The sequence below is a fragment of the Burkholderia anthinoferrum genome, from assembly GCF_002925705.1.
In the GTDB taxonomy this organism is placed as follows: Bacteria; Pseudomonadota; Gammaproteobacteria; order Burkholderiales; family Burkholderiaceae; genus Burkholderia; species Burkholderia semiarida.
In genome coordinates this window covers 1-113,714 of the sequence record NZ_LFZP01000044.1, presented here as the reverse complement: position 1 = coordinate 113,714, position 113,714 = coordinate 1, and the positions used below count along the sequence as shown (strand labels likewise).

Here is a 113,714-nt window from a genome sequence, read left to right as displayed (position 1 = left end):
TCGCCGCGCGCATGGCCGAACTCGGCCGCACCGGCGAGTGGCGGTGCCCGTCGCTGTCGGTGTCGCCGCTCGACGCGATCGCGATCGCGGAAGCCGAGGTCGCGGGCGCGCGCGACGTGACCGTGATCGGCAGCTCGCTCGGCGGGTATTACGCGACGTGGCTCGCCGAAAAGCATGGCTGGAAAGCCGTGCTGCTGAATCCGGCGATCGTGCCGCAGCGCGATCTCGAACAGCATCTGGGCGAGCAGCCGCTGTGGCACGGCGGCGGCACGATCGTCGTCGAGCGCCGCCACCTGCACGAACTCGACGCGCTGCGCGTGCCGGCGATCACGCGCGCCGACCGCTACTATCTGTTCGCGGCGACCGGCGACGAAGTGCTCGATTATCGCGAGATGCTCGCCCATTACCCGGGCGCGAAAACCCGCGTGATCGACGGCAGCGATCACGGGATCAGCGAATTTGCCGACTATGTCGACGACGTTCTCGCGTTTTGCGACGGAAAGACGACTTGAACCGGCCGCGTGCCGATCGAATCCCCAACATCATGCGGCGCCGCCGACGCGGCGCCCGGCAGTCTGAACGAGAGTACTGAGTGAACGTTTTCTTCGAGGAATCGGGCAGTTTCAAGGCGGGCAGCGTGCTGTCGCGCCAGGGCGACGCATTTCAGGTCGAGTTGCCCGGCGGGCGGCGCGCGAAGGTGCGCGCGAAAGACGTGCTGATCGAATTCGACAAGCCGGCCGCAAGCGAACTGATGCAGGAGGCCGACACGGCCGCGCAGCAGATCGATCTGGATTTTCTGTGGGAATGCGCGCCGGCCGACGAGTTCGCGTACACGGCGCTGGCCGCCGAATACTTCGGCGCGACGTACGGCCCGGTCGAGCGCGCCGCGCTGGTGCTGCGGCTGCACGGCTCGCCCGTCTATTTTCGCCGCAAGGGGCGCGGCCAGTACCAGCGCGCGCCGGAAGAGCAGCTCAAGATGGCGCTCGCGTCGCTCGAGCGCAAGCGCCAGCAGGCGCTCGTGCAGGCGCAGTATGAAGAGGAACTGAAGGCCGGCAAGCTGCCGGAAGCGTTCGCGGGCAAGGTGCTCGGGCTGCTGACGCGGCCGGACAAGAATTCGATCGAATACAAGGCGATGGAAGCGGCGGCCGGCGCGCGCGGCGTGTCGCCGGCGCGGCTGATGCTCGACTGCGGCGGCATCGAGTCGCCGCGTGCGCTGCACGAAGCGCGCTTTCTCGCGGAATTCTTCCCGCACGGCACGGGCTTTCCGCCCGTCACGGTCGGCCCGCTGCCGGACGACCTGCCGCGCGCGAACGTCGAGGCGTTCTCGATCGACGACATCACGACCACCGAAATCGACGACGCGTTTTCGGTCGAGCACCTGTCCGACGGCCGGGTGCGAATCGGCGTGCACATCGCGGCGCCGGCGCTCGGCATCGTGCGCGGCGACCCGGTCGACGCGATCGCGCGTGCGCGCCTGTCGACCGTCTACATGCCGGGCGACAAGATCACGATGTTGCCGGACGACGTCGTCGACGTGTTCACGCTGAAAGAGGGCGACTATCGCCCGGCGCTGTCGCTGTACATCATCGTCAACCGCGAGACGCAGGAGATCGTCGCGAACGAGACGCGCGCCGAGCTCGTGTTCGTGAAGAGCAACCTGCGCCACAACACGCTCGACGAGCTCGTCAACGAAGAGACGCTCGCGGCCGGCACCGGCGACTATCCGCACAAGGACGACATCGCCGTGCTGTGGCCGCTCGCGCAGGCGCTGTTCGAGAAGCGCCAGGTCGCGCGCGCGGGCTACGGGCTGAAGCGCGAGGTGCAGCGCAACACCGACTACAACTTCTACGTCGAAGGCGAGCACGTGACGATCACGCCGCGCCGCCGCGGCTCGCCGCTCGACCTGATCGTGTCGGAGCTCGCGATCCTCGCGAACTCGACCTGGGGCGCGTTCCTGCACGACCATACGGTGCCGGGCATCTACCGGTCGCAGCGCGGCTTCGGCGCGCCGGGCCCGAAGCGCACGCGGATGCAGACGACGGCCGCGCCGCACGAAGGCCTCGGCGTCGCGCAATACGCATGGAGCACGTCGCCGCTGCGCCGCTACGTCGACCTCGTGAACCAGTGGCAGCTGCTCGCGTGCGTGCAGCACGGCGTCACCGCGAAGCTCGCCGCGCCGTTCAAGCCGAAGGACGCCGATCTCTACGCGGTCGTGCAGGGCTTCGACGATACGTATACGGCCTACGCCGACTACCAGCGCCGGATGGAGTACTTCTGGTGCCTGCGCTGGCTCGCGCAGGAGCAGAAGAAGCAGGTGGTCGCGAGCGTCGTGAAGGGTGATCTCGTGCGCCTCGAGGAAATCCCGCTGCTGCTGCACGTGCCGGGGCTCGGCGTGCATGCGCGCGGCACGCGCGTGCTGCTCGACGTGATGTCGCTCGACGAGCTGACGATCGAGGCGTCGGTGCGGCTGTTGAACGTGCTCGACGCGCCGACCGTGACGAGCGGCGACGCGGCCGACGACGAGGATGACGCCGAAGGCGGCGACGACACGCTGGTCGACGCGCAAGACGCGTCGGCGCAAGCCGAGGCCGAAGCGCTGGCCGAATCGGGCGATGCGGCGGCAGAGGGCGGCGAGGCCGCGGGCGGCAACGACGGCGAAGCGGGGCGCGCATCATGAACGCAACTGCGTCGACGAGCGGCGCCGACCGCTATGTCGTGTTCGGCAACCCGGTGGCGCACAGCAAGTCGCCGTTCATCCACGCGCAGTTCGCCGCGCAGACCGGCGAGCCGATCGAGTACACGCACCGGCTCGCGCCGGTCGACGGGTTCGAGGCCGCCGTGCGCGCGTTCGTCGCCGAAGGCGGACGCGGCGCGAACGTGACGGTGCCGTTCAAGCTCGACGCGCATGCGCTCGCCGATACGCTGTCGCCGCGCGCGGCGGCGGCCGGTGCGGTGAACACGCTGCGCATCGACGCCGACGGCCGCCTCCACGGCGACAACACCGACGGCGTCGGCCTCGTGCGCGACATCGAGGCGAATCTCGGCGTGTCGCTCGCCGGTGCGCGCATCCTGCTGCTCGGCGCGGGCGGCGCCGCGCGCGGCGTCGTGCTGCCGCTGCTCGACCGCGCGCCGCTGTCGATCGAAATCGTGAATCGCACCGCGAGCAAGGCCGAAGCGCTCGTCGGCCAGTTCATGCAGGCCGCGCACGATGCGGGCTGCACGCTCGCGGGCGGCGGCCCCGGCGTCGTGCGCGCCGAGCCGTACGACGTGGTGATCAATGCGACGGCCGGCAGCCTCGATGCCGCGCTGCCGGAATGCGACGCGGCCGCGTTCGGCACGGGCACGCTCGCGTACGACATGATGTACGGCGCGCAGCCGACCGTGTTCATGCAGCACGCGGCGTCGCTCGGCGCGCGCACGGCCGACGGGCTCGGGATGCTCGTCGAGCAGGCCGCCGAATCGTTCTTCATCTGGCGCGGCGTGCGGCCGGACGGTGCGCCGGTGCTGGCCGCGCTGCGCCAGGCGCTCGCGGCGAGCTGAACGGAGCGGCACGTGGTGGCGGTGAGCGGCATGCAGCGCACGCGTACGGTGAGCGTCGCTCGCTGGCTCGTCTACGCAGGGTCGGTGTTCGCGGGCGCGTGGCTCGCGACGCAACTGTTCTATCTCGCGCAGATCGCGCTGTGGTCGTTCGTGAATCCGGGCTCGACCGCATTCATGCGCACCGACGCGTGGTGGCTGTCGCGCGACACGCCGCCCGCGCAGATCCGGCACCAGTGGGTGCCGTACGACCAGATCTCGCGCAACCTGAAGCGGGCGCTGATCGCCTCCGAGGATTCGACGTTCGCGACCAACAACGGCTACGACGTCGACGCGATCCTGCAGGCGTGGGAGAAGAACAAGGCGCGCGGCAGGATCGTCGCGGGCGGCTCGACGATCACGCAGCAGCTCGCCCGCAACCTGTTCCTGTCGCGCGAGAAGAGCTACATCCGCAAGGGGCAGGAGCTCATCATCACGTGGATGCTCGAAACGGTGCTCGACAAGGAACGCATCTTCGAGATCTACCTGAATTCGGTCGAATGGGGCCGCGGCGTGTACGGCGCCGAGGCGGCCGCACGCTATTACTACAGGATTCCCGCGAGCCGGCTCGGCGCGTGGCAGTCGGCGCGTCTCGCGGTGATGCTGCCGAAGCCGCGCTGGTTCGACGCGCATCGCGGCTCGGCCTACCAGGCGCAGCGTGCGGCGGTCATCGCGCGCCGGATGGGGGCGGCCGAGCTGCCGCAATCCGAGTAAGCGGCGGCGCGCCGCTGCATTGTCCGTTCTGCCGTTGGCGCACGGTTGCTGCACCGCAGCGCATTCATGTCGCGATCATGTCGGGCCGGATCCTTTAGACGAATCCGTCTATTTCGATTTGCTGAGCAATATCGGCGACTACCTGCTTTTGTTGGTCGGCATTGCACGAAACGGGTGCTTTTTTAGTCGTTTCCGGTCACCGCGAAAGTCGGCGAAAGCGACGTGAAATGCAACGTTTCGCGAATCGAAGCATTCCTGAAAGGTGTGCGCCGCACCGGCCGCACGCCAAATATTTCCAAATTTTTCAAAGCCGGCGGGCTCGCGTATATTGGCCGGCGCCTCGGCTCATCGGCCGCAATCGAGGCGGGGGGCGGCTTATCCGGCTGCTCGACACGAAAAACATCCGAGAGAAGGAACGCAACGATGCCAGCGAGCAAAGCGAAGCTGTTGTTGGGGGTGGTGTGTTCTTCGCTGATTCTGACGGCCTGCAACGACGACGTGACGTCGTCCGCTGCGGCGAGCGCCGCGAATTCAGCCGATCCCGCCGGTCAGGTCGACCGCGCGTACAACGATCCGAACAGTTATTCGTCGAGCGCGAACGCGTCGCTCGACGCGGCCGCCGCGGTCGAAAAGGCGGCCGTCACGCACCACCAGATCACGCTGAACGGCAAGACGATCCGGTACACGGCCACCGCCGGCCACCTCGTCGCGCGCAATCCGCAGACGGGCGCGCCTGAAGCGTCGTTCTTCTACGTCGCCTACACGGCCGACAACCAGCCCGCGGCGAAGCGGCCCGTCACGTTCCTGTACAACGGCGGCCCCGGTTCGGCCTCGGTGTGGCTGCATCTCGGCTCGTTCGGCCCGCGTCGTATCCAGACCGGCGACCCGAACGCGAACACGTCGACGTTCCCGTTCGTCGACAACCAGGACACGCTGCTCGACACGACCGACCTCGTGTTCGTCGATGCGATCGGCACCGGCTTTTCGGAGGCGATCGCGCCGAACACGAACCAGACGTTCTGGGGCGTCGACCAGGACGCCGGCGCATTCCGCGATTTCGTGACGCGCTACCTGAACGTGAACCAGCGCGGCGCTTCGCCGAAATACCTGTTCGGCGAATCGTACGGCACGCCGCGCACCGACGTGCTCGCGAACCTGCTCGAGACGGCCGGCGTGAAGCTCGACGGCATCGTGCTGCAGTCGTCGATCCTGAACTACAACACCAACTGCGACATGGCGAGCGACTATGTCGGCAACTCGAACAACGGCGCGAGCCCGGTGAGCTGCGCGGGCTTCGTGCCGTCGTACGGCACGGTCGGCGCGTACTACCAGCTCGACAACCCGAACCCGTCGAACCTGCCGCAGTATGCGGACCAGATGCGCCTGCTGACGGCCGGCAGCTACGCGCCCGCCGTGAACGCGTACCTCGCGAGCCACACGCCGCCGCCGCCGAACCTGGTCACGACGATGGTGAATTCGACCGGCGTGAAGCAAGCGCTGTGGAATGCGGACTTCAACGTGGTCCCGACCTTCTTCGACAACAGCTTCCAGTTGTCGCTCGTTCCGGGCACGCTGATCGGCCGCTACGACGCACGCGTGAACGTGCCCCTGTCGAGCCCGCTCGCGGCCGACGGCGATCCGTCCAGCTCGTTCATCACGAAGCCGTTCACCGACACGATCGGCAGCTACCTGCCGAACGAACTCAAGTACACCGCGCAGTCGGCCTACTCGGTGAGCAGCAATGCGATCAACACGTGGGACTGGACGCACGACGGCCTCGCGATGCCCGACACGATCCCCGATCTGGCCGCGGCGCTGACGCTGAACCCGCAGTTGAAGGTGCTGTCGCTGAACGGGTATCACGACATCGCGACGCCGTTCTACCAGACCGAGCTCGACCTCGCGCGGCTCGGCACGCAACCGAACCTGACGATCAAGGACTATCAGGGCGGGCACATGGTCTATCTCGACGATACGTCGCGTCCGCAGGAGAAAGCCGACCTCGTGACCTTCTACAACGCGGCCGCGCACTGATGCGCGAGGCCGGCGACAGGTGCCCTCGGCGGCGCCGCTCGCCGGCAGTCGACCTCATTCCAGACTGGAGCCTGACATGAAGAATCGTTTCATCGTCGTTGCCGCGGCGCTCGCATGCGTCGGCGCCGCCACATCCGTTTCCGCGTTCGCACAGGCGAGCGACGCCGTCGCGCCGGCGCGTGCGCGCCAGGCGCAGCTCGGCGATCCGTACGTGCCGCCGGCCGCGCGCCACGCGAGCGCCGGCACGCAGACGACCGGCGCCGCACTGCATGCGCAGGTGGTGCGCAAGCTCGCGCGGCAGTTCAGCGCGGCCGATACGCAGAACACGGGTTCGATCACCGAGTCGCAGGCGCGCGCGGCCGGCCTCGGCTACGTCGCGAACCACTTCCGGCAGATCGATGCGGGCGGCAGCGGCCGCGTGTCGTTCGCCGACGTACAGCGCTACATGCAGGCGCGCGGCACGAGCCAGCAGTAAGCGCGGGACGCGGTGAGCAAACGGGGGCGGAACCTGCGGCACGGCGGGTTCCGCCCCCGTGCGCATCGCCCGGCGGTTGCGCGAGCCCCCGAGTCGATCTCGCCTGAATTCTCATTATCTGGACAACGCATTCAAATATTGGAGCCGAGTGCGTGCGCTCCTACAATCCGAAGCACATCGACAGCTTCGGACCCACGCATCGCGCGGCGCCCGTCGCACACGGAGACACCTTCCATGAAGTTCGCCGGGCGCTTTACTCGGTGCATCGACCGCCGCCACGCCGCAGCACGGGACGCAGTTCCGGCGCCGCGCGAGCGGCTTCACCGATTCCGTTGAAGAAGCCCCGCCCCATGACCAAGATGCCAGACTCCCTTGCCCTCGACGCCCGGCGCGCGATGCCGGCCGAACCGTCGCTGACCGACAGCATCGGCGCGACCAGCACGCCGCTCGACCTCGCCGCGCAGCAGGCCGGCACGCAGACGCTGCTGCGCGGCCTCGCGATCCTCGAGGCGATCGCGAACGGCGCGCGCGACATGCGTGCGATCGGCGCCGCGCTCGGCACGACGCGCAGCACGACGCATCGCCTCGTCAGCAGCCTCGTGCAGGCGCGCTATCTGCGCCAGGTGCAGGGCGGCTACCTGCTCGGCCCGAAGCTGATCGAGCTCGGCACGATCGCGCTCGAACAGATGCCGCTCACCGCGGTGGCGCGTCCGCATCTGGAGGCGCTCGCGGAAGCGACGCTCGATACGATCCATCTCGGCGTGCGCGACGGCGACGACGTGCTGTACATCGACAAGATTCCCGGCACGCGCGGCCTCGAGATGCGCTCGCGCGTCGGCCACCGGATGCCGCTCGCATCGACCGGCATCGGCAAGGCGATGATGCTCGACCTCGATCCCGAGCTGTGGCGCTCGCTGTTCGAAGCCGCGCGGCGCGCGCTGGCCGGCGTCAACTTCAAGCCCGACAACCGGCCCGAGACGAATGCGTTCCTGCAGCGCATGGCCCATTACGCGGCCGGCGGCTATACGTTCGACCTCGAGGAAAACGAGGCGTCGATCCGCTGCGTGGCCGCGCCGATCCGCGACGCGTCGGGCGCGATCGTCGCGGCGGTGTCGGTCGCGAGCACGATTCCGTACATGCCGCACGACCGGATGGACGAACTGATTCCGCTCGTGCAGCGCGAAGCGCGAGCCATTTCCGCGGAACTGGGCTGGAGCCCGCCGCAGGGTACCCGCAGGATCAAACGATGACGACTTCGACCCGGCCCGTTCCGGATGCCTGTTCCGCCGCCCCGTCGCTGATCGCGCTCGACTGGGGCACCACGTCGCTGCGCGCCTATCTGTACGACGCGCACGGTGTGCCGATCGACACGCGCAGCCGGGCGGCCGGCGTGATGCACGTGCCGGGTGGCGGCGCGCGTGCGTTCGACGCGGTGTTCGAGGAAGCGTGCGGCGACTGGCTCGACCGCACGCCCGGCCTGCCGGTGCTCGCCGCCGGGATGGTCGGCAGCGCGCAGGGCTGGCGCGAAGCGCCGTACGTCGCGGTGCCGGCCGGCGCCGACGCGCTCGTCGCGGGCCTCATCACGGTGACGACGGCGCGCGGCGCGACAGTCTCGATCGTGCCGGGCGTGATCGCGACGGGCGACTTGCCCGACGTGATGCGCGGCGAAGAAACGCAGATCGTCGGCGCGCTCGCGAGCGATCCCACGCTTGGCGCCGATCGTTCAGGCGTACTGATCGGCTTGCCGGGAACGCATGCGAAATGGGCGTGGGTGAAGGACGGGCTGATCGAACGCTTCCAGACCTTCATGACCGGCGAGCTGTTCGCGGTGCTGCGCGATCACACGATCCTCGGCCGCACGATGCGCGCGGGTGCGTCGCCCGACCGTGGCGCGTTCGTGCGCGGCGTGGCGGTCGCGCGCGGCGCGCGGCACACGGGGCTGCTCGCGACGATTTTCAGCACGCGCACGCTCGGCCTGACCGACCGGCTCGCGCCCGATGCGCAGGGCGACTACCTGTCCGGCCTGCTGATCGGCCATGAGCTCAATGCGCTCGACGCGATGCTCGCGGAGCGCGGCATCGCGCTCGCGGACCAGCCGCTGCTGCTGATCGGCGACGGCGGCCTGTGTTCGCGCTACGTCGATGCGCTGCAGGTATTCGGCCATGCGCATGCGCGTGTCGCCGCGCAGGCGACCGAGCGCGGCCTGTGGCGGATCGCGTCGCGCGCCGGGCTCGTGCGCGCGGACGGCGAGCCCGTCTGCGCCGACCAATGAACTGCTTGCAGAGGAATCCTCGATGCCGTCCGACCTGACATTGCCCGCGCCGTACACGCCCCACGCCGCCCTGATGCGCGCGTTCGATGCGTGCCCGCTGATCGCGATCATGCGTGGCATCACGCCCGCGGAAGCGGCCGACCACGGCCGCGCGCTCTACGAAGCCGGCTTCCGGATCGTCGAGGTGCCGCTGAACTCGCCGGAGCCGTTCGACAGCATCGCGGCGCTGCGGCGCGCGTTGCCCGACGACATGATCGTCGGCGCGGGCACGGTGTTGCGCGCCGAGTACGTCGACCGCGTGCAGGACGCGGGCGGCGCGCTGATCGTGATGCCGCACAGCGACGCGGCCGTGATCCGCCGCGCCCGCGAGCGCGGGCTGGCGAGCGCGCCGGGCGTCGCAACGCCGACCGAAGCATTCGCGGCGCTGACGAACGGCGCCGACGTGCTGAAGATGTTCCCGGCCGAGCAGCTCGGCGTGACGGTCGTGAAGGCGTGGCGCGCGGTGATCGACCGTGCGGTGCCGCTGGTTCCGGTCGGAGGGATCGCACCGGACAACATGCGGCCGTTCCTCGACGCCGGCGCGAACGGTTTCGGGCTCGGCTCGGCGCTGTACCGTCCCGGCCAGTCGGCGGATACGACCGCGGTGAATGCGCGCGCGTTCCAGGCCGGCTTGCGCGCGGCGCGCGGCGGAGCCGCATGATGGGCCGCCTCACGGGCAAGGTCGCGATGGTGACGGGCGCGGGCCGCGGCATCGGCGCCGCGATCGCGCGTGCGTTCGTGCGCGAAGGCGCGGCCGTCGCGCTCGTCGATCTCGACTTCCCGCAGGCGCAGCACACGGCCGCCGCGATCGCACACGAATGCGACGGCGCGCGCGTGCTGCCGCTGCAGGCGGACGTCGCGCGGCAACAGGCGGTGCGCGATGCGCTCGCGCGGACGGAAGCGGCGTTCGGCCCGCTCGACGTGCTCGTGAACAACGCGGGCATCAACGTGTTCGCCGATCCGCTGACGATGACCGACGACGACTGGCGCCGCTGCTTCGCGGTCGATCTCGACGGCGTGTGGCACGGCTGCCGCGCGGCGCTGGAGGGCATGGTCGAGCGCGGCCGCGGCAGCATCGTGAACATCGCGTCGACGCATGCATTCAGGATCATTCCGGGCTGCTTTCCATACCCGGTCGCGAAGCACGGCGTGCTCGGTCTCACGCGTGCGCTCGGCATCGAATACGCGGCGCGCAACGTGCGCGTGAACGCGATCGCGCCGGGCTACATCGAGACGCAACTGACGCGCGACTGGTGGGACGCGCAGCCCGATCCGGCCGCCGCGCGCGCCGAGACGCTCGCGCTGCAGCCGATGAAGCGGATCGGGAAACCGGAGGAGGTCGCGATGACGGCCGTGTTCCTGGCGTCCGACGAGGCGCCGTTCATCAACGCCGCGTGCATCACCGTCGATGGCGGGCGCGCGGCGCTGTATCACGACTGACACGACTGACGTAACGATTCGAAAGACCGCACGTGCGACGGCCGCGCGCACGCTGCGTCGAAACCAACAAGCGGCTGCATCCTGTTCGATGAAAACAAGGAGACACTGGAGATGAAACGCAGAACGTTCGTAACGCTGGCCGCCGCGGCCGCGGTGGTGATGGGCAGCCCGGTCGCGCACGCGGCCGACCCGGTCAAGATCGGCTTCCTGGTGAAGCAGCCGGAAGAGCCGTGGTTCCAGGACGAGTGGAAATTCGCCGAGATCGCCGCGAAGCAGAAGGGCTTCACGCTCGTGAAGATCGGCGCGCCGTCCGGCGAGAAGGTGATGAGCGCGATCGACAACCTGTCCGCGCAGAAGGCGCAGGGCTTCATCATCTGCACGCCCGACGTGAAGCTCGGGCCGGGCATCGTCGCGAAGGCGAAGTCGCACAACCTGAAGATGATGACGGTCGACGACCGCCTCGTCGACGGCGCGGGCAAGCCGATCGAGTCGGTGCCGCACATGGGGATTTCCGCATACAACATCGGCAAGCAGGTCGGCGACGGCATCGCGGCCGAGATCAAGAAGCGCGGCTGGGACATGAAGGACGTCGGTGCGATCGACATCACCTACGAGCAGTTGCCGACCGCGCACGACCGCACGAGCGGCGCGACCGACGCGCTGGTGGCCGCCGGCTTCCCGAAGGCGAACGTGATCGCGGCGCCGCAGGCGAAGACCGATACCGAGAACGCGTTCAACGCGGCGAACATCGCGCTCACGAAGAACCCGCAGTTCAAGCACTGGGTCGCGTACGGCCTGAACGACGAGGCCGTGCTCGGCGCGGTGCGCGCGGCCGAAGGGCGCGGCTTCAAGGCCGACAACATGATCGGCATCGGCATCGGCGGTTCCGATTCGGCGTTGAACGAGTTCAAGAAGCCGCAGCCGACGGGCTTCTACGGCACCGTGATCATCAGCCCGAAGCGCCACGGCGAGGAAACCTCGGACCTGATGTACGCGTGGATCACGCAGGGCAAGGCGCCGCCGCCGCTGACGCTGACGACGGGCATGCTCGCGACGCGCGAGAACGTGTCGAAGGTGCGCGAGGAGATGGGGCTCGCATCGAAGTAAGCGGCCCGCCGGCTGCCGCGGCGACGCGGCGGCCGGCGGTCGATGGATCCGGAAGTGGGGAGACGACGTGTCAGCGGCACTGCGTTTTGACAATATCGGCAAGGTATTTCCCGGCGTGCGCGCACTCGACGGCATTTCGTTCGACGTGCATGCGGGCGAGGTGCATGGCCTGATGGGCGAGAACGGCGCGGGCAAGTCGACGCTGTTGAAGATTCTCGGCGGCGAATACCAGCCCGACGCGGGCAGCGTGCTGGTCGACGGCCAGCCCGTGCAGTTCGCGAATGCGGCCGCGTCGATCGCGGCCGGCATCGCGGTGATTCACCAGGAATTGCAGTACGTGCCCGATTTGACGGTCGCGGAAAACCTGCTGCTCGGCCGCTTGCCGAATGCGTTCGGCTGGGTCAGGAAGCGCGAGGCGAAGCGTTACGTGCGCGAGCGGCTCGCCGAGATGGGCGTCGATCTGGACCCCGACGCGCGGCTCGGGCGGCTGTCGATCGCGCAGCGGCAGATGGTCGAGATCTGCAAGGCGCTGATGCGCAATGCACGCGTGATCGCGCTCGACGAACCGACGAGCTCGCTGTCGCATCGCGAGACGGAAGTGCTGTTCAAGCTGGTCGACGATCTGCGCGCGCAGGGCCGTGCGCTGATCTACATCTCGCACCGGATGGACGAGATCTACCGGCTGTGCGACGCGTGCACGATCTTCCGCGACGGGCGCAAGATCGCGTCGCACGAGGCGCTGGCCGACGTGCCGCGCGAGCGGCTCGTCGCCGAGATGGTCGGGCGCGAGATCGCCGACATCTACCATTACGCGCCGCGCGCGCTCGGCGACGTGCGGTTTTCCGCCGAAGGCGTCGACGGCCCGGCATTGCGCGAACCGGCGAGCTTCTCGGTGCGCGCGGGCGAGATCGTCGGCTTCTTCGGGCTCGTCGGCGCCGGCCGCAGCGAGCTGATGCGGCTCGTGTACGGCGCGGACCGCCGGCGCGCCGGCGTGCTGACGCTCGACGGCCAGCGCATCGACGTGAAGCGCACCGGCGACGCGATCCGCCACGGCATCGTGCTGTGCCCGGAGGACCGCAAGGAAGAAGGAATCATCGCGATCGCGTCGGTCGCGGAGAACATCAACATCAGTTGCCGCCGCCATTCGCTGCGTGCGGGGCTCTTCATCAACGGCAAGACCGAAAGCGAAACGGCCGACCGCTTCATCCAGCGGCTGAAGATCAAGACGCCGAACCGGCGCCAGAAGATCCGCTTCCTGTCGGGCGGCAACCAGCAGAAGGCGATCCTGTCGCGCTGGCTCGCGGAGCCCGACCTGAAGGTCGTGATCCTCGACGAGCCGACGCGCGGGATCGACGTCGGCGCGAAGCACGAGATCTACGACGTGATCTACCGGCTCGCGGAGCGCGGCTGCGCGATCGTGATGGTGTCGTCGGAGCTGCCGGAAGTGCTCGGCGTGTCCGACCGCATCGTCGTGATGCGCGAAGGGCGGATCGCCGGCGAGCTGGCGCGCGCCGACGCGAACGAGCACGCGGTGCTGAACCTCGCGCTGCCGCAGACGAGCGCGGCCGAGGCGGCCTGACGCGGCCGGCTACGTCCGGACAAGCCCGGGACAATCGAATCGAACACGCGCGGCGCGGGCCGCGCGATGCAGGAGCAGGAGACACACCATGCAAGCCAACGAAAACCTTGCCAGCGCCGCCGTGAAGCCGTCGGCCGACGCGCTGGTTCCGCAGCAGAGCGACCGCCAGAAGTGGTGGCAGCATCTGACCGAATACAGCCTGATCGCGATCTTCGCGGTGATGTTCATCACGATGTCGCTGACCGTCGATCACTTCTTCTCGATCGACAACATGCTGGGCCTCGCGCTGTCGATCTCGCAGATCGGCATGGTCGCGTGCACGATGATGTTCTGTCTCGCGTCGCGCGACTTCGACCTGTCGATCGGCTCGACCGTCGCGTTCTCCGGCGTGCTGTGCGCGATGGTGCTGAACGCGACCGACAACACGTTCGTCGCGATCGTCGCCGCGGTCGCGGCCGGCGCCGCGATCGGCTTCGTGAACGGCGCGGTGATCGCGTACCTGCGCATCAACGCGCTGATCACGACGCTCGCGACGATGGAGATCGTGCGCGGGCTCGGCTTCATCGTGTCGAAGGGGCAGGCGGTCGGCGTGTCGTCGGACACCTTCATCGCGCTCGGCGGGCTGTCGATGTTCGGCGTGTCGCTGCCGATCTGGGTCACGCTGCTGTGCTTCATCGGGTTCGGCGTGCTGCTGAACCAGACCATCTATGGCCGCAACACGCTCGCGATCGGCGGCAATCCGGAGGCGTCGCGGCTCGCGGGGATCAACGTCGAACGCACGCGCGTGTACATCTTCCTGATCCAGGGCGCGGTGACGGCGCTCGCGGGCGTGATCCTCGCGTCGCGCATCACGTCGGGCCAGCCGAACGCCGCGCAGGGCTTCGAGCTGAACGTGATTTCCGCGTGCGTGCTCGGCGGCGTGTCGCTGATGGGCGGCCGCGCGACGATCTCGGGCGTCGTGATCGGCGTGCTGATCATGGGCACCGTCGAGAACGTGATGAACCTGCTGAACATCGACGCGTTCTACCAGTACCTCGTGCGCGGCGCGATCCTGCTCGCGGCCGTGCTGCTCGACCAGTTGAAGAACCGCGGCGTACGCGACTGACCGAATCCACGGAGACGACACGCATGACCATCGACCCATCAGCGCAGGGCACGCACGCGGCGGCGAGCGACGCGCGCTATGCGCGCTACCCGAGCCTCGAGGATCGCGCGGTGCTGATCACGGGCGGCGCGACCGGCATCGGCGCGTCGTTCGTCGAGCACTTCGCCGAACAGGGCGCGCGCGTCGCGTTCGTCGACCTCGACGCGGCGGCCGGCGCCGCGCTGGCCGAACGCCTCGCGCACGTGCGCCATGCGCCGCTGTTCCTGTCCTGCGACCTGACCGACATCGACGCGCTGCGCCGGGCGATCGACGCGATCCGCGCGCGCATCGGCGCGATCGCGGTGCTCGTGAACAATGCGGCGAACGACACGCGCCATGCGATCGGCGACGTGACGCCGGCGTCGTTCGATGCCGGCATCGCGGTGAACCTGCGTCACCAGTTCTTCGCCGCGCAGGCGGTGATCGACGACATGAAGCGGCAGCGCGGCGGCTCGATCGTCAATCTCGGCTCGATCAGCTGGATGCTGAAGAACGGCGGCTATCCCGTCTACGTGATGGCGAAGGCGGCCGTGCAGGGCCTGACGCGCGGCCTCGCACGCGATCTCGGCCCGTTCGGCATCCGCGTGAATTCGCTGGTGCCCGGCTGGGTGATGACCGACAAGCAGCGCCGGCTGTGGCTCGACGACGCAGGCCGCGCGGCGATCAAGGCCGGCCAGTGCATCGACGCCGAACTGCTGCCGGCCGACCTCGCACGGATGGCGCTGTTTCTCGCGGCCGACGACAGCCGGATGATCACCGCGCAGGACGTGATCGTCGACGGCGGCTGGGCCTGATCGTTCGCACGACCTGCATCGTTTCTTCGACGAAGGAAAGGAGCTCACCATGACCGCCACGTCCTCGCGCGCATCGTCGTCCGCCAGCCAGTCGCGCCGCGCGCGCCTGGCCGCCGCCGCCCAGCCGGTCAGCCCCGGCCCGCAGACGGCCGTGTTCGCGCAGGGCGTCGGCGCCGCGCATGCGGCGGCCGTCACGCTGTCGAACGCGTCGCTGCGGCTCGACGTGCTGCCGCACCTCGGCGGCGGCATCGCGCGCTTCGACTGGCGCGGCGACAACGGCGCGCTGATGCCGGTGTTCCGCCGTTGCGAGCACCCAGAGACGGTGACGGACCCGAACGAGCTCGCGTGCTACCCGCTGCTGCCGTACTCGAACCGGATCGGCGGCGGGCGCTTCGAATGCGACGGGCGCAAGGTCGCGGTGCCGCGCAACCGCCGCGACGAGCCGCTGCCGATCCACGGCGACGGCTGGCTCGCGCCGTGGCAGGTGGACGATGCGACCGACACGTCGCTGCAACTGTCGCTCGATCGTGCGGCCGGCGCGCCGTATGCGTTCCGCGCGATCCAGTCGTTCGAACTCGACGACGCGACGCTGTCGATCGCGCTGACGATCGAGAACGCGGGCCGCGCGCGGCTGCCGTTCGGGCTCGGCGTGCATCCGTTCCTCGTGCGCGATACGGAGACCGAGCTGGCCGCGGCGGCGGGCGGCCTGTGGCTGTCGGGCGCCGATTTCCTGCCGGTGCGGCACGTCAGCGTGCCGCCGGCCTGGCAGTTCGGCGTCGCGTATCCGCTGCCGGCCACGCTCGTCAATCACGCGTTCACCGGCTGGGGCGGCCACGCGACGGTGAGCTGGCCGCGCCGCCGGCTGTCGCTGACCGTCGCGGCCGACGCCGACGCGTACGTGCTCTATACGCCGCCGGGCGAGGATTTCTTCTGCTTCGAGCCGGTCGATCATCCGATCAATGCGGTGAACCTGCCGGGCGGCGCGGCCGCGCACGGGATGACGCTGCTCGCGCCCGGCGAGCGGCTCACGCGGCGCTTCGCGTTCACCGTCGAGCGCGCCGATGCGCGCGGCAATGGCGCGACACGCGAGGCAGCGCGGCGACGCGGGTAAAATACGCGGTCTACCAACGGTTTGCCGCGAGTATCCGCCATGTCTTCCCCGCTTACTTTCATCGAATCGCTGCGCGCCGCGTGGCAGCGCACGAATTCGCTGCTGTGCGTCGGCCTCGATCCCGAGCCGTCGCGCTTTCCCGTGCAGTTCGACGGCCAGCCCGACGCGATCTTCGAATTCTGCCGGCAGATCGTCGACGCGACCGCGCCGTATGCGAGCGCGTTCAAGCCGCAGATCGCGTACTTCGCCGCGCATCGCGCGGAAGACCAGCTCGAGCGGCTGATCGCGCACATCCATCTCCAGCATCCGGGCCTGCCGGTGATCCTCGACGCGAAGCGCGGCGACATCGGCAGCACGGCCGAGCAGTACGCGCGCGAGGCGTTCGAGCGCTATCGCGCGGACGCCGTCACGGTGAACCCGTACATGGGCTACGACTCGGTCGAGCCGTACTTCGAGCATGAAGGCAAGGGCGTGATCGTGCTGTGCCGCACGTCGAACCCGGGCGGCTCGGACCTGCAGTTCCTCGATACGAACGGGCGGCCGCTGTATCAGGTCGTGGCCGATCTCGCGGCGAACAAGTGGAACGCGAGGAACGGCCAGCTCGGCCTCGTGGTCGGCGCGACGTTCCCGAAGGAAATCGAGATCGTGCGCGGGATCGTCGGCGACATGCCGCTCCTGATCCCCGGCATCGGCGCGCAGGGCGGCGACGTGCAGGCGACCGTCAACGCGGGCCGCACGGCCGACGGCACCGGGATGATGATCAACTCGTCGCGCGCGATCCTGTATGCGAGCAAGGGCGAGGATTTCGCCGAAGCCGCGGCGCTCGCCGCGCAGAAGACGCGCGACACGATCAACGCGCATCGCTGAAATACCGGCCGCCCGCTCGGGCGGCCTTCGACCGCCGCGCCCGCGTTCGCGGGCCGCGCGCCTTCATCGTGTATTCGCCGTCCTGGCGCACGCGAACAATTTTCCGTCGCTTCCGTATCGCATACGCGCAGTTTATTCGCGCGATGCTGCCGCTTGTCATCGATCCGTCACAAAAATGTCAAAGAAGGGAGCGACGCCATGCCCAAGCTGTCCCGCCGTCTTCTGAGCGCGTTCGCCGCGTCGCTGTGCATGACGTTCGCCCATGCGGCGGACCTGTCGCACTGGCCGGCCGACAGCGCGAAAGCGCTGAACGCGATGATCGCCGCGCACGCGAACCGCGGCGACTACGCGGTGTTCGACGCCGACAACACGACCTACCGCTACGACCTCGAGGAATCGCTGCTGCCGTATCTCGAGAACCACGGCGTGCTGACGCGCGACTCGCTCGACCCGTCGCTGAAGCTGATCCCGTTCAAGGATTCCGCCGACTACAAGGAATCGCTGACGAGCTACTACTACCGGTTGTGCGAGATCGACGATCTGGTCTGCTATCCGTGGATCGCGCAGGCGTTCGCCGGGCAGTCGCTCGCCAGCCTGAAGCGCCACGTCGACGCGATGCTCGCCGACGGCAAGCCGATCCCGATCCGCTACTGGCAGGGCGACAAGGTGGTCGACGGCACGGTGAATCCGCCGCGCTTCTTCCGCGGGATGCAGGAGCTGTACAACGCGCTGCGCGAGAACGGCATCGACGTCTACGTGATGACGGCCGCGCACGAGGAACTCGCGCGGCTCGTGCTGTCCGACCCGAAGTACGGCTACAACGTGAAGCCGCAGAACGTGATCGGCGTGACGACGCTGCTGCGCGACCCGGCCACCGGCGCGCTGACCACGTCGCGGCTGCAGATCAAGGCCGGCAAGTACGACGAGGCCGCGAACCGCAACCTCGTGATCACGCCGTTCCTGATGAACCCGATGACGTGGTACGAAGGCAAGCTCGGTTCGATCGTCGGCTGGATCGACCAGTGGAAGAAGCCGGTGCTCGTCGCGGGCGACACGCCGAGCTCCGACGGCTACATGCTGCTGAACGCGACCGACGTCGCGCGCGGCGGCGTGCGCGTGTGGGTCAACAAGAAGGACAAGCAGATGACGCAGATCCGCGCGTGGTCGGACGAATCGGCCGCGAAGCAGAAGGCGCTCGGCCTGCCGGTGACGGCGGACAAGAACTGGATCGTCGTGAAGCCCGACGCGATCCAATAAGCGGGCGCGGCGCGCCACGCGCGCCCGGGCCGCTCAGCCTTCGTGTTCGTCGAGCAGCTTCAGCAGCCCGCGCAGCGCATGCGCGGCCGCCTGCGTGCGGATCTGTTCGCGGTCGCCCTTGAACACGCGCGTCTCGACGTCGGTATGCAGCCGGTTGCTCCAGCCGAACGACACGGTGCCGACCGGCTTCTTCTCGCTGCCGCCGGCCGGGCCCGCGATGCCGGTGACGGACAGCGCGACCTGCGCGCGGCTGTTGCGCAGCGCGCCTTCGGCCATCGCGCGCGCGACGGGCTCGCTGACGGCGCCGTGCTTGTCGATCAGGTCGGGCGGCACGCCGATCATCTCGATCTTGGCCTGGTTCGAGTACGTGACGAAGCCGCGCTCGAACCACTGGCTGCTGCCGGAAATGTCGGTGATCGCCGTGGCGATCATCCCGCCGGTGCAGGATTCGGCGGTGGCGAGCGTGAGGTGCTCGTCACGCAGCTTGTTGCCTGCGCGGATCGCAAGCTGATGGACGACGGAATCGGTTGGCATGCGCGTCGGGAAACGGGAGTCGGGAAATCGGTCAGCCGGCGACGGAGCGCCACAGCGCGATCACGAGCAGCGTCATGAACGCGGCGACGAGGTCGTCGACCATGATGCCGAGCCCGCCTTTCAGGCGGCGGTCGAAGTAGCGGATCGGCGGCGGCTTGAGCATGTCGAAGAAGCGGAACGCGACGAACGCCCATAGCTGGCCGACGAAGGTCGCCGGCGTGACGAACAGCATCACGAGCCAGATCGCGACGATCTCGTCCCAGACGACGGCGCCCGGATCGGACACGCCGGCCTGCTTCGCGGTGAAACCGGTGATCCACGTGCCGGCCGCGAAGCCGACGGCGATCAGCGCCCACCATTCGGGCACCGTCAGGTAGCGGTTGAGCACGACGAACGTGAGCCAGCCGAACAGCGAGCCGAACGTGCCGGGCATGATCGGCGCGAGCCCGCTGCCGAAGCCGAGCGACACGATATGCGCGGGGTGCGACAGCATGAAGCGGGCCGTCACGCGTGTCGGCGCGGGCCGCGCGGCGCCGGAATCGGCCGCGGCGTGCGCGGGCGTCGGATCAGTCTGCATGGAAGTGGTCGAAGCCGTGCAACGTGAGAGCGAGGGGCGCGCCGGCGGCGTCGCGCCACGCGATGGCGGGTTGGGCCGACGGCGCGGACAACGCGCGTATTGTACCGATTCGCGTGACCGGCACGCCGGCCGCGGCGCCGGCCGCTTCGACCGCCGCGCGGGCCGCGACGGGCGCCGTGAAGCACAGTTCGTAATCGTCGCCGCCCGCCAGCGTGCAGCGGCGCTGCACGTCGGCCGGCAGCGTCGCGAGCGCGACCGAGCGCGGCACCGCGTCGGCGTCGATCTCGGCGCGCACGTTCGAGCGCGTCAGGATGTGCTGGAGGTCGCCGGCGAGGCCGTCCGACAGGTCGAGCGCCGCGTGCGCGACGCCCGCGAGCGCCAGGCCGAGCGCGACGCGCGGTTCGGGCCGCTCGAGCGCGCGCCGGAACGCGGCGGCTTCATGCGCGCCGGCGGTCCATTCGCCGCGGGCGACGCCGAGCCCCGCGCGCGCATCGCCGAGCGTGCCGGACACCCATACGTCGTCGCCGTCGCGCGCGGCATCGCGCCGCAGCGCCGCGTCGGGCGCGACTTCGCCGAACACGGTCACGCACAGGTTCAGTGGCCCGCTCGTCGTGTCGCCGCCGATCAGCTCGCAGCCGTATCGGTCGGCCAGCGCGAACAGCCCGTTGCTGAACGCTTCGAGCCACGCCGCGTCGGCGCGCGGCAGCGCGCACGCGAGCGTGAACGCGCGCGGCTCGGCGCCCATCGCCGCGAGATCCGACAAATTGACCGCGAGCGTCTTGTGGCCCAGCGCGTCGGGCGCGACATCGGGAAAGAAGTGGCGGCCTTCCACCAGCATGTCCGTCGAAATGGCCAGCAATTTCCCGGATCGGGGCGCAATCAGTGCGCAATCGTCGCCGATGCCGAGCGTCGACGCGCGGGCGCCCCGGGCGGCGCGGCGCGTGAAGAAGCGTTCGATCAGCGAAAACTCGGAGAGGGCGGCTGGCACGGCGGGCGGTCCGAAACGGTTGAAGGAACGGCATTGTACGAGGCGGGCGGCGGCGCGCCTGTACCATCCAGTTCATTTTTGTCGCGACTGTCGCACCCGAATCGCCGGTCTGGCGGCCGGTGATTGGCGCTACAATGCCGTCGAACAGTTATTCTAATCCGCCCGTCACGAGACACATGTCTACCCAAGCCTCCTCCAAAGCCAAGCTCCGCGAAGCCGCGCTCGACTATCACGAATTTCCGACCCCCGGCAAAATCGCGATCGCCCCGACCAAGCAGATGATCAACCAGCGCGACCTCGCGCTCGCGTATTCGCCGGGCGTGGCGTTCGCGTGCGAGGAGATCGTCGAGAATCCGCTGAACGCCGCGCGCTTCACCGCGCGCAGCAACCTGGTCGGCGTCGTCACGAACGGCACGGCGGTGCTCGGTCTCGGCAACATCGGCCCGCTCGCGTCGAAGCCGGTGATGGAAGGCAAGGCCGTGCTGTTCAAGAAGTTCGCGGGCATCGACGTGTTCGACATCGAGCTGAACGAGTCGGACCCGCACAAGCTCGTCGACGTGATCGCCGCGCTGGAGCCGACCTTCGGCGGGATCAACCTCGAGGACATCAAGGCGCCGGACTGCTTCATCGTCGAGCGCGAAGCGCGCAAGCGGATGAAGATTCCGGTGTTCCACGACGACCAGCACGGCACCGCGATCGTTGTGGCCGCGGCCGTCACGAACGGCCTGAAGGTCGTCAACAAGGACATCAAGAAGGTCAAGCTCGTCGCGTCCGGCGCGGGCGCGGCCGCGCTCGCGTGCCTGGACCTGCTGGTCGACATCGGGCTGCCGCTCGAGAACATCACGGTGACCGACCTGGCCGGCGTGGTCTACAAGGGCCGCACCGAGCTGATGGATCCGGACAAGGAGCGTTTCGCGCGCGAAACCGACGCCCGCACGCTCGCCGAGGTGATCGACGGCGCGGACATCTTCCTCGGCCTGTCGGCCGCCGGCGTGCTGAAGCAGGAGATGGTGAAGGGCATGGCCGAGCGCCCGCTGATCCTCGCGCTCGCGAACCCGACGCCGGAAATCCTGCCGGAACTCGCGCTCGAGGTGCGCCCGGACGCCGTGCTGGCCACCGGCCGCACCGATTACCCGAACCAGGTCAACAACGTCCTGTGCTTCCCGTTCATCTTCCGCGGCGCGCTCGACGTCGGCGCGACGACGATCACGCGCGAAATGGAGATCGCCGCCGTGAACGCGATCGCCGAGCTCGCGCAGCACGAGCAGAGCGACATCGTCGCGACCGCGTACGGCATCCAGGATCTGTCGTTCGGGCCCGAATACCTGATTCCGAAGCCGTTCGATCCGCGCCTGATCGTGAAGATCGCACCGGCCGTCGCGCAGGCCGCGATGGACGGCGGCGTCGCGACGCGCCCGATCGAGGACATGGACGCGTACAAGCAGCACCTGCAGCAGTTCGTGTACCACAGCGGCACGACGATGAAGCCGATCTTCCAGATCGCGCGCGCCGCGCCGGAAGAGAAGAAGCGCGTGGTGTTCGCGGAAGGCGAGGAAGAGCGCGTGTTGCGCGCCGTTCAGATCATCGTCGACGAAAAACTCGCGAAGCCGATCCTGATCGGCCGCCCGTCGGTGATCGAGCACCGTATCCAGCGCTACGGCCTGCGCCTGACGCCGGGCACCGATTTCACGGTCGTCAACACCGAGCACGACGAGCGCTACCGCGACTTCTGGCAGACGTACTACAAGATGATGGCGCGCAAGGGCATCAGCGAGCAGCTCGCGCGTGTCGAAATGCGCCGTCGGACGACGCTGATCGGCTCGATGCTGGTGAAGAAGGGCGAAGCGGACGGGATGATCTGCGGCACGATCAGCACCACGCACCGCCACCTGCACTTCATCGACCAGGTGATCGGCAAGCGCCCGGGCTGCAGCGTGTACGCGGCGATGAACGGCCTCGTGCTGCCGGGCCGCCAGATTTTCCTCGTCGATACGCACGTGAACGTCGATCCGACCCCGGAGGAGCTGGCCGAGATCACGATCATGGCCGCCGAAGAAGTGCGCCGCTTCGGCATCGAACCGAAGGTCGCGCTGGTGTCGCACTCGAATTTCGGCACGAGCAACGCACCTTCGGCGAAGAAGATGCGCGATACGCTCGCGATCCTGCAGGAAACCGCGCCGGAGCTGAAGGTGGACGGCGAAATGCACGGCGACGTGGCGCTCGACGCGGCGCTGCGCAAGGAGATCCTGCCGGAATCGACGCTGGAAGGCGAAGCGAACCTGCTGATCCTGCCGAACATCGACGCCGCGAACATCGCGTACAACCTGCTGAAGACGGCCGCCGGCAACAACATCGCGATCGGGCCGATCCTGCTGGGCGCCGCGCAGCCGGTGCACGTGCTGACCGAATCGGCGACCGTTCGTCGCATCGTCAACATGGCGGCGCTGCTGGTGGCCGACGTCAACGCCGCGCGCTGAGCCGACACGAACGCGCGGCGCCGGTCGAACCGGGGCCGCGCGCGGGGCGAAATTGTAAACAAAGGCAAAAAGAGGCGTGCCCGCAAGGGGCACGCCGCGGGCAGGGCGCAACCGCGCTTCCCATAAGCAACAGCAGCATCTTTCCACTCCGGGTAGCGAGTGTGGCAAGGAGGCAGGTCTTGCCATACGAAAGATGCCGCACGCATTTTATCCTATGTAAGATAAATGTAGTGCAATTTCGGTAAAAAATGCGGAATTCGGGGCGTCGCGTGGCTTTCGATTCCCAAACGGACATTGATTCGCGCGGCCAATAACGCTACGCTAACGCCTTTGTTGGTCGTCAACTACTTGATTTAACAGCGGGAACCCTGGTTCATGGCACGCAAGTGGCTCCGCAACGGCGCGCTCGCGTCCGTCTTCGCGATGTTCGCGATGGGTATCGTCGGCACGCCGACGGGCAGTCTGGTTTCCGCCGCTTACGCACGGGAGGCCGTTCCGGCCGACGTGGCCGCCAGCGGGCTCGATACGATCCCGACTGCCAGTCTTCCGCGCGAGGCCGTGACCACGCTGGGCCTGATCAGCGCCGGCGGCCCCTATCCGTACGAGAAAGACGGCGTCGTGTTCGGCAACCGCGAGCGGATCCTGCCGAAGGCGAAGCGCGGCTACTACCATGAGTACACGGTGCCGACGCCGCGTGCGCGCAATCGCGGCGCGCGCCGGATCGTCTGTGGCGGGCCGTTGCGCCGGATCGACAACTGTTATTACACGGGCGACCACTACAACAGTTTTAAACGTATTGTTGAATGACTTCGGGACGAATGGCATGAGCGACTCCATCTACGCGCACGATACGGCGGCGGCGGATCTGTTCGCGGCCGGCGACGGCAATCTGTTTCAGCGTGTGATTCAGCTGCACGCGGCGGCGCAGGCCGGTGGCACGCCGGAGCAACAGGAAGCCGAGCCCGGGCTTTCATCGAACGAGGAGCCTATGAGCCTTTTCACGACCGTGCGACCCAATCTCGTGCAGTCGATCCGCGCGTTCCGCGTGCAGGATCTCGCCGACGAAGCCGGTCGGCTCGGCCAGCATTTCCTGTATGCGTATTGCGGCGCCGCGCAGTCGAAGCAGGAAGTGATGGAAACGATCGCGACCTCGTTCCTGTTTCCGAAGCATTTCGGGAAGAACTACGACGCGCTGTACGATTGCCTCACCGATCTCGTCGCGAAGGCCGGCGCGCAGCCTGGTTTCGTGATCGTCCTCGAAGGGTTGCCGATCGCGCAGAAATTCGACAAGGAAGGGCGCGAAACGCTGCTCGACGTGTTCCGCGAGGCGGCCGAGTTCTGGGCCGAGCGCAAGGTCGCGTTCCGCGTGTTCTACTCGTTCGCGTAAGCGCGTCGGCGGGCCGGCACGCCGCGTTGTCGCAGCTTCCGGTCGTTGTTCGCCGCCGGCACCGGAATCCGGTGCGCAGCGTCTCGAAAACCCGCCATTGCGCGGGTTTTTGTGCATCTGGCGACTGAATCGGCGAGTGCGCCGTACGCCCGATGGGCGTACTTCACGTCATTGCAGCGATGCCGGCGACGAGCATGCGCTTGCACGGATCGTCTCGTACACGACAACGCAATTCATCGCCGCGGAATGAACCTGAGACGATCCGCGCGTTGAAGTCGAGCCGGAGCGAATCGCTCGCGGTCGCCGATCACCACCCGCCCCAGCGTGCCGCCAGCGCCGCGAGCACGGCCGCGCCGGCCGTCTCGGTACGCAGCACGCGCGGCCCGAGCGACAACGCGGTGAACCCGCGTGCGCGGGCCGCATTTTCCTCGTCCGGCGACAGCCCGCCCTCCGGGCCGATCAGCAGCGTGACGGCGCCCGCGGGCGGCGCGTCGGGCAGCGACGCGAACGGGATGCTCGCGCGCGGCGACAGCAGCAGCCGCAGTTCGCCGTCGGCCGGCGCGGCCGGCAGCGCGTCGAGCCATGCGTGGAAGCCGGCCACCGGCGCGACGTCGGGCACGCGGTTGCGTCCGCACTGTTCGCACGACGCGCGCACGACGCCGCGCCAGTGCGCGACGCGCTTGTCCGCCCGTTCGCCGGCGAGCTTCACGACGCCGCGCGCGGTCGACAGCGGCACGACCGCCGCGACGCCGAGCTCGACGGCTTTCTCGATCACCCAGTCCATCTTGTCGCCGCCGGCGATGCCCTGCGCGAGCGTCACGCGATACGGCGGCTCGGCCTCGGCGGGCTCGAACGTATCGACCTGCACGAGCGCGCCGCGCTTGTCGACCTCGACGAGCCGCGCGCGGTACTGGCCGCCCGTGCCGTCGAACAGCGCGAGCGCGTCGCCGGGCTGCAGGCGCAGCACCTGCACGTGGCGCGCGACGTCGGCCGGCAATGCGAGCGGGGCATCGGCGCGCGGCGCGGCGTCGACGAAAAAGCGCGGCACGGCCGCGGTGGTGGTGGCTTCATTCATGCGTGTGGCGGTTTCGGTCATGCGTCGAGACGGCACCCGAGCGCCCAGCGGTAGCCGTCGAGATCCTCGATCTGCGCGAACCGGTCGCCCCAGAACTGATCCTGCGGCGCGCTCAGCGATTTCGCGCCCGCGTCGAGCGCGCGCTGCCAGGTGGCGTCGACGTCGTCGACATACAGATAGAACGATTGCGGCGCGGTGGCGTTCGCGCGCTTCGGCGTGAGCGCGGGCGAGCCGAACGCGCCCTCGGGCGCGAACATCACGATCAACTGGCCGCGATAGGCCATCTCGACGTGCATGATCGCGCCGTCCTCGTCGTGCACGTCGCGTACCGTGAAGCCGAATGCGGCCTGGAAGAACTCGATGGCCGCGCGCGCGTTGCGCACGGTCAGGTAGGGCGTCAACCAAGGCACGTTGGCCGGACGTGGATCGGTCATGAAGATCTCCTGTTGCACGGTATCGGCGCCGCGGCGCCTGCGCCGGTCTCATGCTGGAACGACGGAACGTTGCGCGGCGTGCCGAGGTTCAGCGGCGAACGCCCAGTGTATCGCGCAGCGCGCGGGGCAGGGCAAAGAGGGACGCATGCAGCCGCGCATCGTAGTAGCGCAAGCCGTCGACGCGGCGGGCCGCGAGCCGTTCGTCCACGTCGTGCGCGAACAGCGCGGCCGCATCGAGCGTGTCGCTCGCGATCGCCATCAGCCACTGCGAGCCGTACAGCGGCACGTGCGCCGACAGTGGGTCGACGACCGCGAAGCTCGCGCGCAGATCGTCGAGCAGCGCGGCGATGCGCGCGGCATGGAACACCGGCGAGCCGAGATGCATCGAGATCGCGCCGCAGCGCGTGAGGATTCGCTTGAGCCGCGCGTAGAACGCACGCGTATAGAGGCCGGCCGCCGGCGAATCGGGCGGCGTGAGGTCGAACACCACGAGATCGAAATGTTCGACCGTCGCATCGACGAAGTGCGCGGCGTCGCCGATCACGACCTCGACGCGCGGGTCGTCGAGCGCGCCCTGGTGCACGTCGTCGAGATAGCGGCGCGCCATCCCGACCACCTCGTGGTCGAGCTCGGCGATCACGATCCGTTCGATGCACGCGTGCTTGAGCAACTGGCGCGCCGCGCCGCCGTCGCCGCCGCCGAGCACGAGCGCCTTCTTCGGCGCCGGATGCGCGAGCGCGGCCGGGTGCGTCATGCACTCGTGATACACGTACTCGTCGCCGACCGACGTCATCGGCCGGCCGTCCAGCGTGAACAGGCGGCCGAGCTGCGGCGTTTCCCACACTTCGATGCGCTGGTGCGGCGACGCCACGTGCGCGAGCCGGCGCGCGTTCGGGAAGCCGTAGGCGGCGTTGGGCGTGGGATGGAAGAGAAGGGTCGTGCTCACGGGTGGGGCCGCGGGAGGCGGGCAGTTCCGACGCCTGAATTATAGGAGGCGGGCGGTTTGGCGGAAAACCGTGCCGGAACACGACGCGCCGACAAGGGAAATGCCGGCCCATCTGTTAAAATGACGAGCTTTGCAGCCCCGTCCGTTGGCTCCGTCCGCTTCGCGTCCGTCAGGCGCCGCACCGCGCGCCGGGAACGATTGACGCTCGAGCTTCCGGATGCCGCCGTGCCCCCGTTTCCTCGACTCGTTCTCCGGACTCGACATGACGACTTCGTCTCCCGCCTCCACCACCTTGATGGCCAACGCGATCCGTGCGCTCGCGATGGACGCCGTCCAGCAAGCGAACTCCGGTCACCCGGGCATGCCGATGGGCATGGCCGAAATCGGCGTCGCGCTCTGGTCGCGCCATCTGAAGCACAACCCGGCGAACCCGCACTGGGCCGACCGCGACCGTTTCGTGCTGTCGAACGGCCATGGCTCGATGCTGCTGTACTCGCTGCTGCACCTGACCGGCTACGACCTGCCGATCGAAGAGCTGAAGAACTTCCGCCAACTGCACTCGAAGACGCCGGGCCACCCCGAATACGGGATCACGCCGGGCGTCGAGACGACCACCGGCCCGCTCGGCCAGGGTCTCGCGAACGCGGTCGGCATGGCGCTCGGCGAAGCGCTGATGGCCGACGAGTTCAACCGTGACGGCGCGAAGATCGTCGATCACCACACGTACGTGTTCCTCGGCGACGGTTGCCTGATGGAAGGCATCTCGCACGAAGCCTGCTCGCTCGCGGGCACGCTGAAGCTGAACAAGCTGATCGCGCTGTACGACGACAACGGCATCTCGATCGACGGCGACGTCGTGAACTGGTTCCACGACGACACGCCGAAGCGCTTCGAAGCGTACGGCTGGAACGTGATTCCGAACGTGAACGGCCACGACGTCGACGCGGTCGACGCGGCCATCGCGAAGGCGAAGTTGTCGGACAAACCGACGCTGATCTGCTGCAAGACGGTGATCGGCAAGGGCGCGGCGACCAAGGCCGGCGGCCACGACGTGCACGGCGCGGCGCTCGGCGCGGAGGAAATCGCGAAGACGCGCGAAGCGCTCGGCTGGAAGTGGGAGCCGTTCGTGATTCCTCAGGAAGTCTATGCGGCCTGGGACGCGAAGGAAGCCGGCAAGCGCGCCGAGTCCGAATGGGACGCGACGTTCGCGGCCTATCGCGCGAAGTTCCCGGCGGAAGCGGCCGAATTCGAGCGCCGGATGGCGAACAAGCTGCCGGCCGACTGGGCCGAGAAGGCCGCGGCGATCATCGCCGGCGCGAACGAGCGCGCCGAGACGGTCGCGACCCGCAAGGCGTCGCAGCAGGCGATCGAAGGCCTCGCCGCCGCGCTGCCCGAGCTGCTCGGCGGCTCGGCCGATCTGACCGGCTCGAACCTGACCAACTGGAAGGCGTCGAAGGCGGTGCGCGCGAATCCGGAAGGCGCGGGCGTGCTGCTCGGCAACCACATCAACTACGGCGTGCGCGAATTCGGCATGAGCGCCGCGATCAACGGCCTCGCGCTGCACGGCGGCCACAAGCCGTTCGGCGGCACGTTCCTGACGTTCTCCGACTACAGCCGCAATGCGCTGCGCGTGGCCGCGCTGATGAAGGTGCCGTCGATCTTCGTGTTCACGCACGATTCGATCGGCCTCGGCGAAGACGGCCCGACGCACCAGTCGATCGAGCACGTGTCGAGTCTGCGCCTGATCCCGAACCACGACGTGTGGCGTCCGGCCGACACGGTCGAGACGGCCGTCGCGTGGACCCACGCGGTCGCCGCCGATCGTCCGTCGAGCCTGATCTTCAGCCGTCAGAACCTTGCGTTCAACCCGCGTACCGATGCGCAGATCGCGAACATCGAGAAGGGCGGCTACGTGCTGAAGGACTGGGACGAGGAAATCGTCGCGCGCAAGATCATCCTGATCGCGACGGGCTCGGAAGTCGAACTCGCGATGAAGGCCGTCGAGCCGCTCGCGCAACAGGGCATCGCGGCCCGCGTCGTGTCGATGCCGTCGACCAACGTGTTCGATCGCCAGGACGCCGAATACCGCGAACGCGTGCTGCCGCACGGCGTGCGCCGCGTCGCGATCGAAGCGGGCGTGACGAGCTTCTGGCACAAGTACGTCGGCCTCGAGGGCGGCGTCGTCGGGATCGACACGTTCGGCGAATCGGCGCCGGCCGGCGTGCTGTTCAAGTACTTCGGTTTCACCGTCGAGCACGTCGTCGAGACCGTGAAGGCCGTGCTGGCCTGAAAGCATACGCGACGCGCGCCACCCGTTGCGCGCGTCGCACCGTGAAGCTGCACGAAACGAATTTTTTCAGCCATCAGGAGATAGACCATGACGATTCGCGTCGCAATCAACGGCTACGGCCGTATCGGCCGCAACACGCTGCGCGCGTTCTATGAAAACGGCAAGAAGCACGATCTCGAGATCGTCGCGATCAACGACCTGGGCGATGCGAAGACCAACGCGCACCTGACCCAGTACGACACCGCGCACGGCAAGTTCCCGGGCGACGTGTCGGTCGACGGCGACTACCTCGTCGTGAACGGCGACAAGATCCGCGTGCTCGCGAACCGCAACCCGGCCGAACTGCCGTGGGGCGAGCTGGGCGTCGACGTCGTGATGGAATGCACGGGCTTCTTCACGACGAAGGAAAAGGCGAGCGCGCACCTGAAGGGCGGCGCGAAGAAGGTGATCATCTCGGCGCCGGGCGGCAAGGACGTCGACGCGACGATCGTCTACGGCGTGAACCACGACGTGCTGAAGGCCGAGCACACGGTCATCTCGAACGCGTCGTGCACGACGAACTGCCTCGCGCCGCTCGTCAAGCCGCTGAACGACAAGATCGGCCTCGAAACCGGCCTGATGACGACGATCCACGCGTACACGAACGACCAGGTGCTGACGGACGTCTATCACGAAGACCTGCGCCGCGCGCGTTCGGCCACGCACAGCCAGATCCCGACGAAGACGGGCGCCGCATCGGCCGTCGGCCTCGTGCTGCCGGAGCTGAACGGCAAGCTCGACGGCTACGCGATCCGCGTCCCGACGATCAACGTGTCGATCGTCGATCTGTCGTTCATTGCGAAGCGCGACACGACGGTCGAGGAAGTCAACGCGATCATGAAGGAAGCATCGGAAGGCGCGCTGAAGGGCATCCTCGGCTACAACGACGCACCGCTGGTGTCGATCGACTTCAACCACAACCCGGCTTCGTCGACGTTCGACGCGACGCTGACCAAGGTGTCGGGCCGTCTCGTGAAGGTGTCGAGCTGGTACGACAACGAGTGGGGTTTCTCGAACCGCATGCTCGATACGGCAATCGCATTCGCGAACGCGAAGTAATCCAGCACGTTGCGCGGCCGCCGCAAGGCGGCCGGCGTGGCGAACGAGCCCGGCCCGGGGTTTCCCGGCCGGGTTTTTTATTGCCCGGCGTTCGCCGTCACCTGCCCGATCGCATCGACGAACGCGCGTTTCAGCGGGCTGTCGAGATCGGTCCACGCGAGGCCGACGCCGCTGCGGTGACCGGCCAGATCGAGCGGCCGCGCGAGCACGTTCGGCGGCAGCGCGCTGGCCGCTTCCGCCGGGATCAGCCCGATCCCCATGCCGGCCGCGACGAGCGCGAGCATCGTCGTGAATTCGCCGAACTCCTGCGCAATGTCGAGCGTCGTGCCCGCGCGGCTCAATGCGAGCAGCATGTCGTCGTGAAAGCCGGGCGCGTAGCGGCGCGCGAGCACGAACGTGGGCTGGCCGCGCAGCGCGGCCGGTGAAATCGCGTCGTGCGCGGCCAGCGGATGGTCCAGCGGCAGCGCCACGACGAACCCTTCCTCGAGCACCACGCGCGTGTCGATGCCCGCGTAGGCGGCCGGCAGCCGGATCATCCCGAAATCGATCCGGCGCTCGCGCAGCGCGGCGATCTGGTCGGGCGTCGGCATGTCCTTCAGCTCGAGCGCGATCAACGGATAGCGCTCGCGCATCGTGCGCAGCACGGCCGGCAACAGCGCCGGCAAGACCGACGACACGAACGCGATCCGCAGCGTGCCGATTTCGCCGCGGCTCGACCGCCGCGCGATCTGTTCCGCGCGCGCGGCCTGCTGCAGCGTCGCCCGCGCTTCGGGCAGGAACACGCGCCCGGTGTCGCTCAATTCGACCTTGTGCCGGTCGCGCTCGAACAGGCGCGCGCCGAGTTCCGCCTCGAGCGCCTTGATCTGCATGCTCAGCGCGGGCTGCACGATGCACAGGCGCTGCGCGGCGCGCCCGAAATGCAGCTCTTCCGCGAGCGTGACGAAGGCGCGCAATTGCTTGAGTTCCATTGGGGCGGCGGGTGCGAGAAGGCGGTAATCAGTTTTCATGATAACCGGATCAAAAAAGACCATTGGCGCGGACCCGGCCGGCGGCCGAAGATACCGTCGATGCGAGACCGGCCGCGATGGGCAGCCGGCTCGACCGGCACGAGGAGACATCCATGACCCATGCGCTTGACCGGTTCCGCCTCGACGGCCGCCGCGCGCTGATTACCGGTTCCGGTCGCGGAATCGGGCTGACGCTCGCCCGCGGGCTCGCGGAAGCCGGCGCGGCGATCGTCATCAACGATCGCAATGAAGAGAAGGCCGCGACGCTCGCGCGCCAGTTCCGCGACGAAGGCTTCGCGGCCGACCATGCGGTGTTCGACGTGGCCGAGCACGCGCAGGTACGCGCGGCGATCGACCACTTCGAGGCGCGCGTCGGCGCGATCGACATCCTCGTGAACAACGCGGGCATCCAGCGTCGCGCGCCGCTCGACGCATTCGACCCGGACGACTGGCATGCACTGATGCGCGTGAATCTCGACGGCGTGTTCAACGTCGCGCAGGCGGTCGCGCGGCACATGATCGCGCGCGGCCACGGGAAGATCATCAACATCTGCTCGGTGCAGAGCGAGCTCGCGCGGCCGACGATCGCGCCGTATGCGGCGACCAAGGGCGCGGTGCGAATGCTGACCAAAGGAATGTGCGCCGACTGGGCGCGCCACGGCATCCAGGCGAACGGCCTCGCGCCCGGCTATTTCGAAACCGAGCTGAATCGCGCGCTGGTCGACGACGCGGCGTTTTCCGACTGGCTGTGCAAGCGCACGCCGGCCGGCCGCTGGGGGCAGGTCGACGAGCTGTGCGGCGCGGCGATCTTCCTCGCGTCGGCCGCGTCCGATTTCGTGAACGGCCAGACGCTGTTCGTCGACGGCGGCCTGACCAGCGCCGTCTAACGAGGAGAGCGTGTCATGCGTATGCGTTGCATGTGTGTCGTGATTCACGGGCCGAACGACCTGCGGGTCGAGGAGCAGGATGCCGGCGAGATCGGCCCGGGCCAGGTGCGCGTCGACGTCGCGATGGGCGGCATCTGCGGCTCCGACCTGCATTACTTCCGACATGGCGGCTTCGGCGCGATCCGGCTCCAGCAGCCGATGGTGCTCGGCCACGAAGTCGCCGGCACCGTCGCTGAAGTGGCGCCGGACGTGACGTCGGTGAAAGCCGGCGATCGCGTCGCGGTCAACCCGAGCCGGCCGTGCGGCGCCTGCCGCTACTGTCTCGAAGGGCTGCCGAACCAGTGTCTCGACATGCGCTTCTACGGCAGCGCGATGCGGATGCCGCACGTGCAGGGTGCGTTCCGCAATGCGCTCGTGTGCGACGCGGTGCAGTGCGTGAAGGTCGCCGATCACGTGCCGCTGTCGCTCGCGGCGCTCGCCGAGCCGTTCGCGGTCGGCCTGCATGCGGTGTCGCGCGCGGGCCCGCTGATCGGCAAGCGCGTGCTCGTGTCGGGTTGCGGGCCGATCGGCGTGCTGGCGGTCGCGGCGGCGCGCGTGCACGGCGCCGCGGAGATCGTCGCGACCGATGTCGTCGACGCGCCGCTCGCGGTGGCGAGCGCGCTCGGCGCGGACCGCACGATCAACGCGGCGGCCGATGCCGGTTGGGTCGAGCGCTACGGCGCCGACAAGGGCACGTTCGACGTGATGATCGAATGTTCGGGCAATGCGCGCGCGCTGCGCGACGGGCTGGACGTGATGCGGCCGCGCGGCGTCGTCGTGCAGCTCGGGCTCGGCGGCGACGTGAGCCTGCCGCAGAACGTGGTGGTCGCGAAGGAGCTGTCGATCTGCGGCTCGTTCCGCTTTCACGCGGAATTCGCGCTGGCGGTGCAACTGATCAACGCGGGGCGCGTCGACCTGCGGCCGGCCGTCACGCGCGTGTTCCCGATGCGCGATGCGAACCTCGCATTCGAACTGGCCGGCGATCGCCAGCGTGCGATGAAGGTGCTGATCGATTTCGCGAACCAGGCCGCGTGACGGGGCAGCGTTAGCGCGCGACGGCAGCAGCGCCCTTGGCAAAAAGGCACGCCCGCGATGCGCGGTGCGTGCCTTTTTGTCGTGCGGTGGAAACGGACTGCCGGATTGCCGGCCCGCCGCATCACTGCGTGACCCGCCGCGTGCCGCAGCGTCGCGGCGCGCGCGTTCATCGACCGCATGCTGGCGCATCGCGATCGGTCAGAGCGGTGACCGGTACGGCCGCGCGGCGGCGCGGAAGGGTTACGCGCCGGGTGTCGGGAAGAAGACGCCCGCGCGCTGTGCGGCGTTCGCGATGTGCGTTTCGATCGCGGTGCCGGCGGCGGCCGCGTCGCGCGCGATCAGCGCGTCGACGATCGCGCGGTGCTCGTGCCACGTCGACAGCAGCAGCTCGCGCCGGTAGAACGGCATGCGCTGGCTTTCCTTCATGATGTCCGCGCTGCTGCGCAGGATCGACTCGATCGCCGCGTTGCCGGCCAGATGGATGATCCGCATGTGGAAGTCGAAGTCGAGCCGCGATGCCTCGTCGAGCGCGCTGTCGGTCAGCGCGACGTGCAGGTCCGCGAGGTTGTCCTCGAACCATGCGATGTCTGCGTCGCTGACGACGTGCGCGGCCATCCGCGCGGCGAAGCCTTCGAGCGCATAGCGCATCTGGTAGGTGTCGGGCGGCGACGACTGCTCGGCGAATTGCCACGGATGCGCGGCCGACGCCTGCGCGCTTTCGACGTACACGCCCTTGCCCGCGCGGATGCGCAGCATCCCGAGCGCCTCGAGCGTCGACAGCGCCTCGCGTAGCGACGCGCGGCTGATCTCCAGCTCCTCGGAGAGCTGGCGCTGGGCCGGCAGCAGGCTGCCGACCGGATACACGCCTGCCTCGATCCGGTCGCGGATCGTCGCGATGGCGGCGTCGGTCACGGTATGCGGAACATTTCTCATGATGTGAACGATGGCCGGTCTGACCGGCATTGTAATCCGCACGCAGGCGGTGCACGCGGCCGTACGGGAAAGCCACGATCTGCCCCCTTTCGGGCCCCGGAAACACGGGCGCGGGGGCGGGAAATCCCTATTTTGTCCGTCCTTGACGCCACTATATCGGCTTCCTACTATCCACCATAACATCACTGGTCTTACCAGTATGAACAGACGAAACTGCAACCGTTGGATCGGGAGAGCGCCGTGTCAAAATTCCTTAATTCGCTGTTTGGCCGGGTAGTCGTCGCCTTGATACTGGGGGTCGCGCTCGGCGCGTTCTTCCCGCACTTCGCCGAGTCGCTGCGTCCGCTCGGCGACGGCTTCCTGAAGCTCATCAAGATGGTGATCGGCCCGATCGTCTTCTGCGTCGTGGTGAGCGGGATGGCCAACGCGGGCGACCTGAAGAAGGTCGGCCGGGTCGGCCTGAAGGCCGTCGTCTACTTCGAGGTGATGACGACGCTCGCGCTCGGCATCGGGCTCGTGCTCGCGTGGTTCACGCGCCCGGGCGTCGGGATGAACATCGACCTGCGCTCGCTCGACGCGGCGTCGCTGTCGACGTACGCGAAGAACGCCGAAAGCCTGAAGGACACGGCCGGCTACCTGATGAAGATCATCCCCGACACCGCGATCGACGCGTTCGCGAAGGGCGACATCCTGCAGATCCTCGTGTTCGCGGTGCTGTTCGGCTCCGCGCTGTCGCTGCTCGGCGACAAGGCGCAGCGCGTCAATTCGCTGATCGAGGAGCTGTCGCACGTGTTCTTCCGGATCATCGGCTTCATCATCAAGCTCGCACCGCTCGGCGTGCTCGGCGCGATCGCGTTCACGACCGGCAAGTACGGCGTCGCGTCGCTCAAGCAGCTCGGCTATCTGGTCGCGGTGTTCTACCTGAGCTGCTTCGTGTTCGTCACCGTCGTGCTCGGCGTCGTGATGCGGCTCGCGGGTTTCTCCGTGTTCAAGCTGATCCGCTACCTGCGCGAGGAACTGTCGATCGTGCTCGGCACGGCGTCGTCGGACGCGGTGCTGCCGCAGGTGATGAGCAAGCTCGAATACATGGGCATCAAGGATTCGACCGTCGGCCTCGTGATCCCGACCGGCTATTCGTTCAACCTCGACGGCTTCTCGATCTACCTGACGCTCGCCGTGCTGTTCATCGCGCAGGCCACCAACACGCCGCTGTCCACGCACGATCTGATCGTCGTGCTGCTCGTGTCGCTCGTCACGTCGAAGGGCGCGCACGGCATCCCCGGCTCCGCGATCGTGATTCTCGCGGCGACGCTGTCGGCGATTCCCGCGATTCCCGTGCTCGGCCTCGTGCTGATCCTGCCGGTCGACTGGTTCGTCGGCATCGCCCGCGCGCTGACCAACCTGATCGGCAACTGCGTCGCGACGGTGGTGGTCGCGGTGTGGGAGAACGACATCGACCGCGCACGCGCGACGCGCGTGCTGAATCGCGAACTGCGCTACGTGGCCGACGCGCCCGGCAGCGCCGCCCCCGTCGCAGGCGACCAGGCCCACGCGCTCTGACCCCGACGCTCGCGCGGCGCGGCTTCCCTGGCCGGGCGCGCTTGGCCGGCCGCCCCCCGCCACACCGCGCGACCGACCTTCACGCGACCGGCGCGCCGACGCGCCGGCGCTTCTCGAAACAATGGAGACGACATGGCAGCCCCCATCCTCGATCCGAACGCGCCGGCTTTCACGCGGCGCTACATGAACCTCGCCGACCCGCGCCTGGGCGCGCAGGCGCTCTTTGCCAGCGACGAATTCTTCGCGCCCAAGGAGCGCATGCTCAATCCCGAGCCGGCCGTGTTCATTCCCGGCAAGTACGACGACCACGGCAAGTGGATGGACGGCTGGGAAACGCGCCGCAAGCGCACGACCGGCCATGACTTCTGCGTGGTGCGCCTCGCGCGGCCGGGCGTGATTTACGGCGTCGACCTCGATACGAGCCACTTCACCGGCAACTTTCCGCCGGCCGCGTCGATCGAGGCCTGCGCGGTGGACGGCGACACGCCGCCCGACGACGCCGAATGGCGCACGATCGTGCCCGCGACGACGCTGCAGGGCAATTCGCACCATTACGTGAGCGTCGACGATGCGCGGCCGGTCACCCACCTGCGCGTGAACCTGTACCCGGACGGCGGGCTCGCGCGGCTGCGCGTGTACGGCCAGCCGCAGCGCGACTGGCGCCACGTGCCGGCCGGCGAGCTCGTCGATCTCGCGGCGATCGAGAACGGCGGCTACCTGGTGGCCGCGAACAACCAGCACTTCGGCCCGGCCTCGCAGATGCTGATGCCGGGGCGCGGCGTGAACATGGGCGACGGCTGGGAAACGCGGCGCCGCCGCGAGCCCGGCAACGACTGGGCGATCGTCGCGCTCGCGCGGCCGGGCATCATCCGGCGCGTCGAGGTCGATACGGCGTTCTTCAAGGGCAATTTCCCCGACCGCTGCTCGCTGCAGGCCGCGCACGTCACGGGCGGCACCGACGATTCGCTCGTCACGCAGGCGATGTTCTGGGCCGAACTGCTCGGCGAGCAGAAGCTGCAGATGGACCACGTGCACACGTTCGACGCGCTCGCGGCGCTCGGCCCCGTCACGCACGTGCGGTTCAACATCTTCCCGGACGGCGGCGTGTCGCGCCTGCGTCTGTGGGGCGAGCCGGCTTGAGGGAGGTGGGCGGCATGAGCGGAACTCCGATCCTGCGCGTCGAGCGCCTGACCCGCGAAGCGTTCGCGCCGTTCGGCGACGTGATCGCGCTCGAAGGCGCGCGGCATTTCCCGATCAACGGCGGCACGACCGAGCGCTTTCACGATCTCGCGACGATCGACGTGTGCGCGGACGGCGGCCGGCCGCTCGTCAGCGTGTTTCGCGCGCAGCCGCGCGCGCTGCCGGTGGCGATCACGCTGATGGAGCGCCATCCGCACGGCAGCCAGGCGTTCATCCCGCTCGCGGCGGTGTCGCGTTATGCGATCGTCGTCGCGCCGGCCGGCGAGTTCCGGCCCGATGCGATGCGCGCGTTCCTGGCCGAGGGCTGGCAGGGCGTCAATTATGCGAAGGGCGTCTGGCATCATCCGCTGCTCGCGCTCGACGCGGTCAGCGATTTCGTGATCGTCGATCGCGGCGGGCCGCAGCCGAACTGCGACGAGATCCCGCTGGAGCACGCGTGGACGCTGGCGTTCGAGCCGGTCTGCGAGGGAGTAGAAGGGCTTTCGTAAGCATTCCCGGCGCGCGGCAGGCGCGCCGAAAAAGCACACGGCCCGGGCGGCGAGATGCCGGCCGGGCCGTGCCGCGTGCGCGGGTGGCGCGATTCAGTGCTTGCGGTGCGGGCAGTTCTCGGTCGTGCACGAACCGTACATCGCGAGCGAGTGCTCCTGGAGCCGGAAGCCGCGCTCCTTCGCGATCGCCTGCTGGCGGCTCTCGATCTCGGCGTCGAAGAATTCCTCGACGCGGCCGCAATCGAGGCACACGAGGTGGTCGTGGTGCGAGCCTTCGTTCAGTTCGAACACCGCCTTGCCGGATTCGAAGTTGCTGCGCGACAGCAGGCCGGCCTGCTCGAACTGCGTGAGCACGCGATAGACGGTGGCGAGCCCGATGTCGAGCTGTTCGTTGAGCAGGTTGCGGTAGACGTCTTCGGCCGTCAGGTGGCGCACGGGGCTCTGCTGGAAGATCTCGAGAATCTTGAGGCGCGGTAGGGTGGCCTTTAGCCCGATATTCTTGAGATCCGTCGGATTGGTCATGGCTAGGCATCCCTAGAGTACAATGCAGGGCTTCAATGTTACCGGCTTTTCGCCGTTCCAGATATACGCGCGGCCTGTACGCGGGCCAGCACGGTGAAGGAAATGATCCCAGAATCGCTTTCGCACTTTCAGAGGAGTCGCATGCGGAGTGCCATCATCGCTGCCGCCGCCGTTGTCGCGCTGGCGGGTTGTTCGTCGTACGACAGCGTGACGCAGCGCATCGCGCAGAGCATCACGCCGTATCGGATCACCGTCGTGCAAGGCAACTTCGTGTCGCAGGAGAAGGCCGCCCAGCTGCAGGTCGGCATGACGCGCGAGCAGGTCCGCGCGCTGCTCGGCACGCCGCTGCTGGCGGACATGTTCCACGCGGATCGCTGGGATTACCTCTTCTACTTCAAGCGCGGCTCGACGTCGATCGTCCAGCAGCGCGACCTCGTCATCAACTTCTCGGGCGATCGCGTCGCGAGCTGGAGCGGCGCCGACAACCTGCCGTCCGAGCTCGACCTGCTGGCCGACATCGACGGCGACCGCGGCGGCAAGAAGGCGAAGGCCGCTGCCGCGGCGAAGAAGGCGTCCGAAGCCGCTGCGGCCGCGAGCGCCGCGCAGGCTGCCGCCGCCGCGAGCCCGGCCACCGAGCCGGCGCCGGGCGCGGTGGTCGACCAGGATGCGAACGCCCAGGCGGCGCGCGCGGCGAACCGCGCGACCAACCAGGTGTCGGGGCAGGGTGCGGCGTCGCGCCGGTTCACGCCGGCCGCGCAGGCCTCGGGCGGCGCGCCGGTGCCGGGCGGCCAGCCGCCGGGCGCCGCGCCGGCGATCCAGCCGCAGTTCCAGTTCCATCGTCCGCCGCAGCCGAACGTGTCGAACGAGGCGTCGCCGCCGGTCGGCCCGCAAGGCTCGGACAACCTGCAGAACCAGCCGCTCACCGCACCGGCGCAGTAAGCGGCCGGCGTGCGGAAACGGGGCGGCATGCGCCGCCCGCCTTTAGACCTGTCGTGTAGAAAGCCATGAAGATTGCGATTGCCGGCGCATCGGGCCGAATGGGCCGGATGCTGATCGAAGCCGTTCTCAACGATGCCGACGTGCAGCTCGTCGGCGCGCTCGACCGCGCCGGTTCGCCGTTCCTCGGCCAGGACGCCGGTGCGTTTCTCGGCAAGGACACCGGGATCAAGCTGACCGACGATCTCGACGCCGTGTTCGCGCAGGCCGACTATCTGATCGATTTCACGCGTCCGGAAGGCACGATGGCCCACATCGAGGCCGCGCTGCGCCACGACGTGAAGCTCGTGATCGGCACGACCGGCTTCACGGCCGAGCAGAAGGCCGAGTTGCAGGCCGCCGCGGGCAAGATCGGCATCGTGTTCGCGGCGAACATGAGCGTCGGCGTGAACGTCACGCTGAAGCTGCTCGAATTCGCGGCGAAGCATTTCTCGCACGGCTACGACATCGAGATCATCGAGGCGCATCACCGCCACAAGGTCGACGCACCGTCGGGCACCGCGCTGATGATGGGCGAAGCCGTCGCCGGCGCGCTCGGCCGCTCGCTCGACGACTGCGCGGTGTACGGCCGCCACGGCGTGACGGGCGAGCGCGATCCGTCGTCGATCGGCTTTGCGGCGGTGCGCGGCGGCGATATCGTCGGCGATCACACCGTGCTGTTCGCCGGGATCGGCGAGCGCATCGAGATCACGCACAAGTCGTCGAGCCGCGTGTCGTACGCGCAGGGCGCGTTGCGTGCGGTGCGCTTCCTGTCGGCGCGCGGCGCCGGCCTGTTCGACATGCAGGACGTGCTCGGCCTGCGCTGACACCCGCGAGGAAACTCCGATGGCGATTCCCACCGGCGTTGTCCACTACCTCGAAAGCGGCGATGCGATCACGCACGCCGTCGCCTATGTGCTGCTGGCGATGTCCGTCGCCAGCTGGTGCTTCCTCTTCATGAAAGCCTGGCTGCTGGTCCGCGCGAAGCGGCAGGGGCCGCGCGCGCTCGCCGCGTTCTGGCGCGCGCCGTCGCTCGACGCGGGCATCGCCGCGCTGGCCGGCGCCGATCGCGAGCGCGTGTTCGTGCCGCTCGCCGAAGCCGCGCGCGACGCGGCCGACGACCACGACCCGGCCGCGCTGGCCGCGCGCGTCGAGCGCGGCGAACGCGTGCTGCGCGCGTTGCGGCACGCGATGCTGCGCTCGCAGCGGCGCCTCGAATTCGGCCAGGTGCTGCTCGCGTCGATCGGCAGCACCGCGCCGTTCGTCGGGCTGCTCGGCACCGTGTGGGGTATCTACCACGCGCTCGGCAGCATCGCCGCGAGCGGGCAGGCGCAGATCGAGAACGTCGCGGGCCCGGTGGGCGAGGCGCTGATCATGACCGCGTTCGGGCTGGTCGTCGCGATTCCCGCGGTGCTCGCGTACAACATCCTCGGCCGGCTCGTCCGGCAGCTTGCCGAGGAACTCGACGGCTTCGCGCGCGATCTGCACGTATTCGTGTGCGCGCAGGGCGCCTGACGCGCCGGCCCCGGAGGAACGACCATGGCATTCGGCGGGCTCGAGCACCACAAGACGTCCGCGCCGATGGCGGAGATCAACATGACGCCGCTGATCGACGTGATGCTCGTGCTGCTCGTCATCTTCATCATCACCGCGCCGCTGATGACGCACGCGATCCGGCTCGACCTGCCGAAGGTGGCGGCGAGCGTCGCGCGCGACACGCCGCAATCCGTCACGCTGTCGATCGACGACGCGGGCAAGCTTTACTGGGACGACGCGCCCGTGGCGCTCGACGCGCTGCCCGCGCGCTTCCGGGCCGCCGCCGCGGGCGCCGCGCCGCCCGAGTTGCGGCTGCGCGCGTCGCGCGCGACGCGCTACGACGTGATCGCGCAGGTGATGGGCGCCGCGCAGGCCGCGGGCCTCACGCGGATCGGCTTCGTGACCGACGTGCCGCCGGCCGGCGGCGCCGTGCCGCCCGCCGCCGGCGCGAAACCCTGATACGCCGTCGTTGCGGGCCCCGGCCCGCGAGAGACCGGCCGTGCGGGCCCGCACGGGCGGTATAATCGACGTTTTTCCCGGCCCGGAACCGCTCAGCCCGTTCCCGCGCCGGGCACGCACGATTTCGATCCAATCCTGCGCGCGAGCCGTCGCGCCGCTTAAAGCCTAGCCCGAACCACACCATGCACGAGAGATACGTACCCGCCGACGTCGAAGCCGCCGCCCAGGGCGACTGGCGCGCAGCCGATGCCTACAAGACGAAGGAAGATGCGCAGAAGCCGAAGTTCTACTGCGTGTCGATGCTGCCGTACCCGTCCGGCAAGCTGCACATGGGTCACGTGCGCAACTACACGATCAACGACGTGATGTACCGCTATCTGCGGATGAACGGCTACAACACGCTGATGCCGATGGGCTGGGACGCGTTCGGGATGCCGGCCGAGAACGCCGCGATGGCGAACGGCGTGCCGCCCGCGAAGTGGACCTACGACAACATCGACTACATGAAGGGCCAGATGCAGTCGATGGGCCTCGCGATCGACTGGTCGCGCGAGATCGCGACGTGCAAGCCCGACTACTACAAGTGGAACCAGTGGCTGTTCCTGAAGATGCTCGAGAAGGGCATCGCGTACAAGAAGACGGGCACCGTGAACTGGGACCCGGTCGACCAGACCGTGCTCGCGAACGAGCAGGTGATCGACGGCCGCGGCTGGCGCTCCGGCGCGCTCGTCGAGAAGCGCGAGATCCCGATGTACTACCTGCGCATCACGCAGTACGCGGATGAGCTGCTGAACGACCTCGACGGCCTCGGCTGGCCCGAGCGCGTGAAGATCATGCAGCAGAACTGGATCGGCAAGAGCTTCGGCGTGAACTTCGGCTTCCCGTACGAACTCGACGGCGAGCAGAAGCTGCTGCGCGTGTTCACGACGCGCGCCGACACGATCATGGGCGTCACGTTCTGCGCGATCGCGGCCGAGCACCCGCTCGCCACGCGTCTCGCGCAGGACAAGCCGGAGCTGCTCGCGTTCATCGACGAATGCAAGCGCGGCGGCGTCGCCGAGGCCGACGTCGCGACGATGGAGAAGAAGGGCGTCGCGACCGGCTTCTCGGTCAAGCACCCGCTGACCGGCGAGCCGGTCGAGGTGTGGATCGGCAACTACGTGCTGATGAGCTATGGCGAAGGCGCGGTGATGGGCGTGCCGGGCCACGACGAGCGCGATTTCGCGTTCGCGAAGAAATACGGCCTGCCGATCAAGCAGGTGATCGCGAGCGAAGGGCAGACGTACTCGCTCGACGCATGGCAGGAGTGGTACGGCGACAAGGAAACCGCGGTCTGCGTGAACAGCGGCAAGTACGACGGCCTGCGCTACACGGAAGCGGTGGACGCGGTCGCGGCCGACCTGAAGGCCGGCGGCTTCGGCGACAAGCAGGTCACGTGGCGCCTGCGCGACTGGGGCGTGTCGCGCCAGCGCTACTGGGGCACGCCGATCCCGATCATCCACTGCCCGTCGTGCGGCGACGTGCCGGTGCCGGAGGCCGACCTGCCGGTCGTGCTGCCGGAAGACCTCGTGCCGGACGGCACGGGCAACCCGCTCGCGAAGTCCGAAGCGTTCCTGAACTGCACGTGTCCCAAGTGCGGCGCGGCGGCGAAGCGCGAAACCGACACGATGGACACCTTCGTCGATTCGTCGTGGTACTTCTCGCGCTACACGGCGCCGGACGCCGAGACCATGGTCGACGCGCGCACCGATTACTGGATGCCGATGGATCAATACATCGGCGGCATCGAGCACGCGATCCTGCACCTGCTGTATTCGCGCTTCTGGACCAAGGTGATGCGCGACCTCGGCCTCGTGAAGTTCGGCGAGCCGGCGAAGAACCTGCTCACGCAGGGGATGGTGCTGAACGAGACGTACTACCGCGAGGACGCGGCCGGCAAGAAGACCTGGTACAACCCGCTCGACGTGACGGTCACGCACGACGACAAGGGCCGCCCGGTCGGCGCGACGCTGAATGCGGACGGCCAGCCGGTCGTGCTCGGCGGCATCGAGAAGATGTCGAAGTCGAAGAACAACGGCGTCGATCCGCAACTGCTGATCGACCAGTACGGCGCCGATACCGCGCGCCTGTTCACGATGTTCGCGGCGCCGCCGGAGCAGCAGCTCGAGTGGTCGGGCGCGGGCGTCGAGGGTGCGAGCCGCTTCCTGCGCCGCGTGTGGAGCTTCGGCTTCGGCAACCGCGAAGCGCTCGCGGCCCGCGCGGGCTTCGATGCCGCCGCGCTGGGCGACGCCGACAAGGCGCTGCGCCGCGAGATCTACAGCGTGCTGAAGCAGGCCGATTTCGACTACCAGCGCCTGCAGTACAACACGGTCGTGTCGGCCGCGATGAAGATGCTGAACGCGATCGACGGCGCGAAGGGCGCGACGCCCGCCGTGCTGCGCGAAACCTACGGCGTGCTGCTGCGCGTGCTGTACCCGGTCGTGCCGCACATCACGTTCGAGCTGTGGAAGGCGCTCGGCTACGCGGACGAATTCGGCCCGCTGCTCGATGCGCCGTGGCCGAAGGTCGACGAGGCCGCGCTCGAGCAGGCCGAGATCGAACTCGTGCTGCAGGTGAACGGCAAGGTGCGCGGCGCGCTGAAGGTCGCGAAGGACGCGAGCCGCGACGCGATCGAAGCGGCGGCGGTGGCCGACGAGGCATTCGCGAAATTCAGCGACGGCAAGCCGGCGAAGAAGATCGTCGTCGTGCCGGGCCGCCTCGTGAACATCGTCGTCTGACGGCCGCGGGCCGTCGGGTGCACACAGAAGGAGCGAAGGTGATCCGCAGATCGTTTTTGATGCTCGTCGGCAGCGCGGTCGCGCTGTCGGCATGCGGCTTCCAGTTGCGCGGCCAGCAGGACTACGCGTTCAAGCACCTGTTCGTGGCCGGTGCGCCGGCGCCCGTCGAGGCGCGGCTCACGCGCCTCGTCCAGGCCGGCAGCGACACGAAGATCGTCAAGTCGGCGGACGATGCCGACGCCGTGCTGCGCATGTGGGAGTCGCGTGGCCAGAACACGCTGACGCTCAACAAGTACGGCTCCGCGCAGGAATACGCGCTGTTCTACACGCTGAACTACACGCTGACGAGCAAGGACGGCACCGTGCTGATCCCGCCGAGCGCGATCGCGCTGAACCGCGCGATGACCTACAGCGACCAGTACACGAACGCGAAGGCGCAGGAAGCCGACATCCTGTACGGCGACATGCAGAACGACGCGGTCGATCAACTGATGCGGCGTCTCGCGATCGTCCATTCGCTGACGCCGGCGCCGGAGGACGTGGTGCCGGGCGTGGCGCCGCGCGCGCCGCTGCCGCCGCCGCCGCTCTGATCGCGGGCGCACGCAGCGATGCAATTGCGACTTGATGCGCTGGAGCCGCACCTCGCGAAGGGGGTGGCCGGGCTCTACACCGTCTACGGCGACGAGCCGCTGCTCGCGCAGGAAGCGTGCGACCGCATTCGTGCGGCCGCGCGCGCGGCCGGTTTTACCGAGCGTTCGGTGCATACGGTCGAACGCGGCTTCGACTGGAGCGTGCTGCTCGGCGCGACCCAGGCGATGTCGCTGTTCGGCGAGCGCCAGCTGATCGAGCTGCGCATTCCGTCGGGCAAGCCCGGCAAGGAAGGCGCCGACGCGCTGAAGACGCTCGCGGCCACGCCGAACCCCGACGCGCTGATGCTCGTCACGTTGCCGCGTCTCGACGCGGCCACGCAGAAATCCGCATGGTTTACCGCGCTGCAGAACGGCGGCGTCGCGCTGAAGATCGATCCGGTCGATCGCGCGCAACTGCCGAACTGGATCGGGCAGCGCCTGTCGATGCAGGGCCAGCGCGTCGCATCCGGCGACGACGGGCGCCGCGCGCTGCAGTTCATCGCGGAGCGCGTCGAGGGCAACCTGCTCGCCGCGCACCAGGAAATCCAGAAGCTCGGGCTGCTGTATCCGCAGGGCGCACTGTCGTTCGAGCAGGTGCACGACGCGGTGCTGAACGTCGCGCGCTACGACGTGTTCAAGCTGAACGAGGCGATGCTCGCCGGCGATGCCGCGCGGCTCGCGCGGATGATCGACGGCCTGAAGGGCGAGGGCGAGGCGATCGTGCTCGTGATGTGGGCCGTCGTCGAGGAATTGCGCACGCTGCTGCGGATCAAGCGCGGCACGACGGCCGGCAAGCCGCTCGCGACGCTGCTGCGCGAGAACCGCGTGTGGGGGCCGCGCGAGCGGTTGATCGCGCCCGCGCTGAACCGCGTGTCGGAAGCGGTGCTCGAAAAGGCGCTCGCGTTCGCCGCGAAGCTCGACAGGCAGGTCAAGGGGCTGACGGCCGTCGCGCCGGGCCGCCGCACGCAGGACGAACCGCCGCCCGACCCGTGGGACGGGCTGTTCCAGCTTGCGATGACGGTCGCGGGCGAGCGCGGCGAGCGACCGCCGACCGCGGGTCGCGTGCGACGCTAAGTCCCGTTCGGGCCTTCAGCGCGCGCTGCGCAACCCGCTTACAATGTTTCGATGACCGGGCGCCGCTGCGCGGCGCCGTCTGGCGGCCGCCACCGCGCACGGATGGCCGCCCACGCTTCCCCACGAATTCATGCCGCTCCGCGCGGCTCGCTTCTCGAGTCACACGATGGATATCGATCAGTACATGACCGACCTGGGCCGTCGCGCCCGGCACGCTTCCCGCGCGATGGCGCGCGCCAGCACGGCCGCGAAGAACGCGGCGCTCGACGCCGTGGCCCGCGCGATCGAACGCGACGCGCAGGCGCTGAAGGACGCGAATGCGCGCGACGTCGCCCGCGCCCGCGAAAAGGGGCTCGATGCGGCGTTCGTCGACCGCCTGACGCTGTCGGACAAGGCGCTGAACACGATGGTCGAAGGGCTGCGCCAGGTCGCGTCGCTGGCCGATCCGATCGGCGAGATCGGCAACCTCAAGTTCCGGCCGAGCGGGATCCAGGTCGGCCAGATGCGCGTGCCGCTCGGCGTGATCGGCATCATCTACGAGTCGCGCCCGAACGTGACGATCGACGCGGCCGCGCTGTGCCTGAAGTCCGGCAACGCGACGATCCTGCGCGGCGGTTCCGAAGCGCTCGAATCGAATGCGGCGCTCGCGAAGCTCATCGGCGAAGGGCTCGAGGCGGCAGGCCTCCCGCAGGATGCGGTGCAGGTCGTCGCGACGGCCGATCGCGCGGCGGTCGGCAAGCTGATCACGATGACCGAATACGTCGACGTGATCGTGCCGCGCGGCGGCAAGAGCCTGATCGAACGGCTGATCAACGAGGCGCGCGTGCCCATGATCAAGCATCTCGACGGCATCTGCCACGTGTACGTCGACGACCGCGCCGATCTCGCGAAGGCGCTGACCGTCTGCGACAACGCGAAGACGCACCGCTACGGCACCTGCAACACGATGGAGACGCTGCTCGTCGCGAGCGATATCGCCGCGAAGCTGCTGCCGCCGCTCGGCAGGCTGTATCGCGACAAGCAGGTCGAACTGCGCGTCGATGCAGCCGCGCGCGCGGTGCTCGCCGATGCGGGCGTCGGCCCGCTCGTCGACGCGACCGAAGAAGACTGGCACACCGAATATCTCGCGCCGGTGCTTGCGATCAAGGTCGTCGACGGCCTCGAAGCCGCGATCGAGCACATCAACCATTACGGCTCGCATCACACCGATGCGATCGTCACCGAGGATCACGACCGCGCGATGCGCTTCCTGCGCGAAGTCGATTCGGCGAGCGTGATGGTCAACGCGTCGACGCGCTTCGCGGACGGTTTCGAATTCGGTTTGGGCGCGGAAATCGGCATCTCGAACGACAAGCTGCACGCACGCGGCCCGGTCGGCCTGGAAGGGCTCACGTCGCTGAAGTACGTCGTGCTCGGGCACGGCGAAGGCCGTCAGTAAGTCAACCGCGAGGCGCACAACCGATGGCAATGCTCTGGGTCAAGACGTTCCATATCGTTCTGATCGCCGCGTGGTTCGCGGGGCTGTTCTACCTGCCGCGCATCTACGTGAACCTGGCCATGGAGACCGATCCGGCCGCGGTGCGGCGCCTGCTGCTGATGGCGCGCAAGCTGTTCCGCTTCATGACGATGATCGCGGTGCCGGCACTGGCCTGCGGGTTGTGGCTCTGGCTCGTGATCGGCATCGGGCAGGGGCAGGGCTGGATCCACGCAAAGGTGACGGTGGTACTGCTGCTAATCGTCTATCACGCGTATTGCGGGCACCTGCTGCGGGTGTTCGAGCGCGGCGAGAACCGCCGCACCGACAAGTGGTATCGCGTGTTCAACGAGCTGCCGGTGCTCGGCATGCTCGCCGCGGTCGCGCTGGTGGTGATCAAGCCGTTCTGAGTTCGCCGCAACGCGCGGCCGGCGATCGATGTGCAACGGCGCCCGTCGGGGCGCCGTTGTTCGTTTACGCGCGGCGTCCCGCTCCGGCTCAATCCTTCACCGGATCGTCGATCCGGCGCCGCGTGATCGCTTCCTTCGCGCGGCCGACGCGTTCCATCAGCGCCGGCCCGCGCGACAGCGCGACGCCGACCGCGAGGATGTCGCCGATCGCGAGATGCGACATCCGCGACGTCATCGGCGAGAACACGTCCGTTTCCTCGGCGACGTTCGACGCGAGGCTGACCGTCGCGAGCTTCGCGAGCGGCGAATGGCTCTGCGTGATCGCGACGACTTTCGCGCCGCACGCGAGCGCGGAGCGCGCGGCGTCGACGATATCGCGCGTGCGGCCGGTGTTCGAGATCGCGACGACGACGTCGTGCGGCCCGAGCAGCGCCGACGACATCGAGAACGTGTGCGGATCCGAATACGCGACGCTCGGCACGCCGAGCCGGAAGAACTTGTGCTGGATGTCCTGCGCGGCGATGCCCGAGCCGCCGGCGCCGTAGAACTCGATGCGCGACGCGTTCGACAGCAGCGCGATCGCGTCGGCGACGCTGCCCGCGGACAGGCTGTTGCGCACCTCGATCAGCGCGCCGATCGTGCGGTCGAACACCTTGCCGATGATGCCGGGCGCCGGTTCGTCGGGCTCGACGTCGCGATACACCGACGACACGCCGGGCGCGACGCTCTGCGCGAGCCGGATCTTGAATTCGCGAAAGCCGCTGCAGCCGAGCGCCTGGCAGAAGCGCGCGATCGTCGGCTGGCTGACGCCCGCGCGGGCCGACAGCTCGGTCATCGCGAGGTCGAGCACCTCGCGCGGCGCGGCGAGAATGTAGTCGGCGAGCTTGCGCTCGGACGGGCGCAGCTCGGCGCGGATCGCTTCAATGCGGGGCAGCATGGGACGGCATGTGGAAATCGGGTTCGGATGAGGGAGTGTATCGCAATCGAATTGTAGAAAATCTACATGAAAATACTAGCGAAATTGCGGGCGTTGCCATGCGGGTCTGGCGAGTCGAATTAGGGTTTTCACTAATTAAAGCCTTGCTGGTGGCGGGAATAAGGGTTGCACACGCGTCGATCCACATTGCGTGCATGTAGTTTTTCTACTAGACTTGCGTCGTTCGGTCGACGAAGCGCGACCGTCCCCACGATTCCAACCGCCGGTGTCGGCCGGCATACAGGAGCGCCCAGCATGACGTCGCTGCACCCCACCCTGGCGAAGGTCACCGAACGCGTGATCGCCCGCAGCCAATCGACCCGTTCCGCCTATCTGCAGCGCATCGACGGCGCGCAAGGCAAGTTCCCGGCCCGCGGCGCGCTGTCGTGCGCGAACCTCGCGCACGGCTTCGCAGGCCTCGAGGGCAACGACAAGTTCCAGATCAAGGCGATTCGCGAACCGAACATCGGCATCGTGTCCTCGTACAACGAGATGTTGTCCGCGCACGCGCCGTACAAGAATTTCCCCGACATCATCAAGGCGGCCGCGCGCGAGAACGGCGGCGTCGCGCAGTTCGCCGGCGGCGTGCCGGCGATGTGCGACGGCGTCACGCAGGGCAACCCGGGCATGGAGCTGTCGCTGTTCTCGCGCGAGGCGATCGCGATGGGCACGGCGATCGCGCTCACGCACAACATGTTCGATGCGGCGCTCTGCCTCGGCATCTGCGACAAGATCGTGCCGGGCCTCTTGATCGGCGCGCTGCAGTTCGGCCACCTGCCGACCATCTTCGTGCCGGCCGGCCCGATGACGAGCGGGCTGTCCAACGACGACAAGGCGAAGATCCGCCAGCAGTTCGCGACCGGCCAGGTCGGCCGCGACGCGTTGCTCGAAGCCGAATCGGCCGCCTATCACGGCCACGGCACCTGCACGTTCTACGGCACCGCGAACAGCAACCAGATGCTGATGGAGCTGATGGGCCTGCACCTGCCGGGCTCGGCGTTCATCCATCCGCACACGCCGCTGCGCGACGCGCTGACGGCCGAGGCCGCGCGCCGCGTGCTCGACCTGACCGTCGAGCGCGGCCAGTACACGCCGATCGGCCATGTGATCGACGAGAAGGCGATCGTCAACGGGATCGTCGCGCTGCTCGCGACGGGCGGCTCGACCAACCACACGCTGCACCTGGTCGCGATCGCGCGCGCGGCCGGCATCCTGATCGACTGGAACGATTTCGACGAACTGTCGGCCGTCGTGCCGCTGCTCGCGAAGATCTACCCGAACGGCAAGGCCGACGTGAACCATTTCCACGCGGCGGGCGGTGTCGCGTTCCTGGTGCGCAACCTGCTCGAAGGCGGGCTGCTGCACGAGGACGTGACGACGGTCGCGGGCAAGGGCCTGTCGCACTACACGAAGGAGCCGAAGCTGATCGACGGCAAGCTGACGTGGGTCGACGGTACGGCCGAGAGCCACGATACGAAGGTGCTGCGCGGCATTCGCGACCCGTTCCAGCCGGACGGCGGCCTGCGCCTGATGCAGGGCCGGCTCGGCCGCGGCGTGATCAAGATTTCGGCGGTCGCGCCGGAGCACCGCAAGGTGACGGCGCCCGCGATCGTGTTCGACTCGCAGGAAGCCGTGCAGGAAGCGTTCGATCGCGGCGAGCTGAAGCGCGATTTCGTCGCGGTGGTGCGCTTTCAGGGCGCGCGCGCGAACGGCATGCCCGAGCTGCACCGTTTGACGCCGCTGCTCGGCGTGCTGCAGGATCAGGGCTTTCACGTCGCGCTGGTGACCGACGGCCGCATGTCGGGCGCGTCGGGCAAGGTGCCGGCCGTGATCCACGTGTCGCCGGAAGCGCTGCTGGCCGGCCCGATCGGCAAGGTGAAGACGGGCGACATGCTCGTGATCGACGCGGAAGCCGGCGTGCTCGACATCGAGGTCGACGACGCCGAATGGCTCGCGCGCCCGGTCGCGCAGCCGCAGCATCAGGCCGAGAACGAAGTCGGCTTCGGGCGCGAACTGTTCGGCGTGTTCCGCGCGGCCGCGGCGCCGGCCGAGCAGGGCGCATCGGTTTTCGGGACGCTGGTCGGCGAAACGGCCGTCGGCGTCGCCGCATGAATTTCAAGGAGCCAATTCAATGAAGACGATTGCTGAAATCGTGAAGCTAGGCCCGGTCATTCCGGTGCTCGCATTCGACTCGGTCGAGCAGGGCGAAAACGTGTCGCGTGCATTGCACGCGGGTGGCGTGAAGGTGCTCGAGATCACGCTGCGCACGCCGGCCGGCCTGGAGGCGATCCAGCGCGCAAGTCAGCTCGCGGACGACATCGTCGTCGGCGTCGGCACGATCACGAAGCCCGAGCACTGCGCGCAGGCGAAGCGCGCGGGCGCCACGTTCGGCGTGTCGCCGGGCCTGACGAAGGACCTGCACCTCGCGTCGCTCGACGCGGGCCTGCCGCTGCTGCCGGGCGTGATGACGCCGAGCGACATCATCCAGGCGCTCGAATTCGGCTACGACATCGTGAAGTTCTTCCCCGCGCAGCAGGCGGGCGGCGTGCCGATGCTGCAGGCGTTCCACGGCCCGTTCCCGGCGTTGAAGTTCTGCCCGACGGGCGGCATCACGGTCGACACCGCGCCGAACTTCCTGAAACTGCCGAACGTCGTGTGCGTCGGCGGCTCGTGGCTCACGCCGAAGGCCGCACTCGCCGCGCAGGACTGGGCCGAAGTCACGCGCCTCGCGCAAGCGGCGAGCCAGTTGCCGCGCTAATACTTGTATCAAACGACGATTCAGCCCTCGGAAAACAAGCGTTAGTGCTTGTTTTACCGAGGGTTTTTGCTGATGGAACCGGTTCTATCCGCGGATCGCAAAGATAAGTAAAATTCAGCGTCCTGACGGGGGGGTACCCCCGTGTTTCGGAGACCTGCATAGCCGGGCATACTCGCAACGCGCCCGGTTCGAACAATTCTAGGAGGAGTGCCACATGGCGGCCGTCCAAGGCAGCATGCTGCTCGTATTCACGCTGATCGCGATTGCCGCGCTGATCCTGATGATCGCGCGCTACAAGATCTACCCGTTCCTGGTGCTGATCATCGTTTCGCTCGGCCTCGGCCTCGTCGTCGGCATGCCGATGGACAAGATCGTCAAGTCGTTCGAGACGGGCACCGGCGGCACGCTCGGCCACATCGCGATCGTCGTCGGCCTCGGCACGATGCTCGGCAAGATGATGGCCGAATCGGGCGGCGCCGAACGGATCGCGACCACGCTGATCGACTGGTTCGGTGAAAAGAACATCCACTGGGCGATGATGTTCGTCGCGATCATCGTCGGCCTGCCGGTGTTCTTCGAAGTCGGCTTCGTGCTGCTGATCCCGATCGCGTTCAACGTCGCGAAGCGCACCGGCAAGTCGCTGCTCGTCGTCGGCCTCCCGATGGTGGCCGGCCTGTCGGTCGTGCACGGGCTGATCCCGCCGCACCCGGCCGCGCTGCTGGCCGTCCAGCAATACGGCGCCGATATCGGCAAGACGATCGCGTTCGGCCTGATCGTCGGCGTGCCGACCGCGATCATCGCCGGTCCGCTGTTCGCGCTGGTGATCTCGAAGTTCGTGAAGCTGCCGGAAAACAACCCGCTCGCCGCGCAATTCGTCGATTCGCGCGCGGATGGCGGCAAGCGCGAACTGCCGAGCTTCGGCATCACGCTGTTCACGATCCTGCTGCCCGTCGTGCTGATGCTCGTCGGCAGCTGGGCCGACCTGGTGTTCACGCCGAAGTCGCTGCCGAACAACCTGCTGCGCTTTGCGGGCAACTCGGACGTCGCGCTGCTGATCGCCGTGCTCGTGAGCTTCTGGACCTTCGGCGCGAAGCAGGGCTTCAACCGCGACCAGATCCAGAAATTCTGCGGCGAGTGCCTGGCGCCGATCGCCGGCATCACGCTGATCGTCGGCGCGGGCGGCGGCTTCGGCGGCGTCCTGCGCGACAGCGGGATCTCGCAGCAGATCGTCGAGACCGCGAAGCACGCGCACCTGTCCCCGCTGCTGCTCGGCTGGTTCGTCGCGGCGCTGATGCGTCTGGCCACGGGCTCGGCGACGGTCGCGATGACGACGGCCTGCGGCATCGTCGCGCCGATCGCGGCGGCGTCGGGCGCGGCGGTTCGTCCGGAACTGCTCGTGCTCGCGACGGGCTCGGGCTCGCTGATCTTCTCGCACGTGAACGACGGCGGCTTCTGGCTGATCAAGGAATATTTCGGGATGACGGTCGGGCAGACGTTCAAGACCTGGTCGCTGCTTGAAACCATCATCTCGGTGCTCGGTCTGAGCTTTACGCTGCTGCTGAGCCTGGTTCTGTAACAAGGGGTAGTCAATGATTCTGATCGCAATGGGCGTGTCGGGCGCGGGCAAGTCGCGAATCGGCGAAATGCTGGCGGAACGCCTGTCGTGCAGCTATACCGACGGCGACGCATTTCACAGCGCGGCGAACAAGGAAAAGATGCACCACGGCATTCCGCTGACCGATGAAGACCGCTGGCCGTGGCTGCGCACGATTCGCGCGGCCATCGAGGAAAAGCAGCGCGCCGGCGAGACGGCCGTGTTCACGTGCTCGTCGCTGAAACGGTCGTACCGCGACGTGCTGCGCGGCACCGACACCGACGTGCGGTTCGTGTATCTGAAGGGTTCGTTCGAGGTGTTGCAAGAGCGCCTGAAGAGCCGCACCGGCCATTTCTTCGATCCGTCGCTGCTGAAGAGCCAGCTCGATACGCTCGAGGAGCCGGGCCCGGATGAAGCGATCGAGGTCAGCATCGAGCTGACGCCCGAACAGATCGTCGATCAGGTCATGCTGAAGATCGGCCTCGCGCATCAGCACTGAGCGCGGTTCGCGGCCATCGTCATGGAAAAGGCGCCTTCATTCGGGCGCCTTTTTCGTTGGCGGCGCGTATGCCGATGTCAGGCCGCGCGCGCGCGTTGCGCGATGCCGTCGAGCAGCACGTCGAGCATCGTGTCGTGCACGACGGCCGGATCGAGCTGCGCATAGAGCGGGGCGGCCGACTTGACAAGCGGATGCGCGGTGTCGGACAGCGCGTGCATTTCCGCGAGCTCGACGTCGTTCGCGGCGCGCGTGAGGCCGCCCGCTTCGGCGGCGGCGAGGCCGATCACGGCTGCGTACCAGCCGACGCATACCGACGGCAGCGCCGCGCGCGGGATGCCGGCGTCGGTCAGCGCGCGATGCACGGCCTCGATGTGCGCGAGATCGGCCGGCCCCGTGCTCATGTGCCGCTGCAGCAGCGCGAAGGCGGCCGGGTAGCGCAGCGCGAGTGCGCGGTACTGGCGCGCGAGGTCGCGCAGCCGTTCGCGCCACGGCTGCGACGGATCGACCGGCACGAGCGAGCGCGACAGCGCATTCGCGATCGCGCGGCTCAGGCCGTCCTTCGACTTGAAGTGATACAGCACGCTCATCGGGTCGCAGCCGACCGATTGCGCGAGCTTGCGCACGCTGAACGCGGCCTCGCCGACGTCTTCGAGCAGCGCGAGCGCGGCCGCGACGATCGCGTCCTTGTCGAGGCCGCGCGGCCCCTGGGTGGGTGTGTCTTTCATCGAGGCGGCTGGCAGGCGCGGCATCGCGCCGGCTGTAAACTTGACGAAAGCTTATTCTACACTGTAGAATTATTTCTGCGGTGTAGAAATTGGGTGTCCCGGCACCTCTCAATACGTGCTTTCGCACAGTCCGGGATTCAGGCAGACGCGAGCGTGTCTGCCGTCAACACGGGCCATCGCGCCCTTATCTCGTTGACACCCAAGTGGAACCGGCTGCCCCACCCGCGAAGCCCCGAAGCAACGGGGCGCTTCGACAGGCGGCCAAGACCATGCAAGTGCAATCATGACTTCCAATCACAAGCCCCTGATCCAGGGCGAATCGCGTTTCGAGCAAACGCAACTGAATATCGAGAAAGACAACTGGAACTGGTGCGATCCGGCCCGCTACGACGGCGAGCGCCCGGCGAACTGGTACGAGGCGTCGCTGTCGCGCCATGAAAACAGCGCGCCGCTCGCGCAAGACGCCGTCTGCGACGTGCTCGTGATCGGCGCGGGGCTGCTCGGCGCATCGGCCGCGCTGCATCTCGCGGAAGCGGGCGTCGACACGATCCTCGTCGACAAGCATCACGTCGGCTCGGCCGCGTCGGGCCGCAACGGCGGCCAATTGACGCCCGGCCTCGCGCGCTGGGAAGCGGCCGACATGATCGAGAACCTGTCGCACGACGATGCGAAGCGGTTGTGGCGTTTCGCGTCGGCCGAGTCGATGGACCTGATCGACGGGATCGGCGCGCGTTACGCGCTCGATCTCGACCGCAAGCGCGGCCACGTCACCGCGGCGGTTCACCCCGGCCACATGAGCGCGCTGCTCGACGGCGCGGATGCGCGCCGCCATCTGGGCGATGCGGGCGTGACGCTCGTCGGCCGCCATCAGCTGCACGACGAATACGTGCGCTCGGGGCTGTATCACGGCGCGGCGATCGACGCGATCGGCGGGCAGATCCATCCGCTCGCGCTCGTGCGCGGCCTCGTGCACGGCTTCCGGCTGAACGGCGGCGCGCTGTTCGAGGGCACCGAGGTGCTGGAGCTCGACGAGACGCCCGCGGGCGTCGTCGCGACGACGCCGGGCGGCACGATCACCGCGCGCCGCGGCGTCGTGCTCGCGCTGCACAACACGACGTTCCGCCTGCTCGACGACGGCGCGGCGACCACGGTGCCGTTCTTCACGTACGTGAGCGTGACGGCGCCGCTCGACGTCGACGTCGCGACGCTGATGCCGGCCGGCATGCCGGTGTACGACACGCAGTTCCAGATCGACTACTACCGGCCGGTGCGCGGCAATCGCCTGCTGTTCGGCGGGCAGGGCACCGGCAGCTGCTGGGCGCAGTCGGACGTGAACGCGTACTTGCTGACGCGGCTGAACACGGTGTTTCCGCAGCACGACGGCCGCTTCGCGCTCGACTACTGCTGGAGCGGCGTCAGCGACTTCACGCTGAACGGCGCCACCGACAGCCGCAAGACCGACGGCCGCGTGCCGATGTACATGGTGCAGGGCTGGAGCGGCCACGGCGTCGCGCAGACGGTGCGGATCGGCAAGGCGATCTGCGACGATTTCGTGGGCCGCAACGACGATTTCTCGATGCTCACGGGCATCGACCATCGCGCGATTCCGCTCGGCCGGCAGCTGTCGCCGATCGCGATTCCCGCCGCGAAGGCCGCGATGAGCGTGATGAGCGCGCTGAACCCGGGGCGGATGATCTCGTTCTGACCGACTGCGGCAGGCAACAAAAAGCCCGATGCGAATCGCTTCGCATCGGGCTTTTTTTCGTCCGGCGACGCGGCGCTTACGCGATCCGCTTCGCGAGTTCGACGGCCTTGCCGATGTACGACGCCGGCGTCATCGCCAGCAGGCGATCCTTCGCATCCTGCGGGATCGCGAGCGTGCCGACGAATTCCTGCAGCGCTTCGCGCGTGATGCCCTTGCCGCGCGTCAGTTCCTTCAGTTGCTCGTACGGGTTCTCGATGCCGTAGCGGCGCATCACCGTCTGCACCGGCTCGGCAAGCACTTCCCAGCAGTTGTCGAGATCTTCGTTCAGGCGCTGCGGGTTCACTTCGAGCTTGTCGAGGCCGCGGATCAGCGAGTCGTACGCGAGCAGCGAGTAGCCGAGCGCGACGCCCATGTTGCGCAGCACCGTCGAGTCGGTCAGGTCGCGCTGCCAGCGCGACACCGGCAGCTTGTCGGCGAGGTGGCGCAGCGTCGCGTTCGCGAGGCCGAGGTTGCCTTCCGAGTTCTCGAAGTCGATCGGGTTGACCTTGTGCGGCATCGTCGACGAGCCGATCTCGCCGGCCTTCGTCTTCTGCTTGAAGTAGCCGACCGAGATGTAGCCCCACACGTCGCGGTCGAGGTCGAGCAGGATCGTGTTCGCGCGTGCGACCGCGTCGAACAGCTCGGCCATGTAGTCGTGCGGCTCGATCTGGATCGTGTACGGGTTGAACGTGAGCTTCAGGCGGTTTTCGATCACGTCGCGCGAGAACGCTTCCCAGTCGAATTCCGGATACGCGGACAGGTGCGCGTTGAAGTTGCCGACCGCGCCGTTCATCTTGCCGAGGATCTCGATCTTCTCGATGCGCGCGATCGCGCGGGCGAGGCGCGCGGCGACGTTCGCGAGTTCCTTGCCGAGCGTCGTCGGGCTGGCCGGCTGGCCGTGCGTGCGCGACAGCATCGGCTGCTCGGCGTGCGCGTGCGCGAGCGCGACGAGGCGCTGGTGGACCGTGCGCAGCGCCGGCAGGATCACGTGTTCGCGCGCGCCGGCGAGCATCATCCCGTGCGACGTGTTGTTGATGTCCTCGGACGTGCACGCGAAGTGGATGAACTCGCTCGCCTTCTCGAGTTCGACCTGGCCCTTCACCGATTCCTTCAGCCAGTATTCGACGGCCTTCACGTCGTGGTTCGTCACGCGCTCGATTTCCTTGATGCGCGCGGCGTCGTGCGCGGTGAAGCGCTCGGCGAGCTGCAGCAGGAATTGCTCGGAGGCTTCCGAGAAGCGCGGGACTTCCGCGAAGCCGGCGCGCGACAGCGCGATCAGCCAGTGCACCTCGACGGTGACGCGGTGGCGCATGAAGGCGGCTTCGGAGAGCCAGTCGCGCAGCGCTTCGGTCTTGCTGGCGTAGCGGCCGTCGATGGGCGAGAGCGCGGTGAGGGCGAAAAGCGTATCGGGACGAGTGTCGGACATGATCGGGCAGGGCCTTTTGGGGCCGGGGCGAACGAGGGGAGGAGAATCCGGCATTTTACCATCGGCGCGCGTCGCTCCCGACCGAATCGGTCCGGTCGCGGGCGCCACGGTCGAGCGATGCTCGGCGGCGCGCGAATGGCGTGCCGGCGCGCGCCCGCGCAGGCGCGCCGGGCCGCGCGCCAAGCCGCCGGCCGGGCCCGCCCGCCGGTAGAATGCAGGCTTCTTCCCGACCGCCGCCCGCCGCGCCCGCCTGCATGGAACTGAAATGGCTCGAAGACTTCGTCTCGCTCGCGGAAACGCGCAGCTTTAGCCGGTCCGCCGAGCTGCGGCACGTGTCGCAGCCGGCGTTTTCGCGGCGCATCCAGGCGCTCGAGGCATGGCTCGCGACCGAGCTGATCGATCGTTCGGTGTATCCGACGCGGCTCACGCAGGCCGGGCAGATCTTCTACGAGCAGGCGCTGACGATGCTGTCGCAGGCGCACGAGGCAAGGACGCTGCTGCGCGGCCACGTCGGCGCGCCGGTGCCGACGATCGAGTTCGCGGTGCCGCACACGCTGTCGCTCACGTATTTCCCGCGCTGGCTCGAGCGGATCGAGGCGAAGATGGGCCAGGTCCACACGCGGCTGCGCGCGCTGAACGTGCACGACGCGGTGCTGTCGCTCGTCGAGGGCGGCTGCGACCTCGTGATGGGCTACCACCACCCGAGTCACCCGGTCGCGCTCGACCCGGCCCGCTACGACATGCTGGTCCTCGGCAGCGAGCCGATCAGCCCGTTTTCCGCGCCCGGCCGCGCGGGCCGGCCGCGCCATACGCTGCCGGGCGCGGCCGACGCGCGCGTGCCGTACCTGTCGTATACGCCGAACGCGTATCTCGGCCGGATGACCGAAGTCATCATCGCGAACGCGCCCACCCGGCTGTTTCTCGATCGCGTGTACGAAACCGACATGGCCGAAGGGCTGAAGGCGATGGCGCTCGCCGGCCACGGCGTCGCGTTCCTGCCGCACAGCGCGGCCGACGATGCGGTCGCGGGCGGCCGGCTGATCCGCCTCGACCGGTCGGCGCGCGGCGGCGCGCATCCGTTCACGCTGACGATGGAGATCCGGCTGTACTGCGACAAGCTCGCGCTGCAGGGCGACGATCCGCGGCAGAAGCTCGTGCGTGCGCTGTGGGACGTCGTGCGCGACGAACTGCGCGAGACTGCCGGCGACACCGCCGGTTGACCGACGATTAACCGCCGACGGTTAATCCGGCCGGCCGCCCGGCCGCCCGGCGGCCCGGCTGACGGCGGCCTTGCGGCGCCTGTCGGACGGCCGTCCGCGGGCCCGCCCGTGCCTGGCCGATCCGGTTTTCCCCGAACGCGATGCCCGGCCGATCGCCGGCGTTCTTGCGCAGATCGACCGCGGATTTGCGGAAAATCGCGATCATGCAAGAAACGCATAATCGAATAAACAAACGGCATTGGATAAAAAAAACGGCTTTTTCGACAATGGGCGCAATCCGTTGAACGTTGGAGCTTCCATGTCTTCGCAACAGCAGTCCATCCCGTCCTACCTGCACGCCGACGATCTCGGCCCGTGGGGCAACTACCTTCAGCAGGTCGATCGCGTCGCGCCGTACCTCGGTTCGCTGTCGCGCTGGCTCGAAACGCTGAAGCGTCCGAAGCGCATCCTGGTCGTCGACTGCCCCATCGAGCTCGACAACGGCACCGTCGCGCACTTCGAGGGCTATCGCGTGCAGCACAACGTGTCGCGCGGCCCGGGCAAGGGCGGCGTGCGCTACCACCAGGACGTGACGCTGTCGGAAGTGATGGCGCTGTCGGCATGGATGTCGGTGAAGAACGCGGCCGTGAACGTGCCGTACGGCGGCGCGAAGGGCGGCATCCGCGTCGACCCGCGCAAGCTGTCGCGCGGTGAGCTCGAGCGCGTGACGCGCCGCTACACCAGCGAAATCGGCATCATCATCGGCCCGAACACCGACATTCCGGCGCCGGACGTCAACACCAACGAACAGGTGATGGCGTGGATGATGGACACGTACTCGATGAACCAGGGCCAGACGTCGACCGGCGTCGTGACCGGCAAGCCGATCGCGCTCGGCGGTTCGCTCGGCCGCAAGGAAGCGACGGGCCGCGGCGTGTTCGTCGTCGGCTCGGAAGCGGCGAAGAAGAAGGGCCTCGAGATCGAAGGCGCGCGCATCGCGGTGCAGGGCTTCGGCAACGTCGGCGGCATCGCGGCGAAGCTGTTCCAGGAAGCGGGCGCGAAGGTGATCGCGGTGCAGGATCACACGGGCACGATCTACCAGCCGGCCGGCCTCGATTCGAACAAGCTGCTCGACCACGTCGCCCGCACGGGCGGCGTCGCGGGCTTCGAAGGCGCGGAGCCGATGCCGAACGACGAGTTCTGGACGGTCGAGACCGACATCCTGATCCCGGCGGCGCTGGAGAACCAGATCACCGAGAAGAACGCGGGGAAGATCCGCACGAAGATCATCGTCGAAGGCGCGAACGGCCCGACGACGACGGCGGCCGACGACATCCTGAGCGCGAACGGCGTGCTCGTGATCCCCGACGTGATCGCGAACGCGGGCGGCGTGACCGTGTCGTACTTCGAGTGGGTGCAGGATTTCTCGAGCTTCTTCTGGACGGAAGACGAGATCAACCATCGTCTCGAGCGCGTGATGCGCGAAGCGTTCGCCGGCGTGTGGGCGGTCGCGGAAGAGCACAAGGTGACGGTGCGTACGGCGGCGTTCATCGTCGCGTGCAAGCGCATCCTGATGGCGCGCGAAATGCGCGGCCTCTACCCCTGATCGGGCGTCCCTGACCGGGCGTCCCTGATCAACGACCATGATCGATTCATGATGCAATCCACCCGATTGCGGAAATGAACCCTCGCGGGCGATGCCGAATCCGGCATCGCCCGCGCGCGCATTCGGGGCGCCCGAAGCCGGGAGGACGGCTTCTCGCAGGGCGATTCGTAGTGCGGTTAACAACCAGTACTTTCAAAAATATTACTTTGATACACTGGCGCGGGTTTTAGCCAAGGAGATGACCAAAATGAAATACCACAAGGCAGTCCTGATGGTCGCGGCGCTTTGCGCGTTCGCAAGCGGCGCGCATGCTCAGGAGACGGGCACGCTGAAGAAGATCAAGGACACCGGCGTGATCGCGCTGGGCCACCGCGAATCGTCGATTCCGTTCTCCTATTACGATCAGAACCAGCAGGTGGTCGGCTATTCTCGCGAATTCCAGATGAAGATCGTGGACGCGGTGAAGAAGAAGCTGAACCTGCCGAACCTGCAGGTGAAGAACATCCCCGTCACGTCGCAGAACCGCATTCCGCTCGTGCAGAACGGCACGGTCGACATCGAGTGCGGCTCGACGACCAACAACCTCGAGCGCCAGCAGCAGGCCGCATTCTCCGACACGATCTTCGTGATCGGCACGCGCCTGATGACGAAGAAGGATTCGGGCGTCAAGGATTTCGCCGACCTGAAGGGCAAGACGGTCGTGACGACGGCCGGCACGACGTCGGAGCGCCTGCTGCGCAAGATGAACAACGACAAGCAGCTCGGCATGAACATCATCAGCGCGAAGGATCACGGCGATTCGTTCAACACGCTGGAATCGGGCCGCGCGGTCGCGTTCATGATGGATGACGCGCTGCTCGCGGGCGAGCGCGCGAAGGCGAAGCAGCCGGGCGAGTGGGTGATCGTCGGCACGCCGCAATCGGAAGAGGCTTACGGCTGCATGATGCGCAAGGGCGACGCCGACTTCAAGAAGGTCGTCGACGACGCGATCTCGCAAGTCGAGAAGTCGGGCGAAGCCGCGAAGATCTACGCGAAGTGGTTCGAGAACCCGATCCCGCCGAAGGGGCTGAACCTGAACTTCCCGCTGTCCGATTCGATGAAGAAGCTGTACGCGAACCCGAACGACAAGGCGCTCGACTGACCACGCGGCCGTTGACGCAGAAATGACGCTACTGAAACGGAAGAGGCCATGCTTCTTCCGTTTCTTTTTGCTGGAGTCTTGCCCATGTCTTACCACTGGAACTGGGGCATCTTTCTGAGCCCCGTGTCGACCGGCGAGCCGACGACCTATTTCGGCTGGCTGCTGTCCGGCTTCTGGGTGACGATCGAGGTGTCGCTCGTCGCCTGGGTCATCGCGCTGATCGTCGGATCGCTGTTCGGCGTGCTGCGCACCGTGCCGAACAAATGGCTCGCCGCGATCGGCACCGTGTACGTGTCGATCTTCCGGAACATCCCGCTGATCGTGCAGTTCTTCGTCTGGTATCTCGTGATACCCGAGTTGCTGCCCGCGTCGATCGGCACGTGGATCAAGCAGTTGCCGCCCGGCACGCAGTTCTTTACCGCGTCGATCGTCTGTCTCGGCCTGTTTACGGGTGCCCGCGTATGCGAACAGGTGCGCTCGGGCATCAACGCGCTGCCGAAGGGCCAGCGCGCGGCCGGCCTCGCGATGGGCTTCACGCAATGGCAGACGTATCGCTACGTGCTGCTGCCCGTGGCGTACCGGATCATCGTGCCGCCGCTCACGTCGGAATTCCTGAACATCTTCAAGAACTCCGCCGTCGCGTCGACGATCGGCCTGCTCGATCTGTCCGCGCAGGCACGCCAGCTCGTCGACTACACCGCGCAGACCTACGAGTCGTTCATCGCGGTCACGCTCGCGTACGTGCTGATCAACCTCGTCGTGATGGCGTTCATGCGCTGGATCGAAGGCCGTACGCGGCTGCCCGGCTATATCGGAGGCAAGTGATGCATCAGTTCGACTGGAGTAGTATTCCCGGCGCGCTGCCGACGCTGTGGTCGGGCGCGATCGTCACGTTCAAGATCACGCTGATCGCGATCGTGGTCGGGATCGTCTGGGGCACGCTGCTGGCGCTGCTGCGGCTGTCCGGCGTGAAGCCGCTCGCGTGGTTCGCGAAAGCGTACGTGACGGTGTTCCGCTCGATCCCGCTCGTGATGGTGCTGCTGTGGTTCTTCCTGATCGTGCCGCAGGTGCTGCAGGGCGTGCTCGGGCTGTCGCCGACGATCGACATCCGCCTCGCGTCGGCGATGGTCGCGTTCTCGTTGTTCGAAGCCGCGTATTATTCCGAGATCATCCGCGCCGGCATCCAGGCGGTGCCGCGCGGGCAGGTGAATGCCGCGTTCGCGCTCGGCATGAACTACGCGCAGGCGATGCGCCTCGTGATCCTGCCGCAGGCGTTCCGCGCGATGGTGCCGCTGCTGCTCACGCAGGCGATCGTCCTGTTCCAGGATACGTCGCTCGTGTACGTGATCAGTCTCGCGGACTTCTTCCGCACGGCCGCCAACATCGGCGATCGCGACGGCACGACCGTCGAGATGGTCCTGTTCGCCGGCGCATGCTATTTCGTGATTTGCTCGTTGGCGTCTGCTCTCGTCAAGGGTCTCCAGAAAAAGGTCACAAGATGATTTCCATCAAGAACGTTTCGAAGTGGTACGGCCAGTTTCAGGTCCTTACCGAATGCACGACCGAGGTCAAGAAAGGCGAAGTGGTCGTCGTGTGCGGCCCGTCGGGCTCCGGCAAGTCGACGCTGATCAAGACCGTGAACGGCCTCGAGCCGTTCCAGCAGGGCGAGATCCTCGTGAACGGCCAGTCGGTCGGCGACAAGAAGACGAACCTGTCGAAGCTGCGCTCGAAGGTCGGGATGGTGTTCCAGCATTTCGAGCTGTTCCCGCATCTGTCGATCACCGAGAACCTGACGCTCGCGCAGATCAAGGTGCTCGGCCGCGGCAAGGACGAAGCGGCGGAGAAGGGCATGAAGCTGCTCGATCGCGTCGGCCTGAAGGCGCATGCGCACAAGTTTCCGGGCCAGTTGTCGGGCGGCCAGCAGCAGCGTGTCGCGATCGCGCGCGCGCTGTCGATGGACCCGATCGCGATGCTGTTCGACGAGCCGACGTCCGCGCTCGATCCCGAGATGATCAACGAAGTGCTCGACGTGATGGTCGAACTCGCGCAGGAAGGGATGACGATGATGGTCGTCACGCACGAGATGGGCTTCGCGAAGAAGGTCGCGCATCGCGTGATCTTCATGGACAAGGGCGCGATCGTCGAGGACGACCGCAAGGACGATTTCTTCTCGAATCCGAAATCGGACCGCGCGAAGGACTTCCTCGCGAAGATCCTGCACTGAGCGTTCGCGCGTTTTTGCGCGCACCCATGCGAAAACCGCCCGGCACGTATCCGGGCGGTTTTTTTTCGTCCGCCGGCGGGCGTTACCAGCTGTACCGGTAGCCGACCTGCCCGACGATGCCGCGCCGGTAATCGCCGCCGATGTTACGCGCGATCTTCGCATTCGCGTACAGCTCGCCCGACTTGCCGAAGCCGGCGGTCACGCCGACGCCGAGCTCGTACCAGGTGCGCCCGAGATGCGTCGCGAACGGCGTGCCGCCGACCACGGTTTGCCCCGGCGACAGGAAGTCGTGCAGCACGTCGGCCGTGAAGTACGGCGTCGCGGCGCCGCCGCCCGCGTCCGACGGGAGGTTCGGCCGGAAGATGCGCACGCCGACGCGGCCGCGCAGCGCATTCGACGTCGTGCCCGATACGGCCGACACGTTGTCGTTGAACCCGTTCAGCTTCAGGTACTGAACCATGACCTGCGCCTGCGGCTCGACCGCGACCGGCAGCGTACCGATCGCGAACGGTTTGCCGACTTCCTGCGACAGCGCGACGCCGAAGCCGTTCTGCGACGCTTCGTTGCCGTAGCTGTCGCGATAGCGGTTGCCGTAGTGCGTGACCTGGCCGACGCTGTCGAAGTAGGTGCCGTCGGACAGGTAGCGCGTCCAGTAGCCGCCGACGCTCTGCGCGTGCATCTCGACCGAGCCCGTCGACGTCGACAGGGTGGGCGAGCCGGCGCGCGCCATGTCGCCGAAGCTCGCGTTCGACACGCCGATGCTGGCCGTCACGCCCGCATGCGTGCTACCGGCGCCGTCCGGCGCCTGGTCGAGGGTCCAGTCCTTGCCGAACTGCGCGAAGAACGTGCGCTCGTCGGCGGAGAAGCGGCCCGCGTTCGCATCGAGGCTCTGGCCGCCGATGCGCCCCCACACGCCGTCGCGATTGCCCGGCGCCTGCTTCTCGACGTTGTAGATGTCGCCGACGCGCTCGTGCAGCCTGCCGAGCGTCGAAAAGCCGTAGTCGGCGTTCAGCAGCGGTGTCATCGCGTAGCCGGAGACGCCCGGACGATACGCGAGCGCGCCGCCGTTGCCATTCCCGTTTCCGTTGGTGCCGCCGTCGCCGCCGCCGGACGGGTGGATCGGGTCGCCGGGGTCGGTCGGGTCGAGCTGCGAACGCAGGTACCAGCCGTTCGCATCGCCTTGCCCGCCGCGATAGAGCCGGTATTCGTACGCGCCGGCCTGTACCGGGCCGGCGAGATGGAACGCGGACGCGGCGGTCGTGCCGCCGTTGGCCGTGACGACCACGGGAATCCCGTCGCCGGTCGTCTGCGCGCCGGTGCCGGCCGTGTTGGCGATCTTCAGGCCGGTCGTGCCGCTCGCCGTGCCGCCGTTCACGATCAGTCGGTCGGTCGGCGACGCGTCGGCGCCGAGATACGTGTTCAGCGCGATCGTGCCGCCGTTGCCGACGTAGCCGCCGGTCGTCAGCGTCTTGTAGCTGCCCGTCAGCGTCGGCGAGCCGGTCGGCGCGGCGAACGCGACGAGGCCCGCGTTGTTCAGGCGGCTCAGCACCGAACTGCCCGTCATGCGCCACGTGCTGGTGCCGTCGACGGTCAGCGCGACCGGGTCGATCTTCCCGGTCAGCGTCGTGCCGTTCGCGAGGAACACGTTGCCGGTGCTCGACGCGTCGGAGACGATGTCGCCCGCGAGGTTCACCGCCGATGCGTCGAACGTCACGTTGCTGCCGTTCGCGAGGTTCAGCAGCGTGCCGTTGCCGGCCGTCACGACCGTGCCGTTGCGCACCGCGATGTCGGCCGTGCCGCCGTGCGCGGCGAAGGCCGGCCCGGTGGCGGACGTCACGCTGCCGCCGTCGACGAGCACCGAGCTGGTCGCGCCGTTCGCGAGCGTGTCCGACGTCAGTACGCCGGCCGTCGCGCCCGTGAGCGTCGTGCCGGTCAACGCGAGCACGCCGCCGCTGTTCGCCGTTGCGCCGTTGCCGGCCGCGCTGGCAAGCGACGAACCCGTATCGGCGATGCGGCCGCCGTTTTGCGCGACGACGCCGTCGGCCGCATTGCCCGACGCGGCGACTTTCGCACCCGACAGCAGGGCCGTCGCGCCGCCGTCCATGACGATCGCATGGGCGTTCGCGCCGGTCGTCGCGACGGTCGTCCCGTTGGCTGCGAGCGTGGAATCGGCGCCTGTCACGGACAGGCCGCGCGCGTCGGCGCCGGTCGTGCGGACGACCGTGGCCGCATCGGTCGCGATGCGCGCGCCGGCACCGGTCGACGTGAGGCCGGCGGCGCCGTTGCCGGTCGTGGCGACCTGCGTGCCGGACAGCGCGATCGTTGCATTCGCACCGAGGTTGCGGATCGCGCTGCCGGATCCGCTAACCGCGATCGACGTCGCGCCGGCCGCGATGCCGCCGCCCGTGACGGTCGAGTCGATCAGCACGCCGTCGGCGCTGCCGTTCGCGGTGACGGTGCCGGCGCCGGACAGCGCGACCGATGCACCGGCCCCCGTCAGGCGCACACCCGCGACGCCGTCGTCGGCTTCGATCGAGCCTGCGTTGGCGAGCGTGGCCGATGCGCCTTGCACGAGCGCGCCGGTGCCGTTGGCGACGCGGATCGTCGACGCGTTGTTTACCGTGCCGAGCGTGCCGGCCACGACGCCCGTCGAGCCCGCGCCGGTCAGCAATATCGTGCCGCGATTCTCGAGCGTGCCGAGGTTCTGCGCGATGAAACCGGTCACGCCGGCGGTCGACGACGTGACGGCGGCGTGGTTGGTGAGCGTCGTCGTGACCGGCGCGCCGGCATTCGCGCCGGCGAGGTCGTGCGCCTGGCCGTCCACCACGCCCGCGGTCGCGCCGGCCGCGTTCAGGTCGATCGTCGCGCCGGCGTCGATCGTGCCCTTCGCGCCGCCTTCGACCGCGATCGCGATGCCGTTCGCGCCGTTGACGTGGTAGACCGCGTTGCCGGTCGACAGCGTGGTGCCGGCGTCGGTCGCGAGTACGCCGCGCGCCCGCTGGCCGTTGACGTCGGTCGTCAGCGCGCCGGCCGCCGACGCGCCCGTGTAGGCCGCGCCGCCCGCGACGCGGAACAGCGTCGAATCGTCGGTGTCGACGCCCAGATGCTGCGCGGCGACGTTGATTTTCGAGCCTGCACCGTATGCATAAAAGCCGATCTGGTTCGTGCCGGACATGAAGGCCGGCACGGCGTTCGCACCGACGTCGATCGTCGCGCCCGAACGCGCATGCACGCCGATCGCGCCGGTGCCCGTCAGGTCGAGCGCGCCGTCGAGCGTGGCCGTGGCGCGCGGCCCTTCGGCCCAGACGCCGTAGTTGCGCGTGCCCGACGCGGGATCGAGGCCGCCGGCGACGTCGATCGTGCCGGTCGACGTCGCGGCCGTCGCGTTCGCGCCGGTCCCGACGACCATGATGCCGATGCCGTTCACGCCATTCAGCGTGATCGTACCCGTGTTGGTCACGGTCGCGGCGGTGTCGACGGCGAGCATGCCGACGTTGGCGAGCGGCGTGCCGGGCGCGGCGCCGTTGACGACGATCGCGCCCGCGTTGGTCAGCGTGCCGGAGCTCGAGCCGATGCTCGCCAGCGCGGCGCCGTTTTGCGTCTGCGTGCCGATCACGATCGTGCCGAGATTGCTCGCGGTGCCCGACGCGCCGAGCAGGATGCCGTACGCGTGCGCGGCGAGCGCGACGTCGTTTGCCGTCTGGCCGGGCGCGTACTGCGCGGCGCGGCCCAGATAGATCGTGCCGCCGGCTTCGTTCGTGAAGCGGCCGCCGGCGACGAGGCCGCCGATCACCTGGCTGTCGAGCGTCGTCGCGTTGACGCCGGCATTGATCGTGCCGGCGTTCGACGCCGTTGCGCCGTCCGTCACGGCGACCGCGTAGTTCTGCAGGTCGGGCCGGTTGCCGTCCAGCGTCCACGCGCCGACGTTCATCGCGCCGTTGTTGACGAACGACGTGCCTGCGCCGTTCGCGAACACGCCGGCGCCTTCGGTGTACGCGTTGTAGTTGAAGTTGTTCGGCGGCGCGCTGCCGCTCGTGTCGAAGTCGTTGCCGGACGCGTACCCGGACGAGATCACGCCGTTGTTGACGCCGCTTGCGCCGCTCAGCAGGCGCACCAGCGTGAAGTCGCCCGACAGGCGGCCGTCGTTGATGAAGTGCGCGCCGTTTTCCGCGAGGACGGCCGAGCTCGACACGATCGTGTTGGTGCCGCGAAAGTCGATCTGGCCGTCCTTGCCGATCTGCAGCGTCGCGTTCGCGCCCGTGCCGTGCATCACCGACAGGAAATCGATCGGCAGCGTGTTCTTGTCGCCCGCGGACACGTCGTTCCGATACTGGAAGGCTTGCTGCGAGAACGTGACGGCCTGGCCGAACGCGCTGTCGTAGGCGGCCTGCGAGCCGAGCGCGCCGCTTTGCACCGAGCGCACGAGAAAATCGTTGTACGCGGCGAGCGACGCGGCGTCGGTCACCTGCCACGTGCTGCCGTCGAATGCGGTGAAGGTGCCCGCGTAGGCCGGCACGTCGAGCTGGCGGGTGCCGACCGCGCCGCCGTCCGCCAGGTAGTCGCCGGTGGTGAACCGGATCTGGTTGCGCGAATTCCAGTTGACGGTGCTTGCCGCGGCACCCGTGCCGTCCGCGACGGTAAGGTCGGTCGCCTTCGCGGCCATCGAGATCGCGTTGCCCGGTGCATCGGGGGCATTCGCCGCATTGCCGATCGACACGTTGAGCGTACCGCCGGTGGCGGCGACGGTGCCGATGCGCGTGTTCACATACTGATCGCCGTTCACGTCGTGGTAGACGGGCACCTCGGTCGCGCCGGCCGTCGACGCGGAGAACGCGGACGAATCGTAGGTCGCGACCGACGTGTGGGTGCGGGTGATCGAGTCGGGCGTGCTGACGCTGTGCGTCTTGCCGCCGAGCGACAGCAGCGGCTGGTTCGGGTTGCCCGACACGAGGGTCGTGCTGCCGATCGGCGTGAGCGCGTAGCCCGGGTCGCCGGCGGCGGCGCTCCATGCGCCCGACACGCCGACGGTATCGCCGCCGGACACGGTGGCGGAGCCGGCCAGGTTGTCGTTGACGGTCGGGCTGAAACCGTCGAGCGCGCAGGTGCCGCCGTTCGCGATGGCCGTACCGCCGCCGCACGTCGATGCATGCGCGGCGCCGACCGACAGCGCGGCCAGCAACGCGCCGAGTGCCGCTGCGCGACGGCCCGTGCCCGATTCGGCGCCCGAGCGCTTGCCGCGCGCGCGAGTCGTTTCCGCCACCGCGACCCAGCAGCCGGCGGCTTCGCTCCATATCGATCGAAATGAGTGATTCACGACATACCCCTCTTTCTTCTTTTTGACGTGGTATTCGCCGCCATTCGGCGAATTCGCATTCCGCGGTGGAGAAATGATCCGAAGGGGGCGTGCGGCGGCTATGGCTGCGTGTCGCGCCAATCGTGTTTCGTTGACACCGAGGATGGGCGGAGTCTACTGATTCGAGTGGCCGTCGATTATCGATAAGCCGGAAACTGTAATGATGCGAACCGTAATGCGTGGTATTTTTGATTTGTGTGGTTAATCGAACCGAAAGCCGTGGTAGGGGCGGCGGTTGGGCCGGTGCGTGAAAATCCGGAAGGGTTGCAGGAGTAGGTGGGATAGCGCACGGTTCCCGCAGGGGCGATACGCTAAAATGCCGGTGCGGGATCCTGTTTTAATTGAGGGTTGTTTATTTGATTCCCTCTGCTATTTTACTTTCGCTCGTCAATTAATAAAATCAAGCGAATGTCGTGCGGCATCGGGCGATTGCGCCGGTCGGCGGCCGAAATGAAACCGTATTGGCTGGAGCGGGCGATTTGCGCCGATGGCGGGCGTGGCCGGTTGCGCGGCATGAACTCCGCGCAGCAGGCAGGAAACGAGCAGAAAGCAGGCGCGGCCGGTACCGCGCCGGGTTTCAGAAATCGATCGCGTCGTCGGAGTCGCCGTCGGCCGCGGTGGCGAGCGCTTCGCGAACCGCCGTGCGCGGCGCCGATGCCGACGCGTCGAGCGACGGGTTGCGCAGCTTCTCGAGCACGCGCTCGGGCACCGGAATCCGCATCCGCGCGGCGACGTCGCCGCACTGGAACATGATCAGCTCGCCCGGCTCGAATGCGGTCCAGACCTCGTTGTCGGTGAGCGGCTGCGTCGCGATCACCGCGACGCGATCCTCGGGCGTCGTGTATTTCGCGAAATCGATCGACAGGTCTTCGTCGACGAGATGCGCGGTCGAGAACGGCCAGCGCCGCACGAGGTAGTGCAGCCGCGTCGAGCAGTGCGCGAAGAGCGCCTGGCCGTTCGACATCAGGAAGTTGAACACGCCGTGATCGGTGATGCCGCGCGTCAGTTCGCCGAGCCGCTCGAACAGCTCGGGCAGCGGCGGCTGCGCGCCGGGAAAGGCCTCGCGCAACCCCTGCATCAGCACGCAGAACGCCTGTTCGCTGTCGGTCGTGCCGACCGGATGATAGACGCTGCCGTCCATGTCCGGCGCGTAGTCCTGCAGGTCTCCGTTATGCGCGAAGATCCAGTGCCGGCCCCACAGCTCGCGCATGAACGGATGGCTGTTCTCGAGCAGGATGTGCCCTTGCGTCGCCTTGCGGATGTGCGCGATCGTGTTCTTGGACTTGATCGGGTAGCGTTTCACCATTTCGGCGATCGGCGACGTGGCCGATGCCTGGTGATCGATGAAGAGGCGACAGGCCTTGTCCTCGAAGAACGCGATGCCCCAGCCGTCGGCATGGTGATCGGTGAGCCCGCCCCGGGCCGCGAAACCTGTGAAGGAGAATGTGACGTCCGTCGGCGCGGCGCAGTTCATTCCAAGGAGTTGGCACATTTTACGTGGGGCGGCAGGCTGAAGCGGGGGTAACGAACCGGGCGAACCCCGGTACAATGCGGCTTCTAGCATATCACCGAGCCCTGAGCGGTAAAAAGCGGATTCCGCTGGCCAAAGGCCCCGTGTTGCGGTTTGCCGTCAGTCGGCCCGCGCACGCGCGTTCCGGCCCCGCCGATGGCAAGCCCGTTCCTCACGACGCCTCCTATGACTGCCTCGAACGCTTCTTCCCCGGCGACGCTTTCGCTCGCCCGTCCCGACGACTGGCACCTGCACCTGCGAGACGGCGACATGCTCGCCGCCGTGCTGCCGCACACCGCCCGCCAGTTCGGCCGCGCCATCGTCATGCCGAACCTGAAGCCGCCCGTCACGACCACCGCGCAGGCGCAGGCCTATCGCGAGCGCATCCTCGCCGCGCTGCCGGCCGGGATGACGTTCGAACCGCTGATGACGCTGTACCTGACCGACAACACGCCGCCCGACGAAATCCGCCGCGCGCGCGAAAGCGGCTTCGTGCACGGCGTGAAGCTGTACCCGGCAGGCGCCACGACGAATTCCGACCACGGCGTCACCGATCTCGCGAAATGCGCGAAGACGCTCGAGGCGATGCAGGAAGCCGGCATGCCGCTGCTCGTGCACGGCGAGGTGACCGATGCGTCGATCGACCTGTTCGACCGCGAGAAGGTGTTCATCGACCGCGTGATGACGCCGCTGCGCCGCGATTTCCCGGGCCTGAAGGTCGTGTTCGAGCACATCACGACGAAGGACGCGGCCGATTACGTGCGCGATGCCGACGCGGCGCCCGGCCTGCTCGGCGCGACGATCACCGCGCATCACCTGCTGTACAACCGCAACGCGCTGTTCGTCGGCGGGATTCGCCCGCATTACTACTGCCTGCCGGTGCTGAAGCGCGAGACGCATCGCGTGGCGCTGGTCGAGGCCGCGACGTCGGGCAACCCGCGCTTCTTCCTCGGCACCGACAGCGCGCCGCACGCGCGCGGCGCGAAGGAAACCGCGTGCGGCTGCGCGGGCTGCTATACGGCGCTGCACGCGCTCGAACTGTACGCGGAAGCGTTCGACACGGCCGGCGCGCTCGACAAGCTGGAAGGCTTCGCGAGCTTCTTCGGCGCCGATTTCTACGGGCTGCCGCGCAGCGCGGAGACGGTCACGCTGCGCCGCGAGGCATGGGAGCTGCCGCGCGAGATCTTCGCGGGCGACACGCCGGTCGTGCCGCTGCGCGGCGGCGAGACGATCGGCTGGAAGCTCGTGTGAGCGGCGCGCCGCCGCGCGGATCCGGCCCCGCGGCCGGGCGCCCGGCGGCGGATTTCGCGCGGATCGACTGGTCCGCGCCGTGGCTCGCGCCATACGCGGAGCCCGGACGCGTGTGGCAGGCGGCCGCCCGTGCGGGCGAGGCCGCGCTGCTCGATGCGTTGAACGGCGCGTTGGCCGGCGTGTCGCGAGGCGGCGATCGCGTCACCGGTCGCGGCAGGCCGCTGCGCTTCGTGCCGCAGGCCGGGCTGCCGCCCGGCGTCGCGTACGAGACCCATATCGCGGGCACCGGCGGCGTGCCGACCCGCCACAATCTTCACGACTTCTTCAACGCGCTCGTCTGGTTCGCGTACCCGCGCACCAAGGCCGCGCTGAACGCACGCCAGGCCGCCGCGATCGACGCGGCGGGCGGCGTCGGCCCCGTACGCGGCACGTTGCGCGATGCACTCACGCTGTTCGACGAGAATGGCGCGCTGTTCGTCACCGCCGAGCGCACGCTCGCCGATGCGCTGCGCGGCTTCGACTGGGCGCGGCTGCTGGTGGCCGCGCGCGATGCGTGGGGCACGCGCTGCGAGGCGCGGCTCGTCGGCCACGCGCTGCTCGAACAGCTCGTCGCGCCTTACAAGTCCTGCACCGCGCATGCATGGATCATCGAAGTGAGCGCCCACTATTTTTCATGGCCCGACGCGCAACGGATCGCGCACGTCGACGCGCGAATCGCCGCCGAACTCGCGACGCACGCGCTGACGCCCCGCGATTTCGCGCCGCTGCCGGTGCTCGGCGTGCCGGGCTGGTGCGCGGCGAACGCCGACCCTGCGTTCTACGACGATCCGGCCGTGTTTCGCCGCGGCCGCCGCTCGCGCGCTGCCGACGGCGGCGCGCAGTGCTAAAATGCGCGTCGCAAAGCAGGCTAGGCAGTCGCGGCCTCGACGTCTTCGGGCGCGCGGGGGCGAGGAAAGTCCGGACTCCACAGGGCAGGGTGATGGCTAACGGCCATCCGTGGCGACACGCGGAACAGGGCAACAGAAAGCAAACCGCCGATGGCCCGGCGCAAGCCGGGATCAGGTAAGGGTGAAACGGTGCGGTAAGAGCGCACCGCGGCGACGGCGACGTTCGCCGGCACGGTAACCTCCACCCGGAGCAATTCCAAGTAGGCAGGCGCGCATCTTCGGATGCAGGACGGGGCCCCCGTCTCGTCTGCGGGTAGGAAGCTTGAGCGCGTCAGCAATGGCGCGCCTAGAGGAATGACTGCCACGCGTTGCGCGCTCCGGTGCGCAGCGTGCACAGAATCCGGCTTATCGGCCTGCTTTGCCGTTCGAATGCGAAAGGGCCGGCGCTCCCACGGGGCGCCGGCCCTTTTTTCATGCGCGCGCCCTGTGCTCAGGCGGCGACGATGTCGAACGAATGCGTGAGTTCGGCCGTCTTCGCGATCATGATCGACGCCGAGCAGTACTTGTCGTGCGACAGGTTGATCGCGCGCTCGACCGTGGCCGGGTTCAGGTTGCGGCCCGTGACCGTGAAGTGGAAATGCACCTTCGTGAACACCTTCGGATCCTCGCTCGCGCGCTCGGCCTTCAGCGTGACCGAGCAGCCGGTCACTTCCTGGCGGCTCTTCTTCAGGATCAGCACGACGTCATAGGCCGTGCAGCCGCCGGTGCCGAGCAGCACCATTTCCATCGGACGCGGCGCGAGGTTGTGGCCGCCACCTTCGGGCGCGCCGTCCATCGTGACGAGATGGCCGCTGCCGGTCTCGGCGGAAAACGCCATGCCGTCCTGACCCATCCAGCTTACTTTGCATTCCATGCTTGCACTCCAGCGTTGCCTGATTCGGATTCGATCCGGCATTGTAGCCCGTGGCGCAACGGTCGGCTGATGCGCTGCACGACGTGCAATGCCCGTGCCTCGCGAGCGGAGCGACGCGTGGCGATTTCCCTGTCGGATTTAGGGGTTTTGCTCTAGGTGCGGGCGATTTTGAATCATGTCTGACGTATTTATGCCTTTGATTTGCAACAGGAATTTGTTTTTATGAACGCGTCGGTCGATATCTCGTATCGTGAGATCCTATTTCGCAATGCAAATTTTCTTGCGAAGTCGGCGGGGCATTCGTATAATGAGATCCATTGGTTGTCGCGCTGCGGCAACCTCCGAATGTCTCCTCCACCCTCCTCCTAAGGTGGATTAAGCCCGAACCAGCCGTTCGGGCTTTTTTTCGTCCCATGCAAACGTCGGCGCACGGTTTGTGTGCGCCGCGATCGTCACGCCGGCTGTCGCGCGGCCGGCTGCGACGTCGCGTCGGGCGGCGTGCCGCGCGAGCCGGCATCGGTCGCCGGCGCATGGGCAGCCGATGCGTCGCCGTGGCCGCGTGCGCAGAAGTGGCGCACGCGTTCGCGCACCGCGCGCAGGCGCGCGATGCGGTCTTCGGCATGGGCGGTTCGGGCTTCGGCGATGCGTGCATCGAGCGCCTCGAGCTTGGCTTCGCAGCCGGAGCCGGCGGCGACGGCGGGCGCCGCCGCGGCCACCAGGGCGGCCGCGAGGAAGGGCGTGAGTCGTTGTTTCATCATGCTGGTTTGTTGTTTTTCGGGTTCGGCCGGTCTGGCGCGGCAAGGTCATGTGCCGCGCGTCGATGGGTGCCGCCTCAGGCGCTCGGTTCGCCTGGCTTGTCGGGGCACGATCGAATTTTGGCCCATTTCGGCCGCCGCGAACACGGGGCGTGGATTCTCTTTGACCACGCAGCCGTATTTCCTTTATAATTCAGGGCTTTTCCGCATTCATGCCCACGGAAAAAGAACAGGGAGAGCCTGCACCGCGCCTCGAAGCGCACACAGACAAGCAGGAAGAACACATCGGGCAAAGCATTTTTTTTGGATCGATCATGAAGACGTTTTCCGCAAAAGCCCATGAGGTGACGCGCGAATGGTACGTGATTGACGCGACGGATAAGGTTCTCGGCCGTGTTGCCAGCGAAGTGGCACGCCGTCTGCGCGGCAAGCACAAGCCTGAGTTCACCCCGCACGTCGACACTGGTGATTTCATCATCATCATCAACGCGAGCAAGTTGAAGGTCACGGGCAACAAGACGCTGGACAAGAAGTACTACCGTCACTCGGGCTACCCGGGCGGTATCTATGAAACGACGTTCGGCAAGATGCAGGAACGCTTCCCGGGCCGCGCGCTCGAGAAGGCGGTCAAGGGCATGCTGCCGAAGGGCCCGCTCGGCTACGCGATGATCAAGAAGCTGAAGGTCTACGCAGAAGCGACGCATCCGCATTCGGCTCAACAGCCGAAGGCGCTCGAGATCTAAGGGGAGCCCACATGATCGGTAACTGGAACTACGGCACGGGCCGCCGCAAGAGCGCAGTCGCACGTGTCTTCATCAAGGCTGGCAAGGGCGACATCATCGTCAACGGCAAGCCCATCGCTGACTACTTCTCGCGCGAAACGTCGCTGATGATCGTGCGCCAGCCGCTGGAACTCACGAACCACGGCCAGACGTTCGACATCAAGGTCAACGTCAACGGCGGCGGCGAAACGGGTCAGGCAGGCGCAGTGCGCCACGGCATCACCCGTGCACTGATCGACTACGATGCGACGCTGAAGCCGTCGCTGTCGAACGCAGGCTTCGTCACGCGCGATGCACGTGAAGTCGAGCGTAAGAAGGTCGGTCTGCGCAAGGCACGCCGCGCGAAGCAGTTCTCGAAGCGTTAATTCCGCTTCATGGCCTCGCCGCTTCCGGGCGGCGTCCGCCGGAAAAACCGCCAGCTTTCACGCTGGCGGTTTTTTTATGCCCGCTGGTTTACCCGCGCCCGGGCCGCCGTGGCGGCCGCGCGCGTGGGCACGCTTGACGAAATCGACAAGAACCTATTGATTTCATGGACATCAGCACGATCTTCTGATCGGCCCTACAATAGCGGCTAAAGCTTTTTGGAGAGTTCGAATGAACGCTGTTACCGAATCCGCAGCAACGACGACCGATATGCCGCTGCCGTTCGTCTTCACCGACGCCGCGGCCGACAAGGTCAAGCAATTGATCGACGAAGAGGGCAATCCCGACCTGAAGCTGCGCGTGTTCGTGCAGGGTGGCGGCTGCTCGGGCTTCCAGTATGGCTTCACGTTCGACGAGGAAGTCAACGAGGACGACACCGTGATGGACAAGAACGGCGTCCAGCTCCTGATCGACTCGATGAGCTACCAGTACCTGGTCGGCGCCGAGATCGACTACAAGGACGACCTCAACGGTGCCCAGTTCGTGATCAAGAACCCGAACGCGACCACCACCTGCGGGTGCGGTTCGTCGTTCTCGGTCTGAGCGCACGACAGATCCGCGCCGGTTCGCCGGAATGAAAAACGGGGCTTCATGCCCCGTTTTTTAATGCGTGCTCGTCCTGCAGCGCCCGCGACAGGCCGGGTACCGCATCAGCGCGGATAGAGCGCGCCGAGCACGCGGTTGGCGGCCGCGCCGGTGACCGTCGCGAGATTGCCGGGCTGGCGCGCGGTGAAGCGGTACGCAAGCCACGCGAACGCGAGCGCTTCGACCTGCTGCGGCGGCACGCCGAGCGCGGCCGTCGTATCGACGGTGGCCGGCACGCCGGCCTCGCCTAGCGCGTGCCGAAGCGCGTCGAGCAGCACCGGATTGCGTGCGCCGCCGCCGCAGACGAAAACGGCCTTGCAGCCCGGTGCGTGCTGCGCGATTTCGCGCGCCACCGAGACGGCGGTGAGCGCGGTGAGCGTGGCCTGTACGTCCTCCGGCGCCACCTGCGGGAACGCGGCGAGCTTCGCATCGAGCCACGCGGGATTGAACAGGTCGCGCCCGGTGCTCTTCGGCGGCGGCGCGGTGAAATACGGTTCGTCGAGCAGCGCATCGAGCAGCGCCGCGTGGATGGCGCCGCGTGCGGCGAACTTTCCGCCGTCGTCGTACGGCTTGCCCAGATGGCGGGTCGCCCATGCGTCGATCAGCGCATTCGCGGGGCCGCAGTCGAAGCCGCGCACGTCGCCGCCCGCGCCGGGCAGGATCGTGATGTTGCTGATCCCGCCGAGATTGCACACGACCCGCGTTTCGCCCGGCGCGCCGAACACCGTCGCGTGGAAGGCCGGCGCGAGCGGCGCGCCGTGGCCGCCGGCCGCCACATCGCGGCTGCGGAAATCGGCGATCACGTCGACCTGGGTCAGCTCGGCCAGCAGCGCCGGATTGTTGAGCTGGCGCGTGTAGCCGCGCTCGGGGCGGTGGCGCACCGTCTGGCCGTGCACGCCGATCGCGCGGATCTCGTCGCGCGACAGCCCGGCCGTGCGCTGCAATTCATGGCAGCACACCGCATAGCGCGCGACGAGCGCATTCGCCGCGAGCGATTCGCGGTCGATCTCGTTGTCGCCCGGCTGCTGCAGCGCGAACAGTGCGTCGCGCAGCGATTGCGCGAAGCCGACGAACGCTTCGGCGAGCACGACCGGCGCGCGGCCGGCCTCGAAACGCACGGCGACACCGTCGACGCCGTCCATGCTGGTTCCCGACATCAGCCCGAAGTAGATGCCGTCTGCCGGATCGGCATGCTGCGGCTGTCGTTGCGGCACGTTGGATTCTCCTGAATCGTGCGGCGCGGGCCGGTGCCGCGCGCCTTGCGCCCGATTATCCGCGCAACGCGACGCGTCGTTAAGCGATGCGCGCGCAAGTTATGGGAAAATCCCTGTTTTTGCGACATTCTTCCTGGCACCGATGAGCACCGAACCCAGTTCCAAGCCCGTTTTCCCGATCACCGACGAAGTCCGGCATGCGCTCGCCGTCACGAAGCGCGGCGTCGACGAGCTGCTGATCGAGGAAGAGTTCGCGCAGAAGCTCGCGCGCAGCGCCGCCACCGGCACGCCGCTGCGCATCAAGCTCGGCCTCGACCCGACCGCACCGGACATCCACATCGGCCATACGGTCGTGCTGAACAAGATGCGGCAGCTGCAGGACCTCGGTCACACGGTGATCTTCCTGATCGGCGATTTCACGTCGCTGATCGGCGATCCGTCGGGCCGCAACGCGACGCGCCCGCCGCTCACGCGCGAGCAGATCGAATCGAACGCGAAGACCTACTTCGAGCAGGCCGCGCTCGTGCTCGATCGCGACAAGACCGAGATCCGCTACAACAGCGAATGGTCGATGCCGCTCGGCGCGGACGGGATGATCAAGCTCGCGTCGCGCTACACGGTCGCGCGGATCCTCGAACGCGAGGATTTCACGAAGCGCTTCCAGGGCGGCGTGCCGATCTCGATCCACGAATTCCTGTACCCGCTGATGCAGGGCTACGATTCGGTCGCGCTGAACGCCGATCTCGAGCTCGGCGGCACCGACCAGAAGTTCAACCTGCTGGTCGGCCGCGAACTGCAGAAGCAGTACGGCCAGGAACAGCAGTGCATTTTGACGATGCCGCTGCTCGAAGGCCTCGACGGCGTCGAGAAGATGTCGAAGTCGAAGGGCAACTACGTCGGCATCAGCGAGAAGCCGACCGACATGTTCGGCAAGCTGATGAGCATCTCGGACACGCTGATGTGGCGTTACTTCGAGCTGCTGTCGTTCCGCAGCCTCGACGAGATCGCCGGCTTCAAGCGCGAGGCCGAAGGCGGCCGCAACCCGCGCGATTTCAAGGTGCTGCTCGCGCAGGAAATCGTCGCGCGGTTCCACTCGCAAGCCGACGCCGAGCGTGCGCTGGAAGACTTCAACCACCGCGCGAAGGGCGGCGTGCCGGACGACATTCCGTCGGTCACGCTGGCCGGCGCGCCGCTGGCGATCGGCCAGTTGCTGAAGCAGGCCGGCCTCGTGCCGTCGACGAGCGAAGCGCTGCGCAACATCGAGCAGGGCGGCGTGAAGATCGACGGCGCGACCGTGTCGGACAAGGGCCTGAAGGTCGAGGCCGGCGAGTTCGTCGTGCAGGTTGGCAAGCGCCGCTTCGCACGCGTCACGCTGACCGCATGATCGCGCTGATCCAGCGCGTGACGCGCGCCGACGTCCGCGTCGGCGGCCGCACGACGGGCGAGATCGGCGCGGGCCTGCTCGCGCTGGTCTGCGCGGAGCGCGGCGATACCGAGGCCGCGGCCGACAAGCTGCTCGCGAAGCTGCTCGGCTACCGCGTGTTCAGCGACGCAGCCGGCAAGATGAACCTGCCGGTGTCGAACATCGACGGCGAAGGCCGCGCGGGCGGGCTGCTGCTCGTGTCGCAGTTCACGCTGGCGGCCGATACCAACAGCGGGCTGCGTCCGAGCTTCACGCCGGCCGCGCCGCCCGACGAAGGCGCGCGGCTGTTCGACTATTTCGTCGCGGCCGCGCGGGCGCGCCATCCCGTCGTTGAGACGGGCGAGTTCGGCGCCGACATGCAGGTGTCGCTCGTCAACGACGGCCCCGTGACGTTCTGGCTGCAAGTGCGGCCCTGATTCTTTCCCGGAGGCGCGCCGCGATGGCCACCACGCAGATTCTTTTCATCCGCCATGGCGAGACGGCCTGGAACCGCATCAAACGCATCCAGGGGCATATCGACATCCCGCTGGCCGACACGGGCCTCGCGCAGGCGCAGCGGCTGGCGGCGCGGCTCGGACGGGAGGCGCGCGACGGCGCCCGGATCGATGCGGTGTATTCGAGCGACCTGATGCGCGCGCAACAGACCGCCCAACCGTTCGCCGATGCGCTCGGGCTGCCGCTGCTGCTGCGCGAAGGGTTGCGCGAACGCTCGTACGGCGCGTTCCAGGGGCACGACAGTACCGAGATCGAGGCGCTGTTTCCGGACGCGTATGCGGTGTGGCAGACGCGCGATCCAGGTTTCGCGCCGGAGGGCGGCGAGTCGCAGCGTGAGTTCTATCACCGCGTGCTGCATGCGCTCGAACCGATCGTCGCCGCGCATCCGGGCGGCCGGATCGCGTGCGTCGCGCACGGTGGCGTGCTCGATTGCGTGTATCGCTTCGCGAACGGGATCGAGCTGTCGGCGCCGCGCAACTATCAACTGCTCAACACCAGCATCAACGTCGTCGATTACGTCGATGGTCGCGCGCAGGTCGTGCGGTGGGCCGACGTGTCGCATCTCGAAGCCGCGAGCGACGATGACGACGGGTACCGCAAGGTGCTCTGAGCACGCCAATCGCGTCCGGCCTGGCCGGCTCCCGGGGTCGTGCTTTCTTCCGGCGTGACCCTTACTGCGGCAGCCCGTGACGCGTCTTGTAGTCGAGCGCGTACGCGATCTTGCCGGGCTTGTCGGCCGTGATCGGCTGGCGCAGCTTGTCGAATTCCCCCTTGCTGTATTTCTTCCCGCCGTTGATCGCATCGGCGCGCCCGAGCTCGGCGCCCGTCTTGCCGTCGATCACCGGGTCCGTGGCCGCGACCATCCGCGCAGACGCATTCCAGACCGCATTCAGGTAGCCCGTGTCGGCCTTCGCCGGATCGGGATCGGTCGTGCCGCCGCGCGTCAGGTCGTAGCTCGCCAGCGCGAACGTGCCCGGCTGCGTACGCAGCCAGTCGGCCCAGTACAACTCGAGGTAGTCGGTTGCTTGCGCGGGTTTGCTATAGCCGATGTCGCGCGTGAAATAGACGAGCGACCGGTAGCGGTCGTTCGTCATCCCGCGCGTCAGGCCGAGGCCGCTCGGCAGTTGCGCGGTCGCGATCGGCTTGCCTTCGCCGTCCTTCAGGCGCAGATAGCCGCGGCTTTGCATCTGCTGCCAGAACGCGTCGCCCGAGTAGTCGCCGAGGTTGTCCTTGACGACGACGTGCACGTGCAGCGCCGGGCCGCCGTCGGGCGTCTCGTAGTAAGTCGACAGGCCGTGGTGGCCGTCGGTCAGGTACAGCGTATCGCCGTTCGGGCCGATCACGACGGGGTTCAGCACCGAGCGGTCGCGGGCGGTCGCGTCGGTCGTCGCGCACGTGTAGCTGGCCGGATCGCGCAGCGACGATCGGGTCGTGTAACCGCCCGATGCGATGCCGCCGAGGCCCTCGTCCGCGCAGAAGTCGTCGAACTTCTTGTCGGGCTGCAGTTCGTAGCGGCCGAGCTTGTAGTAGATCTGGTCGTAGCCGATCGCACCCTGCGTCGGATGGAGATCGCCTAGCGTCACGTCGAGCAGATCGCCGGCGCGGGCGGCTTTCCATTTGCCCGGTTGCGGCGTGGCGGTTGCGGGCGGCGTGGGAGCCGACGTCGTCGTGCTGCCGGACGGCAGTTGCGCGTCCGTGCGTGCGACGGCGGCGACATCGTCGCCTCCGCACGCGGCGAGGGCGAGGACGCCGGACAGGCTGGCGGCAAGGGCGAAACGGATCGGCAGGCGTGGCATCACGGGCATCGGGTGTCGTAGCGGGTAGGCGGAACTCCGCGCGGGCCACGGGCGTGCGTGACGAGCCCGACGTGCGACCGTGCGCGGGTGCGAGCGTGTCAGCTTGCCACAGGTATTTGACGGTAAATTGAAATGATCCGAAGAAACGGATCGTCAGCCAGGCGGGGCGCCGTCGGACGGGGCGGCCGTCGCGCGGCGGCGCGCACGCTTCGACGCGCCGTTGACGAGCGCCCAGCGCAGCACGGGCGCGACCGCGCGTATGCCGGGCCGGACCAGCGCGCGCCGCACCGGCGCGAACGCCGACACGCCGAGCATGCGCTGCGCCCACGGCGGCAGCAGGTCGATTCCGGCATGCATCACCAGCGACGCGGCAGGCCGCAGCGCCGGCTTCGCGACCGGCACATTCAGCAGGATGGACATCACGTCGAACGTGCGCGGCCCGGCTTCGAGTTCGGGCAGCATGCGCGCGAGATAGGCCGCCACCTCGGCGCGCGAACGCGGCACCGCTTGGGCGCCCAGCAGCTCGGCGATCAGCGCCGTCTCCGCGTAATAGCGGTCCTGCAGTTCGCCCGGCAGCTCCGGATTCACGTAACGCAGATGCGCGGCGAGGAAGCTCGACACTTCCGCGACATGCACCCAGGTCAGCAGCGCGGGATCGTCGGCGCGGTACGGCCGGCCGTCCGGCGCGTTGCCCGAGATGTGCGCGTGGATCGCCTTCACGCGCTCGATCAGCGCGAGCGCGTCCGCGCGGCTGCCGAACGTCGTCCCCGTGATGAACGTGGCGGTGCGCCGCAGACGGCCGAGGATATCGGTGCGGAACGACGAATGATCCCAGACGCCCGCGAGCGCGAGCGGGTGGAGCGCCTGCAGCAGCAGCGCGGCGATGCCGCCTGTCATCATCGACGTGAAATCGGCATGCACGCGCCAGCAGACGGCGTCGGGGCCGAACAGCCCGGGGTCGCCGGGCGGTGAAGAGAGATCGATCGACGGGCCGCCGCCACCCACCGTCAGGTGCGTGATGCCGGCCACGAGCCGCTTGCGGATCGGCTCGGCCCAGCGCGGGCCCGGCGCGGGTGCGGTGGGGTGGTGGCTGGGCGGCGTCGTCATGGCGGGTGCGACTCGGGCGACGGACTACTTCCCGTCCGGAGTATCCCACTCGTCGCGTTCGGTGCGGCGGGCCTCGGGCACCGACAGCCCGAAGTGGCGATACGTGAGCAGCGTCGCGACGCGCCCGCGCGGCGTGCGCTGCAGGAAGCCCTGCTGGATCAGGTACGGTTCGAGCACGTCCTCGATCGTGTCGCGCTCCTCGCCGATTGCCGCCGCGAGATTGTCGATGCCGACCGGGCCGCCGTCGAACTTGTACAGGATCGCTTCGAGCAGCTTGCGGTCCATCAGGTCGAAGCCGACCGGATCGACGTCGAGCATCGCAAGTGCGGCATCGGCGACGGCCGCGGTGATCTGGCCGTCGGCCTTCACTTCCGCGAAGTCGCGCACGCGGCGCAGGAGCCGGTTCGCGATCCGCGGCGTGCCGCGCGAGCGCTTCGCGATTTCCAGCGCGCCGTTCGGATCGATCTGCGCATTGAGCAGCGACGCCGAGCGCCGCACGATGCGCGACAGTTGATCGGCGTCGTAGAACTCGAGGCGCGCGACGATCCCGAAACGATCGCGCAGCGGGTTGGTCAGCATCCCCGCGCGAGTGGTCGCGCCGACCAGCGTGAACGGCTGCAGGTCGAGCTTCACGCTGCGCGCGGCCGGGCCTTCGCCGATCATGATGTCGATCTGGTAATCCTCGAGCGCCGGATACAGGATTTCCTCGACGACCGGCGACAGCCGGTGGATTTCGTCGATGAACAGCACGTCGTTCGCCTCGAGGTTCGTCAGCAACGCGGCGAGATCGCCCGCGCGCTCGAGCACGGGCCCCGACGTCTGGCGCAGGTTCACGCCCATCTCGCGCGCGATGATGTGGGCGAGCGTCGTCTTGCCGAGACCCGGCGGCCCGAACAGCAGCACGTGGTCGAGCGGCTCGGAGCGGCGCTTCGCGGCTTCGATGAAGATCTCGAGCTGGCCGCGGACCTTTTCCTGGCCGACGTAGTCGTCGAGCTGGCGCGGCCGCAGCGCCCGTTCGAACACCTCCTCGTGCGACGAGGCGGGCGTGGCGGCGATGATCCGCTGCTCGGTGGCGAGTTTGTCGGTTTCAATCATGCGGCCATTGTACCGCGCGACGGAGCCCGGGCCACCTGGCCGAACGGCCGACTGGCGCGCGCCGCGCGGCGGCGCGACACTGGCTTCGACGGCCGGATCGACCGCGTGTTACGCCTTCGACAACGCCTTCAGCGCGAGCTTGATGCCTTCGGACACGCCGGTGCCGGCCGGCACGTTCTTGATCGCGGCAAGGCCCTCCTTCTCGGAGTAGCCGAGCGCCAGCAGCGCGTTGAGGATGTCGGTCGCGTGGTCGGACGGCGAAGCCGCGCCGGCGAGCGCGCCGAGGTCGGCGCCGAGCTTGCCCTTCAGCTCGAGCAGCAGGCGCTCGGCCGTCTTCTTGCCGATGCCGGGCAGGCGCGTGAGGCGTGCGGCGTCCTGCATCGTCACGGCCTGGGCGAGCTCCTGCACGCTCATGCCGGACAGCACGGCGAGCGCCATGCGCGCGCCGATGCCGGTGATCTTCAGCAACTCGCGGAAGGTCGTGCGTTCCTGCGGCGTCAGGAAGCCGTACAGCAGGTGCGCGTCTTCGCGGACGATCTGCTGCGTGAGCAGCACGATGCGTTCGCCCGTTTGCGGCAGGTTGTAGAAGGTGCTCATCGGCACGTCGATTTCATAGCCGACGCCGTTGCAGTCGACGAGCAGATGAGGCGGGTTCTTTTCGAGCAGGATGCCGGCGATGCGACCGATCATGGAGGACGGGATGCGAGGAAGAAAGCGCGAGTGTAGCGCACGCGCGGCGCGATGCCGATGGGCGCGGCCGTCAGGCCGAAGCGGCGCGTGTCGCGGGCATGTCGGGCGTGGGTGAAACGACCGAGGCGGCCAACGCAGCCCGCGCAGTCGAGCCGACGCGCGCGGCCGCGGTGCGCGGCAGCGTCAGCCGATCAGCCTGCCGCGCCGCACGCGCAGCCCTTTCTGCGCGAGCGCCGGCGCGAGCCCGCCCAGCGTGCTGAGCGTGTTGCCGCCGTGCGCGTGGCAGATCGCCATGCCGAGCGCGTCGGCGGCGTCCGAGCCCGGCTGGCCGGACAGGTTGAGCAGCCGCGTGACCATGTCCTGCATCTGCGTCTTGGTCGCGCGGCCGTAGCCGACCACGGCCTGCTTGAGCTGCAGCGCCGTGTATTCGGCGACCGGCAGCCCGCCCGCGACGAGCCCGCAGATCGCGGCGCCACGTGCCTGGCCGAGCAGCAGCGTCGACTGCGGGTTCACGTTGACGAACACCTTTTCGATCGCGGCCTGGTCGGGCGCGTGTTCGCGCACGATCGTCGAGATGCCCTGGAAGATCGTGCCGAGCCGGGTGGCCAGGTCGGCCGTCGGCGTGCGGATCACGCCGCTCGTGACATAGGCGAGCCGATGGCCGCTGACGTCGATGACGCCGAAGCCGGTGACGCGCAGACCGGGGTCGATGCCGAGAATTCGCATGAGTGAGGAGAGTGGCGTGATGCAGCGATACTACAACGAATGGGGCGGCAAGCCGGTCGCGCGGTCGCGCGCGAAGGCGCCGCGCAATAAAAAACCCGGCGGAGGTGATGCCGCCGGGTTCCGGTGCAGCGGCCGCGCGGGGGCCGCATGCGGCGATCAGTGACGGAAGTGGCGCACGCCCGTCAGGATCATCGCGATGTTGTGCTCGTCGGCTGCCGCGATCACTTCGTCGTCGCGCATCGAGCCGCCCGGCTGGATCACGCAGGTCGCGCCGGCCGCCACGACCACGTCGAGGCCGTCGCGGAACGGGAAGAACGCATCCGACGCGACGGCCGAGCCGGCGAGCGTCAGCCCCGCGTTCTGCGCCTTGATGCTCGCGATACGGGCGGAATCGACGCGGCTCATCTGGCCGGCGCCGACGCCGAGCGTCATGCCGTTGCCGCAGAACACGATCGCGTTCGACTTCACGTACTTCGCGACGCGCCATGCGAACAGCAGGTCGTCCATTTCCTTCGGCGTCGGGTGGCGCTTCGTGACGACGCGCAGCTCGTGCGGCTGCACGTTCTTCGAATCGAGCGACTGCACGAGCAGGCCGCCGCCCACGCGCTTCAGGTCGAATGCGTTGTGGCCGTCGCCCAGTGCGATTTCGAGCAGGCGCACGTTCTGCTTCGCGGCGAACACCTGCTTCGCGGCGTCGGAGAACGACGGCGCGATCAGCACTTCGACGAACTGCTTCGCGACCGCTTGCGCGGCCGCTTCGTCGACTTCGCGGTTGAACGCGATGATGCCGCCGAATGCGGAGGTCGGGTCGGTCTGGAATGCCTTCGCATACGCGTCGGCCGAGTCGTTGCCAACCGCGACGCCGCACGGATTCGCATGCTTGATGATCACGCAGGCCGGCGCGTCGAACGTCTTCACGCATTCCCACGCCGCGTCCGAATCCGCGATGTTGTTGTACGACAGTTCCTTGCCCTGCAGCTGGCGGTAGTTCGCCAGCGCGCCGGCCGGCGCCGCGAGGTCGCGGTAGAACGCCGCGCTCTGGTGCGGGTTCTCGCCGTAGCGCAGGTCCTGCACCTTGTCGAACGCCAGGTTCAGCGTGGCCGGGTACGTGCTGCGCGATGCGTGCTTCAGCTCGTCGGTCAGGCTGGTCAGGTAGTTCGTGATCGCGCCGTCGTATTGCGCGGTGTGCGCGAACACCTTCGTCGCGAGACGGAAGTTGGTCGGGTAGCCGACGGTGTTGCCGTTCGCCTTCATTTCATCGAGCACGACCGCGTAGTCGGCCGGGTCGACCACGACCGTCACGTCGCGGTGGTTCTTCGCGGCCGAGCGCAGCATCGTCGGGCCGCCGATGTCGATGTTCTCGATCGCGTCGGCGAGCGTGCAGTCGTCCTTCGCGATCGTCGCGACGAACGGATACAGGTTCACGACGAGCAGGTCGATCGTCGGGATGCCGTGCTGCTCCAGCGCCTGCATGTGCTCGGGCAGGTCGCGGCGGGCGAGGATGCCGCCGTGCACCTTCGGGTGCAGCGTCTTCACGCGCCCATCGAGCATTTCCGGGAAGCCCGTGTAATCGGCCACTTCGGTCACGGGCAGGCCGGCGTCGGCGAGGAGTTTCGCGGTGCCGCCCGTCGACAGCAGCTTGACGCCGAGGTCGGACAGCGACTTCGCGAAGTCGACGATGCCGGTCTTGTCGGAAACGGAAATGAGCGCTTGCTTGATCATGATGGAACCACCAATAGCCAGGGAAACGGGGACGGGACGGCCGCCTACAGCAGGCCGTGCTGCTGCAGCTTCTTGCGCAGCGTATTGCGATTGATGCCGAGGTACTCGGCGGCGAGCGACTGGTTGCCGCCGGCCTGTACGAGCACGACCTCGAGCATCGGCTTTTCGACGCAGGACATCACCATTTCATAGACGTCGTGCGGATTGGAGCCGTCTAGATCCCGGAAATACACGTCCAGGCTCTCGCGGACACATTGTTCGATGTTGTGCTTGCTCATGCTGCTAACTGGTTATGGTCGTCCGGCTCGCCCCGGCCGTTTTCCGCTTCGTCATCGACGTAGACGAGGTGGTCCGACAGCGCTTTTTGCGCCTCGAAGAATGCATTGACGGCGGCGAGCTGCTCGCGGGTGGAATCGAGCGTGTTCATTCGGTGCCGGAACCCGTTGGCACCGGAAAGGCCGCGAGTGTACCAGCCGATGTGCTTGCGCGCAGTACGGACGCCGGTGAATTCGCCATAGAAAGCGTAGTGGTCTTCCAGGTGTTCGTTCATCACGTGCTGGATCTCGTCGATCCGCGGCGGGGGCAGCAGCTCGCCGGTTTGCAGGAAATGATCGATTTCGCGGAACAGCCACGGCCGGCCTTGCGCGGCGCGACCGATCATCAGCGCGTCGGCGCCGGTTGCGTCGAGCACGGCCTTCGCCTTGGCGGGCGACGTGATGTCGCCGTTCGCGACGACCGGAATCCGCACGGCCGCCTTCACGGCCGCGATGGTGTCGTACTCGGCGTCGCCGCGGTACAGGTCGGCGCGCGTGCGGCCATGCACGGTGAGCATCGAGATGCCGGCCGCTTCGGCCAGGCGCGCGACCGTGATCGCGTTCTTGTGCTCGCGGTCCCAGCCGGTGCGGATCTTCAGCGTGACGGGCACCGCATCGGGCCCGGTGCCGACCGCCGCGACGACGGCCTCGACGATCCGCTGCACGAGCGGCTCGTTCTGCAGCAGCGCGGAGCCGGCTGCGACGTTGCAGACCTTCTTCGCCGGGCAGCCCATGTTGATGTCGATGATCTGCGCGCCGTTGTCGACGTTGTAGCGGGCCGCTTCGGCCATCATCGCCGGATCGGCGCCGGCGATCTGAACCGCGATCGGCTCGACCTCGCCTTCGTGGTTCGCGCGCCGCATCGTCTTCGCGCTCTTCCACAGCTGCGCGTTGGACGCGACCATCTCGGACACCGCGTAACCGGCCCCCAGCCGCTTGCACAGCTGGCGGAACGGACGATCCGTCACCCCGGCCATCGGGGCGACGAACAGGTTGTTACGCAATACGTGAGGGCCGATAACGGGCATCGCAATGGCGCCGCCCGCGACACGCGCGGGCAGGGGAAGGGAAGGCGGAAAACGGGCATTTTACCGTATTCCCATGCCCCGCCGATTTGACCCGGTTTGCCTGGTGTGCCCGGAGGGGCCGTACGGTGCGCCGCGCGTCAGTTGCGCTGGCCGAACATCATCTGGCGAGCGATCGCCTTCTTGAGCGGCGGCACGAATTCGAGCGCGGTGAGCGCCGCGCCGCGCAGCAGCGGAAGCGGGCCCGAGTCGATCGTAAACAGGCGCGCCAGCGTGTCGGTCGCGCCGATCGTGAGGCGCCGGTCGAGCGCGCGGCGCGCGTTGAAGGTCGCGAGCGCGGTCGCTTCGAAGCCTTGCGCGGAGAGTGCGTCGACGAGCGTATGCGCATCGCGCAGCCCGAGGTTGAGCCCCTGGCCCGCGACCGGATGCAGCGTTTGCGCGGCGTTGCCGACGATCGCGATGCGGCCGCTCACGAGCGTTTGCGCCGCGCTCAGCCCGAGCGGGAACGACGCCCGCCCCGCGATCGCGACGAACCGGCCCATCCGCTCGCCGAATGCGGCGCCGAGCTCGCGCAGGAACGCGTCGTCGGGCAGCGCCGCGCGGCGTGCGGCCTCGTCGGGCGTGCAGCACCATACGAGCGAATACTCGGCCTGACGCGGCCCGCCGAGCGGCAGCAGCGCGAGCGGGCCTTCGTGCGTGAAGCGCTCCCACGCGACGTTCGGGCGCGGTGCCGATACCGTGACCGTCCCCACGATCGCGGTCTGCCCGTAATCGCGGCGATGCTTGCCCGTATCGGCGTGCCGTTCATGAAACAGCCCGCCTTCGGCATTGATGACGATGCGCGCGCGCAGCGTGCGTTCGCCCTGAGGGCCGTCGAGCGTCAGCGTGACGCCGTCGGCGTCCTGCTGCGGCGTGCGTGCGGTGGTCGACGTGAGCCAGTCGACGCGCGTGCCGCGCACGGCGCCCGCGAGCGCCTGCACGATCGAGCCGTAACGCACGACGTAGCCGAGCGCGGCGAGCGCGTGTTCGTCGCGGTCGATCAGCGTGCGGCCGAAATGGCCGCGTTGCGACACGTGGATATGTTCGATCGGCGTGGCGTCGGCCGGCCACGCGAGCGTGTCGAGCAGCACGCGGCTGCCGTACGATACGGCGATCGCGCGCGGGTCGTTCGCGCTCGCGGCAGGTTCGCGCGCGTCGATCAGCGCGATCGACGCATGCTGGGTCGCGCTGCGGCGTGCGAGCCAGCCGGCGAGCGCGAGTCCGACGGGGCCCGCGCCGACGATGGCGAGGTCGTAATCCGGCGTGGCCGGCGAGGAAGCGGTCGTCATCTTGATTCGTGAAACGGAGGTAACGGTCGGCGGCCGGTCATGCGTCCGCGCGCATCAGCGCCTCGATCTCGTCGGCCGCGACCGGCACGCCGCGCGTGATCAGCTCGCAGCCGTGCTCGCGCACGATCGCGTCGTCCTCGATGCGGATGCCGATGTTCCAGTACTCGGGCGGCACGTCGTCGGCCGCGCGCACGTACAGGCCGGGCTCGACGGTGAGCGTCATGCCCGGCTTCAGCGTGCGCCACGGCAGCGCGCCGTTCGCGTCGCGCGCGGCGAGCCGCTCGCGATAGTCGCCGCAGTCGTGCACGTCCATCCCGAGCCAGTGGCCGGTGCGGTGCATGTAGAAGCGCGTGTATGCGCGCTCGGCGATCACGTCGTCGACGTTCGAGAAGCGCGTTTTCGGGATGATGCCGGTATCGAGCAGCCCCTGCGCGAGCACGCGTACGGCCGCATCGTGCGGCGCCTCGAACGGCACGCCCGCGCGCGTCGCGTCGATCGCGGCCTGCTGCGCGGCGAGCACGATGTCGTACAGCGTGCGCTGCGCGGGCGAGAAGCGGCCGTTGGCCGGGAACGTGCGCGTGATGTCCGATGCATAGCCGTCGAGTTCGCAGGCGGCGTCGATCAGGATCAGGTCACCGTCCCGCGCGGCCGCGTTGCCGGCCGGGTAGTGCAGCACGCACGCATTCGCGCCGGCCGCGACGATCGACCCGTACGCGGGCGCCTGCGCGCCGTGCTTGCGGAACAGGTACAGCAGCTCGGCCTCGAGTTCGTATTCGCGGATGCCGGGGCGGCACGCCTGCATCGCGCGGCGGTGCGCGAGCGCGGAGATGTGCGCGGCGCGCATCATGATCGCGAGTTCGTGTTCGTCCTTCACGAGCCGCATGTCGTCGAGCAGCGGCGTGAGGTCGAGCAGCGCGTCCGGCGCGGCGACGCCCGTGCGTGCCTGCGCGCGCACCGCGTCGATCCAGCCGGCGAGCCGGCGCTCGAACTCGGCCGATGCGCCGAACCGGTAGTGCACGGTGCCTGCATCGGCGAGCAGGCGCGGCATCTCGGTGTCGATCACGTCGACCGCGAATGCGGCATCGAAGCCGAACGCGTCGCGCGCGGCGTCGGGCCCGTAGTGAAAGCCTTCCCAGATTTCGCGGTCGACGTTCCTGGCGCGACAGAACAGGATCGATTCCGGCGCGCCGTGCGGCGCGGCCGCGTTCAGCACGAGCACGGCATCCGGCTCGGTGAAACCCGTCAGGTAATGGAAGTAGCTGTCGAACCGGTACGGGTAGGCCGTGTCGCGGTTGCGCAGCATTTCCGGCGCGGTGGGGACGATGGCGACGCCGCCGCCCGCGGCACGCAGTGCGGCAAGCACGCGTTCACGGCGCTGGCGGTAGACGTCGACGGCGATGGCGGTATCGAGGGGCGCGTTCATTCGTGCGATTGTAGCGCCGCGCGCCGCGGTGCGTGAGTGTGGGGCCGGAAGCCGCGCCGGCCGGGCCGCGCGTGGCGGCTGTTGCAAACCATCCACAGGCCGGACGGCCGATTTTCTACCCGGCCGCGCGGGCCGGTTATGATCGGCGACAACGTATACTCGCGGCGGTTCCCTTAAAAAGGCAGATGATGAAATTAATCGGTTCGCTCAGCAGCCCGTACGTCCGAAAGGCGCGGATCGTGCTTGCCGAAAAGAAGATCGACTACAAGCTGGAGCTCGAGAACGTGTGGGCGCCGGATACGAACATTCACGCGTCGAATCCGCTCGGCAAGGTCCCGTGCCTCGTGATGGAGGATGGCGCCGCGGTGTTCGATTCCCGCGTGATCTGCGAATACGTCGATACGCTGTCGCCGGTCGGCAAGCTGATTCCGCCGTCGGGCCGCGAGCGCGTCGAAGTGCGCTGCTGGGAGGCACTGGGCGACGGCGTGCTCGACGCGGCCGTCGCGATCCGTCTCGAACACACGATGCGCGACGAAGCGCAGCGCAGCGCGAGCTGGATCGCGCGCCAACAACGCAAGATCGACGACGCGCTCGTCGCGATGTCGCAGGGTCTCGGCGGCAAGACGTGGTGCGTCGGCAATCATTACACGCTCGCCGACATCGCACTCGGCTGCGCGCTCGGCTATCTCGACTTCCGGATGCCCGAGCTCAACTGGCGCGATCGCCACCCGAACCTCGACAAGCACTTCGTGAAGCTGCAACAGCGACCGTCATTCGCCGATACGCTGCCGCAGAACTGAGCCGCGGCCCGGCCTTCACGCATTCGCCAGACGAAAGAAAAGCAAGAGCGCCCCGCGGGGCGCTTTTGCTTTTGCGGCGCGGGCCGGCCACCGTCGCAACGGGGTGGCCGTGCGCTTTACTCGATCGACGCGTACACGGCTTCGCCGAGCGTGAACGAATCGCTGCGCGCGATCGGCCACCACTTGTCGTACAGCGAGAAGCCGCAGGTCTGGCCGTCGAGCAGCGCACCGGGTTTCAGGTATTTCAGCAGTTGCGACATCAGCCGCACTTCGTGCGGCGCGACCCGCTGCACGATGTGGTGCGCGCGCAGCTCGGACGGATGCGCGAGGCCGGCCGCCTGCACGAGTTCCTGCAGCGCATGCAGCGTATTGCGGTGGAAGTTGTACACGCGCTCGGCCTTGTCGGGCACGACGAGCGCCCGCTGGCGCACCGGGTCCTGCGTCGCGACGCCGGTCGGGCAGCGGTCGGTATGGCAGTGCTGCGCCTGGATGCAGCCGACCGCGAACATGAAGCCGCGCGCCGAGTTCACCCAGTCCGCGCCGATCGCGAGCGTGCGCGCGATGTCGAACGCGGTGATGATCTTGCCGCTCGCGCCGATCTTCACGCGGTCGCGCACGCCGATCCCGACGAGCGTGTTGTGCACGAGCAGCAGTCCTTCCTGCAGCGGCACGCCCACGTGGTCGGTGAATTCGAGCGGCGCCGCGCCCGTGCCGCCTTCCGCGCCGTCGACGACGATGAAGTCGGGCACGATGCCCGTCTCGAGCATCGCTTTCGCGATCCCGAAGAATTCCCACGGATGGCCGATGCACAGCTTGAAGCCGGTCGGCTTGCCGCCGGACAGCGTGCGCAGCCGTTCGACGAATTCGAGCAGCCCGCGCGGCGTCGAGAATTCCGAGTGCGTCGCGGGCGAGATGCAGTCCTTGCCCATCGGCACGCCGCGCGTCTCCGCGATTTCCGGCGTGATCTTCGCGGCCGGCAGCACGCCGCCGTGGCCGGGCTTCGCGCCTTGCGACAGCTTCACCTCGATCATCTTGACCTGCGGATCGGCGGCCTGCTTCGCGAACTTGTCCGGGTTGAAGGTGCCGTCGTCGTTGCGGCAGCCGAAGTAGCCGGACGCGATTTCCCAGATGATGTCGCCGCCGTTCTCGCGGTGGTACTTCGACAGCGAGCCTTCGCCGGTGTCGTGCGCGAACCCGCCTTTCTTCGCGCCGAGGTTCAGCGAGCGGATCGCGTTCGCGGACAGCGAGCCGAAGCTCATCGCCGAGATGTTGAAGATCGAAATGTCGTACGGCTGCGCGCGATTCGCGCCGACGCGGATACGGAAATCGTGGTTCGGCAGCTTCGTCGGCGCGAGCGAATGGCTGATCCATTCGTGCGCGACGGCCTTCACGTTCAGTTCGGTGCCGTACGGGCGGTTGTCGGCGACGTTCTTCGCGCGCTGGTAGACGAGGCTGCGCTGCGCGCGCGAGAACGGTTTTTCGTCGGTGTCGTCCTCGACGAAGTACTGGCGGATTTCAGGCCGGATGAATTCGAACAGGAAGCGGAAGTGGCCCCACAGCGGGTAGTTCCGCAGGATCGCGTGGCGATCCTGGTTCAGGTCGTACAGGCCGAGTGCGACGAGGGCGATGGGGATGACGATCCACAGCCAGGAAAGGAGGTGGACCGACGCGAGTGCGGCCGCGGCGACGAGCAGCAGGACGGCGCACCACATCGCGAGGTAGCGTCTGGAAAGCATGGGGGACTCCGTAAGAATCTTGAGATACCGCCATGCGTACGCTGCGAAGGCGGCGCGCCGGCCACGACGGAATCGTGTTCCGCCGGGCGCGGCGTGCCGCAAGTCTAAACCGAATGGGTGTCAGCGTGCTTCGGCGAGCGCCGGCGCGTGGGCCGCCGCCGCAGCCTGACCGGGCTGGCCGGTCGCCGCGGATTCGATGATGCCGCCGCCCAGACAGATCTCGCCGTCGTACAGCACGGCCGACTGGCCGGGCGTGACGGCCCACTGCGCATCGTCGAACGCGAGCGAGAAGCGCGCCTCGCCTGCCGGGCCGGCTGCCGCGGCGTCGATCGCGGCCCGGCCTAGCGCGGCCCGACCTGTCGCGGCTCGACCGAATACGCACGCCGCATCGGCCTGCCGGTAGCGCGTCTTCGCGCCGCACGCGAAGCCGTCCGCCGGCGGCTCGCCGGCGACCCAGCTCACGTTGCCGGCGACGAGTTCGCGCGACAGCAGCCACGGATGATCGTGGCCCTGCACGACGTACAGCGTGTTCGACGCGATGTCCTTCGCGGCGACGAACCACGGCTCGCCGCTGCCGCTCTTGCTGCCGCCGAGCCCGATGCCCTTGCGCTGGCCGAACGTGTAGAACGCGAGGCCGATGTGCTCGCCGACCACCTTGCCGTCGGGCGTCTTCATCGGGCCGGGCTTCGTCGGAAGATAACGGTTCAGGAAATCGCGGAACGGCCGCTCGCCGATGAAGCAGATGCCGGTCGAATCCTTCTTCTTCGCATTCGGCAACCCGATCTGCGCGGCGATCTCGCGCACCTTCGTCTTCGGGATCTCGCCGAGCGGGAACATCGTCTTCGACAGCTGCGCCTGGTTCAGCCGGTGCAGGAAGTACGACTGGTCCTTCGTGTGATCGAACGCCTTCAGCAGTTCGAAACGCCCGTCGCGTTCGCGCACGCGCGCATAGTGGCCGGTCGCGATCATTTCCGCGTCGAGCGACATCGCGTGGTCGAGGAACGCCTTGAACTTGATCTCGGCGTTGCACAGCACGTCGGGGTTCGGCGTGCGGCCGGCCGAGTATTCGCGCAGGAATTCGGCGAACACGCGATCCTTGTATTCCGCCGCGAAGTTGACGGCTTCGACGTCGATGCCGATCAGGTCGGCCACCGACACGACGTCGATCCAGTCCTGGCGCGTCGAGCAGTACTCGCCGTCGTCGTCGTCTTCCCAGTTCTTCATGAACAGGCCGACCACGTCGTAGCCCTGTTCCTTCAGCAGCCACGCGGTCACCGACGAATCGACGCCGCCCGACATGCCCACCACTACACGGCGCTTGCTCATTTGCCGACCGCCTGACGTTCGAATGCCTCGGGGCGCGGGGCGACCGAGTGCGTGTGTACGAAATCGAGCGGAATGCGCCGCCCGGCGAGATAGTCGTCGACGCAGCGCATCACCGCGGGCGAACGATGGCGCTCGCTGCAGGCGCGCAGCTCGTCGGCCGTCATCCACAGCGTGCGGACGATGCCGTCGTCGAGCACGTGGCCCGCGACCGGTTCGCCGGCCGTGCCGCAGAACGTGAAGCGCAGGTAGGTCGCGCCGGCGCTGCCGGGGCGGTCGTAGTGCGCGAGATAGACGCCGACGAGTGCGTCGGGCGTGAACGGGTGCGCGGTTTCCTCCAGCGTTTCGCGGATCACCGCGTCGGCCAGCGTTTCGCCGGCTTCGAGGTGACCGGCCGGCTGGTTGATGCGCAGGCCCGTCGAGGTTTCTTCCTCGATCACGAGAAAGCGGCCGGCGCGCTCGACGAGCGCGGCGACCGTCACATGCGGGGTCCAGATTTCGGGTTTCATGGTTCGGCATTTTACCGGTTGCGCCCGAAGGCTGCCGGCCGTTCCGTTAGACGAATCCGACCCTTTCGGATTCGTCGGCCCCGGCGGGACATGGCGGCGCGGATCAAACCGACGTCGCATTCGAGCACGATCGTGCGGAAAGTGCTGGCGGGGCCATCGCTTTCGGTTAAAGTGCAGCGTGAACGCCGTTGCTCGTGAGCCGGTAAGTCAGCCTGTCCGGCTCGTTGCGCAGTAAAAAGATCGCAAGAAAAGAAATACTGACAATGACTGGAGGAACTGACGATGCATATTGGAGTGCCTGCTGAAACGCGGGCCAACGAGGCGCGTGTGGCCGCGACGCCGGAAACCGTGAAGAAATACGCGGCGGCCGGCCATCGGGTCAGTATCGCGAAAGGGGCCGGCACCGCGGCCAGCTATCCCGACGAAGCCTATGCGGCCGCCGGCGCCGAATTGACCGACCAGTCGGCCGCTTTCGACGCCGACCTCGTGCTGAAGGTCCAGGCGCCCACCGACGCCGAACTGCCGTCGCTCAAGCGTGGCACCGTGCTGGTCGGCATGCTCGAGCCGTTCAATGGCGAGCAGGCGGCGAAGCTCGCCGCGGCCGGCGTGACCGGTTTCGCGCTCGAGGCCGCGCCGCGCACGACGCGCGCGCAGAGTCTCGACGTGCTGTCGTCGCAGGCGAACATCGCCGGCTACAAGGCCGTGCTGGTGGCCGCGTCGCTGTATCCGCGCTTCATGCCGATGCTGATGACCGCCGCGGGTACCGTGAAGGCGGCGCGCGTGCTGATTCTCGGCGCGGGCGTCGCGGGCCTGCAGGCGATCGCGACCGCGAAGCGGCTCGGCGCCGTGATCGAGGCGTCCGACGTGCGGCCGGCCGTGAAGGAGCAGATCGAGTCGCTCGGCGCGAAATTCCTCGACGTCCCGTTCGAAACCGACGAAGAGCGCGAAGCCGCGCAGGGTGTCGGCGGCTATGCGCGCCCGATGCCGCCGTCGTGGCTCGGCCGCCAGGCCGCGCTCGTGCACGAGCGCGCGAAGCAGGCCGACATCGTGATCACCACCGCGCTGATTCCGGGGCGCCCGGCGCCGACGTTGATCTCGGTGGAGACCGTGCAGTCGATGAAGCCCGGCGCGGTGCTCGTCGATCTCGCGGCCGGCCGCGGCCCGGAATTCGACGGCCGCAAGGGCGGCAACTGCCCGCTGACCGTCGCCGACCAGGTGATCGTGCACAACGGCGTGACGATCGCCGGCTACACGAACCTCGCGTCGATGGTCGCGTCGGACGCGTCGGCGCTGTACGCGCGCAACCTGCTCGATTTCATGAAGCTGATCGTCACGAAGGAAGGCACGCTGAACATCGACCTGACCGACGACATCGTCGCCGCGACGCTGCTGTGCCGCGACGGTGAAGTCACGCGCAAATAACGGAGGAGACCATGGAAGTCATCAATCACACGGTGATCAACGTGATCATCTTCGTGCTGGCGGTGTACGTCGGCTACCACGTCGTCTGGAACGTCACGCCGGCGCTGCATACGCCGCTGATGGCCGTGACCAACGCGATCTCGGCGATCGTGATCGTCGGCGCGATGCTCGCGGCGGCGCTCACCGTCGGCGCGACCGGCAAGTTCTTCGGCACGCTCGCGGTCGCGCTCGCGGCCGTCAACGTGTTCGGCGGCTTCCTCGTGACGAGGCGCATGCTCGAGATGTTCCGCAAGAAGGAGCCCAAGCGTGTCGAGGGCGGCAAGGAGGGCGCGCGATGAGCATGAACGTCGTTACGCTGCTGTACCTCGTCGCGTCGGTGTGCTTCATCCAGGCGCTGAAGGGCCTGTCGAACCCGAAGAGCGCGCGGCGCGGCAACCTGTTCGGGATGGTCGGGATGGCCATCGCGATCCTCACGACGATCGCGCTGATCGTCAAGCAGGCCGCGTGGCTCGGCGCGAACCTGCCGCTCGGCCTCGCGCTCGTGCTCGGCGCGCTGATCGTCGGCGGCGGCGTCGGGGCATTCGTCGCCGCGCGCGTCGAGATGACGAAGATGCCGGAACTCGTCGCGGCGATGCACTCGCTGATCGGTCTCGCGGCCGTGTGCATCGCGTATGCGGTGGTGTCGGAGCCGGAAGCGTTCGGGCTCGTGCCGCAGGACGCGGTGTCGTCGAGCTTCATCCCGTACGGCAACCGCGTCGAGCTGTTCATCGGCACGTTCGTCGGCGCGATCACGTTCTCCGGTTCGGTGATCGCGTTCGGCAAGCTGTCGGGCAAGTACAAGTTCCGGCTGTTCCAGGGCGCGCCGGTCGTGTACGCGGGCCAGCACCTGATCAACCTGATGCTCGCGATCGCGATGCTCGGCTTCGGCATCCTGTTCTTCATCACGCAGGCGTGGCTGCCGTTCATCATCATGACGGCGATCGCGTTCGTGCTCGGCGTGCTGATCATCATCCCGATCGGCGGCGCGGACATGCCGGTGGTCGTGTCGATGCTGAACTCGTACTCGGGCTGGGCCGCGGCCGGCATCGGCTTCTCGCTGAACAACGCGATGCTGATCATCGCCGGTTCGCTGGTCGGCTCGTCGGGCGCGATCCTGTCGTACATCATGTGCCATGCGATGAACCGCTCGTTCTTCAACGTGATCCTCGGCGGGTTCGGCGGGGAAGCGGCGGCCGGCGGCGCGGGTGGCGCGCAGGAGCAGCGGCCGGTGAAGTCGGGTTCGGCCGACGACGCGGCGTTCATGCTCGGCAACGCGGAATCGGTCGTGATCGTGCCGGGTTACGGGCTCGCCGTCGCCCGTGCGCAGCACGCGCTGAAGGAGCTGACCGACAAGCTGGTCGAGAAGGGCATCGACGTGAAGTACGCGATCCACCCGGTCGCCGGGCGGATGCCGGGGCACATGAACGTGCTGCTCGCGGAAGCGGAGGTGCCGTACGAGATCGTGCACGAGATGGAGGACATCAACGGCGAATTCGGCCAGGTGGACGTGGTGCTCGTGCTCGGCGCGAACGACGTCGTGAACCCGGCGGCGAAGAACGATCCGAAATCGCCGATCGCGGGGATGCCGATCATCGAGGCGTACAAGGCGCGCACGGTGATCGTCAACAAGCGCTCGATGGCGGCCGGCTACGCGGGCCTCGACAACGACCTGTTCTACATGGACAAGACGATGATGGTGTTCGGCGATGCGAAGAAGGTCATCGAGGACATGGTGAAGGCCGTCGAGTGACGACAGGGCAGCGCGCCGGCTGCGTTCATGACGGAGCGAATGCGGTCGTGCGCATGCCATGACATGTGCAATGCAGGGGGCGCACGTATTGGCCCCCGCCGCGCAGCGCTAGCGCGCTTTTGTCAGCCGATCGGAAAGCGCGTCGAGTTCCCGACTGTGGAAGAGGTCGATGCACTTCATCGTATTGAACGACGCTGGAATCGATCCGCTGTATTGTCGTTCGACATACCGTTGCGTGAGCGCGCGGAGCGCGTCGCAGGCCTCGATTGGCTGATCGCCGAATTCCAGATAGGCGCTTGCGGTGGCATTGGCGTCGTCACGATCGCGGGTATCGTGCGCGATCCCGGCCAGGCAAACGCTGAGTGCCCAGTTCTTCAGCAACGTTTTTTGCGAATGCTGTTCGACAGCATGGCGAGCATCGGGGGCCGCGACCGTGGCTTGGGGTGCGGCCGTGACGGGGCCGATTGCGAGAGCCATCGCGAGCGCGAGCAGCGGGTCTTGCAGCGCAATACCCATATCGATGCGGTTTCCGGAATCCGTGTCCCGACTTCATCGACTGAAACTTTGACTCTCATGAAGGCGTGCCATCCACTGGAGAATGGCGGTCTCGACATGTTGTTAATCCAATCGGAATTGACTGAGAGGCGCGAGCCGATTCCTCAAATCCTCAGGATCATGGGCGGATCGTGCCGTGAAAAAATCGACAAGCAAGCTCGATTGTGCGCAGTGCTGACGATTCAGAAAATGGGACGTGTATGGAAAATCTCGCCGGTTTCGTTGATTGTGCGACGAACGGTTCCGTCCGACCGCTACGTTCCAAGAAGCGGTCGGTACGGAAATTCGAATGAAAACGAGAGAGATTCGAAAGTGACGGCGCCGATTTTCCCGGCGCCGTTTTCCATCCCGCGGCGGCCCGATGCGTCACTTCATCGGCGCTTCCGCGATCCGCATGTAGTCGGCGATCCGACGGCCTTCCATGTCCGGAAACTGCTCGTGCACGGTGATGTCGCCCATCCGCGCGATGTCGAAGGTGCGGAAATCGCCGCGCAGCTCGCACCACGCGCCGATCGTCCAGCGCCCGCCCCAGTAGACGAGCCCGAGCGGCCATACGCGGCGCTGCGAATGCGCGCCGAGCCGGTCGCGATAGGCGAAGCTGACGATGTGGCGCGTGTCGATCGCCTGGTGGATCGCGTCGACCTTCGCGCAAAACGTCTCGTCGATGTGGAACGACGGCGCGAACACGGGCAGCCGGTCGAGCGCCGTGCGCTTGTCGGCCGGCATCGCCGACGCGATTTTCGCGAGCGCCGAGCGCGCGCCGCTCGCGAAGCGCGCACCGCCCCAGGTTTCGAGCATCCGCGCGCCGGTGGCGAGCGCCGCCAGCTCCTCGGCCGTGAACGTGAGCGGCGGCAGGCTCGCGTTGCGGTTCAGCCGGTAACCGATGCCGGCTTCGCCTTCGATCGGCACCCCTGACAGTTGCAGGTCGCGCACGTCGCGATAGACCGTGCGCGGCGACACCGACAGCCAGTCGGCCAGTTGCTGCGCGGTCGTGAGACGACGCCCGCGCAACAGCTCGGCGATCTGGAACAGACGGTCGGCACGGCGGGTCATGACGGCACCTCGATTCCTCTGGCTACGGGGACTTCGCGATGATAGCGCCGCGCCGGTCCGCTGACCGCTGCGCTCAGTGGCATTTCGGCGCGTGCAGGCCGACGCGGTTGCCTTCCGTGTCGATCAGGTAGCCGACGTAGCCGTAGTTGTTCGGCAGCTCGACGACCGAGCCCTGCACGACGCCGCCCGCGCGCTTCGCGCGTTCGAGCGCGGCGACGACCGATTCGCCGGCGTTCAGGTAGACGAGCACGCCGTTCGCGCTCGGCTTGATCTGCTGCGGATCGAACACGATGCTGCCGCCCGTGCTCGACGCTTCGTGATCGAACATCGCCATCGGCACGCCGCCGATGACCTCGCGCTGCAACGTGGTTTGCAGCACGGTTTCGTAGAAGCGGATCGCACGGTCGAAATCGAGGGACGGAATGTCGAACCACGCGATCGCGCGTTCCAGAGTTGCGGTTGCAGTTGCGGACGTCATGACGAGCTCCTTGTTGTTCGGGTTGTTCTGGACGGAAACCAGCCTTGCATTGCGCCGGGATTGCAGTGTGAGCGGGGGCTCCTGACAGCGTGCTGTCAGTAGTGATGGCGGTGCTGACAAAAGGGCCCCGTCGACCGCATCGGCGGCGTGCGCCCGGGCGGCGGCGCGTACGGGGCCGGGCGGGCGGAGCGGGCGCGGCCCCGCTTGCATCGGTGCCGCGCAAAACAAAACGCCCGGCGGATGCCGGGCGTCATCGGAGTGTCAGCAGGCGGCAGCGGCCGCCGCGACGTTCGCGCGAGTTCGGCGCGTCAGGGTCAGGCGTCGCCTTCCTGCGCGGCCGGGCGCGCCTTCACGCTGCCTGCGATCAGGTCGAAGCGGAACAGCCGGCATTCGAGCGCGCCGTTGAACAGCGGCGTCTTGGCCGATTCGCGCAGCCGCAACTGGCCCGGCAGCGAACGGTCGGACGTCAGCAGGAACGCCTGCCAGCCCGTGAAGCGCTGCTTCAGCGCATCGCCGAGCGCGTTGAAGAACTCGCTGTCCGGCGCGTCGGTGTGCGTGCGGCGGAACGCGTCGTCGTTGCCGCGGTTGCGGCCGGTCTCGCGCACCTCGCCGCGCGCGCTGCGGCCGCGCACTTCGATCCGCTCGCCGTACGGCGGGTTCGCGAGAAGGATGCCCGGCCCGTCGCACGGCGGCGTCATCCCGCGCGCGTCGACCTGCTTGAGCCACACCGACGGCACGCCCGCGCGCTCGAGGTTCGCGCGTGCCTTCTCGAGCATGTCGCCGGAGATGTCGCTGCCGTACACGCCGAGCGCTTCGCCGCGCTGGGCCCGCGCCGCGCGCTTCGCGTCGAGCGCCGGCACCTTCAGCCCCTGCCACGCGGTGATGTCGTACTGCTTGAGCTTTTCGAAGCCGAACCGGCGCTCGACGCCCGGCGCCACGCCGAGCGCGATCTGCGCGGCTTCCGCGAGGAACGTGCCGCTGCCGCACATCGGGTCGTACAGCGCGGTGCCGGGCTTCCAGCCCGTCAGCCGCAGGATGCCGGCCGCGAGGTTCTCGCGCAGCGGCGCCGCGCCCTTGTCGAGGCGCCAGCCGCGCTTGAAGAGCGGCTCGCCCGACGTGTCGAGGTACAGCGTGCATTCGCCCGCGGTCAGGAACGCGAACACGCGCACGTCCGGCGCACCGGTGTCGATGCTCGGGCGCGAGCCGGTTTTCTCGCGCATCCGGTCGCAGATCGCATCCTTCACGCGCAGTGTCGTGAATTCGAGGCTCTTCAGCGGCGACTTGATCGCGGTGATGTCGATGCGCAGCGTCTGCGTCGACGCGAACCAGCGTTCCCACGGCTGCTCGAGCGCGAGCGCGTAGACGTCCTGCTCGTTGCGGTACGGGCCGTGCGCGATCTTCAGCAGGATCCGGCTCGCGATCCGCGAATGGAGGTTGGCGGCCATGCCGGCGGCCCAGCCGCCGCTGAAATGGACGCCGCCCGGCACCTGCGCGCCCGCGGTGAACGGCGCGCCGTTCAGGTGGCGGCCGGCGATTTCGGCCAGCTCGGCGGCAAGCGCCGCTTCGAGGCCGCGCGGGCAGGGGGCGAAGAATTCGAACAGGGTGGGCGAGGACATAAGGCGGGTGAGGACGTGCAAAAGTCCACTATTGTACGCGGCGCGGGCGACCGGGGCCGGCGTTTCGGCGCGGCGGCGCCGGCGCAACCGCCGTTCGCGCGCGCCGGCAGGGGCGGCGAGGCGGGGGGCGGCCGGGCGCCGCCGCCTCGCCGCCGGTCAGTGCGCGCCCGGCTGGCCGACGCGCGTGCTCGGATTGCCGGCCGGCCAGAACAGCGCCAGCGGATTCGACAGCATCGTGCGGACGATCGCCGCGACGAGCGCGCGCACCTTGGTCGGGCGCAGGCTGCGCGAGCGCACGGCCATCGTGAACGCGAGCGCGAAGCTCACGAGCACGTTGAGGATCGCCATGCTCAGCACGCCGGCGGCGGCCCACCACAGCTCGGGTGTGCCGAGCGCACCCTTGCCCAGTACGCCGAGCGCGACGCCGATCGAGCCGGCCGACAGCGTCACGTGCCGCACCTCGAACGGGAACATGAACACGGTGACGATCGCCGGAACGAGGCCGAGCATCAGGCCGAGACCGACGTTCGCGACCACGCCGGCGACGTTCGACCGGCAGAAGTGCGCGAGCTTCGCGGCGCCGGCCGCGCCGAGCGTGAGGCGCAGCCGGCGGTTGTACGTGAGCGCGTCGCCGACCCGGTGCAGCACGAACCAGTTGTCGGCCCAGCCCGCGAGCAGGCTCGACGCCCACAGCAGCACGCCCGTCAGCGCCGCGTAGAACGGCGTCGGGCCCAGCAGCGAGAACGAATGCAGCGTCGCGTGCGCCTTCTCCGGCGAAATCACGTTCGTGTGCAGCACGTTGGCCGCGAACAGCTGCACGAGCAGGCACACGGGCAGCACGACGAGCACGTTGCCGGAAATCGCGGCCGCCTGCGTGCGGATCAGCGCGATCACCGATGCGACGAACGCCTTCACGCCTTCGTCGTGGCCGGTGTCGTCGAGCTCGCGCGCGAGCGTCGGCGCGGTCATCGCGGGCTGCTTGGTCGCGAGCGTGAAGTGCAGGAAGTGCATCAGCATGAAGCTGGCCGCGTAGTTGATGCCCGCGAGCAGCCCTTCGAGCATCGACTGCAGGTGCGCGCCCGTGATCGCGAACTTCACGCACACCGTCGCGACGGTGACGAGGCCGCCGCCCGCGGCCATCCGCAGCATCTTCAGGTACTCGGCGCGGCCGCGCGAGATGTAGTGTTCGCCGGTGTCCGCGTTGGTCTCGACGAGCTTGCGCGCGAACAGCGAGAAGTTGCTGCGCACGAGGTGCGCGACGCTCTGGCTGTTCTGGTTCGCGTCGACGAGCTCCGCCGTCAGGTGCGCCATTCCGTGCAGGTCGTCGCGCGCCATCCACGCGTTGAGCAGCGTTTCCGCGCGCAGGATGCGCATGCGCATCCGCTCGACCTGGAACACGATGTCGACCGACACGCCGTTGCGGTACAGGTGCGCGAACACGTCGTCGACGGCGATCCGGCATTCGTCGAGCAGCACGCGCAGGTAGTTCACCTCGTGCAGCAGCTTGCTCGGGTCGCCGCCGTCCTCGACGGCCGCATGCGCGGTCTCGACCGCGAGCATCGCGCGCGTCAGGCGGTAGAACGGCTGCGATTCGAGCGGCTGGCGTTCCAGCGGCTTGCGCGCGTCGTCGTCGGACAGCCGGCTGCGCACCGTCTGCGACAGGCCCGTCGAGCTGATCTGGCAGGTCAGGTTGTGCAGCGCGGCCAGCAGGTCGCGCGAGAACGAGCCGGGCTCGTGGCGCTCTTCGTCGGTGACGTCGAACGACAGCAGTTGGGCGAGGCGCGCGAGCAGGTCGTCGGGCAGCGCGTCGATCCATTTCGCGTCCTCGGGCGCGGGGAACATCAGCGTGAACAGCGCCGACAGCTCGCGGCGGTTCGGCGCGGGCGGGATCAGCGACGAGTCGATCCGCTCGAACAGCGCGCCGAAGAAGCCCGAATGCACGGGCATGCCGGCGTCGCACAGCAGCGAGATGCCGTCGCACTCGCGCAGGATGCCGCGCAGGATGCGCGCGGCGTGCGCTTTCCACGCGGGGTTGCGATCGAGCACATGGAACAGGTAGCGCAGCCGCGCATGGGCCGGATACGCGCGCGTGTCGGCGTCGCGCGCGGCCGGCGCGTCCTGCACCGTGCCGTTGCGGCGCAGCCAGTGCGCGAGCTCGATCAGCCATTCGCTGCGCTCGGCGTACGACGCGTCGGCGTCGGCGTGCGCGAGCAGCGCATCGAGCTGGTGACCGGCATTGCGCGACGCGCGCCACTTCTTGATCAGGGTCGTCAGGGAACGAAACATAAACGGAATAGCGAAAGCCCGGGACGGGCGGGTTCGGGATGCCGGCCGGGAAAACGGCGCGGCGCCGGTGAGCACGGGTGAGACGGGGCCGGTGGCCGGACGACGCGCGGCGACCCGCGATGCGGCTGCCCCGCCGCGGTGCACGCGATTCGCGTGCGGGCGCCGGGAGGCACGGCGGTCGGGCTGAACGCGGCCCGGCGCCGCTGGCTGGCGCGCACGACTAACGGCGCAAGCCTGAAAGTGCGTAGGATCGTCAATCGGGCCGGAAAACGCAAGCCGACCGCTTGGCATGGCGCGGGTTCCGCCGGCTTTGACAAAGAATGTAAATGGCCGTCCGGCCGTGGGGCGCGGTAAGCGAGGGCGGCTGCGGCGGCATGCTGCCGGCGTTCGGCGTTCGGCTTTCGGCGTGTGCGACCGGACGCGCCGCGCCGGGCGACACCGCGCACGCGAACGCCGCGCCGTGTCGAACGTTCGCGCCCGTGCCGCCTGCGTTCGCTTATGCGCCCGACTTGCCCGTCGTGCCGGCGTCGCCGCCGGACGTCGGGTTGGCCGGACACGGCACGACCGGCGCGGCGGCCGTCTTGCCGCCGGCAGCCGGCGCGGCCGCCGCGCCGCCGCGAGCGGCCATCGCGCGCACGCCGGCCGCGGCCTGCGTCGCAATCACGTCGAGCGCGCGCCGGTGGCCGGCGACGAGCGCGTCGTAGCCGTCGGCGACCGGTTCCGCGACGCTCGTGCGGCAGGTCATCACGGCCTGCGTGGCGAGCGAGCGCACGCTCCACACGGCGTCGAGCGCGGCGCGCTTGCCCGGCCACGACTCGAAGCGCTGCACGTTCACGCTGATCCGGTATACGGGCACGCCGGCCGGATACGCGGAATTCGCGACGTCGATCGTGCCGAGCTGCGCGGCGAGATCGTCCGACAGCGCGCGGCGGATCTCGTCGGCGGGCGGCGACGCCCAGCGTTCCTGCTCGAGCACGTCGACCTGCGCGGCGTTCTTCTGCACGACCAGCTGGTTCTTCGCGACCTGCTCGGGCACGCCGACCGACGGCACCTCGATCAGGAACGCCGGGTTGGCCGGCGCGGTGCGCAGCGGCGCCGCGGCGTCGGCCGGGCTGAGCGTGTAGAACCGCGCGGGCGGCGAGCTGCACGCGGCGAGCGCGAGTGCGGCGAGTGCTGCCGCCGCGCCGCTCGCGAAACCGTTCACGCGTTTCGTCGTCATGGTTGATCTCCTGGCTTGCCCTTGAGCAGCGATTCGGGGTGGCGCTCGAGATAATCGGCGAGCGCGTTCAGCGATTGCAGCGTGCGCGTGAGCTCCTTCAGCGCGCCGCGCACGTCGGACTGCAGCGGTGAATCCTGCTGCAGCGTCGCCTCGGCGGTCGAGAAGGTCTGCTTCGCGGCCGACAGCGTGTCGCGCGCTTGCGGCGCGACCTGCGTGTCGAGCTGCTTGAACAGCTTGTCGGCGTTCGCGAGCGCGCTGTTCAGGTTCGCGCCGATCTGGTCGAACGGCACCTTGTCGAGCTTCTTCGCGATGTCGGCGACCTGTAGCTGCAGCTCGTCGAGCGTATTCGGCACGGTCGGCAGCTCGAGCGGCTGGCGGGCCGTGTCGATCTTCGCGGCCGGCGCCTTCGGGAAGAAGTCGAGCGCGACGTACAGCTGGCTCGTCAGCAGGTTGCCGGTGCGCAGCTGGCCGCGCAGCCCGTGCTGGACGAGCCGCTCGACGATCTCGCGGCGCGCCGGTTCGCCCTTGCTCTCGATCGTCTCGCGGAAGCGGCGGCCGAGGCGTTCCGGATACACATTCATCGTCACCGGCATCAGGAAGTTCTTCGTCTTCGGATCGAAGTCGATGCCGATGTTCGTCACCTCGCCGAGCACGATGCCGCGGAAGTCGACCGGCGCGCCGACGGCGAGCCCGCGCAGCGACTGGTTGAAGTTCATCACGACCTGCAGCGGCTGGCCGTCCGGGTCGCGCATCGCGTCGCCTTCGTCGGAGCCGAGACGGAACGTCGTGTTGTTCGGCGCGGTCGTGCCGGTGCCCTGGTTCGGCGGCGTCTGGAACGCGATGCCGCCGAGGATCACCGTCGCGAGCGACTGCGTGTTCAGCTTCAGGCCGCTCGAATCGAGCCGCAAGTCGACGCCGCTCGCTTGCCACCACCGCGTGTTCATCCCGATGTACTGGTCGTACGGCGCATTGACGAACACGTTGAACGTGACGCCCGTGCCGTCCTTGTCGAGCGAGAAGCCGACCACCTGGCCGACCTGCACGCGGCGGTAGTAGACCGGCGAGCCGATGTCGACCGAGCCGAGCGAATCGCCGCGCAGCACGTACTGCGTGCCTTTCTGGTCGCCCGTGACGGCGGGCGGCGTCTCGAGGCCCGTGAAGTCGGTCAGCGTGTCCTGGCCGTGGCCGGCGTCGACGCCGATGTATGCGCCGGACAGCAGCGTGCCGAGCCCCGACACGCCGGTCGCGCCGACGCGCGGCCGCACGATCCAGAAGCGCGAGCCCTTGACGGCGAAGTCCTCGGCTTCCTTCTTGAGCTGCACCTGGACCAGCACGCGCGACAGGTCCTTCGACAGCTTGATCGTCTTGACCATGCCGATCTCGACGTCCTTGTACTTGACCTGGGTCTTGCCCGGCTCGAGCCCTTCGGCGCTGTGGAAGCTGATCGTGATCTCCGGGCCGCGCTCGCGCACGGACTTGATCACGAGGCCGATGCCGATCAGCGCGGCGATCAGCGGCACGAGCCAGACGAGCGACGGCAGCCAGCCGCTTTTCGTCGAGATCGCCGGATCGGGCGGCCGGGGCGCGTCTTGCTGCGGGCCTTGTGGATTATTCATGGTGATTCCCTGAGGTTTCGACTGGATCCCAGATCAGGCGGGGATCGAACTGCATCGACGCGAGCATCGTCAGGATCACGACCGAGCCGAACGCGAGCGCGCCGGGGCCGGCCGTGATGACGGCGAGCGAACGGAAATGGACGAGCGCGACGGTCAGCGTCACGACGAAGATGTCGAGCATCGACCAGCGGCCGATGCGCTCGACGATCCGGTACAGGCGCGTGCGCTGCAGCGGCCGCCAGGCGGCGCGGCGCTGCGCACTCGTCACGAGGATCGTCAGCACGCCGAGCTTGAGCATCGGCACCAGAATGCTGGCGACGAACACGACGACGGCGAGCGGCCAGTCGCCGGACGTCCAGAAATAGATGACGCCGCTCATGATCGTGTCCTGCTGCGACCCGACGATCGACGACGTGCGCATGATCGGCAGCAGGTTCGCCGGAATGTACAGGATCGCGGCCGCGAGCAGCAGCGCCCACGTGCGCATGATGCTGTTCGGCGTGCGCACGTGAAGCGCGCTGCCGCAGCGCGCGCAATGTGCGTGCGGCTGGTCGATCGTCTGCACGAGCCCGCATGCGTGGCAGCTGGCATAACCCTCGCGGGCGGCGGTCGGCGTGGGGCTCGTCATCGGCGGGGCGCGTCCGGCAGCGGCGCGGCGGCGTCGGGCCGCCCGGGCGCGCGGCCGGCGCGCAGGTCGTCGGCGATGTCCCATACCGTACGCGGGTCGAACATCAGCACGACGGCGGTCATCAGCGTGAGCGCGCCGAACGCGAACAGCGCCGCATCGGGCACGACGCGCGCGAGGCTCACCATCTTCACGATCGTGACTACGATGCCGAGCATGAACACCTCGATCATCCCCCACGGCCGCACGAGCTGGATCGTGCGCAGCACGAGGTTCAGGCCCGGCGGCACGACGCCGCGGCGGATCGGCAGCAGCACGTAAAGCAGCGCGGCCATCTCGACGAGCGGGAACAGCACGGTCGAGCAGAACACCATCACGCCGACGGCCGCCATGTCCTGATGCCACAGCGTGTCGATCGCGCCGATCAGCGTCGTCTGCACGCGCGTGCCGTTCAGGTCCATTTCCAGGATCGGGAACGCCTGCGCGATGATGAAGGTGACGAGTGCCGCGACCGCGAGCGCGGTGATGCGCTCGATCTGCGTGGTGCTGTTGCGATAGAGCAGCGCGTCGCAGCGCGGACAGCGCGCGATCTCGCGACCGTGAAGACGCGGTTTATGCAACAGTGCGTCGCATTCGTGGCAGGCAATCAGGTCGTATCGTTGCATGGAAAAGGCGGTGTTGCGGCGGCTCGGGGACGCGTCGACGGGGCCGGAACCCGCGCCAATCTTACCAAAAGGGCTTTTTCGATGGGTCAAGGATCGTGTGCTGCGTGACCGATCGGTAACATGACGGGAAGCCGTCAGCCGGCTGGCGCGCCTGTCCTCAGAGTCCGCGCGCGTCAAAAGGTTGCGGTAGCATGGCGCCCTTGACATGCGTCGGACGAATTTACCGGCGCTGCCGTTCGCTGAACTGAGGAACCCACGATGGCATCGAAATCCCCGCCGGCCGTGCCGGCACGCTACGCGCATACCGCGATCGCGCTGCACTGGCTGATCGCACTGCTGATCGTCTGCGGCTTCGCGCTCGGCTGGGTGATGACGGACATCCCCGGCTTCACGCCGACCAAGCTGAAGTACTTCTCGTGGCACAAGTGGATCGGCGTGACGGTGTTCGCGCTGGCCGTCTTGCGCGTGCTGTGGCGTGCGACCCACGTGCCGCCGCCGCTGCCGGGCGACACGCCGGCGTGGCAGCGCGCGGCGTCGCACGGCGTGCACATGCTGCTGTACGTGCTGATGATCGTGATCCCGGCGACGGGCTACCTGTACAGCTCGGCGTCGAACATCCCGGTCGTCTATCTCGGCATCGTGCCGCTGCCGCGCCTGATCGACCCCGATCCGGCGCTCAAGGAAACCTTCAAGACGCTGCACGTGACTTTGAATTACATTCTGCTTGCGCTCGTTTCGCTGCACGTGCTCGCGGCGCTCAAGCACCAGTTGTTGGACCGCGACGGCCTGCTGTCGCGCATGCTTCCCTTTGCCAAATGAAGGATCCCATGAAAGTGTCTTTCTCCCGCTCCATGCTGACCGCGTTCGCCGCGGCGGCGCTTGTCGCGTCGGGCGCGGCGCATGCCGACGTCGATCTCGCGAAGAGCAAGGTGTCCGCCGTGTCGAAGCAGATGAACGTGCCGACCGAAGGCGCGTTCAAGAAGTTTTCCGCGCAGGTGAAGTTCGACCCGGCCAAAGCCGCGCAGGGCAGCGCGCAAATGACGATCGACGTCGCGAGCTTCGACCTCGGCGACAAGATGTACAACGACCAGGTCGCCGGCAAGGACTGGTTCGACGCGAAGACCTATCCGCAGGCGACCTTCGTGTCGTCGGCGATCGCGCCGGCCGGCGGCAACAAGTACAACGTGACCGGCAAGCTGACGATCAAGGGCAAGGCCGAGACTGTCACGGTGCCTGTCACGGTCGCGCAAAACGGCGCGACGCAGACGTTCGACGGCGTGCTGCCGATCAAGCGTTCGGCCTTCAACGTCGGCACCGGCGAGTGGAAGGACACGTCGATCGTCGCGGACGAAGTGCAGATCAAGTTCCATCTCGTCGCCACGAAGTAAGCGGCAGGTTGCCGCCTCAACTGAATGCCGCGCGAGGGCGCGGCGCCGTTTCCAGGAGAAAAAGTTTGAAAAAGCATCTGATCATCGCCGCAGGCGCGCTGGCCGCTTCGCTGTCGTTCTCGGCCTTCGCCGAAAGCGCAACGTACCAGTTCGACCCGAGCCACACGTACCCGAGCTTCGAGGCCGACCATTTCGGCGGCCTGTCGGTCTGGCGCGGCAAGTTCGACAAGTCGAGCGGCACCGTGACGCTCGATCGCGCGGCGAAGACCGGCACGGTCGACGTGACGACCGACATCGCGTCGATCCACACGGGCAGCGCGAAGCTCGACGAGCACCTGCAGACGGCCGAGTTCTTCGACGTGGCGAAGTTCCCGCAGGCGAACTACAAGGGCACGATCAAGTTCGACGGCGACAAGCCGGTGTCGGTGGTCGGCAACCTGACGCTGCATGGCGTCACGAAGCCGCTCACGCTGAAGATCGATTCGTTCAAGTGCATGCCGCACCCGATGCTCAAGCGTGAAGTGTGCGGCGTCGACGCGGTCGGCGAATTCAGCCGCGACGATTTCGGCCTCGACTACGGCAAGCAGTACGGCTTCAAGATGAAGACGAAGCTGCTGATCACGGCCGAAGCCGTCAAGCAGCAGTAATATTCCCCGACGCGGCCGGCCATCGCGCCGGCCCCCCGCGGGCAAACCGCCGCGCTCCCGTTACCGGGGCGCGGCGGTTTTTTTGCGCGCCTATAATCGCCCGAACGTCGCATGTGGCCATGCGGCGCCGGGCAGGCCGACGGCGCGACGTCGGCCGCCTCGAACATCGAACAGAACGTACAACGACAAGGAGATCGCCGATGCATGCCGTCACGCAGTCCAGCTCCATGGCTTCGTCGCCGCGCGTCTGGCGCGCGGTGGTCGCCGCGTCGATCGGCAACGCGCTCGAGTGGTTCGATCTCGTCGTCTACGGCTTTTTCGCGGTGACGATCTCGAAGCTGTTCTTCCCGGCCGGCAACGACACCGTGTCGCTGCTGCTCACGCTCGGCACGTTCGGCGTGTCGTTCTTCATGCGGCCGCTCGGCGCGATCGTGCTCGGCGCATACGCCGATCGCGCGGGCCGCAAGGCCGCGCTCACGCTGTCGATCCTGCTGATGATGGCCGGTACGCTCGTGATCGCGGTGCTGCCGACTTACCAGACGATCGGCGTCGCGGCGCCGCTGATCCTCGTCGCCGCGCGGCTGATGCAGGGCTTCTCGGCGGGCGGCGAGTTCGGCAGCGCGACCGCGTTCCTCGCCGAGCATGTGCCCGGGCGGCGCGGTTTCTTCGCGAGCTGGCAGGTCGCGAGCCAGGGGCTCACGACGCTGCTCGCGGCCGGCTTCGGCACCGTGCTGAACGCGCAGCTCACGGCGGACCAGATGGCTGCGTGGGGTTGGCGCGTGCCGTTCTTCTTCGGGCTGCTGCTCGGGCCGGTCGCGTACTACATCCGCGCGAAGGTCGACGAGACGCCCGAATTCCTCGCGGCCGAAAGTACCGCGAGCCCGCTGCGCGATACGTTCGCGTCGCACAAGGCGCGGCTCGTCGCGGCGATGGGCGTGGTCGTGCTGGGCACCGTCGCGACCTATCTCGTGCTGTTCATGCCGACCTACGGCGTGAAGCAGCTCGGCCTCGCGCCGTCCGCCGCATTTGCCGCGATTCTCGTCGTCGGCGTGATCCAGATGGCGTTCGCGCCGCTCGTCGGCCACTGGTCGGATCGCTACGGCCGCGTGCATGTGATGATCGCGCCGGCCGTCGGCATTCTCGTGCTGATCTATCCGGCGTTCGCGTATCTGGTCGCGCATCCGGGTTTCGGCACGCTGATCGCGCTGCAGGTGCTGCTCGCGTTCCTGATGACCGGCTATTTCGCGGCGCTGCCGGGGCTGTTGTCCGAGGTGTTTCCGGTGCAGACGCGCACGACCGGGATGTCGCTGGCGTATAACGTCGCGGTGACGATCTTCGGCGGCTTCGGGCCGTTCATCATCGCATGGCTGATCAAGACGACCGGGATGAAGACCGCGCCGAGTTTCTACCTGATGTTCGCGGCCGTGCTGAGCCTCGTGGCGCTGGTGGTGCTGCGGCGGCGGTTCGGGTTCCGGTGAGGCTTGGGTGAGGCGGGCGGTGGTTTTTATGTGCTGCCAACCATGCCGCCATGCGCCGCCTTTTTCGGCTGGTGATGTTTCAGCGATTGCCCCTGGCTCGGAATGAGCCTTACAAAATTCAGTCACGTCTTATGGCGATTTTGTCCCGTGCTTTGTAGAGTCTTGCGGGATATCTCGCACACCACCCGGCAATTGACCGGAAAGGACTGATATGGCGATTCAAGCACCAGCGAAGACAGGTTTCGAGAAATGGCAGGACGGCATTGACAAGGCGGCCGGAGATGCCAAATGGGATTCCTGGGATTGCGAAATCCGGATGGCAGTTGATGAGTACAACCGTCATCTTTCCGGGATAGCTGGGTATAGGCCGTTGGATTGGCAGCTTGTCAAGGCAATGTTATGGGTCGAATCCGGTCCGGCTAACTCGGAATGGAACATCAGGCCGATGCGCATCGGCGTTCCTGGCGATCCAGGGCTGTCATCCTTGCTGTCGGGAAACGAGGGTGGCGACTTGATTCTGCCACCGGCCTGGAAGGGACAACTGACGATGGGGTCGGTCCGAAGCATGCCGGCACATAACATTCGTGCGGGGATCGGTTACTTGCTGATGAAAACGGCTCATTATGAGTACCGCAGCGTGTCGAACGTCGATGTCAAAATCTATGAGGTCATCGTTAAGCCAGGCGATAACCTCGACAAGATTGCAAAGGCGCAAGCAAGCACAGTAGATACGCTGAGAAAGTTCAATCCGACCGCTGCCGTTCTACGACCTGGGCAGACGTTGAAGTATCAGAAAGCGTCTGTGCAACGCGTCATCACAAGCTGGCGACAGATCTCCACAACGTTGATAGCACAACGCTATAACGGAGGAGGCGATTTCAATTACGCGGCAAAACTCGACTATGCATTGAAGGCGATGCAGAAAAGGACGGGGGCGATATGCGCAGAATAGTATTTTTAGTTGCAGCTGTTGCCTTTCCGCTCGTTTCGATAGCTGCCTCGCATACTTCGGTTCAGAGCGAGCGCGAACTGCGCGGCGAATGCTCGAATGGAGTGACTGGCGTAAGAGAGTGTTTGCAGCGGAAGCAGGAGGACAGTGAGGTCGAGCTGAGGCGTGCCGAAGAAAAGGTGCGTAATGCGTTTGCCAAGTGGGATGAGGACTCCAAGTTCATCAGTCTGGCCACGACAAGGCTGGCCGCGTCGAAGAAAGCTTTCGTGAAATACCGTGAAGCGCAATGCGCATTCGCCTCGGCATTGGGCGGGGGCGCCATTGGCAATGCGCTTGAGATGAGGAGGCTAGCCTGTGTTGCAGAACTCAATAACAGGCGCGCCGCGCAACTACGCGACGCGGTGTCTGACTTGCCACTGAAGTAGCGCGCATGAATTGGCGCGTGCTCATGGTCTTGGCGGCGTCCACCTCTCCTGGCGGTGTCTGGAGTGCGACAGTCGCTGCCGACAACGCTTTTACAGGCAACTTCCAGGGAACCGGCAGAGCCTGTTCGGGTGCACTCTATGTACGCGCTAAGACGATCGAGTGGAATTCAAGCTACAGCATCTGCAAGTCGTCCCCCTACGAAATTCTGGAGAAGAAATTCGATGGCGACCAGGAGCGAATAGTCTTTCGTTTGAAGAATCGCAGTAGTCGATGCCGTTACTCTGTCGTAGAAGTTGAGCGAGCAAGCGGCTACAACTGGAACGTGAGCGGCTACCAATCTTTGGAAGGGTTTCGGAAAAGAGATTTACCGGAATGGAGTAATTCACCGTTACCAGAAAGGCAAATATTGTCGTGCTCGATGACCGGGCCAGATTGAGTTGGAAGCCGGAATCATGTAGACGGATTACCTTCCGATTCGCAGACCGGCTTCGCCGGCATCGACCATGGTTTCGCATCAACCTTCGCAATCGCGCGCCCTACCAGCGCATCGAGCGCTTGCCGGAGTTGCGAGTCGACGGTCGTGCCGATTTCACGCGGCGGCAGCGCCGCGCTCGTCGACCGAGCGACCTTCGCGTGCGGGAACGGGACGGGCACGAGCCGGTTCGCATCGGGCGCGCCGGGTGGTGGTTTCACTTATGCGGCAAAGCCAACTGCGCATTGAAGGCGATGCAATGCAGGACAGGGCGAATATGCGAAAAATCGTATTATTAGTCGCGGCTATTACTTTTCCAATCATCTCCATAGCCGCGCCGGATACCTGGGTTCAGAGTGAGCGCGAACTGCGCGGCGAATGCTCGAACGGAGTGATTGGCGTCTCCTCATTGGGCGGAGGTGCTATAGGCAATGCACTTGAGATGCAGCGTCTGGCCTGTGTTGCAGAACTCAACAACAGACGCGCCGCGCAACTACGCGACGCGGTGTCTGACTTACCGTTGAAATAGCGGGCCATGTCCCCATCGCGACGCGACGGCACGAGCCATGCCGGCACGATACCGTAGCCCGCCGCCCGTGCCGTCGCGTCGCGAGAAGAGGGCGGCGACGCCCACATGAAAAAAGGCCGGTCCAACATGAACTGACCCCGCAAAGTTGGACAGTTAAAGGCTAGGCGCCCAAGGGCTGAGTCCTGTATTGCACGGGACTCAGCC

107 protein-coding genes and 1 other RNA gene (1 of these 108 running past the window's edge) are annotated in these 113,714 nt (G+C 67.7%); 68 read left to right on the top strand and 40 right to left on the bottom strand.

The features are described from left to right. The 17 genes from C5F75_RS16155 to C5F75_RS16070 form a co-directional block, all read left to right on the top strand. Nucleotides 1-512: the 3' portion of a YqiA/YcfP family alpha/beta fold hydrolase gene (locus C5F75_RS16155; RefSeq protein WP_059580943.1), read on the top strand. The gene continues 58 nt to the left of window position 1, outside the view; 512 of the gene's 570 nt are visible here — the last part of the coding sequence; the start codon falls outside the window, past its left edge; its stop codon occupies nt 510-512. Nucleotides 513-592: 80 nt separating this feature from the next. After that, entirely contained in the window at nt 593-2,677 is a 2,085-nt protein-coding gene (locus tag C5F75_RS16150) for an RNB domain-containing ribonuclease (RefSeq protein WP_059580946.1), read from the top strand. Further along, nucleotides 2,674-3,540 (top strand): shikimate dehydrogenase, encoded by an 867-nt coding sequence (gene aroE, locus C5F75_RS16145; RefSeq protein ID WP_059580948.1) that lies wholly within the window; start codon nt 2,674-2,676, stop codon nt 3,538-3,540. Before C5F75_RS16150 ends, aroE begins: the two co-directional genes overlap by 4 nt. Before the next feature lie 12 nt (nt 3,541-3,552). Next, complete coding sequence (gene mtgA / locus C5F75_RS16140) at nt 3,553-4,290, top strand: monofunctional biosynthetic peptidoglycan transglycosylase (protein ID WP_059580951.1); 738 nt, start codon at nt 3,553-3,555, stop codon at nt 4,288-4,290. A 423-nt stretch (nt 4,291-4,713) separates the two neighbouring features. Further along, nucleotides 4,714-6,324 carry a S10 family peptidase gene (locus C5F75_RS16135; RefSeq protein WP_059580953.1) on the top strand — a complete coding sequence of 537 codons (1,611 nt, stop codon included), beginning with the start codon at nt 4,714-4,716 and terminating at the stop codon, nt 6,322-6,324. A 76-nt stretch (nt 6,325-6,400) separates the two neighbouring features. Next, complete coding sequence (locus C5F75_RS16130; RefSeq protein WP_059580955.1) at nt 6,401-6,799, top strand: EF-hand domain-containing protein; 399 nt, start codon at nt 6,401-6,403, stop codon at nt 6,797-6,799. Between the two features lie 350 nt (nt 6,800-7,149). Then, nucleotides 7,150-8,049 (top strand): IclR family transcriptional regulator, encoded by a 900-nt coding sequence (locus C5F75_RS16120; protein WP_059580957.1) that lies wholly within the window; start codon nt 7,150-7,152, stop codon nt 8,047-8,049. Continuing rightward, complete coding sequence (locus tag C5F75_RS16115; RefSeq protein WP_059580960.1) at nt 8,046-9,071, top strand: 2-dehydro-3-deoxygalactonokinase; 1,026 nt, start codon at nt 8,046-8,048, stop codon at nt 9,069-9,071. The genes C5F75_RS16120 and C5F75_RS16115 overlap by 4 nt, the downstream gene beginning before the upstream one ends. Before the next feature lie 22 nt (nt 9,072-9,093). Then, entirely contained in the window at nt 9,094-9,771 is a 678-nt protein-coding gene (locus C5F75_RS16110; RefSeq protein ID WP_059580963.1) for a 2-dehydro-3-deoxy-6-phosphogalactonate aldolase, read from the top strand. Then, entirely contained in the window at nt 9,771-10,550 is a 780-nt protein-coding gene (locus C5F75_RS16105) for an SDR family oxidoreductase (protein WP_059581198.1), read from the top strand. The genes C5F75_RS16110 and C5F75_RS16105 overlap by 1 nt, the downstream gene beginning before the upstream one ends. Before the next feature lie 111 nt (nt 10,551-10,661). Beyond that, nucleotides 10,662-11,657 (top strand): arabinose ABC transporter substrate-binding protein, encoded by a 996-nt coding sequence (locus tag C5F75_RS16100; RefSeq protein ID WP_059580965.1) that lies wholly within the window; start codon nt 10,662-10,664, stop codon nt 11,655-11,657. 67 nt (nt 11,658-11,724) lie between these two features. After that, entirely contained in the window at nt 11,725-13,236 is a 1,512-nt protein-coding gene (gene araG, locus C5F75_RS16095) for an L-arabinose ABC transporter ATP-binding protein AraG (protein ID WP_059580968.1), read from the top strand. Between the two features lie 88 nt (nt 13,237-13,324). Continuing rightward, nucleotides 13,325-14,341 carry an L-arabinose ABC transporter permease AraH gene (gene araH / locus C5F75_RS16090; protein WP_059580970.1) on the top strand — a complete coding sequence of 339 codons (1,017 nt, stop codon included), beginning with the start codon at nt 13,325-13,327 and terminating at the stop codon, nt 14,339-14,341. Nucleotides 14,342-14,364: 23 nt separating this feature from the next. Continuing rightward, nucleotides 14,365-15,174, top strand: a complete 810-nt coding sequence (locus C5F75_RS16085) for an SDR family NAD(P)-dependent oxidoreductase (RefSeq protein WP_104012448.1) — start codon at nt 14,365-14,367, stop codon at nt 15,172-15,174. 49 nt (nt 15,175-15,223) lie between these two features. Further along, nucleotides 15,224-16,285, top strand: a complete 1,062-nt coding sequence (locus C5F75_RS16080; RefSeq protein ID WP_059580975.1) for an aldose 1-epimerase — start codon at nt 15,224-15,226, stop codon at nt 16,283-16,285. 39 nt (nt 16,286-16,324) lie between these two features. After that, complete coding sequence (gene pyrF / locus C5F75_RS16075) at nt 16,325-17,152, top strand: orotidine-5'-phosphate decarboxylase (RefSeq protein ID WP_011544549.1); 828 nt, start codon at nt 16,325-16,327, stop codon at nt 17,150-17,152. Between the two features lie 198 nt (nt 17,153-17,350). After that, entirely contained in the window at nt 17,351-18,409 is a 1,059-nt protein-coding gene (locus C5F75_RS16070) for a hypothetical protein (protein WP_059580977.1), read from the top strand. 33 nt (nt 18,410-18,442) lie between these two features. On the opposite strand, the gene C5F75_RS16065 is transcribed toward C5F75_RS16070, so the two are convergent. Genes C5F75_RS16065 through thiL form a run of 3 tightly spaced genes read right to left on the bottom strand, consistent with a single transcriptional unit; the run spans nt 18,443 to nt 20,508 of the window. Next, nucleotides 18,443-18,943, bottom strand: coding sequence for a CinA family protein (locus tag C5F75_RS16065; protein ID WP_059580979.1), 501 nt, complete (start codon nt 18,941-18,943; stop codon nt 18,443-18,445). 31 nt (nt 18,944-18,974) lie between these two features. Next, complete coding sequence (locus C5F75_RS16060) at nt 18,975-19,520, bottom strand: phosphatidylglycerophosphatase A family protein (protein WP_059580990.1); 546 nt, start codon at nt 19,518-19,520, stop codon at nt 18,975-18,977. Further along, the gene (thiL, locus tag C5F75_RS16055) at nt 19,510-20,508 is read right to left on the bottom strand and encodes a thiamine-phosphate kinase (RefSeq protein ID WP_059580993.1); all 999 of its coding nucleotides are present in this window, start codon (nt 20,506-20,508) and stop codon (nt 19,510-19,512) included. Before thiL ends, C5F75_RS16060 begins: the two co-directional genes overlap by 11 nt. Nucleotides 20,509-20,642: 134 nt before the next feature. On the opposite strand from thiL, the gene C5F75_RS16045 reads away from it, so the two are divergent. The 3 genes from C5F75_RS16045 to C5F75_RS16035 all read left to right on the top strand — a co-directional run bounded on the left by C5F75_RS16045 (nt 20,643) and on the right by C5F75_RS16035 (nt 24,372). After that, nucleotides 20,643-22,985, top strand: coding sequence for an NADP-dependent malic enzyme (locus C5F75_RS16045; protein ID WP_319001459.1), 2,343 nt, complete (start codon nt 20,643-20,645; stop codon nt 22,983-22,985). A 375-nt stretch (nt 22,986-23,360) separates the two neighbouring features. Then, nucleotides 23,361-23,792, top strand: coding sequence for a ribonuclease domain-containing protein (locus tag C5F75_RS16040; protein WP_060312627.1), 432 nt, complete (start codon nt 23,361-23,363; stop codon nt 23,790-23,792). Nucleotides 23,793-23,808: 16 nt separating this feature from the next. Then, on the top strand, nt 23,809-24,372 hold the full coding sequence (locus C5F75_RS16035) for a barstar family protein (protein ID WP_059581000.1): 564 nt from the start codon (nt 23,809-23,811) through the stop codon (nt 24,370-24,372). Between the two features lie 307 nt (nt 24,373-24,679). On the opposite strand, the gene C5F75_RS16030 is transcribed toward C5F75_RS16035, so the two are convergent. From C5F75_RS16030 to speE, 3 genes are all read right to left on the bottom strand, one after another. Beyond that, the gene (locus C5F75_RS16030; protein WP_059581201.1) at nt 24,680-25,447 is read right to left on the bottom strand and encodes a 16S rRNA (uracil(1498)-N(3))-methyltransferase; all 768 of its coding nucleotides are present in this window, start codon (nt 25,445-25,447) and stop codon (nt 24,680-24,682) included. A gap of 17 nt (nt 25,448-25,464) precedes the next feature. After that, nucleotides 25,465-25,881, bottom strand: a complete 417-nt coding sequence (locus C5F75_RS16025) for a VOC family protein (RefSeq protein ID WP_059581002.1) — start codon at nt 25,879-25,881, stop codon at nt 25,465-25,467. Between the two features lie 88 nt (nt 25,882-25,969). Next, nucleotides 25,970-26,827 carry a polyamine aminopropyltransferase gene (speE, locus tag C5F75_RS16020; protein WP_104012447.1) on the bottom strand — a complete coding sequence of 286 codons (858 nt, stop codon included), beginning with the start codon at nt 26,825-26,827 and terminating at the stop codon, nt 25,970-25,972. A gap of 217 nt (nt 26,828-27,044) precedes the next feature. On the opposite strand from speE, the gene tkt reads away from it, so the two are divergent. After that, nucleotides 27,045-29,117: a transketolase gene (gene tkt, locus C5F75_RS16015; protein ID WP_059581007.1), complete on the top strand. Its 2,073-nt coding sequence runs from the start codon at nt 27,045-27,047 to the stop codon at nt 29,115-29,117. A gap of 87 nt (nt 29,118-29,204) precedes the next feature. Next, entirely contained in the window at nt 29,205-30,215 is a 1,011-nt protein-coding gene (gene gap / locus C5F75_RS16010; RefSeq protein ID WP_060312631.1) for a type I glyceraldehyde-3-phosphate dehydrogenase, read from the top strand. Between the two features lie 77 nt (nt 30,216-30,292). Here the strand turns inward: gap and C5F75_RS16005 are convergent, their stop codons facing one another. Then, on the bottom strand, nt 30,293-31,183 hold the full coding sequence (locus C5F75_RS16005) for a LysR family transcriptional regulator (RefSeq protein ID WP_059638093.1): 891 nt from the start codon (nt 31,181-31,183) through the stop codon (nt 30,293-30,295). Between the two features lie 152 nt (nt 31,184-31,335). Between C5F75_RS16005 and C5F75_RS16000 the strand changes: the two genes are divergently transcribed. Both C5F75_RS16000 and C5F75_RS15995 read left to right on the top strand, forming a co-directional pair. Beyond that, entirely contained in the window at nt 31,336-32,109 is a 774-nt protein-coding gene (locus C5F75_RS16000) for an SDR family NAD(P)-dependent oxidoreductase (protein WP_104012456.1), read from the top strand. A 15-nt stretch (nt 32,110-32,124) separates the two neighbouring features. Then, nucleotides 32,125-33,183, top strand: a complete 1,059-nt coding sequence (locus tag C5F75_RS15995) for an L-idonate 5-dehydrogenase (RefSeq protein WP_104012446.1) — start codon at nt 32,125-32,127, stop codon at nt 33,181-33,183. Between the two features lie 240 nt (nt 33,184-33,423). Here the strand turns inward: C5F75_RS15995 and C5F75_RS15990 are convergent, their stop codons facing one another. Next, entirely contained in the window at nt 33,424-34,146 is a 723-nt protein-coding gene (locus C5F75_RS15990; protein WP_179231710.1) for a FadR/GntR family transcriptional regulator, read from the bottom strand. Between the two features lie 210 nt (nt 34,147-34,356). Here C5F75_RS15990 and C5F75_RS15985 point away from each other — a divergent pair, with 210 nt between their 5' ends. The 3 genes from C5F75_RS15985 (at nt 34,357) to C5F75_RS15975 (ending at nt 37,364) form a co-directional block, all read left to right on the top strand. Then, nucleotides 34,357-35,676 (top strand): C4-dicarboxylate transporter DctA, encoded by a 1,320-nt coding sequence (locus tag C5F75_RS15985; RefSeq protein ID WP_059581022.1) that lies wholly within the window; start codon nt 34,357-34,359, stop codon nt 35,674-35,676. 132 nt (nt 35,677-35,808) lie between these two features. After that, complete coding sequence (gene alc / locus C5F75_RS15980) at nt 35,809-36,816, top strand: allantoicase (RefSeq protein WP_104012445.1); 1,008 nt, start codon at nt 35,809-35,811, stop codon at nt 36,814-36,816. A gap of 14 nt (nt 36,817-36,830) precedes the next feature. After that, complete coding sequence (locus tag C5F75_RS15975) at nt 36,831-37,364, top strand: ureidoglycolate lyase (protein WP_059581027.1); 534 nt, start codon at nt 36,831-36,833, stop codon at nt 37,362-37,364. 93 nt (nt 37,365-37,457) lie between these two features. On the opposite strand, the gene fur is transcribed toward C5F75_RS15975, so the two are convergent. Further along, nucleotides 37,458-37,886, bottom strand: a complete 429-nt coding sequence (gene fur / locus C5F75_RS15970; RefSeq protein ID WP_006400349.1) for a ferric iron uptake transcriptional regulator — start codon at nt 37,884-37,886, stop codon at nt 37,458-37,460. A gap of 141 nt (nt 37,887-38,027) precedes the next feature. On the opposite strand from fur, the gene C5F75_RS15965 reads away from it, so the two are divergent. The 9 genes from C5F75_RS15965 to C5F75_RS15925 all read left to right on the top strand — a co-directional run bounded on the left by C5F75_RS15965 (nt 38,028) and on the right by C5F75_RS15925 (nt 47,220). Next, nucleotides 38,028-38,825: an outer membrane protein assembly factor BamE gene (locus tag C5F75_RS15965; protein ID WP_059581029.1), complete on the top strand. Its 798-nt coding sequence runs from the start codon at nt 38,028-38,030 to the stop codon at nt 38,823-38,825. Between the two features lie 65 nt (nt 38,826-38,890). Next, on the top strand, nt 38,891-39,688 hold the full coding sequence (gene dapB, locus C5F75_RS15960) for a 4-hydroxy-tetrahydrodipicolinate reductase (protein ID WP_104012444.1): 798 nt from the start codon (nt 38,891-38,893) through the stop codon (nt 39,686-39,688). 19 nt (nt 39,689-39,707) lie between these two features. Then, nucleotides 39,708-40,376 carry a MotA/TolQ/ExbB proton channel family protein gene (locus C5F75_RS15955; protein WP_059581034.1) on the top strand — a complete coding sequence of 223 codons (669 nt, stop codon included), beginning with the start codon at nt 39,708-39,710 and terminating at the stop codon, nt 40,374-40,376. 24 nt (nt 40,377-40,400) lie between these two features. Continuing rightward, a complete protein-coding gene (locus C5F75_RS15950) occupies nt 40,401-40,856 on the top strand; it encodes an ExbD/TolR family protein (protein WP_060312638.1) in 456 nt (151 codons plus the stop codon). Between the two features lie 182 nt (nt 40,857-41,038). Continuing rightward, nucleotides 41,039-43,633 (top strand): leucine--tRNA ligase, encoded by a 2,595-nt coding sequence (gene leuS, locus C5F75_RS15945; RefSeq protein WP_104012443.1) that lies wholly within the window; start codon nt 41,039-41,041, stop codon nt 43,631-43,633. Between the two features lie 38 nt (nt 43,634-43,671). After that, entirely contained in the window at nt 43,672-44,223 is a 552-nt protein-coding gene (locus C5F75_RS15940; RefSeq protein ID WP_006483412.1) for an LPS-assembly lipoprotein LptE, read from the top strand. An 18-nt stretch (nt 44,224-44,241) separates the two neighbouring features. Then, nucleotides 44,242-45,336, top strand: coding sequence for a DNA polymerase III subunit delta (holA, locus tag C5F75_RS15935; RefSeq protein ID WP_104012442.1), 1,095 nt, complete (start codon nt 44,242-44,244; stop codon nt 45,334-45,336). 166 nt (nt 45,337-45,502) lie between these two features. Further along, nucleotides 45,503-46,774, top strand: coding sequence for a glutamate-5-semialdehyde dehydrogenase (locus C5F75_RS15930; protein WP_104012441.1), 1,272 nt, complete (start codon nt 45,503-45,505; stop codon nt 46,772-46,774). A gap of 23 nt (nt 46,775-46,797) precedes the next feature. Further along, nucleotides 46,798-47,220: a CopD family protein gene (locus tag C5F75_RS15925; protein ID WP_089464534.1), complete on the top strand. Its 423-nt coding sequence runs from the start codon at nt 46,798-46,800 to the stop codon at nt 47,218-47,220. An 88-nt stretch (nt 47,221-47,308) separates the two neighbouring features. Here the strand turns inward: C5F75_RS15925 and C5F75_RS15920 are convergent, their stop codons facing one another. Further along, nucleotides 47,309-48,157, bottom strand: a complete 849-nt coding sequence (locus tag C5F75_RS15920) for a MurR/RpiR family transcriptional regulator (protein WP_059581048.1) — start codon at nt 48,155-48,157, stop codon at nt 47,309-47,311. A 294-nt stretch (nt 48,158-48,451) separates the two neighbouring features. On the opposite strand from C5F75_RS15920, the gene edd reads away from it, so the two are divergent. The 4 genes from edd (at nt 48,452) to C5F75_RS15895 (ending at nt 53,047) form a co-directional block, all read left to right on the top strand. Then, entirely contained in the window at nt 48,452-50,308 is a 1,857-nt protein-coding gene (gene edd, locus C5F75_RS15915) for a phosphogluconate dehydratase (protein WP_059638116.1), read from the top strand. Between the two features lie 19 nt (nt 50,309-50,327). Beyond that, nucleotides 50,328-50,954, top strand: a complete 627-nt coding sequence (eda, locus tag C5F75_RS15910) for a bifunctional 4-hydroxy-2-oxoglutarate aldolase/2-dehydro-3-deoxy-phosphogluconate aldolase (protein ID WP_059581053.1) — start codon at nt 50,328-50,330, stop codon at nt 50,952-50,954. Nucleotides 50,955-51,168: 214 nt separating this feature from the next. Next, complete coding sequence (locus C5F75_RS15900; RefSeq protein ID WP_059581055.1) at nt 51,169-52,530, top strand: GntP family permease; 1,362 nt, start codon at nt 51,169-51,171, stop codon at nt 52,528-52,530. 13 nt (nt 52,531-52,543) lie between these two features. Next, the gene (locus C5F75_RS15895; protein WP_059581058.1) at nt 52,544-53,047 is read left to right on the top strand and encodes a gluconokinase; all 504 of its coding nucleotides are present in this window, start codon (nt 52,544-52,546) and stop codon (nt 53,045-53,047) included. A gap of 77 nt (nt 53,048-53,124) precedes the next feature. On the opposite strand, the gene C5F75_RS15890 is transcribed toward C5F75_RS15895, so the two are convergent. After that, a complete protein-coding gene (locus C5F75_RS15890) occupies nt 53,125-53,772 on the bottom strand; it encodes a TetR/AcrR family transcriptional regulator (protein WP_059581060.1) in 648 nt (215 codons plus the stop codon). Between the two features lie 283 nt (nt 53,773-54,055). On the opposite strand from C5F75_RS15890, the gene C5F75_RS15885 reads away from it, so the two are divergent. After that, nucleotides 54,056-55,477, top strand: coding sequence for an NAD(P)/FAD-dependent oxidoreductase (locus tag C5F75_RS15885; protein WP_060965572.1), 1,422 nt, complete (start codon nt 54,056-54,058; stop codon nt 55,475-55,477). A 76-nt stretch (nt 55,478-55,553) separates the two neighbouring features. Here C5F75_RS15885 and purB read toward each other — a convergent pair whose 3' ends face one another. Further along, complete coding sequence (gene purB, locus C5F75_RS15880) at nt 55,554-56,942, bottom strand: adenylosuccinate lyase (RefSeq protein ID WP_104012440.1); 1,389 nt, start codon at nt 56,940-56,942, stop codon at nt 55,554-55,556. Nucleotides 56,943-57,196: 254 nt separating this feature from the next. On the opposite strand from purB, the gene C5F75_RS15875 reads away from it, so the two are divergent. The 6 genes from C5F75_RS15875 (at nt 57,197) to C5F75_RS15845 (ending at nt 63,112) form a co-directional block, all read left to right on the top strand. Beyond that, the gene (locus C5F75_RS15875; RefSeq protein WP_059581067.1) at nt 57,197-58,162 is read left to right on the top strand and encodes a LysR substrate-binding domain-containing protein; all 966 of its coding nucleotides are present in this window, start codon (nt 57,197-57,199) and stop codon (nt 58,160-58,162) included. Between the two features lie 298 nt (nt 58,163-58,460). Further along, a complete protein-coding gene (locus tag C5F75_RS15865; protein ID WP_104012438.1) occupies nt 58,461-59,747 on the top strand; it encodes a Glu/Leu/Phe/Val family dehydrogenase in 1,287 nt (428 codons plus the stop codon). Nucleotides 59,748-59,994: 247 nt separating this feature from the next. Continuing rightward, a complete protein-coding gene (locus tag C5F75_RS15860; protein ID WP_059581206.1) occupies nt 59,995-60,888 on the top strand; it encodes a glutamate/aspartate ABC transporter substrate-binding protein in 894 nt (297 codons plus the stop codon). 84 nt (nt 60,889-60,972) lie between these two features. Beyond that, on the top strand, nt 60,973-61,713 hold the full coding sequence (locus C5F75_RS15855) for an amino acid ABC transporter permease (RefSeq protein ID WP_059581071.1): 741 nt from the start codon (nt 60,973-60,975) through the stop codon (nt 61,711-61,713). Beyond that, entirely contained in the window at nt 61,713-62,390 is a 678-nt protein-coding gene (gltK, locus tag C5F75_RS15850) for a glutamate/aspartate ABC transporter permease GltK (protein ID WP_059581074.1), read from the top strand. The genes C5F75_RS15855 and gltK overlap by 1 nt, the downstream gene beginning before the upstream one ends. Beyond that, entirely contained in the window at nt 62,387-63,112 is a 726-nt protein-coding gene (locus tag C5F75_RS15845) for an amino acid ABC transporter ATP-binding protein (protein WP_089464537.1), read from the top strand. Before gltK ends, C5F75_RS15845 begins: the two co-directional genes overlap by 4 nt. An 82-nt stretch (nt 63,113-63,194) precedes the next feature. On the opposite strand, the gene C5F75_RS15840 is transcribed toward C5F75_RS15845, so the two are convergent. Beyond that, nucleotides 63,195-68,426: an autotransporter outer membrane beta-barrel domain-containing protein gene (locus C5F75_RS15840; protein WP_104012437.1), complete on the bottom strand. Its 5,232-nt coding sequence runs from the start codon at nt 68,424-68,426 to the stop codon at nt 63,195-63,197. A 616-nt stretch (nt 68,427-69,042) separates the two neighbouring features. Next, on the bottom strand, nt 69,043-69,957 hold the full coding sequence (locus C5F75_RS15835; protein WP_180278186.1) for a class II glutamine amidotransferase: 915 nt from the start codon (nt 69,955-69,957) through the stop codon (nt 69,043-69,045). 204 nt (nt 69,958-70,161) lie between these two features. Here C5F75_RS15835 and pyrC point away from each other — a divergent pair, with 204 nt between their 5' ends. The 3 genes from pyrC (at nt 70,162) to rnpB (ending at nt 72,537) form a co-directional block, all read left to right on the top strand. Then, nucleotides 70,162-71,226 carry a dihydroorotase gene (gene pyrC, locus C5F75_RS15830; protein ID WP_059581085.1) on the top strand — a complete coding sequence of 355 codons (1,065 nt, stop codon included), beginning with the start codon at nt 70,162-70,164 and terminating at the stop codon, nt 71,224-71,226. Then, nucleotides 71,223-72,113: a DUF3025 domain-containing protein gene (locus C5F75_RS15825; RefSeq protein ID WP_059581087.1), complete on the top strand. Its 891-nt coding sequence runs from the start codon at nt 71,223-71,225 to the stop codon at nt 72,111-72,113. The genes pyrC and C5F75_RS15825 overlap by 4 nt, the downstream gene beginning before the upstream one ends. 12 nt (nt 72,114-72,125) lie before the next feature. Beyond that, nucleotides 72,126-72,537, top strand: an RNA gene (gene rnpB / locus C5F75_RS15820) — RNase P RNA component class A. 66 nt (nt 72,538-72,603) lie between these two features. Here the strand turns inward: rnpB and C5F75_RS15815 are convergent. Both C5F75_RS15815 and C5F75_RS15805 read right to left on the bottom strand, forming a co-directional pair. Continuing rightward, complete coding sequence (locus C5F75_RS15815) at nt 72,604-73,068, bottom strand: OsmC family protein (RefSeq protein WP_012492957.1); 465 nt, start codon at nt 73,066-73,068, stop codon at nt 72,604-72,606. A gap of 410 nt (nt 73,069-73,478) precedes the next feature. Then, entirely contained in the window at nt 73,479-73,784 is a 306-nt protein-coding gene (locus C5F75_RS15805) for a DUF1090 family protein (protein ID WP_059581090.1), read from the bottom strand. A gap of 311 nt (nt 73,785-74,095) precedes the next feature. On the opposite strand from C5F75_RS15805, the gene rplM reads away from it, so the two are divergent. From rplM to erpA, 3 genes are all read left to right on the top strand, one after another. Further along, nucleotides 74,096-74,524, top strand: coding sequence for a 50S ribosomal protein L13 (rplM, locus tag C5F75_RS15800; protein WP_009687896.1), 429 nt, complete (start codon nt 74,096-74,098; stop codon nt 74,522-74,524). Between the two features lie 11 nt (nt 74,525-74,535). Then, nucleotides 74,536-74,928 (top strand): 30S ribosomal protein S9, encoded by a 393-nt coding sequence (rpsI, locus tag C5F75_RS15795; RefSeq protein WP_011883283.1) that lies wholly within the window; start codon nt 74,536-74,538, stop codon nt 74,926-74,928. 229 nt (nt 74,929-75,157) lie between these two features. Beyond that, nucleotides 75,158-75,529, top strand: coding sequence for an iron-sulfur cluster insertion protein ErpA (gene erpA, locus C5F75_RS15790; RefSeq protein WP_034187117.1), 372 nt, complete (start codon nt 75,158-75,160; stop codon nt 75,527-75,529). A gap of 107 nt (nt 75,530-75,636) precedes the next feature. Here erpA and C5F75_RS15785 read toward each other — a convergent pair whose 3' ends face one another. Further along, complete coding sequence (locus tag C5F75_RS15785; protein ID WP_089464541.1) at nt 75,637-76,785, bottom strand: anhydro-N-acetylmuramic acid kinase; 1,149 nt, start codon at nt 76,783-76,785, stop codon at nt 75,637-75,639. A 142-nt stretch (nt 76,786-76,927) separates the two neighbouring features. Between C5F75_RS15785 and tyrS the strand changes: the two genes are divergently transcribed. From tyrS to C5F75_RS15770, 3 genes are read left to right on the top strand one after another with little or no spacing between them, the layout of a single operon-like run. Continuing rightward, a complete protein-coding gene (gene tyrS / locus C5F75_RS15780) occupies nt 76,928-78,169 on the top strand; it encodes a tyrosine--tRNA ligase (RefSeq protein ID WP_059581097.1) in 1,242 nt (413 codons plus the stop codon). Beyond that, complete coding sequence (dtd, locus tag C5F75_RS15775; RefSeq protein WP_006483442.1) at nt 78,166-78,624, top strand: D-aminoacyl-tRNA deacylase; 459 nt, start codon at nt 78,166-78,168, stop codon at nt 78,622-78,624. The genes tyrS and dtd overlap by 4 nt, the downstream gene beginning before the upstream one ends. 23 nt (nt 78,625-78,647) lie before the next feature. Then, the gene (locus C5F75_RS15770) at nt 78,648-79,313 is read left to right on the top strand and encodes a histidine phosphatase family protein (RefSeq protein WP_104012436.1); all 666 of its coding nucleotides are present in this window, start codon (nt 78,648-78,650) and stop codon (nt 79,311-79,313) included. 61 nt (nt 79,314-79,374) lie between these two features. Here the strand turns inward: C5F75_RS15770 and C5F75_RS15765 are convergent, their stop codons facing one another. The 10 genes from C5F75_RS15765 to C5F75_RS15720 all read right to left on the bottom strand — a co-directional run bounded on the left by C5F75_RS15765 (nt 79,375) and on the right by C5F75_RS15720 (nt 89,929). Beyond that, nucleotides 79,375-80,508, bottom strand: a complete 1,134-nt coding sequence (locus tag C5F75_RS15765) for a ParB/Srx family N-terminal domain-containing protein (RefSeq protein ID WP_407641351.1) — start codon at nt 80,506-80,508, stop codon at nt 79,375-79,377. 144 nt (nt 80,509-80,652) lie between these two features. Next, nucleotides 80,653-81,606 carry an oxygenase MpaB family protein gene (locus C5F75_RS15760; protein ID WP_104012435.1) on the bottom strand — a complete coding sequence of 318 codons (954 nt, stop codon included), beginning with the start codon at nt 81,604-81,606 and terminating at the stop codon, nt 80,653-80,655. A gap of 24 nt (nt 81,607-81,630) precedes the next feature. Further along, on the bottom strand, nt 81,631-82,701 hold the full coding sequence (gene ruvB, locus C5F75_RS15755; protein ID WP_059581103.1) for a Holliday junction branch migration DNA helicase RuvB: 1,071 nt from the start codon (nt 82,699-82,701) through the stop codon (nt 81,631-81,633). Nucleotides 82,702-82,809: 108 nt separating this feature from the next. Continuing rightward, the gene (ruvA, locus tag C5F75_RS15750) at nt 82,810-83,391 is read right to left on the bottom strand and encodes a Holliday junction branch migration protein RuvA (RefSeq protein ID WP_031402135.1); all 582 of its coding nucleotides are present in this window, start codon (nt 83,389-83,391) and stop codon (nt 82,810-82,812) included. 183 nt (nt 83,392-83,574) lie between these two features. Further along, nucleotides 83,575-84,117 carry a crossover junction endodeoxyribonuclease RuvC gene (ruvC, locus tag C5F75_RS15745; protein ID WP_104012434.1) on the bottom strand — a complete coding sequence of 181 codons (543 nt, stop codon included), beginning with the start codon at nt 84,115-84,117 and terminating at the stop codon, nt 83,575-83,577. 156 nt (nt 84,118-84,273) lie between these two features. Then, complete coding sequence (gene purH / locus C5F75_RS15740; RefSeq protein WP_059581113.1) at nt 84,274-85,839, bottom strand: bifunctional phosphoribosylaminoimidazolecarboxamide formyltransferase/IMP cyclohydrolase; 1,566 nt, start codon at nt 85,837-85,839, stop codon at nt 84,274-84,276. 44 nt (nt 85,840-85,883) lie between these two features. Then, nucleotides 85,884-86,117, bottom strand: coding sequence for a Fis family transcriptional regulator (locus C5F75_RS15735; RefSeq protein ID WP_006476892.1), 234 nt, complete (start codon nt 86,115-86,117; stop codon nt 85,884-85,886). Next, nucleotides 86,114-87,181 carry a tRNA dihydrouridine synthase DusB gene (gene dusB, locus C5F75_RS15730; RefSeq protein WP_059581116.1) on the bottom strand — a complete coding sequence of 356 codons (1,068 nt, stop codon included), beginning with the start codon at nt 87,179-87,181 and terminating at the stop codon, nt 86,114-86,116. The genes C5F75_RS15735 and dusB overlap by 4 nt, the downstream gene beginning before the upstream one ends. 137 nt (nt 87,182-87,318) lie before the next feature. Then, entirely contained in the window at nt 87,319-88,506 is a 1,188-nt protein-coding gene (locus C5F75_RS15725; RefSeq protein WP_059581120.1) for a UbiH/UbiF/VisC/COQ6 family ubiquinone biosynthesis hydroxylase, read from the bottom strand. Between the two features lie 37 nt (nt 88,507-88,543). Further along, the gene (locus tag C5F75_RS15720) at nt 88,544-89,929 is read right to left on the bottom strand and encodes an aminopeptidase P N-terminal domain-containing protein (RefSeq protein WP_059581122.1); all 1,386 of its coding nucleotides are present in this window, start codon (nt 89,927-89,929) and stop codon (nt 88,544-88,546) included. Nucleotides 89,930-90,117: 188 nt separating this feature from the next. Between C5F75_RS15720 and C5F75_RS15715 the strand changes: the two genes are divergently transcribed. Then, nucleotides 90,118-90,729, top strand: coding sequence for a glutathione S-transferase family protein (locus tag C5F75_RS15715; protein WP_059581211.1), 612 nt, complete (start codon nt 90,118-90,120; stop codon nt 90,727-90,729). Nucleotides 90,730-90,845: 116 nt separating this feature from the next. Here C5F75_RS15715 and C5F75_RS15710 read toward each other — a convergent pair whose 3' ends face one another. The 3 genes from C5F75_RS15710 to C5F75_RS15700 all read right to left on the bottom strand — a co-directional run bounded on the left by C5F75_RS15710 (nt 90,846) and on the right by C5F75_RS15700 (nt 94,297). Continuing rightward, the gene (locus tag C5F75_RS15710) at nt 90,846-92,465 is read right to left on the bottom strand and encodes an FMN-binding glutamate synthase family protein (RefSeq protein WP_059581124.1); all 1,620 of its coding nucleotides are present in this window, start codon (nt 92,463-92,465) and stop codon (nt 90,846-90,848) included. Nucleotides 92,466-92,585: 120 nt separating this feature from the next. Next, nucleotides 92,586-93,791 carry a tRNA 2-thiouridine(34) synthase MnmA gene (gene mnmA / locus C5F75_RS15705; protein ID WP_059581128.1) on the bottom strand — a complete coding sequence of 402 codons (1,206 nt, stop codon included), beginning with the start codon at nt 93,789-93,791 and terminating at the stop codon, nt 92,586-92,588. Further along, entirely contained in the window at nt 93,788-94,297 is a 510-nt protein-coding gene (locus tag C5F75_RS15700; protein WP_059501004.1) for an NUDIX hydrolase, read from the bottom strand. Before C5F75_RS15700 ends, mnmA begins: the two co-directional genes overlap by 4 nt. Nucleotides 94,298-94,579: 282 nt before the next feature. Here C5F75_RS15700 and C5F75_RS15695 point away from each other — a divergent pair, with 282 nt between their 5' ends. Genes C5F75_RS15695 through C5F75_RS15685 form a run of 3 tightly spaced genes read left to right on the top strand, consistent with a single transcriptional unit; the run spans nt 94,580 to nt 97,508 of the window. Beyond that, a complete protein-coding gene (locus C5F75_RS15695; RefSeq protein WP_059581130.1) occupies nt 94,580-95,719 on the top strand; it encodes a Re/Si-specific NAD(P)(+) transhydrogenase subunit alpha in 1,140 nt (379 codons plus the stop codon). Between the two features lie 11 nt (nt 95,720-95,730). Beyond that, complete coding sequence (locus C5F75_RS15690; protein ID WP_006476884.1) at nt 95,731-96,057, top strand: NAD(P) transhydrogenase subunit alpha; 327 nt, start codon at nt 95,731-95,733, stop codon at nt 96,055-96,057. After that, nucleotides 96,054-97,508, top strand: coding sequence for an NAD(P)(+) transhydrogenase (Re/Si-specific) subunit beta (locus C5F75_RS15685; RefSeq protein WP_059581136.1), 1,455 nt, complete (start codon nt 96,054-96,056; stop codon nt 97,506-97,508). The genes C5F75_RS15690 and C5F75_RS15685 overlap by 4 nt, the downstream gene beginning before the upstream one ends. A gap of 108 nt (nt 97,509-97,616) precedes the next feature. On the opposite strand, the gene C5F75_RS15680 is transcribed toward C5F75_RS15685, so the two are convergent. The 9 genes from C5F75_RS15680 to C5F75_RS15635 all read right to left on the bottom strand — a co-directional run bounded on the left by C5F75_RS15680 (nt 97,617) and on the right by C5F75_RS15635 (nt 107,621). Further along, nucleotides 97,617-98,024: a T6SS amidase immunity protein Tai4 family protein gene (locus C5F75_RS15680; RefSeq protein ID WP_219817249.1), complete on the bottom strand. Its 408-nt coding sequence runs from the start codon at nt 98,022-98,024 to the stop codon at nt 97,617-97,619. Between the two features lie 405 nt (nt 98,025-98,429). Beyond that, nucleotides 98,430-99,116, bottom strand: coding sequence for a helix-turn-helix transcriptional regulator (locus tag C5F75_RS15675; RefSeq protein ID WP_059581139.1), 687 nt, complete (start codon nt 99,114-99,116; stop codon nt 98,430-98,432). A gap of 73 nt (nt 99,117-99,189) precedes the next feature. Further along, a complete protein-coding gene (locus tag C5F75_RS15670) occupies nt 99,190-99,594 on the bottom strand; it encodes a VOC family protein (RefSeq protein ID WP_104012433.1) in 405 nt (134 codons plus the stop codon). A gap of 314 nt (nt 99,595-99,908) precedes the next feature. After that, complete coding sequence (locus tag C5F75_RS15665; protein WP_059581144.1) at nt 99,909-101,210, bottom strand: THUMP domain-containing class I SAM-dependent RNA methyltransferase; 1,302 nt, start codon at nt 101,208-101,210, stop codon at nt 99,909-99,911. A 156-nt stretch (nt 101,211-101,366) separates the two neighbouring features. Then, nucleotides 101,367-103,496, bottom strand: a complete 2,130-nt coding sequence (locus C5F75_RS15660) for a site-specific recombinase (RefSeq protein ID WP_104012432.1) — start codon at nt 103,494-103,496, stop codon at nt 101,367-101,369. A 496-nt stretch (nt 103,497-103,992) separates the two neighbouring features. Beyond that, nucleotides 103,993-104,715, bottom strand: a complete 723-nt coding sequence (locus C5F75_RS15650; RefSeq protein ID WP_104012431.1) for a PqiC family protein — start codon at nt 104,713-104,715, stop codon at nt 103,993-103,995. Next, a complete protein-coding gene (locus tag C5F75_RS15645) occupies nt 104,712-106,331 on the bottom strand; it encodes a PqiB family protein (protein WP_059581152.1) in 1,620 nt (539 codons plus the stop codon). Before C5F75_RS15645 ends, C5F75_RS15650 begins: the two co-directional genes overlap by 4 nt. Then, nucleotides 106,324-106,959 carry a paraquat-inducible protein A gene (locus C5F75_RS15640; RefSeq protein ID WP_006476876.1) on the bottom strand — a complete coding sequence of 212 codons (636 nt, stop codon included), beginning with the start codon at nt 106,957-106,959 and terminating at the stop codon, nt 106,324-106,326. The genes C5F75_RS15645 and C5F75_RS15640 overlap by 8 nt, the downstream gene beginning before the upstream one ends. Then, nucleotides 106,956-107,621 carry a paraquat-inducible protein A gene (locus C5F75_RS15635; RefSeq protein WP_059581157.1) on the bottom strand — a complete coding sequence of 222 codons (666 nt, stop codon included), beginning with the start codon at nt 107,619-107,621 and terminating at the stop codon, nt 106,956-106,958. Before C5F75_RS15635 ends, C5F75_RS15640 begins: the two co-directional genes overlap by 4 nt. A gap of 258 nt (nt 107,622-107,879) precedes the next feature. Here C5F75_RS15635 and C5F75_RS15630 point away from each other — a divergent pair, with 258 nt between their 5' ends. The 7 genes from C5F75_RS15630 (at nt 107,880) to C5F75_RS15595 (ending at nt 112,945) form a co-directional block, all read left to right on the top strand. Beyond that, on the top strand, nt 107,880-108,440 hold the full coding sequence (locus C5F75_RS15630; RefSeq protein WP_104012430.1) for a cytochrome b: 561 nt from the start codon (nt 107,880-107,882) through the stop codon (nt 108,438-108,440). Between the two features lie 8 nt (nt 108,441-108,448). Further along, on the top strand, nt 108,449-109,009 hold the full coding sequence (locus tag C5F75_RS15625; RefSeq protein ID WP_006482463.1) for a YceI family protein: 561 nt from the start codon (nt 108,449-108,451) through the stop codon (nt 109,007-109,009). Between the two features lie 65 nt (nt 109,010-109,074). Next, nucleotides 109,075-109,656 (top strand): YceI family protein, encoded by a 582-nt coding sequence (locus tag C5F75_RS15620; RefSeq protein ID WP_034187441.1) that lies wholly within the window; start codon nt 109,075-109,077, stop codon nt 109,654-109,656. A gap of 200 nt (nt 109,657-109,856) precedes the next feature. Further along, a complete protein-coding gene (locus C5F75_RS15610) occupies nt 109,857-111,134 on the top strand; it encodes an MFS transporter (protein ID WP_099316077.1) in 1,278 nt (425 codons plus the stop codon). A 211-nt stretch (nt 111,135-111,345) separates the two neighbouring features. Beyond that, entirely contained in the window at nt 111,346-112,086 is a 741-nt protein-coding gene (locus C5F75_RS15605) for a LysM peptidoglycan-binding domain-containing protein (protein WP_104012429.1), read from the top strand. After that, complete coding sequence (locus C5F75_RS15600; RefSeq protein WP_059581169.1) at nt 112,074-112,508, top strand: lysozyme inhibitor LprI family protein; 435 nt, start codon at nt 112,074-112,076, stop codon at nt 112,506-112,508. Before C5F75_RS15605 ends, C5F75_RS15600 begins: the two co-directional genes overlap by 13 nt. Nucleotides 112,509-112,513: 5 nt before the next feature. Beyond that, entirely contained in the window at nt 112,514-112,945 is a 432-nt protein-coding gene (locus C5F75_RS15595) for a hypothetical protein (RefSeq protein WP_226094209.1), read from the top strand. 14 nt (nt 112,946-112,959) lie between these two features. Here the strand turns inward: C5F75_RS15595 and C5F75_RS15590 are convergent, their stop codons facing one another. Continuing rightward, nucleotides 112,960-113,202, bottom strand: coding sequence for a hypothetical protein (locus C5F75_RS15590; RefSeq protein ID WP_059581171.1), 243 nt, complete (start codon nt 113,200-113,202; stop codon nt 112,960-112,962). Nucleotides 113,203-113,204: 2 nt separating this feature from the next. Between C5F75_RS15590 and C5F75_RS15585 the strand changes: the two genes are divergently transcribed. Further along, nucleotides 113,205-113,510 (top strand): hypothetical protein, encoded by a 306-nt coding sequence (locus C5F75_RS15585; protein ID WP_089464549.1) that lies wholly within the window; start codon nt 113,205-113,207, stop codon nt 113,508-113,510. Nucleotides 113,511-113,714: the final 204 nt, after the last annotated feature.

Coding starts and splice junctions, on each gene's coding strand:
- C5F75_RS15990 (WP_179231710.1), bottom strand. CDS start 34,146: ATGCCGGTCAGACCGGCCATCGTTCACATCATGAGAAATGTTCCGCAT.
- C5F75_RS16130 (WP_059580955.1), top strand. CDS start 6,401: ATGAAGAATCGTTTCATCGTCGTTGCCGCGGCGCTCGCATGCGTCGGC.
- C5F75_RS15695 (WP_059581130.1), top strand. CDS start 94,580: ATGCATATTGGAGTGCCTGCTGAAACGCGGGCCAACGAGGCGCGTGTG.
- C5F75_RS16030 (WP_059581201.1), bottom strand. CDS start 25,447: ATGAATGAAGCCACCACCACCGCGGCCGTGCCGCGCTTTTTCGTCGAC.
- C5F75_RS15765 (WP_407641351.1), bottom strand. CDS start 80,508: ATGCCCGTGATGCCACGCCTGCCGATCCGTTTCGCCCTTGCCGCCAGC.
- mnmA (WP_059581128.1), bottom strand. CDS start 93,791: ATGAGCAAGCGCCGTGTAGTGGTGGGCATGTCGGGCGGCGTCGATTCG.
- C5F75_RS16085 (WP_104012448.1), top strand. CDS start 14,365: ATGACCATCGACCCATCAGCGCAGGGCACGCACGCGGCGGCGAGCGAC.
- ruvB (WP_059581103.1), bottom strand. CDS start 82,701: ATGATTGAAACCGACAAACTCGCCACCGAGCAGCGGATCATCGCCGCC.
- C5F75_RS15875 (WP_059581067.1), top strand. CDS start 57,197: ATGGAACTGAAATGGCTCGAAGACTTCGTCTCGCTCGCGGAAACGCGC.
- C5F75_RS15920 (WP_059581048.1), bottom strand. CDS start 48,157: ATGCTGCCCCGCATTGAAGCGATCCGCGCCGAGCTGCGCCCGTCCGAG.
- eda (WP_059581053.1), top strand. CDS start 50,328: ATGAAGACGATTGCTGAAATCGTGAAGCTAGGCCCGGTCATTCCGGTG.
- dusB (WP_059581116.1), bottom strand. CDS start 87,181: ATGCCCGTTATCGGCCCTCACGTATTGCGTAACAACCTGTTCGTCGCC.
- C5F75_RS15815 (WP_012492957.1), bottom strand. CDS start 73,068: ATGCCGGATCGAATCCGAATCAGGCAACGCTGGAGTGCAAGCATGGAA.
- dapB (WP_104012444.1), top strand. CDS start 38,891: ATGAAGATTGCGATTGCCGGCGCATCGGGCCGAATGGGCCGGATGCTG.
- C5F75_RS16000 (WP_104012456.1), top strand. CDS start 31,336: ATGACCCATGCGCTTGACCGGTTCCGCCTCGACGGCCGCCGCGCGCTG.
- C5F75_RS15885 (WP_060965572.1), top strand. CDS start 54,056: ATGACTTCCAATCACAAGCCCCTGATCCAGGGCGAATCGCGTTTCGAG.
- C5F75_RS15770 (WP_104012436.1), top strand. CDS start 78,648: ATGGCCACCACGCAGATTCTTTTCATCCGCCATGGCGAGACGGCCTGG.
- C5F75_RS15630 (WP_104012430.1), top strand. CDS start 107,880: ATGGCATCGAAATCCCCGCCGGCCGTGCCGGCACGCTACGCGCATACC.
- C5F75_RS15710 (WP_059581124.1), bottom strand. CDS start 92,465: ATGCTTTCCAGACGCTACCTCGCGATGTGGTGCGCCGTCCTGCTGCTC.
- ruvA (WP_031402135.1), bottom strand. CDS start 83,391: ATGATCGGTCGCATCGCCGGCATCCTGCTCGAAAAGAACCCGCCTCAT.
- C5F75_RS16080 (WP_059580975.1), top strand. CDS start 15,224: ATGACCGCCACGTCCTCGCGCGCATCGTCGTCCGCCAGCCAGTCGCGC.
- leuS (WP_104012443.1), top strand. CDS start 41,039: ATGCACGAGAGATACGTACCCGCCGACGTCGAAGCCGCCGCCCAGGGC.
- C5F75_RS16045 (WP_319001459.1), top strand. CDS start 20,643: ATGCCGTCGAACAGTTATTCTAATCCGCCCGTCACGAGACACATGTCT.
- C5F75_RS15660 (WP_104012432.1), bottom strand. CDS start 103,496: ATGTTTCGTTCCCTGACGACCCTGATCAAGAAGTGGCGCGCGTCGCGC.
- alc (WP_104012445.1), top strand. CDS start 35,809: ATGGCAGCCCCCATCCTCGATCCGAACGCGCCGGCTTTCACGCGGCGC.
- C5F75_RS15995 (WP_104012446.1), top strand. CDS start 32,125: ATGCGTATGCGTTGCATGTGTGTCGTGATTCACGGGCCGAACGACCTG.
- purH (WP_059581113.1), bottom strand. CDS start 85,839: ATGATCAAGCAAGCGCTCATTTCCGTTTCCGACAAGACCGGCATCGTC.
- tyrS (WP_059581097.1), top strand. CDS start 76,928: ATGAGCACCGAACCCAGTTCCAAGCCCGTTTTCCCGATCACCGACGAA.
- C5F75_RS16105 (WP_059581198.1), top strand. CDS start 9,771: ATGGGCCGCCTCACGGGCAAGGTCGCGATGGTGACGGGCGCGGGCCGC.
- C5F75_RS15860 (WP_059581206.1), top strand. CDS start 59,995: ATGAAATACCACAAGGCAGTCCTGATGGTCGCGGCGCTTTGCGCGTTC.
- C5F75_RS16005 (WP_059638093.1), bottom strand. CDS start 31,183: ATGGAACTCAAGCAATTGCGCGCCTTCGTCACGCTCGCGGAAGAGCTG.
- gap (WP_060312631.1), top strand. CDS start 29,205: ATGACGATTCGCGTCGCAATCAACGGCTACGGCCGTATCGGCCGCAAC.
- fur (WP_006400349.1), bottom strand. CDS start 37,886: ATGACCAATCCGACGGATCTCAAGAATATCGGGCTAAAGGCCACCCTA.
- rpsI (WP_011883283.1), top strand. CDS start 74,536: ATGATCGGTAACTGGAACTACGGCACGGGCCGCCGCAAGAGCGCAGTC.
- C5F75_RS15735 (WP_006476892.1), bottom strand. CDS start 86,117: ATGAGCAAGCACAACATCGAACAATGTGTCCGCGAGAGCCTGGACGTG.
- C5F75_RS16060 (WP_059580990.1), bottom strand. CDS start 19,520: ATGCAGACTGATCCGACGCCCGCGCACGCCGCGGCCGATTCCGGCGCC.
- C5F75_RS15690 (WP_006476884.1), top strand. CDS start 95,731: ATGGAAGTCATCAATCACACGGTGATCAACGTGATCATCTTCGTGCTG.
- C5F75_RS15845 (WP_089464537.1), top strand. CDS start 62,387: ATGATTTCCATCAAGAACGTTTCGAAGTGGTACGGCCAGTTTCAGGTC.
- edd (WP_059638116.1), top strand. CDS start 48,452: ATGACGTCGCTGCACCCCACCCTGGCGAAGGTCACCGAACGCGTGATC.
- C5F75_RS15645 (WP_059581152.1), bottom strand. CDS start 106,331: ATGAATAATCCACAAGGCCCGCAGCAAGACGCGCCCCGGCCGCCCGAT.
- C5F75_RS15700 (WP_059501004.1), bottom strand. CDS start 94,297: ATGAAACCCGAAATCTGGACCCCGCATGTGACGGTCGCCGCGCTCGTC.
- C5F75_RS15670 (WP_104012433.1), bottom strand. CDS start 99,594: ATGACGTCCGCAACTGCAACCGCAACTCTGGAACGCGCGATCGCGTGG.
- araH (WP_059580970.1), top strand. CDS start 13,325: ATGCAAGCCAACGAAAACCTTGCCAGCGCCGCCGTGAAGCCGTCGGCC.
- C5F75_RS15595 (WP_226094209.1), top strand. CDS start 112,514: ATGAATTGGCGCGTGCTCATGGTCTTGGCGGCGTCCACCTCTCCTGGC.
- C5F75_RS15585 (WP_089464549.1), top strand. CDS start 113,205: ATGCGGCAAAGCCAACTGCGCATTGAAGGCGATGCAATGCAGGACAGG.
- C5F75_RS16100 (WP_059580965.1), top strand. CDS start 10,662: ATGAAACGCAGAACGTTCGTAACGCTGGCCGCCGCGGCCGCGGTGGTG.
- C5F75_RS15680 (WP_219817249.1), bottom strand. CDS start 98,024: ATGGGTATTGCGCTGCAAGACCCGCTGCTCGCGCTCGCGATGGCTCTC.
- C5F75_RS15625 (WP_006482463.1), top strand. CDS start 108,449: ATGAAAGTGTCTTTCTCCCGCTCCATGCTGACCGCGTTCGCCGCGGCG.
- C5F75_RS15760 (WP_104012435.1), bottom strand. CDS start 81,606: ATGACGACGCCGCCCAGCCACCACCCCACCGCACCCGCGCCGGGCCCG.
- C5F75_RS15895 (WP_059581058.1), top strand. CDS start 52,544: ATGATTCTGATCGCAATGGGCGTGTCGGGCGCGGGCAAGTCGCGAATC.
- C5F75_RS16025 (WP_059581002.1), bottom strand. CDS start 25,881: ATGACCGATCCACGTCCGGCCAACGTGCCTTGGTTGACGCCCTACCTG.
- C5F75_RS15725 (WP_059581120.1), bottom strand. CDS start 88,506: ATGACGACCGCTTCCTCGCCGGCCACGCCGGATTACGACCTCGCCATC.
- C5F75_RS16070 (WP_059580977.1), top strand. CDS start 17,351: ATGCCCAAGCTGTCCCGCCGTCTTCTGAGCGCGTTCGCCGCGTCGCTG.
- C5F75_RS15715 (WP_059581211.1), top strand. CDS start 90,118: ATGAAATTAATCGGTTCGCTCAGCAGCCCGTACGTCCGAAAGGCGCGG.
- tkt (WP_059581007.1), top strand. CDS start 27,045: ATGCCGCCGTGCCCCCGTTTCCTCGACTCGTTCTCCGGACTCGACATG.
- dtd (WP_006483442.1), top strand. CDS start 78,166: ATGATCGCGCTGATCCAGCGCGTGACGCGCGCCGACGTCCGCGTCGGC.
- C5F75_RS16110 (WP_059580963.1), top strand. CDS start 9,094: ATGCCGTCCGACCTGACATTGCCCGCGCCGTACACGCCCCACGCCGCC.
- rplM (WP_009687896.1), top strand. CDS start 74,096: ATGAAGACGTTTTCCGCAAAAGCCCATGAGGTGACGCGCGAATGGTAC.
- gltK (WP_059581074.1), top strand. CDS start 61,713: ATGCATCAGTTCGACTGGAGTAGTATTCCCGGCGCGCTGCCGACGCTG.
- purB (WP_104012440.1), bottom strand. CDS start 56,942: ATGTCCGACACTCGTCCCGATACGCTTTTCGCCCTCACCGCGCTCTCG.
- C5F75_RS15805 (WP_059581090.1), bottom strand. CDS start 73,784: ATGATGAAACAACGACTCACGCCCTTCCTCGCGGCCGCCCTGGTGGCC.
- C5F75_RS15955 (WP_059581034.1), top strand. CDS start 39,708: ATGGCGATTCCCACCGGCGTTGTCCACTACCTCGAAAGCGGCGATGCG.
- C5F75_RS16065 (WP_059580979.1), bottom strand. CDS start 18,943: ATGCCAACCGATTCCGTCGTCCATCAGCTTGCGATCCGCGCAGGCAAC.
- C5F75_RS15610 (WP_099316077.1), top strand. CDS start 109,857: ATGCATGCCGTCACGCAGTCCAGCTCCATGGCTTCGTCGCCGCGCGTC.
- C5F75_RS15855 (WP_059581071.1), top strand. CDS start 60,973: ATGTCTTACCACTGGAACTGGGGCATCTTTCTGAGCCCCGTGTCGACC.
- C5F75_RS15665 (WP_059581144.1), bottom strand. CDS start 101,210: ATGTCCTCGCCCACCCTGTTCGAATTCTTCGCCCCCTGCCCGCGCGGC.
- C5F75_RS16120 (WP_059580957.1), top strand. CDS start 7,150: ATGACCAAGATGCCAGACTCCCTTGCCCTCGACGCCCGGCGCGCGATG.
- C5F75_RS15650 (WP_104012431.1), bottom strand. CDS start 104,715: ATGACGACGAAACGCGTGAACGGTTTCGCGAGCGGCGCGGCGGCAGCA.
- C5F75_RS16035 (WP_059581000.1), top strand. CDS start 23,809: ATGAGCGACTCCATCTACGCGCACGATACGGCGGCGGCGGATCTGTTC.
- C5F75_RS15720 (WP_059581122.1), bottom strand. CDS start 89,929: ATGAACGCGCCCCTCGATACCGCCATCGCCGTCGACGTCTACCGCCAG.
- C5F75_RS15635 (WP_059581157.1), bottom strand. CDS start 107,621: ATGCAACGATACGACCTGATTGCCTGCCACGAATGCGACGCACTGTTG.
- C5F75_RS15965 (WP_059581029.1), top strand. CDS start 38,028: ATGCGGAGTGCCATCATCGCTGCCGCCGCCGTTGTCGCGCTGGCGGGT.
- C5F75_RS15865 (WP_104012438.1), top strand. CDS start 58,461: ATGTCTTCGCAACAGCAGTCCATCCCGTCCTACCTGCACGCCGACGAT.
- C5F75_RS16040 (WP_060312627.1), top strand. CDS start 23,361: ATGGCACGCAAGTGGCTCCGCAACGGCGCGCTCGCGTCCGTCTTCGCG.
- erpA (WP_034187117.1), top strand. CDS start 75,158: ATGAACGCTGTTACCGAATCCGCAGCAACGACGACCGATATGCCGCTG.
- C5F75_RS15950 (WP_060312638.1), top strand. CDS start 40,401: ATGGCATTCGGCGGGCTCGAGCACCACAAGACGTCCGCGCCGATGGCG.
- C5F75_RS15900 (WP_059581055.1), top strand. CDS start 51,169: ATGGCGGCCGTCCAAGGCAGCATGCTGCTCGTATTCACGCTGATCGCG.
- C5F75_RS15675 (WP_059581139.1), bottom strand. CDS start 99,116: ATGACCCGCCGTGCCGACCGTCTGTTCCAGATCGCCGAGCTGTTGCGC.
- C5F75_RS16135 (WP_059580953.1), top strand. CDS start 4,714: ATGCCAGCGAGCAAAGCGAAGCTGTTGTTGGGGGTGGTGTGTTCTTCG.
- C5F75_RS15600 (WP_059581169.1), top strand. CDS start 112,074: ATGCGCAGAATAGTATTTTTAGTTGCAGCTGTTGCCTTTCCGCTCGTT.
- C5F75_RS15930 (WP_104012441.1), top strand. CDS start 45,503: ATGGATATCGATCAGTACATGACCGACCTGGGCCGTCGCGCCCGGCAC.
- pyrF (WP_011544549.1), top strand. CDS start 16,325: ATGTCTTCCCCGCTTACTTTCATCGAATCGCTGCGCGCCGCGTGGCAG.
- aroE (WP_059580948.1), top strand. CDS start 2,674: ATGAACGCAACTGCGTCGACGAGCGGCGCCGACCGCTATGTCGTGTTC.
- ruvC (WP_104012434.1), bottom strand. CDS start 84,117: ATGCGAATTCTCGGCATCGACCCCGGTCTGCGCGTCACCGGCTTCGGC.
- C5F75_RS15835 (WP_180278186.1), bottom strand. CDS start 69,957: ATGTGCCAACTCCTTGGAATGAACTGCGCCGCGCCGACGGACGTCACA.
- C5F75_RS15640 (WP_006476876.1), bottom strand. CDS start 106,959: ATGACGAGCCCCACGCCGACCGCCGCCCGCGAGGGTTATGCCAGCTGC.
- C5F75_RS16115 (WP_059580960.1), top strand. CDS start 8,046: ATGACGACTTCGACCCGGCCCGTTCCGGATGCCTGTTCCGCCGCCCCG.
- C5F75_RS15925 (WP_089464534.1), top strand. CDS start 46,798: ATGGCAATGCTCTGGGTCAAGACGTTCCATATCGTTCTGATCGCCGCG.
- pyrC (WP_059581085.1), top strand. CDS start 70,162: ATGACTGCCTCGAACGCTTCTTCCCCGGCGACGCTTTCGCTCGCCCGT.
- holA (WP_104012442.1), top strand. CDS start 44,242: ATGCAATTGCGACTTGATGCGCTGGAGCCGCACCTCGCGAAGGGGGTG.
- C5F75_RS15605 (WP_104012429.1), top strand. CDS start 111,346: ATGGCGATTCAAGCACCAGCGAAGACAGGTTTCGAGAAATGGCAGGAC.
- C5F75_RS15685 (WP_059581136.1), top strand. CDS start 96,054: ATGAGCATGAACGTCGTTACGCTGCTGTACCTCGTCGCGTCGGTGTGC.
- C5F75_RS15890 (WP_059581060.1), bottom strand. CDS start 53,772: ATGAAAGACACACCCACCCAGGGGCCGCGCGGCCTCGACAAGGACGCG.
- C5F75_RS15975 (WP_059581027.1), top strand. CDS start 36,831: ATGAGCGGAACTCCGATCCTGCGCGTCGAGCGCCTGACCCGCGAAGCG.